101 protein-coding genes, 1 tRNA gene, 1 other RNA gene and 5 pseudogenes (2 of these 108 only partly in view) are annotated in these 113,584 nt (G+C 65.1%); 55 read left to right on the plus strand and 53 right to left on the minus strand.

All coding sequences use genetic code 11. The features are described from left to right. The 10 genes from KHO22_RS11105 to KHO22_RS11150 all read right to left on the minus strand — a co-directional run. Window positions 1-135, minus strand: the 5' end (the start) of a protein-coding gene (locus KHO22_RS11105; RefSeq protein ID WP_211947198.1) for a type II secretion system F family protein. Its footprint begins 843 nt before the window's first position; only the first 135 of its 978 coding nucleotides appear in the window; it begins with the start codon at window positions 133-135; the stop codon falls past the left edge of the window. Between the two features lie 45 nt (window positions 136-180). After that, window positions 181-1,560 carry a TadA family conjugal transfer-associated ATPase gene (locus tag KHO22_RS11110; RefSeq protein ID WP_211947199.1) on the minus strand — a complete coding sequence of 460 codons (1,380 nt, stop codon included), beginning with the start codon at window positions 1,558-1,560 and terminating at the stop codon, window positions 181-183. Window positions 1,561-1,609: 49 nt separating this feature from the next. Beyond that, window positions 1,610-2,803 (minus strand): CpaE/TadZ family protein, encoded by a 1,194-nt coding sequence (locus KHO22_RS11115; protein WP_211947200.1) that lies wholly within the window; start codon window positions 2,801-2,803, stop codon window positions 1,610-1,612. A gap of 62 nt (window positions 2,804-2,865) precedes the next feature. Next, complete coding sequence (locus tag KHO22_RS11120; protein ID WP_211947201.1) at window positions 2,866-3,219, minus strand: hypothetical protein; 354 nt, start codon at window positions 3,217-3,219, stop codon at window positions 2,866-2,868. 33 nt (window positions 3,220-3,252) lie between these two features. Beyond that, a complete protein-coding gene (locus KHO22_RS11125; RefSeq protein ID WP_211947202.1) occupies window positions 3,253-5,151 on the minus strand; it encodes a type II and III secretion system protein family protein in 1,899 nt (632 codons plus the stop codon). A 65-nt stretch (window positions 5,152-5,216) separates the two neighbouring features. Then, a complete protein-coding gene (gene cpaB, locus KHO22_RS11130; protein ID WP_211947203.1) occupies window positions 5,217-6,059 on the minus strand; it encodes a Flp pilus assembly protein CpaB in 843 nt (280 codons plus the stop codon). A gap of 40 nt (window positions 6,060-6,099) precedes the next feature. Continuing rightward, entirely contained in the window at window positions 6,100-7,515 is a 1,416-nt protein-coding gene (locus KHO22_RS11135; RefSeq protein ID WP_211947204.1) for an ATP-binding protein, read from the minus strand. An 80-nt stretch (window positions 7,516-7,595) separates the two neighbouring features. Continuing rightward, window positions 7,596-8,129 carry an A24 family peptidase gene (locus KHO22_RS11140; protein WP_211947205.1) on the minus strand — a complete coding sequence of 178 codons (534 nt, stop codon included), beginning with the start codon at window positions 8,127-8,129 and terminating at the stop codon, window positions 7,596-7,598. A 35-nt stretch (window positions 8,130-8,164) separates the two neighbouring features. After that, window positions 8,165-8,347: a Flp family type IVb pilin gene (locus KHO22_RS11145; protein ID WP_211947206.1), complete on the minus strand. Its 183-nt coding sequence runs from the start codon at window positions 8,345-8,347 to the stop codon at window positions 8,165-8,167. Window positions 8,348-8,437: 90 nt separating this feature from the next. Continuing rightward, on the minus strand, window positions 8,438-8,614 hold the full coding sequence (locus KHO22_RS11150; RefSeq protein WP_211947207.1) for a Flp family type IVb pilin: 177 nt from the start codon (window positions 8,612-8,614) through the stop codon (window positions 8,438-8,440). Window positions 8,615-9,814: 1,200 nt separating this feature from the next. Here KHO22_RS11150 and KHO22_RS11155 point away from each other — a divergent pair. Beyond that, window positions 9,815-11,053 (plus strand): glycosyltransferase family 87 protein, encoded by a 1,239-nt coding sequence (locus KHO22_RS11155; protein WP_211947208.1) that lies wholly within the window; start codon window positions 9,815-9,817, stop codon window positions 11,051-11,053. Window positions 11,054-11,369: 316 nt separating this feature from the next. Continuing rightward, a complete protein-coding gene (locus KHO22_RS11160) occupies window positions 11,370-12,392 on the plus strand; it encodes a glycosyltransferase family 2 protein (RefSeq protein ID WP_211947209.1) in 1,023 nt (340 codons plus the stop codon). A gap of 17 nt (window positions 12,393-12,409) precedes the next feature. On the opposite strand, the gene KHO22_RS11165 is transcribed toward KHO22_RS11160, so the two are convergent. From KHO22_RS11165 to KHO22_RS32840, 4 genes are all read right to left on the minus strand, one after another. Beyond that, window positions 12,410-12,799: a GtrA family protein gene (locus KHO22_RS11165; protein ID WP_211947210.1), complete on the minus strand. Its 390-nt coding sequence runs from the start codon at window positions 12,797-12,799 to the stop codon at window positions 12,410-12,412. Beyond that, entirely contained in the window at window positions 12,796-13,530 is a 735-nt protein-coding gene (locus KHO22_RS11170; RefSeq protein ID WP_211947211.1) for a class I SAM-dependent methyltransferase, read from the minus strand. The genes KHO22_RS11165 and KHO22_RS11170 overlap by 4 nt, the downstream gene beginning before the upstream one ends. Window positions 13,531-13,557: 27 nt before the next feature. Continuing rightward, window positions 13,558-14,934, minus strand: a complete 1,377-nt coding sequence (locus KHO22_RS11175; protein ID WP_211947212.1) for a sigma-54 dependent transcriptional regulator — start codon at window positions 14,932-14,934, stop codon at window positions 13,558-13,560. 1,183 nt (window positions 14,935-16,117) lie between these two features. Continuing rightward, complete coding sequence (locus KHO22_RS32840) at window positions 16,118-16,408, minus strand: hypothetical protein (RefSeq protein WP_420839594.1); 291 nt, start codon at window positions 16,406-16,408, stop codon at window positions 16,118-16,120. Here KHO22_RS32840 and KHO22_RS11185 point away from each other — a divergent pair. Then, window positions 16,353-17,597 (plus strand): annotated as a pseudogene (locus tag KHO22_RS11185) (MFS transporter); the annotation flags it as partial. The gene KHO22_RS32840 and the pseudogene KHO22_RS11185 overlap by 56 nt on opposite strands. Before the next feature lie 22 nt (window positions 17,598-17,619). Here KHO22_RS11185 and KHO22_RS11190 read toward each other — a convergent pair. The 5 genes from KHO22_RS11190 to hemL all read right to left on the minus strand — a co-directional run bounded on the left by KHO22_RS11190 (window position 17,620) and on the right by hemL (window position 21,917). Further along, entirely contained in the window at window positions 17,620-18,351 is a 732-nt protein-coding gene (locus KHO22_RS11190) for a methyltransferase family protein (protein WP_420839592.1), read from the minus strand. Between the two features lie 160 nt (window positions 18,352-18,511). Next, window positions 18,512-19,015 (minus strand): TPM domain-containing protein, encoded by a 504-nt coding sequence (locus KHO22_RS11195; RefSeq protein WP_211947214.1) that lies wholly within the window; start codon window positions 19,013-19,015, stop codon window positions 18,512-18,514. Window positions 19,016-19,027: 12 nt separating this feature from the next. Beyond that, window positions 19,028-19,894, minus strand: a complete 867-nt coding sequence (locus KHO22_RS11200; protein ID WP_211947215.1) for a TPM domain-containing protein — start codon at window positions 19,892-19,894, stop codon at window positions 19,028-19,030. A gap of 16 nt (window positions 19,895-19,910) precedes the next feature. Continuing rightward, window positions 19,911-20,546, minus strand: coding sequence for a LemA family protein (locus KHO22_RS11205; RefSeq protein ID WP_211947216.1), 636 nt, complete (start codon window positions 20,544-20,546; stop codon window positions 19,911-19,913). A gap of 81 nt (window positions 20,547-20,627) precedes the next feature. After that, window positions 20,628-21,917 (minus strand): glutamate-1-semialdehyde 2,1-aminomutase, encoded by a 1,290-nt coding sequence (gene hemL / locus KHO22_RS11210; RefSeq protein ID WP_211947217.1) that lies wholly within the window; start codon window positions 21,915-21,917, stop codon window positions 20,628-20,630. Between the two features lie 235 nt (window positions 21,918-22,152). On the opposite strand from hemL, the gene KHO22_RS11215 reads away from it, so the two are divergent. From KHO22_RS11215 to KHO22_RS11240, 6 genes are all read left to right on the plus strand, one after another. After that, window positions 22,153-22,323 carry a rubredoxin gene (locus tag KHO22_RS11215; protein WP_008644874.1) on the plus strand — a complete coding sequence of 57 codons (171 nt, stop codon included), beginning with the start codon at window positions 22,153-22,155 and terminating at the stop codon, window positions 22,321-22,323. Between the two features lie 341 nt (window positions 22,324-22,664). Next, the gene (locus KHO22_RS11220) at window positions 22,665-23,147 is read left to right on the plus strand and encodes a response regulator (protein ID WP_230426839.1); all 483 of its coding nucleotides are present in this window, start codon (window positions 22,665-22,667) and stop codon (window positions 23,145-23,147) included. Window positions 23,148-23,169: 22 nt separating this feature from the next. Continuing rightward, window positions 23,170-23,541, plus strand: a complete 372-nt coding sequence (locus KHO22_RS11225; protein WP_211947218.1) for a response regulator — start codon at window positions 23,170-23,172, stop codon at window positions 23,539-23,541. Between the two features lie 43 nt (window positions 23,542-23,584). Then, complete coding sequence (locus KHO22_RS11230) at window positions 23,585-24,133, plus strand: chemotaxis protein CheW (protein ID WP_211947219.1); 549 nt, start codon at window positions 23,585-23,587, stop codon at window positions 24,131-24,133. Between the two features lie 114 nt (window positions 24,134-24,247). Further along, a complete protein-coding gene (locus KHO22_RS11235; protein ID WP_211947220.1) occupies window positions 24,248-26,440 on the plus strand; it encodes a methyl-accepting chemotaxis protein in 2,193 nt (730 codons plus the stop codon). A gap of 69 nt (window positions 26,441-26,509) precedes the next feature. Beyond that, window positions 26,510-32,437, plus strand: coding sequence for a hybrid sensor histidine kinase/response regulator (locus tag KHO22_RS11240; RefSeq protein ID WP_211947221.1), 5,928 nt, complete (start codon window positions 26,510-26,512; stop codon window positions 32,435-32,437). Window positions 32,438-32,549: 112 nt separating this feature from the next. Here the strand turns inward: KHO22_RS11240 and KHO22_RS11245 are convergent, their stop codons facing one another. From KHO22_RS11245 to KHO22_RS11265, 5 genes are all read right to left on the minus strand, one after another. After that, complete coding sequence (locus KHO22_RS11245) at window positions 32,550-33,047, minus strand: hypothetical protein (protein ID WP_420839589.1); 498 nt, start codon at window positions 33,045-33,047, stop codon at window positions 32,550-32,552. Between the two features lie 400 nt (window positions 33,048-33,447). Next, window positions 33,448-34,758 (minus strand): MFS transporter, encoded by a 1,311-nt coding sequence (locus KHO22_RS11250; RefSeq protein ID WP_211947223.1) that lies wholly within the window; start codon window positions 34,756-34,758, stop codon window positions 33,448-33,450. Window positions 34,759-34,844: 86 nt separating this feature from the next. Further along, window positions 34,845-35,603 carry an SDR family oxidoreductase gene (locus KHO22_RS11255; RefSeq protein WP_211947224.1) on the minus strand — a complete coding sequence of 253 codons (759 nt, stop codon included), beginning with the start codon at window positions 35,601-35,603 and terminating at the stop codon, window positions 34,845-34,847. 46 nt (window positions 35,604-35,649) lie between these two features. Beyond that, window positions 35,650-35,892 carry a hypothetical protein gene (locus KHO22_RS11260; protein WP_211947225.1) on the minus strand — a complete coding sequence of 81 codons (243 nt, stop codon included), beginning with the start codon at window positions 35,890-35,892 and terminating at the stop codon, window positions 35,650-35,652. Next, entirely contained in the window at window positions 35,885-37,321 is a 1,437-nt protein-coding gene (locus KHO22_RS11265) for an aldehyde dehydrogenase family protein (RefSeq protein WP_211947226.1), read from the minus strand. Before KHO22_RS11265 ends, KHO22_RS11260 begins: the two co-directional genes overlap by 8 nt. A 195-nt stretch (window positions 37,322-37,516) precedes the next feature. Here KHO22_RS11265 and ppa point away from each other — a divergent pair, with 195 nt between their 5' ends. Both ppa and KHO22_RS11275 read left to right on the plus strand, forming a co-directional pair. Further along, complete coding sequence (ppa, locus tag KHO22_RS11270) at window positions 37,517-38,044, plus strand: inorganic diphosphatase (protein WP_211947227.1); 528 nt, start codon at window positions 37,517-37,519, stop codon at window positions 38,042-38,044. Between the two features lie 171 nt (window positions 38,045-38,215). Then, a complete protein-coding gene (locus tag KHO22_RS11275) occupies window positions 38,216-38,791 on the plus strand; it encodes a cytochrome b (protein ID WP_211947228.1) in 576 nt (191 codons plus the stop codon). Between the two features lie 4 nt (window positions 38,792-38,795). Here KHO22_RS11275 and KHO22_RS11280 read toward each other — a convergent pair whose 3' ends face one another. After that, window positions 38,796-40,043: a GNAT family N-acetyltransferase gene (locus tag KHO22_RS11280; RefSeq protein WP_211947229.1), complete on the minus strand. Its 1,248-nt coding sequence runs from the start codon at window positions 40,041-40,043 to the stop codon at window positions 38,796-38,798. A 194-nt stretch (window positions 40,044-40,237) separates the two neighbouring features. Between KHO22_RS11280 and KHO22_RS11285 the strand changes: the two genes are divergently transcribed. Next, window positions 40,238-42,286, plus strand: a complete 2,049-nt coding sequence (locus KHO22_RS11285; RefSeq protein ID WP_211947230.1) for an NAD(+) synthase — start codon at window positions 40,238-40,240, stop codon at window positions 42,284-42,286. 12 nt (window positions 42,287-42,298) lie between these two features. On the opposite strand, the gene KHO22_RS11290 is transcribed toward KHO22_RS11285, so the two are convergent. From KHO22_RS11290 to KHO22_RS11300, 3 genes are read right to left on the minus strand one after another with little or no spacing between them, the layout of a single operon-like run. After that, window positions 42,299-42,556: a hypothetical protein gene (locus tag KHO22_RS11290; protein ID WP_211947231.1), complete on the minus strand. Its 258-nt coding sequence runs from the start codon at window positions 42,554-42,556 to the stop codon at window positions 42,299-42,301. A gap of 21 nt (window positions 42,557-42,577) precedes the next feature. Beyond that, the gene (locus KHO22_RS11295; protein WP_211947232.1) at window positions 42,578-42,904 is read right to left on the minus strand and encodes a DMT family transporter; all 327 of its coding nucleotides are present in this window, start codon (window positions 42,902-42,904) and stop codon (window positions 42,578-42,580) included. Window positions 42,905-42,939: 35 nt separating this feature from the next. Beyond that, window positions 42,940-43,929, minus strand: a complete 990-nt coding sequence (locus KHO22_RS11300; protein WP_211947233.1) for an SLAC1 anion channel family protein — start codon at window positions 43,927-43,929, stop codon at window positions 42,940-42,942. Between the two features lie 247 nt (window positions 43,930-44,176). On the opposite strand from KHO22_RS11300, the gene KHO22_RS11305 reads away from it, so the two are divergent. From KHO22_RS11305 to glnK, 3 genes are all read left to right on the plus strand, one after another. Further along, window positions 44,177-44,629 carry a hypothetical protein gene (locus KHO22_RS11305; protein WP_211947234.1) on the plus strand — a complete coding sequence of 151 codons (453 nt, stop codon included), beginning with the start codon at window positions 44,177-44,179 and terminating at the stop codon, window positions 44,627-44,629. 33 nt (window positions 44,630-44,662) lie between these two features. Then, the gene (locus KHO22_RS11310) at window positions 44,663-45,622 is read left to right on the plus strand and encodes a GlxA family transcriptional regulator (protein ID WP_211947235.1); all 960 of its coding nucleotides are present in this window, start codon (window positions 44,663-44,665) and stop codon (window positions 45,620-45,622) included. Window positions 45,623-45,900: 278 nt separating this feature from the next. Beyond that, entirely contained in the window at window positions 45,901-46,239 is a 339-nt protein-coding gene (gene glnK, locus KHO22_RS11315) for a P-II family nitrogen regulator (RefSeq protein ID WP_039011353.1), read from the plus strand. Between the two features lie 29 nt (window positions 46,240-46,268). On the opposite strand, the gene KHO22_RS11320 is transcribed toward glnK, so the two are convergent. The 3 genes from KHO22_RS11320 to trxB all read right to left on the minus strand — a co-directional run bounded on the left by KHO22_RS11320 (window position 46,269) and on the right by trxB (window position 48,626). Beyond that, the gene (locus KHO22_RS11320; RefSeq protein ID WP_211947236.1) at window positions 46,269-46,910 is read right to left on the minus strand and encodes a trimeric intracellular cation channel family protein; all 642 of its coding nucleotides are present in this window, start codon (window positions 46,908-46,910) and stop codon (window positions 46,269-46,271) included. Then, window positions 46,910-47,584: a Smr/MutS family protein gene (locus tag KHO22_RS11325; RefSeq protein ID WP_211947237.1), complete on the minus strand. Its 675-nt coding sequence runs from the start codon at window positions 47,582-47,584 to the stop codon at window positions 46,910-46,912. The genes KHO22_RS11320 and KHO22_RS11325 overlap by 1 nt, the downstream gene beginning before the upstream one ends. A gap of 76 nt (window positions 47,585-47,660) precedes the next feature. After that, window positions 47,661-48,626, minus strand: coding sequence for a thioredoxin-disulfide reductase (trxB, locus tag KHO22_RS11330; RefSeq protein WP_230426840.1), 966 nt, complete (start codon window positions 48,624-48,626; stop codon window positions 47,661-47,663). A gap of 166 nt (window positions 48,627-48,792) precedes the next feature. Between trxB and KHO22_RS11335 the strand changes: the two genes are divergently transcribed. The 3 genes from KHO22_RS11335 (at window position 48,793) to KHO22_RS11345 (ending at window position 52,299) form a co-directional block, all read left to right on the plus strand. Further along, the gene (locus KHO22_RS11335) at window positions 48,793-51,117 is read left to right on the plus strand and encodes a DNA translocase FtsK (protein WP_211947238.1); all 2,325 of its coding nucleotides are present in this window, start codon (window positions 48,793-48,795) and stop codon (window positions 51,115-51,117) included. A gap of 145 nt (window positions 51,118-51,262) precedes the next feature. Further along, the gene (gene lolA, locus KHO22_RS11340; RefSeq protein WP_211947239.1) at window positions 51,263-51,901 is read left to right on the plus strand and encodes an outer membrane lipoprotein chaperone LolA; all 639 of its coding nucleotides are present in this window, start codon (window positions 51,263-51,265) and stop codon (window positions 51,899-51,901) included. An 8-nt stretch (window positions 51,902-51,909) separates the two neighbouring features. Then, window positions 51,910-52,299 (plus strand): hypothetical protein, encoded by a 390-nt coding sequence (locus tag KHO22_RS11345; RefSeq protein WP_230426841.1) that lies wholly within the window; start codon window positions 51,910-51,912, stop codon window positions 52,297-52,299. On the opposite strand, the gene KHO22_RS11350 is transcribed toward KHO22_RS11345, so the two are convergent. After that, window positions 52,300-52,473, minus strand: a complete 174-nt coding sequence (locus KHO22_RS11350) for a hypothetical protein (RefSeq protein WP_211947241.1) — start codon at window positions 52,471-52,473, stop codon at window positions 52,300-52,302. A 228-nt stretch (window positions 52,474-52,701) separates the two neighbouring features. Between KHO22_RS11350 and KHO22_RS11355 the strand changes: the two genes are divergently transcribed. From KHO22_RS11355 to KHO22_RS11375, 5 genes and pseudogenes are all read left to right on the plus strand, one after another. Further along, on the plus strand, window positions 52,702-53,103 hold the full coding sequence (locus KHO22_RS11355; RefSeq protein WP_211947242.1) for a hypothetical protein: 402 nt from the start codon (window positions 52,702-52,704) through the stop codon (window positions 53,101-53,103). A gap of 196 nt (window positions 53,104-53,299) precedes the next feature. Beyond that, window positions 53,300-53,437, plus strand: a pseudogene (locus KHO22_RS11360) (Fe(3+) ABC transporter substrate-binding protein); the annotation flags it as partial. A 50-nt stretch (window positions 53,438-53,487) separates the two neighbouring features. After that, window positions 53,488-54,117: an IS607 family transposase gene (locus KHO22_RS11365; RefSeq protein ID WP_211947243.1), complete on the plus strand. Its 630-nt coding sequence runs from the start codon at window positions 53,488-53,490 to the stop codon at window positions 54,115-54,117. Further along, window positions 54,111-55,262, plus strand: coding sequence for an RNA-guided endonuclease InsQ/TnpB family protein (locus tag KHO22_RS11370; protein ID WP_211947244.1), 1,152 nt, complete (start codon window positions 54,111-54,113; stop codon window positions 55,260-55,262). The genes KHO22_RS11365 and KHO22_RS11370 overlap by 7 nt, the downstream gene beginning before the upstream one ends. A 66-nt stretch (window positions 55,263-55,328) precedes the next feature. Continuing rightward, window positions 55,329-56,186: pseudogene (locus tag KHO22_RS11375) on the plus strand (Fe(3+) ABC transporter substrate-binding protein); the annotation flags it as partial. 7 nt (window positions 56,187-56,193) lie between these two features. Here the strand turns inward: KHO22_RS11375 and KHO22_RS11380 are convergent. Both KHO22_RS11380 and KHO22_RS11385 read right to left on the minus strand, forming a co-directional pair. Next, window positions 56,194-56,868 carry a hypothetical protein gene (locus KHO22_RS11380; RefSeq protein WP_211947246.1) on the minus strand — a complete coding sequence of 225 codons (675 nt, stop codon included), beginning with the start codon at window positions 56,866-56,868 and terminating at the stop codon, window positions 56,194-56,196. A 190-nt stretch (window positions 56,869-57,058) separates the two neighbouring features. Further along, a pseudogene (locus KHO22_RS11385) lies at window positions 57,059-57,679 on the minus strand (ABC transporter permease); the annotation flags it as partial. Between the two features lie 101 nt (window positions 57,680-57,780). On the opposite strand from KHO22_RS11385, the gene KHO22_RS11390 reads away from it, so the two are divergent. The 5 genes and pseudogenes from KHO22_RS11390 to KHO22_RS32470 all read left to right on the plus strand — a co-directional run. Then, window positions 57,781-59,121, plus strand: a complete 1,341-nt coding sequence (locus KHO22_RS11390; protein ID WP_211947247.1) for a replication-associated recombination protein A — start codon at window positions 57,781-57,783, stop codon at window positions 59,119-59,121. Window positions 59,122-59,222: 101 nt separating this feature from the next. Continuing rightward, a complete protein-coding gene (gene serS, locus KHO22_RS11395) occupies window positions 59,223-60,527 on the plus strand; it encodes a serine--tRNA ligase (protein ID WP_211947248.1) in 1,305 nt (434 codons plus the stop codon). Between the two features lie 80 nt (window positions 60,528-60,607). Further along, a tRNA-Ser gene (locus KHO22_RS11400) sits at window positions 60,608-60,697 on the plus strand. Between the two features lie 222 nt (window positions 60,698-60,919). Continuing rightward, entirely contained in the window at window positions 60,920-61,792 is an 873-nt protein-coding gene (locus tag KHO22_RS11405) for a DUF1653 domain-containing protein (protein WP_211947249.1), read from the plus strand. A 451-nt stretch (window positions 61,793-62,243) separates the two neighbouring features. Beyond that, a pseudogene (locus tag KHO22_RS32470) lies at window positions 62,244-62,609 on the plus strand (phosphatase PAP2 family protein); the annotation flags it as partial. A 211-nt stretch (window positions 62,610-62,820) separates the two neighbouring features. Here the strand turns inward: KHO22_RS32470 and paeA are convergent. Together paeA and KHO22_RS11415 are read right to left on the minus strand one after the other, a co-directional pair. Continuing rightward, a complete protein-coding gene (paeA, locus tag KHO22_RS11410; RefSeq protein WP_211947250.1) occupies window positions 62,821-64,158 on the minus strand; it encodes a polyamine export protein PaeA in 1,338 nt (445 codons plus the stop codon). 61 nt (window positions 64,159-64,219) lie between these two features. Then, window positions 64,220-65,194 (minus strand): LysR family transcriptional regulator, encoded by a 975-nt coding sequence (locus KHO22_RS11415; protein ID WP_211947402.1) that lies wholly within the window; start codon window positions 65,192-65,194, stop codon window positions 64,220-64,222. A gap of 124 nt (window positions 65,195-65,318) precedes the next feature. On the opposite strand from KHO22_RS11415, the gene KHO22_RS11420 reads away from it, so the two are divergent. The 4 genes from KHO22_RS11420 to KHO22_RS11435 all read left to right on the plus strand — a co-directional run bounded on the left by KHO22_RS11420 (window position 65,319) and on the right by KHO22_RS11435 (window position 69,376). After that, complete coding sequence (locus tag KHO22_RS11420) at window positions 65,319-66,599, plus strand: D-amino acid dehydrogenase (RefSeq protein WP_211947403.1); 1,281 nt, start codon at window positions 65,319-65,321, stop codon at window positions 66,597-66,599. A gap of 88 nt (window positions 66,600-66,687) precedes the next feature. Next, window positions 66,688-67,614: a glutamate/aspartate ABC transporter substrate-binding protein gene (locus KHO22_RS11425; protein ID WP_211947251.1), complete on the plus strand. Its 927-nt coding sequence runs from the start codon at window positions 66,688-66,690 to the stop codon at window positions 67,612-67,614. 181 nt (window positions 67,615-67,795) lie between these two features. Then, window positions 67,796-68,608 carry a transporter substrate-binding domain-containing protein gene (locus KHO22_RS11430; protein WP_211947252.1) on the plus strand — a complete coding sequence of 271 codons (813 nt, stop codon included), beginning with the start codon at window positions 67,796-67,798 and terminating at the stop codon, window positions 68,606-68,608. 108 nt (window positions 68,609-68,716) lie between these two features. Next, entirely contained in the window at window positions 68,717-69,376 is a 660-nt protein-coding gene (locus tag KHO22_RS11435; RefSeq protein WP_211947253.1) for an amino acid ABC transporter permease, read from the plus strand. A gap of 68 nt (window positions 69,377-69,444) precedes the next feature. On the opposite strand, the gene cphA (KHO22_RS11440) is transcribed toward KHO22_RS11435, so the two are convergent. Both cphA (KHO22_RS11440) and cphA (KHO22_RS11445) read right to left on the minus strand, forming a co-directional pair. Beyond that, window positions 69,445-72,015: a cyanophycin synthetase gene (gene cphA / locus KHO22_RS11440; RefSeq protein ID WP_211947254.1), complete on the minus strand. Its 2,571-nt coding sequence runs from the start codon at window positions 72,013-72,015 to the stop codon at window positions 69,445-69,447. Between the two features lie 30 nt (window positions 72,016-72,045). Continuing rightward, complete coding sequence (cphA, locus tag KHO22_RS11445; protein ID WP_211947255.1) at window positions 72,046-74,682, minus strand: cyanophycin synthetase; 2,637 nt, start codon at window positions 74,680-74,682, stop codon at window positions 72,046-72,048. Between the two features lie 241 nt (window positions 74,683-74,923). Here cphA (KHO22_RS11445) and KHO22_RS11450 point away from each other — a divergent pair, with 241 nt between their 5' ends. Both KHO22_RS11450 and KHO22_RS11455 read left to right on the plus strand, forming a co-directional pair. Beyond that, window positions 74,924-77,218: a cyanophycin metabolism-associated ABC transporter gene (locus KHO22_RS11450; protein ID WP_211947256.1), complete on the plus strand. Its 2,295-nt coding sequence runs from the start codon at window positions 74,924-74,926 to the stop codon at window positions 77,216-77,218. After that, complete coding sequence (locus KHO22_RS11455) at window positions 77,211-77,717, plus strand: cyanophycin metabolism-associated DUF1854 family protein (protein WP_211947257.1); 507 nt, start codon at window positions 77,211-77,213, stop codon at window positions 77,715-77,717. The genes KHO22_RS11450 and KHO22_RS11455 overlap by 8 nt, the downstream gene beginning before the upstream one ends. Window positions 77,718-77,742: 25 nt before the next feature. Here the strand turns inward: KHO22_RS11455 and KHO22_RS11460 are convergent, their stop codons facing one another. The 7 genes from KHO22_RS11460 to KHO22_RS11490 all read right to left on the minus strand — a co-directional run bounded on the left by KHO22_RS11460 (window position 77,743) and on the right by KHO22_RS11490 (window position 83,037). Next, window positions 77,743-78,144, minus strand: a complete 402-nt coding sequence (locus KHO22_RS11460; RefSeq protein ID WP_211947258.1) for a hypothetical protein — start codon at window positions 78,142-78,144, stop codon at window positions 77,743-77,745. A gap of 391 nt (window positions 78,145-78,535) precedes the next feature. Further along, entirely contained in the window at window positions 78,536-78,949 is a 414-nt protein-coding gene (locus KHO22_RS11465; protein WP_211947259.1) for a hypothetical protein, read from the minus strand. 1,256 nt (window positions 78,950-80,205) lie between these two features. Next, the gene (locus KHO22_RS11470; RefSeq protein WP_211947260.1) at window positions 80,206-80,502 is read right to left on the minus strand and encodes a hypothetical protein; all 297 of its coding nucleotides are present in this window, start codon (window positions 80,500-80,502) and stop codon (window positions 80,206-80,208) included. 230 nt (window positions 80,503-80,732) lie between these two features. Next, window positions 80,733-81,605: a hypothetical protein gene (locus tag KHO22_RS11475; RefSeq protein ID WP_211947261.1), complete on the minus strand. Its 873-nt coding sequence runs from the start codon at window positions 81,603-81,605 to the stop codon at window positions 80,733-80,735. After that, window positions 81,605-81,868 carry a hypothetical protein gene (locus tag KHO22_RS11480; RefSeq protein WP_211947262.1) on the minus strand — a complete coding sequence of 88 codons (264 nt, stop codon included), beginning with the start codon at window positions 81,866-81,868 and terminating at the stop codon, window positions 81,605-81,607. Before KHO22_RS11480 ends, KHO22_RS11475 begins: the two co-directional genes overlap by 1 nt. A gap of 48 nt (window positions 81,869-81,916) precedes the next feature. Then, on the minus strand, window positions 81,917-82,594 hold the full coding sequence (locus tag KHO22_RS11485; RefSeq protein WP_230426842.1) for a tail assembly protein: 678 nt from the start codon (window positions 82,592-82,594) through the stop codon (window positions 81,917-81,919). Then, a complete protein-coding gene (locus KHO22_RS11490; protein WP_211947263.1) occupies window positions 82,591-83,037 on the minus strand; it encodes a hypothetical protein in 447 nt (148 codons plus the stop codon). Before KHO22_RS11490 ends, KHO22_RS11485 begins: the two co-directional genes overlap by 4 nt. Window positions 83,038-83,281: 244 nt before the next feature. Here KHO22_RS11490 and KHO22_RS11495 point away from each other — a divergent pair, with 244 nt between their 5' ends. Further along, a complete protein-coding gene (locus KHO22_RS11495; RefSeq protein ID WP_211947264.1) occupies window positions 83,282-83,836 on the plus strand; it encodes a recombinase family protein in 555 nt (184 codons plus the stop codon). Between the two features lie 444 nt (window positions 83,837-84,280). Then, window positions 84,281-85,000: a Crp/Fnr family transcriptional regulator gene (locus tag KHO22_RS11500; RefSeq protein WP_039010832.1), complete on the plus strand. Its 720-nt coding sequence runs from the start codon at window positions 84,281-84,283 to the stop codon at window positions 84,998-85,000. A gap of 191 nt (window positions 85,001-85,191) precedes the next feature. Here KHO22_RS11500 and KHO22_RS11505 read toward each other — a convergent pair whose 3' ends face one another. Further along, on the minus strand, window positions 85,192-86,307 hold the full coding sequence (locus KHO22_RS11505; RefSeq protein ID WP_211947265.1) for a sensor histidine kinase: 1,116 nt from the start codon (window positions 86,305-86,307) through the stop codon (window positions 85,192-85,194). Window positions 86,308-86,421: 114 nt separating this feature from the next. Between KHO22_RS11505 and KHO22_RS11510 the strand changes: the two genes are divergently transcribed. Then, entirely contained in the window at window positions 86,422-86,820 is a 399-nt protein-coding gene (locus tag KHO22_RS11510) for a response regulator (RefSeq protein ID WP_211947266.1), read from the plus strand. A gap of 76 nt (window positions 86,821-86,896) precedes the next feature. Here KHO22_RS11510 and KHO22_RS11515 read toward each other — a convergent pair whose 3' ends face one another. From KHO22_RS11515 to ompA, 5 genes are all read right to left on the minus strand, one after another. Beyond that, the gene (locus KHO22_RS11515) at window positions 86,897-88,390 is read right to left on the minus strand and encodes a site-specific integrase (protein WP_211947267.1); all 1,494 of its coding nucleotides are present in this window, start codon (window positions 88,388-88,390) and stop codon (window positions 86,897-86,899) included. A gap of 95 nt (window positions 88,391-88,485) precedes the next feature. Next, window positions 88,486-88,845, minus strand: a transfer-messenger RNA (tmRNA) gene (ssrA, locus tag KHO22_RS11520). Between the two features lie 77 nt (window positions 88,846-88,922). Further along, a complete protein-coding gene (gene gph / locus KHO22_RS11525) occupies window positions 88,923-89,585 on the minus strand; it encodes a phosphoglycolate phosphatase (RefSeq protein WP_420839593.1) in 663 nt (220 codons plus the stop codon). After that, window positions 89,585-90,334, minus strand: coding sequence for a bifunctional 2-polyprenyl-6-hydroxyphenol methylase/3-demethylubiquinol 3-O-methyltransferase UbiG (gene ubiG, locus KHO22_RS11530; protein WP_211947269.1), 750 nt, complete (start codon window positions 90,332-90,334; stop codon window positions 89,585-89,587). Before ubiG ends, gph begins: the two co-directional genes overlap by 1 nt. A 116-nt stretch (window positions 90,335-90,450) precedes the next feature. After that, the gene (gene ompA, locus KHO22_RS11535) at window positions 90,451-91,107 is read right to left on the minus strand and encodes an outer membrane protein OmpA (RefSeq protein WP_211947270.1); all 657 of its coding nucleotides are present in this window, start codon (window positions 91,105-91,107) and stop codon (window positions 90,451-90,453) included. Window positions 91,108-91,544: 437 nt separating this feature from the next. On the opposite strand from ompA, the gene gyrA reads away from it, so the two are divergent. From gyrA to cysM, 18 genes are all read left to right on the plus strand, one after another. Further along, the gene (gene gyrA / locus KHO22_RS11540; RefSeq protein WP_211947271.1) at window positions 91,545-94,214 is read left to right on the plus strand and encodes a DNA gyrase subunit A; all 2,670 of its coding nucleotides are present in this window, start codon (window positions 91,545-91,547) and stop codon (window positions 94,212-94,214) included. 82 nt (window positions 94,215-94,296) lie between these two features. After that, the gene (locus tag KHO22_RS11545; protein ID WP_211947272.1) at window positions 94,297-94,860 is read left to right on the plus strand and encodes a DUF2059 domain-containing protein; all 564 of its coding nucleotides are present in this window, start codon (window positions 94,297-94,299) and stop codon (window positions 94,858-94,860) included. Between the two features lie 115 nt (window positions 94,861-94,975). Then, window positions 94,976-96,127 carry a 3-phosphoserine/phosphohydroxythreonine transaminase gene (serC, locus tag KHO22_RS11550; protein ID WP_211947273.1) on the plus strand — a complete coding sequence of 384 codons (1,152 nt, stop codon included), beginning with the start codon at window positions 94,976-94,978 and terminating at the stop codon, window positions 96,125-96,127. A 93-nt stretch (window positions 96,128-96,220) separates the two neighbouring features. Beyond that, window positions 96,221-97,369: a prephenate dehydratase gene (gene pheA / locus KHO22_RS11555; RefSeq protein WP_211947274.1), complete on the plus strand. Its 1,149-nt coding sequence runs from the start codon at window positions 96,221-96,223 to the stop codon at window positions 97,367-97,369. Window positions 97,370-97,421: 52 nt separating this feature from the next. Further along, complete coding sequence (hisC, locus tag KHO22_RS11560) at window positions 97,422-98,552, plus strand: histidinol-phosphate transaminase (RefSeq protein ID WP_211947275.1); 1,131 nt, start codon at window positions 97,422-97,424, stop codon at window positions 98,550-98,552. Window positions 98,553-98,619: 67 nt separating this feature from the next. Continuing rightward, window positions 98,620-99,516, plus strand: coding sequence for a prephenate dehydrogenase (locus KHO22_RS11565; RefSeq protein WP_211947276.1), 897 nt, complete (start codon window positions 98,620-98,622; stop codon window positions 99,514-99,516). A gap of 37 nt (window positions 99,517-99,553) precedes the next feature. Beyond that, complete coding sequence (gene aroA, locus KHO22_RS11570) at window positions 99,554-100,858, plus strand: 3-phosphoshikimate 1-carboxyvinyltransferase (protein WP_211947277.1); 1,305 nt, start codon at window positions 99,554-99,556, stop codon at window positions 100,856-100,858. A gap of 174 nt (window positions 100,859-101,032) precedes the next feature. Then, the gene (gene cmk, locus KHO22_RS11575; RefSeq protein ID WP_211947278.1) at window positions 101,033-101,698 is read left to right on the plus strand and encodes a (d)CMP kinase; all 666 of its coding nucleotides are present in this window, start codon (window positions 101,033-101,035) and stop codon (window positions 101,696-101,698) included. A 157-nt stretch (window positions 101,699-101,855) separates the two neighbouring features. Next, entirely contained in the window at window positions 101,856-103,550 is a 1,695-nt protein-coding gene (rpsA, locus tag KHO22_RS11580; protein WP_211947279.1) for a 30S ribosomal protein S1, read from the plus strand. 30 nt (window positions 103,551-103,580) lie between these two features. After that, complete coding sequence (locus tag KHO22_RS11585; protein WP_211947280.1) at window positions 103,581-103,994, plus strand: integration host factor subunit beta; 414 nt, start codon at window positions 103,581-103,583, stop codon at window positions 103,992-103,994. A gap of 192 nt (window positions 103,995-104,186) precedes the next feature. Beyond that, the gene (locus KHO22_RS11590) at window positions 104,187-104,507 is read left to right on the plus strand and encodes a LapA family protein (RefSeq protein WP_211947281.1); all 321 of its coding nucleotides are present in this window, start codon (window positions 104,187-104,189) and stop codon (window positions 104,505-104,507) included. Window positions 104,508-104,510: 3 nt separating this feature from the next. Further along, window positions 104,511-105,737: a lipopolysaccharide assembly protein LapB gene (gene lapB, locus KHO22_RS11595; protein ID WP_211947282.1), complete on the plus strand. Its 1,227-nt coding sequence runs from the start codon at window positions 104,511-104,513 to the stop codon at window positions 105,735-105,737. 36 nt (window positions 105,738-105,773) lie between these two features. Then, window positions 105,774-107,147, plus strand: coding sequence for a UDP-glucose dehydrogenase family protein (locus tag KHO22_RS11600; RefSeq protein ID WP_211947283.1), 1,374 nt, complete (start codon window positions 105,774-105,776; stop codon window positions 107,145-107,147). 51 nt (window positions 107,148-107,198) lie between these two features. Beyond that, window positions 107,199-108,146, plus strand: a complete 948-nt coding sequence (gene rfaE1 / locus KHO22_RS11605; protein ID WP_211947284.1) for a D-glycero-beta-D-manno-heptose-7-phosphate kinase — start codon at window positions 107,199-107,201, stop codon at window positions 108,144-108,146. A gap of 43 nt (window positions 108,147-108,189) precedes the next feature. Continuing rightward, window positions 108,190-109,185, plus strand: coding sequence for an ADP-glyceromanno-heptose 6-epimerase (gene rfaD, locus KHO22_RS11610; protein WP_211947285.1), 996 nt, complete (start codon window positions 108,190-108,192; stop codon window positions 109,183-109,185). A 162-nt stretch (window positions 109,186-109,347) separates the two neighbouring features. Further along, window positions 109,348-109,689, plus strand: coding sequence for a ComEA family DNA-binding protein (locus KHO22_RS11615; RefSeq protein ID WP_211947286.1), 342 nt, complete (start codon window positions 109,348-109,350; stop codon window positions 109,687-109,689). Between the two features lie 271 nt (window positions 109,690-109,960). Next, complete coding sequence (locus KHO22_RS11620; RefSeq protein ID WP_211947405.1) at window positions 109,961-111,259, plus strand: solute carrier family 23 protein; 1,299 nt, start codon at window positions 109,961-109,963, stop codon at window positions 111,257-111,259. A 97-nt stretch (window positions 111,260-111,356) separates the two neighbouring features. Then, entirely contained in the window at window positions 111,357-112,259 is a 903-nt protein-coding gene (gene cysM / locus KHO22_RS11625) for a cysteine synthase CysM (RefSeq protein WP_211947287.1), read from the plus strand. A 78-nt stretch (window positions 112,260-112,337) separates the two neighbouring features. Here the strand turns inward: cysM and KHO22_RS11630 are convergent, their stop codons facing one another. Together KHO22_RS11630 and KHO22_RS11635 are read right to left on the minus strand one after the other, a co-directional pair. Beyond that, complete coding sequence (locus tag KHO22_RS11630) at window positions 112,338-113,369, minus strand: glycosyltransferase family 9 protein (RefSeq protein ID WP_211947288.1); 1,032 nt, start codon at window positions 113,367-113,369, stop codon at window positions 112,338-112,340. 44 nt (window positions 113,370-113,413) lie between these two features. Next, window positions 113,414-113,584, minus strand: partial view of a glycosyltransferase family 8 protein gene (locus KHO22_RS11635; RefSeq protein ID WP_211947289.1) — the 3' end only. The gene runs 825 nt beyond the window's last position; the window shows 171 of its 996 coding nt (coding positions 826-996); its start codon lies off the right edge, out of view — the gene reads right to left on this strand; it ends in the stop codon at window positions 113,414-113,416.

Below are 113,584 nucleotides of genomic sequence, written 5' to 3' on the forward strand. Positions count from 1 at the left end.
CAGCGCCCGCAGCCGTGCCTCGATACGCTTGGCCGCCGCACCGTGCTTGCTGTTCCACCAGATGAAGACGCCCTCGACGCAGAGCACCACGGCCACGAACAGCAGGATGCCAAAGGCATAGAAGATCATGCTCATGAGTGTCTCCGCGTGGCGTTTTCGCTGTGGTATTCCGTGACTGCCTCAGACTTCATGGCGCTTGGCCGGATCGTAGGTATCGTCGGGCAGGCCCACGCCGAACACGCGCAGGCGTTCGGCGAATTTCGGGTACACCCCCGTGGCGCGGAAATGACCGCGGACGGTGCCGTCCTTGTCGACGCCGGTGCGCTGGAAGGTGAAGATCTCCTGCATGTTGATGATGTCGCCCTCCATGCCGGTGATTTCCGAGATGCTGATGATCTTGCGTCGGCCATCGGTCATGCGCGCGGCCTGGACGATGACCGTAATCGCCGATGCGATCTGTTGCCGCATGGCCTTGGCCGGCATGGTCAGTCCAGCCATGCTGACCATGTTCTCCAGGCGCGTCAGGGCATCGCGCGGCGTGTTGGCGTGGATGGTGGTCAGCGATCCCTCATGGCCGGTGTTCATGGCATTGAGCATGTCCAGTGCCTCGCCGCCGCGCACCTCGCCAAGGATGATCCGGTCCGGGCGCATCCGCAGCGCGTTGCGCACCAGCGCACGTTGCGTGATCTCGCCCTTGCCCTCGATATTGGGCGGGCGCGTTTCGAGCCGCAGTACATGGGGCTGGCGCAGCTGCAGTTCGGCCGCGTCCTCGATGGTGATCACGCGTTCGTCCTCGGGGATGAAGCCGGACAGGATGTTCAGCAGCGTGGTCTTGCCGCTGCCCGTGCCGCCCGATACCAGCACGTTGATCTTGGCCTTGGACAAGGCCTGCAGCAGCTGTGCCATCGGCGGCGTCAGGCTGCGCAGTTCCACGAGGTCAGAAACCTGGAGCGGATTGACGGAGAAGCGGCGAATCGACAGCAGGGGCCCGTCGATGGCCGACGGCGGAATGATGGCGTTGACGCGCGAGCCGTCCGGCAGGCGCGCGTCCACCATCGGGCTGGTTTCGTCGATACGGCGGCCCACGCGCGAGACGATCTTCTCGATGACCTTCATCAGGTGCGCATCGTCGTAGAACACCACGTCGGTCAGCTCGAGCTTGCCGCGTCGTTCCACATAGGTCTGGCGTCCCGTGTTGACGAGGATGTCCGAGACCGTGGGATCCTTCAGCAGCGGTTCCAGCGGGCCAAAGCCGAACATCTCGTCGTAGATCTCGACCGTCAGCTGGCGTCGTTCGTTGTCGTTGAGCAGGACTCTTTGCTCGTCGATGATCAGGTTCACCAGCGTGGCGATCTCCTGCCTCACCTGTTCTTGCGGGTAGCGCGCCAGGCGCTCGAGTTCGACCCGGTCCAGCACGGTTTCGTGCACTTCGCGCTTGAGGGCGTGGTAGCCCGGTGACGAAGTCCTGCCAGCCGGCGCAGCCGTCGTGAACTGGATCGCGCCATGGCCATTGGTCGTGAATGCAGGGCCGCCGCCGGCAAGCTGTTCGCGGATCGACATGTTGGGCTCCTTCGTTTGAATAGGGTTCAGCGCTGCCGGGCAGCCATCGTCAGGTGCTCTTGGTACGCAACATCAGGCGACGCAGTGGCGAAGCGGATTCGGCTTTGCCATGGCGGCCGTTCTCGGGCGGTGCGGCCAGTTGTGCGGCCATGCCCTGTAGCGCCCGGGTGATGGCGCTGCGCCGGCTCAGCTTGCCAACCGGTTCGCCGTGGCTCACGGCCTCTTCCACGGCCGACGGATCGTCGGGCAGGGTGACCGTCACCTTCATGCCGAGGATCTCTTCCATGGTTGCGCGCGGCACCTCGTTCTTGCGGCCCATGCGATTCAATACAACCTGAACCTTGCCTGCCGGGTAGTGCAGGGCGCGCAGGACGTCGAGCATGCGGCGGCTTGGCCGGCCGCACGCAACTACGGGCTCCGTGACCACGTAGATGCGCTCGCTCTGGTCCAGCATGCTGATCGACAAGGGATCGATGTTCTGACCCAGATCGAAGAGGATGAAGTCATAGTTCGGTTGCGCGACAGACAGGATCCACTCAAGCTTTTCCTTCTGGATCTTCGTGGCCTTGACCGGGTCCGTGGCTCCCGCGAGCAGGTCAAAGCCACTATCCACATGGACGACGCAGGCATCAAGGAAGGCCGCATCCAGGCGGTCGACCTGCTCGCAGACGTCAGGGAGCGTAGACGGCGGGGTCTTGTCGCTGACGATATGGGTCAGGTCACCAAAGTGCCGGTTGAGGTCCACCACCAGCACGCGTTTGCCATGTTGCCGGGCAATCGTGTCGCCGAGGTTGGTGGTGACAAAGCTGGTGCCCACGCCGCCCTTGCACGCAATGAGCGAGACGACCTGGGCGGCTTCCTGCGCGCGCGGCACATGGGTGGCTTCGACCCGCCTCAGCGCCTCGGCCAGTTGTGCCTTGTCCAGCGGCCAGGACAGCACGTCGCGGATGCCGGCGCGTATCACCTTGATCAGCACATCCGGTCCCGGTGCCTGCGTGACCAGGATGCAGGGCAGGTCGGCGTGTTGCTGGCGCAGGGCCTCGATGGACAGCATCTGCGCCGGGCCCAGATCCGGTAGCTCCACGATCAGCATGTCCGCCATGCGCAATCGGCTGGCATGGAACGGGAAGCGGGCCAGGCCCTCCTGAAGCGACATGGCCCGGAAGTTCCCGACTGCGGCACAGAGGCGGGTGATTTCGGCCAGCCGTTCGGTGTCTTCGGATGCGATCAGGATCTTCAGCATGGTGTCCTCGCGAATCTTTGTAACGTTATCCAGGGCAACTGCAATGGCTTGGCCGTGCTGGGTCAGCGCGACCCGCCCATGCCGCCGCCGCTCATGCCCACGCCGCCGTAGCCTCCTGCCCCGAAGTCAATGCCGAACCCCCCGGTCGTGCCGCCCATCGGCTGCATACGGATCAGCGAGCGGTCGAGGTTCCTCATCGCGGCCACCGCAGTCTTGCCGTCGGTGCCGGTGACGGTCGGCAGGCCGGCCGGCGCGTCGGGGTTGATGATCTGCATCTGCGTGACCGTGGCGAGCGCCACGCCGCGCTGGCCGTCCCACACCGGGGTGGTGGTCATGCAGGCCGACAGTCCCAGGCAGGACAGGGTGCCCAGCACCAGGGCGGCGGCGCCGCGCGGAAGCTTCGAGATCTTGTTCATGGTCGTTCTCCGGTTTGCTGGTGGCGCGGCGACTCAGTTGCTGCTTGATGCGGTGCCGCCGGCCATTGCCGTGGCGTTCGTCCGGGCCTGCGCCAGGCGTGTGGCGGTGGCTTCGATGCGGGCGATGCGCGCGGTGGTGTCCTCAGGCGGCGGCAGCGCCGCCACGCTGCGTGCGGGTGCGTCGGCCCGCTTCGGTGCCGCTGCCGCCGGCTGCGGGGCAGACGGAGCCGGTGCGGCGGGTGTCGCAGGGGGCGGCGCCGCTACCGCGGGCGACTCCTCCAGCGGCCGGCCATTCGGCATGGCCGAGATCGACGTGGTCGGGGCAACTTCGCTGCGCGGGGCCGACGGCGCGGTGGCGGGCGCAGCGGCTGGCGCGGCAGGCTGCGACGGGGCCGGCGCGGGAGCGGGCGGCGCATTGCGGTGGCCTTCCATATTGCCCATGAAGTACAGGGAGAACGGGTCAGGCGTGGTGAAGCTGTCGGTCGGCAGCGGGTAGTTGTTGGTCGGCATCGGCTTGACCAGGCGCGGCGTGATGATGAACACCAGTTCGGTCAGGTCCTGCTGGTACTGGGTGCTGCGGAACAGCGTGCCCAGCACCGGCACTTCGCCGGCGCCCGGGAGGGCCTTGAGCGAACCGCGCGCGCTGTCCGTCAGCAGGCCGCCGATGGCGAAGCTTTCGCCATCACGCATCTGCACGGTGGTGGAGGCGCGGCGGGTGGTGATGAGCGGAAGCACGGTCTGTCCCGCCAGGCTGCTGCCACTGACGGTGGCGCCGGTGGGCGACAGCTCGGACACTTCCGGCGCCACCTTCAGGTGGATGCGGCCATTGGCGAGTACCGTCGGCGTGAACTTCAGCCCCACACCGAACTCTTCTTCCTGCAGCGTGACTGTGCCGGCGCCATTCAGCACGTTCGCCTGCGCCACCGGGATGTAGATCTTGCCGCCGGCGAGGAAGCTGGCTTCCTGGCCGCTGATGGTGACGAGGTTCGGCTCGGCCAGGATCTTGACCAGGCTGTCGTTCTTCTGCGCGTCGATTGCAAACTGGAAGGGCTTGTTGTTGGCCTTGCTGCCGAAGATCGCCGCCGAAGCACCGGTCAGCAGCGATGTCACCAGCCCACCGCTCCAGGAGCCGAAGCCGCCTTGCAGGTTCACTGCCGAGCCGAGCTGGTTCAGCAGTGTCTTCGAGACCTCAGCCACCTTCACTTCCAGCATCACCTGTTGCGGCGTGTCCACCGACAGCATGTTCAGCACGCCGCCCTTCTTGTTGGCGTCGCCATTGGCGCCCTGCGCCGCATTGGCATAGGCCTGCGCGATGTCCATGGCCTGCAGGGCCGCCTGCGCATTGCTGACACTGCCGGTCAACACCAGGTTGTCCGCGGCGGTCATCACCCGGATGCCGGGTTCGCCGGGCAGGAGCTGGCCGATCGAGGTCTGCAGCCCGCCGGCGTCGGCGTTGACCACGACGTTGATGATGCTGCAGCTGCCGCTGCGGCCCTGCACGATCATGTTGGTGGTTCCCACCGCGCGCCCCAGTACATAGAGCGTCTGCGGCGCCACCATCGTGGCCTGCACCACGTTCGGGTTGCCCAGAGTGCGATTGCGCACCGGCTCCTGCAGCGTGATCAGCTGCGACTTGCCGACCGGAACGATCACGCTCGACTCGTGGCGGACCGCGCCGGTGCAATTGGGACCGCGCGCGTCCGCGGGCGGCACCGGCGCCGTGGGCCCGACCGGCGCAGTGCCGGCAGGCGCCATGCTGATGGTCATCTGCATCGGCGCCTGGGGCGCCTTGGCCGCGGCGGGTGCGGTGGCCCTGGTCAGGTTGCCGGCCTCGATGGCGGCTTGCGCCGCTGCGGCCAGCGGCGTGCAGAGGATGGCAGCCAGCACCAGGATGCGGGTGCCGCAGGCGGCTTCGGATCGTTTCTGGTTCATTTTGAATCTCCCCCCGGAGAGGCTGTGTCGCAGCTCAAAGTTCGTCGATGCCGTGCGGTACGAGGTCAGAAGCACTCGACGCCGCCCTGGATGCCTGCCAGCACGCCGACGCAGTTGCCCGCATGCGGCTGTGCCGCCACCGTGCGGGTCTTGACCACGGTGCGCGTTTGCGTCTGCGTGACCACCTTGACCTGCGGCGCTTCAGGCGCCTTGCCCAGCAGCGTGCCCTTGGTCGCCCCGCCGGTATTGATGTCGGCCACGTCCATCTGGTTGCGCAGCACCAGCGACAAGGTCCCCACGCTCCGCGCCACGTCCAGCTTCTCGGCCTGGTCGGGCGTGACCTCCAGCGTCACCGCGTTGACGACCTTCGGCTGGGTGTCGTCGCGGCTGACCTGCTGGGCCACGGCCAGCACCAGGATCTTCTCGAGCACGATCTTCGAGATGCTGTTGTTCTGCGTGTTCTTGGCTTCCTCGTTGGTATTGACGATCACGTCGACGTAGTTGCCCGGCAGCGCGAAGCCGGCCACGCCCACCACATCGTTGACACGCACCGTGATGGCCCGCTTGCCGTCGTTGATGACAGCGGACAGTCCGCCCTTGGTTCCAACGGGTGCGAGCTTGGCGTCAAGAACGGGTTCGCCGCGCTGCAGGCTGGTCCGGACCACGCGGCCTTCGAGCAATTTCAGGTCTTCAAATGCACCGGGCGGCACGCTGGCCGTGGGCCAGTTGACCAGGCGCAACTGGCTGCCATTCAGCGGCTGCCCCAGATTCAGGTCGTTGGCAGCCACCACCACCTGTTTGACGGAATTGGACGATTGCTCCATGAGCCATCGCGACGCCGATACCACGGCCGCCACGCCGGCGAGCAGGGCAATCAGCAGCATCAGGATTGCGCGTGTGTTCTTCATGATGACTCTCCCCTAGAAATTCCGTGTTGGCTGGGTCTGTTCAGCTTGCCGCGCGCTGATCGAGGGACCAGTGACGACTACTGCTGGCCGATAGCATGGCGTCGGCCGAGGTCCGCAGTCCGTAATAGGCTTGCCACGCAGCCAGCAATCCCTCCTGGGTGACTTGTGGCGCATGGCCGTGATAACGCACGCCCGAAGCAACCAGGCGCAGCAGGTCCCGCGGGAGGCAGGCCAGCAGCGGCGTGTCGCTCTCGTAATGCAGGCTGTCGACCAGGAATTCGAAAATGGGCTCAGCGCTGGTCAGTCCGAGGTCTGCGACCGTGCGCTGGTACACTTCGCGGTAGTCATCGACCGACAGCGGCCCCACGTAGAGCTTGCTGCCGAGACGGCGCAGGAAGGCGTCGTCGCCGAGCGCCGATGGCTCCAGGTTGGTCGAGAACACAGGCCAGACGTCGAATGGCACCGAGAAGCGCACGCCGGTCTGTAGCGTGAACATGTCGACGGACCGGTCGAGCGGCACGATCCAGCGGTTGAGCAGGGCATCGACGCCAACGAGCTGCCTGCCCAGGTCATCGACAATGTAGATGCCATTGTTGGCCTTCATGTGCGGTGGGGCCTGGTAGAAGCCAGCGGTGCGGTCGTAGCGCAGATCCAGCATGGACAGCGTGAGCTCGCCACCTGTCAGCACCACCGGGCGGTGGCACAGGACCCAGCGACGATCCAGCGACCGGCGTGCCAGCGACGCCTCGCCGTCACTGAAGGGCACGTGAACCAGGGGGTCGAAGATCTGGATGATTTCGCCGGCAACGGTGATGGCATGCGGCACGGGCACCGCGCCCGGCAGCAGCATGCCCAGGCGTTGCGCGAGGTAAGTCTTACCGCTGCCGGGGGGGCCGTAGATCATGAGCGCGCGGCAGGTGTTCAGCGCCATGCCGATCGCGTCCAGCAAATGGACCGGGATCACAAGGTCATGGAAGGCCGCGGTGACGTCGGCCTTGGTAACCGAACCATGGCTGACCGAGTGGTGCTTGACGGCCTCGACGTAAGCATCGAGGCTGACGGGCGCCGGGCCGTTGTAGCTGCAGCGCGCGGATGCCTCGGCGGCGCGCGTGTAGCCCGCATCGGTAAGGCGGAAGCGTACGTCGAGATCGCTGGCGCCCCGGTGAGCGATCTCCAGCAGGCGCTCGCGCACCGCGACAGCGGCGATTTCGTTGACCACCGCTCCAGGAAGCTTCAGCGTGTCGGTCAGCACTGCCAGCGTCACCGTGCGGTGCAGGTAAGCGGCCTTCATCAGCAAGCCGAGCAGCTGGGCGACTTCCAGGCCGGTATCGGCGATGGTACGCGGGAGCACATGCCAGGGAGGCAGGGACGTCGTGCCATGGTCGGCATTGGCGCTTCTCGCCGTGACGGACTCGAGGAGCCGTGGCGCGTGACCCGTGTCGTGATGGTCATTCATTACCGTCCCCTGTTTGCAGATCTTTTCGTCCTGTTGCCTCGAGGCCCCGGCCACTGGCTGGGGCAACTGTGTGATCTATGTCATTTACCGGCAAAGAGCATGGCCAGCGTGCCGGCAGCAATCGCTACGCCGTACGGCATGGTGCCGGCGGATCTTTTGGAGTCGGGTTGCTGCGGACTGGAGCCTGGCAGTACCGCGGCGAGCAGCATGTGGCCGACGCGGTGCAATGTCGATCGGGCCTGCCGGGCAGCGAGGATCAGTACCAGCGCCCACGCCCCGCCGATCACGAAGGTTGCCAGCGCGACCTTGAGGACCATGCCGGTGCCAAGCCATGCGCCCACGGCTGCCATGAGCTTGACGTCGCCGGCAGCCATTCCGCGCGTCAGGTAGAAGGGCAGGATGACGCCGAAGCCGGTCAGCCAGCCGAGCGCCCAGGCCGCCGCACCGGCGGGCACGCCGTGCATGGCGGTTTGCATGGGCAGGGCGGCGATCCAGGCGCCGAACGTGAGCCAGTTCGGAATGCGACGGCGATGCAGGTCGATTGCCGCGGCGGTCAGCACGACCACGATGATGATAGGGCCGATGAATGGAGTGAGCGTAGCGGTGGCGGACATAGCGTGTGCGGATTCGTGTCGTGGCCGGGCGCCTGTCAGGACGCCGTCGGCATCTTGGAGGCGATCATCTGGTAAAGAGACTGAACCGAATCACCCAGCATGCTGACCCCACCTACGATCGCCATGGCCAGCAATGCCCCGATCAATGCGTATTCGATGGACGTGACTCCGCGCTCGTCGCATAGCAACCTTTTCCATACGGCATCGAGAGTTGGCATGCTGGTCTCCGATATCGGGCGTTAAATCTGGTGCTGCGGGCGTGGACCGCGTTGCGGTCCACGCTTTGTGCAGCTTCGACTGCCGATATGTCAGGTTTTCAGCTGGCTGCCAATATAGTTGAAGACGTTGTTGAGGCTGCTCCCGACACTTGTCACCGCGGCAATGATTGCCACCGCAATGAGGCAGGCAATCAGACCGTACTCGATCGCGGTAACGCCATCTTCATCGTGAATAAACTGCTTCATCGAACGGGTGATGGTTTCCATGGCTATCTCCTTAGTTAAGAGAAGGTTTGCTGCGTTGCTAGGTAGCCTGCTGCGGACATGCTGAAGCGCAGCGGAGTAAGACTTATGTGTTGGCATGGAACTGGTCCGTGCCGGGAAGTCCGGTGAAGGGCGGGGCGCAGATGGCGCAGGCATGGAATGCCCAGCGACCCGGACCGTTGTGTGTGTCTCTGGTTCTGCGTCCATGCCGCCGGCGCTCGGCCGATACATGCATGCAGCGCGCGGCGTGTTGTGTATAGCCTGCGCGGTCCGTGCGGCGGTACGGCGCGCTGGCACCCAGGCGCCTGGCGGCAGCGAAGCAGTCGTTCCGGTGCGACAGTACAAGCTGGCGGACAACAGGCATTTCAAGGCTCCCCGAATATTTTGCTGGCGGCTGGCTACGCCGACAGTGCGGCAACCTGATGGTGACTGCGATGCCGCGTGCCATGGCATAGGCAAATCGTGGGCCAGCCGGGACGAAACCGTTGTCCCACAAGGCTTTCCGGTATGCATGTCGCGATTGCCGGTTGACTCCCCGGCGCAAAAGCCGGGATTTTGCCGAGCTTCGTTGCCACTCGGAAACGCGCGCGGCATGAGTCGATCTGGATGGCGCGACCAATGGATTAAGGCACTCCGGGGCGAACCATGCGCAACCAAGCGAAATCACGGAGTTTCATCAGCCAAAAGCATGAGCCTGCGGGGCAGACATTGCGCAATACCTCCGGCGATTGGAGGACTCGATGGATTTCCTTGGAAGAAACCAGGCGCAGGGGTTGCCCTGATGGATGAAGGCATAACAGTCCAGGTCAGCGTTTCCGGTTAGAAACATCAGGAGGGCCGCGCGGTAGCGCATGCTCACGGTGAAGAGATGGCCTTATCCCCCGCGAACCATTGCGGTATCGGCGATTGCGGGCAAGGCGGTCCGAACGATTCAGGATGGAAACATCGTTGCCGAATGAACTGCCAAACACGTGGAGCACGCTTTCAATGACGTACCTAGACGCTTGCTTTTCTGCAATGGCACGACAACACTGAGGGCGGAGGTGATCGTTGGCGATGCTCCTGAAAGAAGGTTTGCAGCGCTAACCTCTAGCGCCGTGACGAGCGGCTCGAATCGTGAGTCCACCATGCCAGGCCGACACAGCGAAGGTCAGGCGGCGCGACCGTTGTTGATCCCGAATGTGAGTTCCGGAAGCGACTGACATGGCCATTCAGAACATTGCCGACGGCAAGCAACTGGTCCGCCAGTCAGATGGGCATTGGCTCGACGTATGCCGGCTGCGCTTCTACGCGGGCGCTGCGCTCTTTTCTTATGCAGCATTCTTCGGAATCTGGATATTCCATGCCTGGGTGCTGGCCGTTCCCGGGCTCTTCCCGCCAGGGGGAGACTTCGTTGTCTTCTGGAGTGCCGCGAGCGTGGCGCTCGAGCACGGTCCGCTAGCCCCGTACAACCTTGACCTGCTGCAGGTCAAGGAGCTCTCCGTGACGCCCGGTCTTCAGCTCGGTGATGGCAAGTGGCCGTGGCTGTATCCGCCGACATACCTGCTAACCCTCTTGCCACTCGGCTTTGTGTCCTACGGGATCGCTGCCTCCATATTCGTGCTGGGCGGCTTGTGCTGGTATGGGTGGGCGATGCACCGGACCTTGCCATGGCGAAGCGCCTGGATCGGGGCAATGGGGTTTCCGGGGGTTGCCGTTGCCGTCGGGACGGGTCAGAACTCGCTGTGGCTAGCCGGTACCACTGGCCTGGCGCTGACACTGCTACATCGACGACCCATGGTTGCCGGAATGTTGTTCGGGCTTGTCACGGTCAAGCCACATCTCGCTGTGGTACTGCCTATTGCATTGCTGTGCGCCCGTGAGTGGCGAGCGCTGTTGGGGATGGCTGCCAGCTCGACAGCGTTGACGGCACTGACGCTTGTCTGCTTCGGTGTCGAGCCCTTTATTGCCTTCCTGAAGGGAGCCGGTTACGCTCGCGCGTTAATCGAGGAGGGGTGGGGAATACTGATGCGGATGCCAACGATGTTTGCGGCCACCAAGTTGCTGTTTGGAGGCGTTGTATTTCCGTATGTCGTGCATGGCGTATTTTCGTGTGCGGCGGGCGCATCGGTGATCTATGCATGGTCGCGTCCGTGCAGCTTTGCACTGCGTGCGGCGGTAATGTCGATCGCGTTGCTGCTGATTTCTCCTTACCTGTACGACTATGACCTGGCATTTCTGGGCATTGCCATGGCGTGGTTGGGCGTCCATGCCCATCGTTGCGGATGGCTGACTGGCGAACGCGAGTTGCTGCTCGTGCTTTGGTTGCTGCCTCTGTATGGACTGCTGGCGGGAGAGTGGATTGGGGTTCAACTGATGCCACTCGGGCTGATCCTCGCACTGGCGCTTGGCGTGTGGCGGATCCGGATGGAACGGGCGAGTATGGTATTGCACGATGCCTGACGTGCGAATGCGAACCGGCAGCGCAGCAAGACAATAGAAACGGGGAGCGATGAGCCTGGCGCAGACTGGAGCTGCAGGGCGTCCAATTCCACAACCTCGACATGTTCGGGGCTCATGGCGGCATGATCGTTGCATAGCTCTGAGAGCAAAGGACTTTTGCCACGGATTCCGTGGCTCGCCCTGTCGTAGACCTCCCCGCTCTCTTGGGTGCGTGGTACCTGCGCCTCCAAGGGCATGCGGAAAAGGCTTTGGCAATTTGAGTGACGACCCAATCATGGCGGCGTGGGTACGGGCCACAACGCTCCGGGAGAGAATCATGTCGGGTCCATACGATTTCAGAGTGCTCTCGCTGGTTGTGCCTTGCTACAACGAGTCCGACAGCATCGCGCGTTTCTTCGATACCATCGTGCCGATTCTCGAATCCATCGATCGGATGCGGTTCGAGATCGTGCTGGTGAACGACGGCAGCACGGACGACACGCTGGACCAGATGCTTGCGTATGCGCACCGCGACGAGCGTGTGCGCGTGTTGGACCTGACGCGGAATTTCGGCAAAGAGGCCGCGTTGACTGCCGGGCTCGACGAAGCCCTGGGCGATGCCGTCATTCCCATGGACGTGGACCTGCAGGACCCGCCATCGTTGATCCCGGAGCTTGTCGCGCGCTGGCGAGAGGGTGCGGAGGTGGTGCTCGCGCAACGGAGCAGCCGCGAGTGCGATTCCTGGCTGAAGCGCGCAACGGCGACTGCATACTACAGCATCCACAACCGGCTATCTGACCTGAAGCTGCCCGAGAATGTCCACGATTTCCGCCTGATGGACCGCGTGGTGATCAACGCGCTCAAGCAGTTGCCGGAGCGGCATCGCTTCATGAAAGGCCTGTTTGCGTGGGTAGGCTACAAGACGTCCATCGTTCGCTACGAGCGTGAGCCGCGCAGCGCGGGCCGCTCGAAGTTCTCGGGTTGGCGCTTGTGGAACCTTGCGCTCGAAGGCATTACCAGCTTCAGCACGCTTCCGCTGCGCAGCTGGACCTATATCGGGCTGCTGATCGCTGTCAGCGCCTTTATTTACGGCACCTTCATCGTGGCGCGAACGCTGATTTTCAGGGTGGATGTTCCCGGCTATGCATCACTGCTTTCCGTGGTGCTGTTCCTCGGCGGTATCCAGCTGATCGGACTTGGCGTGGTCGGCGAGTATATCGGCCGGATCTACGATGAAGCCAAGGGGCGGCCGATCTACCTGATACGGCGCCGCTACCAGGAGGTTGGCCGGGATCGGCAACTCGCTTCCGGCCGGCGGGTGATCCGGCTTGAGCGCGGGCATGCCGGCAACGGCCGTTGATCAGTGCCGGGGCTGGCCTATTTCCGATGGGTCCAGCTCCGTTGCGCCACATACGTGAAGGCGGGCACCATCAGCACGACGCAGGCAAGTCCTGTCCAATAGCTGGCGCCCAGGGACTGTGCGCTCCATGAAATGCCCATGGTCAGGCCCAGCCCTAACAGCGATACGCCGGCAAAGCGGCCCAGGGTCCGGTGATGCAGCCGCGATGAAAAGCTCCACAGCGTGTTGAGAAGATAGGAGCAGGCGGTCGCGCACAGGAAGGCCACGCTGTTTGCCGTGACCGGTGAAGTTCCCATTGCGCTGATCAGTGTGGCAGCAACGACGACATGGACGCCGGTCGAGCTTGCGCCGGCTACCAGGAACCGCGCGACCTGGCGGAACTCGCTCGTGCTGACTGCTGCGCTCACGATGCCCGGACGATCGCCATCAGCGAGATGCCGAACGGCAGTGACCGGCTTGAAAGCCAGTGGCGCTCCGTGCTGAACAGTGCGTGCAGTGCGTTGTTGATTGACCGGGCCGGAACGCCGGCACCGGTAGCCTTTTCGCTGCCGCGCAGCTGGTCGCTGAGGCGAGCGGTGATGGCCAGCGGCGACAGGAGGGTGTTGAAGTAGCTGATCCGCTCCATGCGCAAACCGCAACAGCTGACCAGTGCCTGCAGCGATCCTTTGCTGTAGCGCCGCTGGTGATGCAGGAAGACGTCGTGGCGGCTCCATAGCCACTGGTATGCCGGCACGGTGACCAGCACCGCTCCGCCAGGCTTCAGCATTCTCGCCGCGCAGTCGAGGGCGCCGTCATCGTCGGCGATGTGTTCCAGGCAACCCAGCAGGCAGACGAGGTCAAAGCTGCCCTCCGCAAACGGCATGTCGTCCGGGCAGCGGCCGCTGCGGATGTCGTAGGCACCCCCGGTCTTTTCACGTGCCAGTTGCAGGGCCGTGTCATCCATTTCCACAGCGCTGACTTTGCCGAATTGCGAGAGCATGTCCAGGTTGCCGCCGGTCCCCGACCCGATTTCCAGGATGGAGGCGTCAGGCGGCAACGCCAGGCCGGACAGGACGGTGGCGAGGATGTCGCGCCGCCCGCGGAACCACCAGTGGCCGGCTTCAGTGTCGGCCATTTCAAGATAAGCATCAGGGGACATGGGACGATTCCTCGAAAGTCGGTCAGGTCAGCCCTGCACGCATACCAGGCCGAAATCGCCCTTCTTCACCTGCAGCTTGTAGTCCCGCATCAACCTGAACAGCGTCACGCGCGAGATCCCCAGCTCTGCCGCGACATCGATCAGGCGCTCATGGTTGCGCTGCAGCGCCTCCACGATCGCGCCCTGCTCGGCGGCCTCGCGGATCGCCGCCAGCGTCAGCGGCCGTTCCTCTGCCGGTGAGGCCAGCTCCAGGTCTTCCGGCTGGATCACCCCGTCTTCGCACATTGCCGCCGCGTGGCGGATGCGGTTGATCAGCTCGCGCACGTTGCCGGGCCAGTCATGTTGCTGGATCGCGCGCAGCGCCGTCGGCGAGAAGCCGCGGATGCGGTTTGGCGACTGCTTGCGCACGCTGGCGAGCATATGCTCGGCGAGCAGCATGAGGTCGCTGCCGCGCTCGCGCAACGGCGGCTGGCGCACGCGCAGCACGCACAGGCGGTGGTACAGGTCGCCGCGGAACCGTTCGGCGGCGATGGCCGCTTCCAGGTCGACGTGGGTGGCGGAGACGATGCGTACGTTCACCTCGATGGATTCGGTGCCGCCCAGACGCTCGATCCGGCCCGTTTCCAGGAAGCGCAGCAGGCTGGTCTGGCTTTCCAGCGGCATGTCGCCGATTTCGTCCAGGAACAGCGTGCCGCCCTGGGCCATTTCGATGCGACCGAGCTTGCGCTTGGCCGCGCCCGTGAACGCGCCGCGCTCATAGCCGAACAGTTCCGACATGAGCAGCGTGGGCGGGATGGCGGCGCAGTTGACGGCGACAAAGGGCTTCTGCGCGCGCTCGCTGGCACGGTGGATCGCCTGCGCGGCGAGTTCCTTGCCGGTCCCCGATTCACCCGAGATCAGCACGGGAGTGTCCCAGAGCGATACCTTCTCGATGCCGCGAAACAGTGCCTGCATGGCCTGGCAATTGCCGATCATGCCGTCCGGACGCGTGCTGTCTGCCGCCCTGCGCTGCGCCGCGGGGCGCATCTGCGCGATGCCTTGTGCGTGGCCGAGCGAGTGCGTCAGCTGCGCCAGGTCGAACGGCGCGGTGTAGTAGTCGACAAAGTAAAGGCCGAGCAGGCGGCGTGCCGCATCGCTTAGCGCGTCGCGGCTGGCGACGAGGCCGATCCAACTGAGCAGCGGATGGGACAGCCAGGGCTCGAAGGACTCCAGCTCGGTGTCGCTGAACCCGCTGTGGACATCGAGCAGCGCGGCACAGGCTTGTGGATTGTGCGAAAGCGCTTCGAGTTCATGGAGGCTCGACGCAAAGCTGATCTTCCAGCCGCGTTGCGAAAGAGCCCTGCACAGTGTGGCGTCGTGATGCTGCGACAAGTAGAGCAGCGGACGATTGGCGTAAGCGCTCATAACGATTTCCCCGGATTTTTTTATTGACGAAACCGATGCCAGCGGTTGCCGGACACCGGATTCGGTGGCCCTCAGGCCCGCTCCGGCCGCGCGTCGATGCTGCGTCGGCCAGGCGTATTTCCCGAATTCTGTTTTTGGCCAGGCCCGCTGTGCGGGCCTGGCTATACCCCTTGTGATCCCGGCGCACCGGCATCCCGCTCTGTTCGCGGTCCCCATCGCCGCCATGGTCGTCCATGGCTGGCTTTGACTTTCCAGGTTGCACGGGCCGCCCGCGCTGGCGCGGCCCGTGGTTTCCTGAAAGACCTCACCTGTTCTTCCCGGCTCAGACCGCAACGGTATGCGTCGGTGCGAGCCATTCCCTGCAGCGCGGCCCTGCGCTTACAGCACCAGCCCGATTCCCGCCCTGGGAAGCGGGGGTCGTTCTGAAACTGATCTCCCTCGAACGTTTGCCAGTGTGTTGGCGCTTCGGTTTCAGACTTCCCCAAATCCGGGCTTCATGTTCGCGTGGACATATTCGCGACGAACGTGCCAGATCCGGGTAACCATATGAAACTAAAGGGGAAACTCGGATGTGATGGGATTGTTGGGCGAACCGGGCCGCCAAAGCGTTTCATTTCTGTTACTGCTGAGGCCGCTGGGCAATGACTTGAGTCACGGACTCGCAGTGCAAACGACACGCATACTCATCCTTTTGCGGCTGAAGGGACATTTCCGCCAGGCAAGTCCCTCCCGATGAGGGGGGTGCGCTGTTCGAAACGCCAGAGCGCCAAGACACCGGCTCTGCCTGCAACAGGGGCATCAAAATGGTTTCATGTCCTTAACAAGGAACGGAAGCGATTACACGGTAGAGCACAACGCCCACAGTGTTATCCCTGAGGGCCCTGCGGTGTTGTGGCTTCCTTTGATCCTGGCGTGGCGCGCAGTGGCGGTGCGATGACACGCCTTTGCACGAGTCGTGGCATGAGCCGCCCATCCATATCTCATCTTTAAGGATGGGATGGGTAGAAATTGCACGGTAGCTGGCATGACCGGGCAAATCGGTTGCATCCGTGAAACTGGTGCGACGGAGAAGGGGCCGGACCGGTTCCGGCACGGTAATGGTGCCTTTGTACCGGCGCTGATTAGCTGAGCTGCCGGATCAGACGAATGACGCGTACTCCTAACATTGGGCGTCAAAAACATTTCAGGAGTGATACATCCGGGCGTTACCAGGTGCAGCCGAGCCCGCCGCCGCCGCTTCCTGGCGCACCAGTTCCTGCAGCCACGCACGGAACTGCTCGATGGCTTTCTCGCGGCGATTGCCCGCGCGCCAGATGACCCAGTCATGCAGGATTGACGGAATACGGGTGCTGAAAATGGCGGCGGGTATCTTTCGTTGGCCATGCACCGCCATGGCGGCGACAATCCTGGCCATGACGATGACCGCTCCACCCAACCTTTCTTCTGCGACCCGGCAGGCAAAGCCAGCTTCCAATGCCCGCTGGCGCGTGCTTGCCGTGTTTTCGCTGGGCTTCCTGGTGTCCTACGTGTTCCGTGGGGTCAACCTGGGGTTCGCGCCGTAACTGACGCGCGAACTGGGCCTCGGCGCCGGCGATCTGGGACTCCTGACGAGTTTCTATTTTCTTGGCTTTGCCTGCGCGCAACTGCCGGCGGGCATCCTGCTGGACCGCTATGGCCCGCGCCGTACCGAGGCCGCGATGTTGCTGGCGGCGGTGGCCGGCTCGCTGGTATTCGCGCTCGCGCCTGGCATGGCGGGGCTGGCCGCTGGCCGGATGCTGATTGGTGCAGGCGTGTCGGTCTGCCTGGGCGCGGCGATCCAGGCGTTGTCGATGTGGTTCCCCTTGTCGCGCATGCCGCTGCTCAATGGCGTGGTGATGGCCATTGGCGGCCTGGGCGCGGTGCTCGTGGGCACGCCGCTGTCCTGGCTGCTTTCTGTGGCGGACTGGCGCATGGTCAGTGCCGGGCTGGCGGGCGTGACCTTCGCGATGGCGGTGCTGCTGTGGTTCGGCGTGCCTGACAAGCCGCGCTCCGGCAAGGAAAGCCTGCGCGAGCAGTTGCGCGGCACGCGCCAGATCCTGGCCAGCGAACGTTTCTGGCGCGTGGTGCCGCTGACGCTCCTCAACCAGGGCGTATTCCTGGCCGTGCAGACCTTGTGGGTGGGCGCCTTCCTGCGAGACGTCGGCGGCTTCGGCCCGGCCACCAGCGCGCGGCTGGTGTCGGTGATCGGCATTGCCATGATGGCGGGCTGCGTCGGTTCAGGGTGGGCCGCGCGACACCTCGAGCGGGCGGGCATCAGCCTGTATGCCTTTGCCGGCGCCGGCATGACCGCGTTTATCGTCGTGCAGGTGCTGCTGCTGGCACAGGTGCCACTGCCACCGGTGCTGCTGTGGGCGGCTTACGGGGTGTTCGGCTCGAGCGGCATCCTGACCTACGCCGTGCTGGCGCGCAGCTTTCCCGACGCGCTGATCGGCCGCGCCACCACGGCGCTGACGCTGACGGTGTTCTTGGCGACCTTTGCATGCCAGGTGGGCGTGGGCTTCGTGCTGGATCTGTGGCCGGCCAGCGGCGGGCACTATCCCACGGAGGCACACCTGGTGGCGTGGAGTGGGCTGGTCGTGCTGCAGGCGCTGGCGGCGGCGTGGTACGCCATGGGGGCACGGCGCCCCCCGTTGATCGGCGGAGGGTTCAGTAAATGCCAGGCAGTACGCGAAACCGTACCTTCTCGCGATACTGGCGGTATTCGGGATCGTCGGATAACAGCGCTTCCTCCCGATGGATCCGCATGACCTGCAGCATGCACAGTCCTGCATAGACCAGAAGGTTCTGCATTCCGAAATTCGTCAGCAGAAAGCCAATATCGGCGGTGAGATAGCTCAGGTAGATCGGATGGCGCATGAAGCGGTAGGCGCCGCTCGAAACGATTCCCCGATTCGCCGGCAGGATTCCGAACGAGAAACGCAGCGAAAGCTTCGCGTAGATTTGCCAGGCAATCCCTGCGACCTGCAGGACGGCGCCAAATGCCTCCGGAGCCAGATGCGCGCCAGGCGCCAGTTCTATGCCAACGAAATAGTATGTGCCGCCCAGCGAGCAGAGCACGGTGATCGGTCTCCAGTCTCGCTTCTTGGGGACTCTGGCAAACAGGCTCAGCCCGAGGGTAAGGCAACTCGCCAGAACCAGGAGCAAAAGGGTGATTCGCGATGGGTCCGTCAGCCAATGCTGGATCGCTCCATATGCGAAAGCTCCAAGCAGTATTGCAGTAGTGGTTCTTAGCACCAGCTCCAGGACCAGTTCGCGGAGGTCTGTCTTGGGCGCGGTGCTCGCTTGCACCGTGTCAGCTAGGATTTCTGGCATAGTTCCCCCGTTCTGGCGGAGGTCAGCGCTCCGCCTTTTTTTCACTGAGTGTCGTTGTGCAATCAGCTTAGTCGGGGCACGCTCGGCGCCATATCGGGCAAAGGTATGTTTCGCGCGTGAACAGGTACCGAGCGGCGAGAACGCGTGGTGCAGAGCTTATGTGCCGAAGCGGTTTTCGAGCTCCTCCAGGCGAGATCGAAACCGGGGATGCAGCCGCGAGCCCCGCCTAGAGAACCAGTGGCCGGTCGTCCAGCTCATTCGGGTTGCGGCCACCATCGGATGGGAAATGCGCCGCCAGCAAGTCGTGAATGCTCGCCACTGCTGCCAGCACGGGGCGCACCGACAGGTCCCTGGCCAGCCCCTGCACCAAATCATCGCAAACAGCGCGCCAGGTCTTCGCACCCACACTTGCATCGATGCCCCGGTCGGCCAGCAACTCCACCGCATGGTCGGCCAGGTTGATATAGAGCAGCACGCCGGTGTGCTCTTCGGTATTCCACACCTCCAGCGCCCCGAACAGGGCCCGTGCCCGAGCCCGCGCCGTGGTGCCGCCCCAGGCATGGCCCAGCGGCAGGCTGGACTCGATGACCACGCGGATCTCTCCGCGGTGGCGCGCTTCGCCGGCGTGGACGGCGTCGTGCAATTGCTGTTGCGCCTGTGCCGGGAAGTGGCGGCGGGCGGTACTGGAGGTGGTGCCGAGGTGGCGCAGCGCGCGTCGCAGCGATGGCATGGTCCGCTCTCCTTACCAGTTGCCGGAGGCGCCGCCGCCGTCGAAGCCGCCGCCTCCGCCGCCGCTGAAGCCGCCCCCGCCGCCCCCGCCGCCGAAATCACCACCGCCGCCGAAGCCGCCGCGACGCCCCCAGTCGCTGCCCATGCCGTAGCCGCCCAGTCCGCCCAGCCCGCCCGCGATCACGTCGCGGCCGCGCGGCGTGGTGACGATCTGCGGACCGCGCCGCCGCGTGGCGGCCGTCAGGAAGAAGAACACGATGATGGCCAGCGGGAACAGCACCGGCAGCCAGTCCGACCAGAACGAAGCTTCCTGCTTGCGCGGCTGCGGGCCGGCCAGGCCTTCCTTGTCGATGGTGGCCTGGATCGCGGAGATGCCCGCCGCCAGCCCGCCGTAGAAGTCGTTCTGGCGGAAGTGGGGCGCCATCACGTCCTGCAGGATGCGCTTGGACATGGCATCCGTGAGCGAGCCCTGCACGCCGCGGCCGACTTCGAGCCGCATCTTGCGCAGGCCGGGCGGGTTGTCCTTGGCAATCAGGACGATCACGCCGTCGTCGATGCCCTTGCGCCCGGCGCGCCAGGCGTCGGCCACGCGGATGCTGTAGGCATCGAGGGTCTCGGGCTCGGTCGTCGGCAGCATCAGCACGAAGATCTGGCTGCCGCGCTGCTGCTCGTATTCGGCCAGCACGTTTTCCAGCGCGGTGCGCTGGTTGGCGGAAAGGGTGTTGGTCAGGTCGGTGACGCGCTGGGTCAGTGGCGGCACCGGTACGAAACCGTCATTGGCCGCCAGGGCCGGCATCGCCCACGCGCTGGCCAGCCAGAGCATGGCGGCCAGCCAGCGGCGCCAGGAACGGAAGGCGGGCAAGTCCATCAGGGTGCCCATGATGCGTGCCTTGCTGTCAGAACTTCACGGCCGGGGGTGTGGAGATGGCCTTCTCGTTTTCCACCGCGAACGAAGGCTTGACCTCGTATTTGAACACCATGGCCGTGAGGTTGGTGGGGAAGCTGCGTGCCAGCACGTTGTAGTCGCGCACGGCGGAAATGTAGCGCTGGCGCGCTACGGTGATGCGGTTCTCCGTGCCTTCGAGCTGCGATTGCAGGTCGCGGAACGAGGCATCGGCCTTGAGTTGCGGGTAGTTCTCGGACACCGCCAGCAGGCGCGACAGCGCGCCCGACAGCTCGCCCTGCGCCTGCTGGAAGCGCTTGAACGCTTCAGGATTGTTCAGGGTCTCGGGCGATACCTGGATGCTGGTGGCGGCGGCACGTGCCTTGGTCACGGCCTCGAGCGTTTCGCGCTCGTGCGTGGCGTAGCCCTTGACCGTGTTGACCAGGTTGGGGATCAGGTCGGCGCGCCGCTGGTACTGGTTGACGACCTCGCCCCAGGCCGCCTTGACCGCCTCGTCCTTGGTCTGGAAGTCGTTATAGCCGCAGGCCGACAGCAGGCTGGCCAGGCAGGCCAGCAACAGCCAGCGGAACCAGGGCAACCAGCCGGTAGCCCGGTTCGCGGTCGAGGACAGGGGCAATGAGGCGCGCATCGTGGGCTCCCGGGTTGAGACGAATCTCAAGTGTAGCGCACGGCGCGTTACCACCGGCGGCTACCCCGGGAACGGCTCCGGTCAGGCCGCGAAGGCCTTGCGTGCGGCGTCCAGCGTGGCCTGCAGGATGGCGTCATCGTGGCAGCCGGAGACAAAGCCCGCCTCGAACGCCGAGGGCGCCAGGTACACACCGTTGTCGAGCATGGCGTGGAAGAAGCGGTTGAAGCGCGCGGTATCGCTTTTCGTGACTTCGGCAAAGCTGCCCGGCACGCCTTCGCGGAAGTAGAGGCCGAACATGCCGCCGATCGCATCGGCGGCAAACGGCACGCCGGCGGCGCGGGCGGCTTCCGCGAGGCCGTCGGCCAGCTTGCGGGTTTGCGTGGCGAGCCTGTCGTAGAAGCCGGGGGCCTGGATCAGGCGCAGCGTGGTCAGGCCGGCGGCCACCGCGAGCGGGTTGCCGGACAGCGTGCCGGCCTGGTACACGCCGCCCAGCGGCGCCAGCTTTGCCATGATGTCGCGCCGGCCGCCAAAGGCCGCCGCGGGCATGCCGCCGCCGATGACCTTGCCCAGGCAGGTCAGGTCCGGGGTCATACCGTAGTGCGCCTGGGCGCCGCCCAGCGCCACGCGGAAGCCGGTCATGACTTCGTCGAAGATCAGCACCGCGCCGTCGCGCGTGCACAGTTCGCGCATGGCCTTCAGGAAGGCGTCGCTCGCGCGCACCAGGTTCATGTTGCCGGCGACCGGCTCGACGATGACGGCGGCGATCTCGCCCGCGTGCTTCGCGAACGCCTGTTCCAGCTGCTCGACGTTGTTGTACTCGAGCACCATGGTGTGGCGCGTCACGTCGGCGGGCACGCCTGCCGAGGACGGCGCGTTCTGCGTGGTGTCGGCAAAGGTCAGCAGGCCCGAGCCGGCCTTGACCAGCAGGCTGTCGGCGTGGCCGTGGTAGCAGCCTTCGAACTTGATGATCAGGTCGCGGCCGGTGAAGCCGCGCGCGAGGCGTAGCGCGCTCATGGTCGCCTCGGTGCCCGACGAAACCAGCCGCACCTGTTCGATCGACGGTACCAGCTTGCAGATTTCCTCCGCCATCTCGATCTCGGCTTCGGTCGGCGCGCCGAACGAGAAGCTGTGCGCGGCGGTTTCCTGCACGGCGCGCACCACGTCCGGGTGGGCGTGGCCGACGATCATCGGGCCCCAGGAGCCGATGTAGTCGATATAGCGCTGGCCCTCGGCATCCCACATATAGGCCCCTTCGGCACGCGTGATGAAGCGCGGCGTGCCGCCCACCGAGCGGAAGGCCCGCACGGGCGAATTGACGCCACCGGGAATGGTTTGCTGGGCACGGTCGAAGAGCTGCTGGTTACGGGACATGATCTGCCTGGGTCTAAAACTCGGGAAACGCGTTCAAGCGGACGCGAACTGGCGTCAAAAGGGTGGGCAAAGCGGTGCAATACGCGGGAATGGCGCGGCTTTTGTCCTGTATTTGTACGCTAACGTGCGCGAACACGGCGGAATTGGCACGATTCTGGCCGACGCGGCTGGCGCCGTCGGCGCCGATTCGGTACCATCTGCGCTGAATTTTAATGGAGAGCGACCAGAGCCTGTTATGGAATACAAGACTTGGATGTGCCTGATCTGCGGCTGGATCTACGATGAGGCTGCCGGCGCGCCGGAAGACGGCATTGCCCCGGGCACCAAATGGGAAGACGTGCCCATCAACTGGACCTGCCCTGAGTGCGGGGCCCGCAAGGAAGATTTCGAGATGGTGGCGATCTGACGCCACGGCTCGCTGGCGTCGGCTGCGCGGCATCACCGCGTCGCGCCGACGCGACAATTCCCCGGACCGTGCCGGACGCTCCGGATTGACGGCCCTCCGGCGTCTTGTCACACTCTGTCGCAAAATGATCCTTCGTCCATCCCGCCATCCGGGGGTGGCAAAGGGCGGAAAGGCAGGTACGGGTTCCACGTGCCGCCACAGGCCGGTCATCTGACCGGCCTTTTGCAGGGAAGATTAGTTCGGGGTTCCGTCGGGGCGGCTGGCCAGGCCAGGCTGTCTCGCGCGGGTGTTCTCAAGAGATTGCCGGTGCTCCGCATGGAGACGCCGGTCGCGGGAACAACATGCGGGTCGCACAACCACTAGAAAACCATCGGGTCAATGCCGGCGCCAGCGCGCAGCCGGAACAGGAGCCGGCGTCCGCGCCGGCATCGTCGCGCAGAGTGCTGGTGATCGATGATTCCAGCACCATCCGCCGTACGGCGGAGATCTTCCTTTCGCAGGCGGGCTTTCAGGTCGTGCTTGCCGAGGACGGTTTCGAAGCGCTTGCCAAGGTCGGCGACATGCGTCCCGATCTCATCTTCTGCGACATCCTGATGCCGCGTCTCGACGGCTATCAGACCTGCTCGCTGATCAAGAAAAGTCCGCGTTTCCACGCCATTCCCGTGGTCATGCTGTCCTCGCGCGATGGCGTGTTCGACCGTTCGCGCGGGCGCCTGGTCGGCGCGCAGGATCACCTTGCCAAGCCCTTTACGCGCGATACGCTGCTGCAGGCCGTCCAGGCGTGCATGCCTGGCCAGGCGGCCGGCAACGCGCTGCCGGCATGACCCGGATTCAAGGAACTGACTCATGACAACCATCAACAAGATCCTCATCGTCGATGACTCGCCCACCGAAGCCCTGTTCATGTCCGACCTGCTCGGCAAGCAGGGCTTCAAGGTCTCGGTCGCGGGCAACAGCGACCAGGCTTTCGCGCGCCTCGAGGCCGAGGCCTTCGACCTGATCCTCATGGACGTGGTGATGCCCGGCCAGAACGGCTACCAGGCCACGCGCGCCATCAAGCGCGACGACCGGTTCAAGGACATCCCCGTGATCATGTGCACCAGCAAGGGACTGGACACCGATCGCATCTGGGGCATGCGCCAGGGGGCTTCCGACTACATCGTCAAACCGGTCGACGGCCGGGAATTGCTCACCAAGATCGCGGCGCTGTCCCACTGACGGCACCCGCTTCGCCAGTTCGCCAGCACGCCGGGGACGCCACATGAACGCGCCACGCCAAGACCTCCGCACCCGCCAGACCCGCCTGCAGGACTACCAGGCCATGCTGGCCAGGCGCCTGCGCGAAGCCCGCAACGTGCCCGCGGCCGACAGCTACCTGGCGCTTCAGGTGGGCCAGCGCGGCTGGCTGCTGCCGCTCGCGCAGACCGGCGAGGTGCTCGACATGCGCCAGCCGAGCCGCGTGCCGCTGACGCAGCCGTGGTATGCCGGCCTGGTCAACGCGCGCGGCAGCCTGCTTGGCGTGGTGGACTTCGGCCTGTTCTGCGGCGAGGGACCGACCCCGCTGCAGCCCGGCAGCAAGATCGTGGTGCTGTCGCGCCAGGTCGAGCGGGCCTGCGGCATCCTGGCCACGCGCGTGGTCGGCCTGCGCCACGCGGCGGACCTGCGTGCGCCGGCGCAGGATGCGGCGGCCGCCGCCGCATGGGAAGGCAGGCGCGTCGATGATGGCGACGGCCGCGCCTGGCAGGTGCTGGACGTGCGCGCGCTGCTCGATGCGCCGGCCTTCCTCCAGGCAGGGCGGGTGGCGGCATAGCCCGTGCTGGTGTTCCGGCGCCGTTGGTCGCGGTGTCGGGGGGCAACAGAATAAATAACGCGGCGGCGCGGGTCGAGGCCGCCCCAGACAACGATTCAACGGACAGAGGGTGCTATGGGGTTCAAGAAAATCAGCCTGGGAAGCCGGAAGCCGGCCGCCGACGCGGCTGCGGGCCTGGTGGAGGACCGCGCCGGCGCGGCAGCGGCGGGCATGCGTGCCGCCGGGCTGGGCCGCTCCCCTGTCGATGCCGTATCGTCATGGCTGGAACGCATGCCGTTCTCTTCGCAGCAGCGTGGGCTCACCATCGGCGTGGTGGTGTCGCTGGTGGCGCTGCTTGGCTCGGTGTACATGGACAACCGCATCGCCAACAACGCCGCGGCGCAGATCGAGGTCTCCGGCGACATGCTGATGCACTCGCAGCGCCTGGGCAAGGCCGCGCCGGTGGCGCTGCTGGGCAACGTGCAGGCATTCACGCAGCTGCGCCAGTCCAAGGAAGCCCTGGCGGAAGACTTGCAGGCGCTGCTGGCAGGCAGCGTCGAGAAGCAGGTGCGCGCCACCACGGGCGCGGCGCAGCCGCTGCTGGAAACCGCGATCGGCTCGTGGAAGCGCAGCGAGAAGAGCGCCGCCGACGTGCTCGCGCAGCAGCCGGTGCTGACCACGATCGGCCAGACGCTGCAGGTCTTCAACGCCTCGAACCCCGAACTGCTGGAGGCCGCGGAACAGGTTGCCGCGCTCAAGCTGCAATCCGGCTCCAACGCGCGCGAGGTGGCCGCCTCGGCCCAGCTCGTGATGCTGACGCAGCGCCTGGGCAAGAACCTGAACGAGTTCCTGTCGGGCGAAGGCGTGAACCCCGAGACCGCGTTCCTGCTCGGCAAGGACACCAATACCTTCCGCGAGACGCTCGACGGCCTGCTCAACGGCAGCGAGGCGCTGCGGCTTAACGCCGCCACCGATGCCGAGACACGCGGCTACCTGCAGCAGCTCTCGGAGCGCTTCGACGCGGTGCAGAAGACCACCCAGACGATCCTGCAGAACCTGCCCGGCCTGATTGCCGCCAAGCGCGCGCAGCAGCAGATCTTCAACGACAACGAAGCCCTGCGCGGCGAACTGTCCGCATTGCAGAAGGCCTACGCCGAGGCAGCGCGCTTCCGTCCCGTGACGCTCGGCGCGACGGTGGTCTCGGCGCTGATGACGCTGCTGTGCCTGGCCGGCCTGGCCGCGCTGTACCTGCGCGATTCGCGCCTGCGCACGCTGGAAGCCGAGGCGCGCGAGCGTGAAGCCGAAACGCGCCGCCTGGAGGAAAAGCGCAACAACGACACCACGCAGAAGGCAATTCTGCAGCTGATGAACGAACTGCAGGACATCGCCGACGGCGACCTGACGCGCCAGGCCACCGTGACCGAGGACATCACCGGCGCCATTGCCGACTCGGTGAACTACACGGTGGAAGAACTGCGCGAACTGGTGGGCCGCGTGCAGCAGACGGCCGGGGAAGTGACGCTGGCCTCGGGCCAGGTGCAGGCAACCTCCAACCAGCTCGCGACGACGACGGAAGAGCAGTCGCGCCAGATCCGCCAGACCGGCGAATCGGTGGTGGACATGGCCGACCGCATCACGCAGGTGTCGCGCGGCGCGGCCGAGTCGGCCAATGTGGCGCGCGCCTCGCTGACCGCCGCGGAGCAGGGGCAGCAGGCCGTGCAGAACGCCATCGCGGGCATGAACGACATCCGCGAGCAGATCCAGGACACGTCCAAGCGCATCAAGCGGCTGGGCGAGTCGTCGCAGGAGATCGGTGAAATCGTCGAGCTGATCTCGGACATTACCGAGCAGACCAACGTGCTGGCACTCAACGCCGCCATCCAGGCGGCGTCCGCCGGTGAAGCCGGACGCGGTTTCTCGGTGGTGGCCGAAGAAGTGCAGCGCCTGGCAGAACGCTCGGGCGAGGCAACCAAGCAGATCGGCGCGCTGATCCGCACCATCCAGACTGATACCCAGGATGCCGTGCACGCCATGGAGCGCAGCACGCAGGGCGTGGTGGAAGGTGCGCGACTGTCGGACAATGCCGGCGCCGCGCTGCAGGAAATCGGCCGCGTGTCGCGCCAGCTGGCCGAGCTGATCGAGCAGATTTCCCGCTCCACCTCGCACGAGGCGGATCTGGCCGGCGGTGTCGCCCGTCACATCGAACGCATTCTGCAGGCGACCGAGCACACCACCGCCGGTACGCGCCAGACCGCGAATTCGGTGCGCGAGCTGACGCAGCTGACCGAAGAGCTGCGCAATTCCGTATCGCGGTTCAAGATTGCCTGACCTTGATGACGCCCGCTGTCGCGTCTGGACTGCCCCGCCTCGCGCGCAAAGGCCGCAATGGAAGCCGTGATGTCCTTGAATTCTCCCTTTTCGCGTGATCCCGCCGAGCCGCTGCGACAGGTGTCGTCAGCGGACCTGACCGACGCGCCGCTGGCGGATGCGCCGGAGCCGGCCGTACCGGCCTCGCGCGACTTGTCCGTGCTGGCCTGGGTGGCACCGAGCCTGCGCGCCGCGCTGGACGACGCCGCGACCGAGCTGTCCCACTACGTCGATGAAGTCCAGCAGGCGCCCGAGGCGCTGGGCGCGCGCGATACCACGTCGCTGCGCCTGGCCGGGCAACAACTGCACCAGGCCGCCGGCGCCGTGCATATCGTGGGCCTGCGCGGGGTCGATCCGTACTGCCAGGCCCTGCGGCGCCTGATCGAGGGCCTGGATGGCGGCGGCGTGGCCGCCAATGCCGGCACGCTCGCGTTGTTCCGTACCGGCGTGCAGGCGCTTGCCGAATACGTCGACGACCTGATGGCGGGCGACGAGCAGGATCCGCTGCGGCTGTTCCGCCCGTATGCCGAGATCCTGTCGCTGCTCGGCGACGAGCGCGTGCATCCGGCCGACCTGTGGCTCGACGAGCTGCAGATGCTGCCCGGCATCCTGCTGCCCACGCGCAACGCGACGGCCGTCACGCGCGCGCGCCAGCGCTATGAAGCGGCGCTGCTCAAGGCGCTGCGACTGCCGCTGCAATGCACCGAGTCCGAGCGGCTGCGCGAGGCGTACCTGCCGTTGCAGGATGCGCTGGACGAAGTCCGTGCCAGCGAGCAGGAGGCGCGCCGCGCCACCGACCACCCGGACCGTGGCGTCTGGCATGTGCTGTCGCTGGCGTTCCGCGCACTGGCCCACGGCTTGCTGCCGTCCGACCTGCTGGCGAAGCGCTTTGCCGGGCGCGTCCACCTGCTGCTGCGGCAATACCAGCAGGGGCAGGCGCGCGTGCCGCAGGCCTTGCTCAACGATGCCATCTTCCTGCTGGTCTGCACGTTGCCGGAGCACGAGGAACCCCCTCTGCACGGCGCCGACGAGACCGCTCTGGCGACCTTGCGCGCCGACATCGCGCGCACCGTGGAGGCGTTCCGCCTCGACCGCGCGCACGCCACGCGCGGCGCCGACCACCGTCTGCGCTATTACGGCTGGCTGGACCCGATCGATACCCGCAACCTGCAGCAGGCCGCCGCAGGGCTGGAGCGTGCCGCCGAAGGCGATCCCGCGGGCTGGGAGATCGCGCTGGCGGCGCTGGCCGAGGCCGCGCAGCCGCTCGCGCAACCGGCCCTGCAGCTCTGCCTGTCCCAGGCTGCGCTCAGGCCCGGCGCGACGCCCGACCGCAACGAGGCGCTCGGCGCCACCGGCATCGCCGTGTTCCTGTCGCGTGCGCTGGCTTTGCCCTGGCGCGTGCACGGCATGAGCCCGAACCCGCCGGCAGCGGTCTTCGCCGCGCGCTGCGAGGAGCTGGCGCAATGCCTGGCCGACCCGGCCGCCGCGGCGCCGGCGTGGCTGGCGCGCATGGCCGACGAGGCCCGGGCCCAGGCGGCGCGCGTGCGGGCTGTCGCGCAGTTGCGCGCCCAGCTCGACGGCGGCGAATCGTGGCTCGATACCTATGACCGCAACGCGGCCCGGCCCGACGCCGGCGCCAGCCTGGCGGAGGCCGTGCAGGCCTTCGAGGCCTTGTGCGCCACGCTGGACGCGCTGCAGCACACCGATGTACTGCCGCAAGCGCTGAACGACGACGCGCAACAGGCCGGTGCAGCCGTGCAGGAGGCGGTACGGCAAGCCGGGATGCTCGGCGCCGGCGCCGGCGAGGCCTTGCGCGGCGAGCACCTGGCCGCCATTGCCGAGACGCTGGGCACCGTGCATGCGTTCATCGATGCGCTGGAGCTGGGCCGCAGCCGTCACGAACCTCGGGACGAGGATCTCGACGCGGGGCTGGCGCAGCGCCACGCGGGTGCGGTCGGCAACGATCCGCTGTCGGTGGCACGTGCCGCCGCCGGCGAAGCCATCCGCACCGGCGCCACCGCCGACACGCCGCCGGTGCAGCGGCTGCGCACGGCGCTCCAGGCGCTGGCAGACCAGGCTGCCATCGACGACAATGCCGCGCTGCGCCGCCAGGCCACCGAGGCGAGCACGCAGCTCAATGCATGGCTTGCCGGCAGCGACACATCCGGTGAACGGCTGGTGGCGGCACTGGCCGAGCCGATGCCGGTCGCCTCGCAGGCCGCCGGACCGTCGTCGGCGACCGACGACGGCGCGGCCCTGGACGCCGAGCTGTTCGGCATCTTCCTGCACGAGGCCGACGAAGTCCTCGGCGGTATCACTGGCGACCTTGGTTCGGGCCTGGCCGCGCTCGGCGATGCCGATACATTGAGCCGCATCCGGCGCGCTTTCCATACGCTCAAGGGCTCGAGCCGCATGGTTGGCCTGCACCGCTACGGCGAAGCCGCCTGGGCCGTGGAACAGGTGATGAACCTGTGGATCGCCGAGGCACGCGCGCCCGTGCCGCCCCTGCTCAACCTGTTGCGCCGCGCGCAAGCGGAGTTGTCCGCGTGGGTCGCGCTGCTGCATCGCGATGCCGGCGCGGCGCATGACATCGCGCCGCTCGTCGCCGCGGCCGAAATGGTGCGCGATCCGCAACCGGAAGCTGCCGCAGCTTCCGAAGTGGTGGCGCCGGAGCAGGCCGTCATCGATGACGCGCCGGTACCGGACATCCTGGCCGCGGATGCACCCGAAGCTGCCCCTGAGGCCGGGACCGATGCGCCTGTGGATACCGCCGCGCCGGACGACGACAACGTCATTCCGTTCCGCCTGTCGGGCGCGCTCTCCGACGAGGACGACAACTTCAAGGTGATCGGCCCGATCCGCATCGGCCTGCCGCTCTACAACGTCTACCTGCAGGAGGCCGACGACCTCCTGCGCCAGTTTGCCACCGACATTTCCGAGTGGCGCCATGAGAACCACCCGTGCCCGAGCGAACTGGCGCTGCGCGTCGCGCACACGCTGCAGGGCAGCGCCTCGACGGTCGGGCTGGAGCCCGTGCGGGAGATTGCCGAGGCGCTCGAGCACTTGCTGCTGCAACTCGGCGCGCACCCCGTCGCCATTCATCCCGGCGACTTCCGCCTGCTGGAGCAGGCCGTCGAACGGCTGCGCGGCATGCTCCACCAGTTCGCCGCCGGTATCTGGCCCGAAGCGGATGCCAGCCTGCACCGCAGCCTGACCGAGTTCGGCGAGCGCGCACTGCTTCGCCCGCGTGTCCAGGTGCCGGCACCCCAGGCGGCCGCCGAGCCGGATGGTTCGGTGGCCAGCCTGTTCGGCCAGTTGCCGCCGCCCGTGCCGGAGCCGGACGTGGAAGCGCAACAGCCCGCAGCACCGGAGTCCGCACAGCCGGCATCCCCGGTATCCCCGGTATCGCAGGCACCAGCGGCCGTGATGCACGACGCGGTGGTGATCCCGTTGCCGACGCCAGTCCGTCCACTGCCGCCTGTGGTCGTGCAGGCCGATGCCGTCGAACTGGATGCGACCCTCGTCGAGATCTTCCTGGAAGAGGCGCACGGCAGCCTGCCTGAACTCGGCCGGCTGGTGCGCATGTGGGAAGCGGCGCCCGAAGACGCGCGGCAAGGTGGCCTGGTGCTGCGCGCGCTGCATACGCTCAAGGGCAGCGCACGCATGGCCGGCGCCATGGCGCTGGGCCAGGCCGCGCACGAGATGGAAACGCTGCTCGACGCCAGCCTGCGCGCGCAGCGCGTCGGTCCGCAGCTGTTCAGTCGGCTGTATGCGTGGTACGACCGGATCCTGATGCATGTAGAGGCGCTGCAAACCGGGCGTTTGCTCGTGCCGGACGATCCTGACGTCATCAACGGGCTGGGCGCGTCGGAACCGCCCGCTACGCCGGTCATGGCCAGCGTGGATGTCCCGAAGGCGCAGAGCGCCGGCCCGGCGCTGCCGGTGCCCCTCAACGCGGCCGCGGCAGCCACCGCAGCCGCCGCTGGCGACCTGGCCAAGGTGCCGAAGGTGCCGAAGGTGCCGGACGAGGCCGAGCGCCAGCGCGCCCTGGTGCGCGTGCAGGCCCGGGCGCTCGATACGCTGATCAACGAGTCCGGCGAAGTCGGCGCCACGCGTGCGCGGCTGGAAAGCGAACTCGATTCCATGCGCGCCTACCTGGGCGAACTGAACGACAATGTGGCGCGTCTGCGTGGCCAGTTGCGCGAGATCGAGATCCAGGCCGAATCGCAGATGGCTTCGCGCATCGCCGACGCCCAGCACAAGCAGGACTTCGATCCGCTGGAATTCGACCGCTTCACGCGCTTCCAGGAACTGACGCGGATGATGGCCGAATCGGTCAACGACGTGGCCACGGTGGAGCAGAACCTGCACCGCGGCTTCGATCGCACCGCCGGCGACCTGGCCGCGCAGGCGCGGCTCACGCGCGGCCTGCAGCGCGGGCTGATGCAGGCCCGCATGGTGCAGTTCGACGCGCTGGCCGAGCGTCTCTACCGCGTCGCGCGCCAGGCCGCCGCGGAGACCGGCAAGGAAGTGAGGCTGCTGATCCAGGGCGGTACGGTAGAGGTCGACCGGTCCGTGCTGGACCGCATGGCCGGCCCGATCGAGCACCTGATCCGCAATGCCGTGGCGCATGGCATCGAGACGGCGGAAGTTCGCCGCGCCGCGGGCAAGTCGGCGGCCGGTTCGCTGACGCTGGAAGTGCAGCAGGAAGGCAACGAGGTCGTGCTGCATTTCGTCGATGATGGCGCGGGCCTGGACCTGGCGCGCATTCGTGCGCGCGCCGTCGAGCGCGAGCTGCTGGCGCATGACGATGACGCCAGCGAAGCGCGGCTGACCGAGATGATCTTTACGCCCGGGTTCTCGACGGCCGATTCGGTCTCGGAACTTGCCGGCCGCGGCGTGGGCATGGACGTCGTGCGCGCGGAAACCGTGGCGCTGGGCGGGCGCATCACGCTGTCGACATCGGCCGGCCGCGGCACCACGTTCACGGTGCACCTGCCGCTGACCACGGCGATCACGCAGGTGCTGGTGGTGGTGCTGGGCGGGCGCATGTATGCGCTGCCGAGCGGCATGATCGACCAGGTCCAGCAGTTGCGGACGCAGGCCCTGCTCGATGCCTACAACCAGGGCCAGATCACCGTTGCCGGCAGCGCCGTGCCGTTCCATTACTTTGGCGCCTTGCTCGAGGAAAGCGCGGCGACGCCTTCCGGCCGCAAGTATTCGCCGGTGGTGATCGTGCGCAGCGGCACCGAGCGCGTGGCGGTGCATGTGGACGAAGTAGTGGGCAACCGCGAAGTGGTGGTCAAGCACATCGGTCCGCACCTGGCGCGCCTGGAAGGCATTGCCGGCGCCACCACCATGGGTGACGGCGAAATCGTGCTGATCTACAACCCGGTGGTGCTGGCCCAGCGCTTCGCGCGCGTACGCGGCGAAGCGGCGCCCGCGGCCGTGCAGCCGTCCGCAGCGCAAGCGCTGGGCGCTGTAGCCGAGCTGGGCGGCGATGGCGCCGCGACGCCGGTTCCGGGCCTGGTGATGCAGCCCACCGTGATGGTGGTGGACGATTCGCTGACCGTACGCAAGGCCGCGCACCGCCTGCTGTCGCGCGCCGGCTACGAGGTACTGCTCGCCCGCGACGGCGTCGATGCGCTCAAGCAGCTCCAGGACGTGATGCCGGACGCCATGCTGGTGGACATCGAGATGCCGCACATGGACGGCTTCGACCTGACCCGCAACGTGCGTTCCGACAGCCGCACGACTCACATGCCGCTGGTGATGATCACGTCGCGCACGGCAGAGAAGCACCGCCGCTACGCGCAGGAAATCGGCGTGGACGTGTACCTCGGCAAGCCCTACAACGAGGACGAGCTGCTCGGTACGCTGCAGCGGCTGATCGGCGCACGTGCCGCCGGTGCGGCAGGTTCGGTCGCGCAGATGCTCGGGGATCAGCCGGAACCCTGACGCGGTTTGCGCGGGCGCCGGAAAGCAGAGCGGGCCGCCATGGGGCGGCCCGCTTTCTTTGTGAACTTCGTTGAGCGAGCCGGCGCGGTGATGCGCGCGGCTACGCGGTCAGTTACCAGCGCATCTGCGCATTGTGCGTACCCGTGCTGACCACCTGCGTCTTGGTCCGGCCTTCATACGTGGCCCGCACGTTGTAGCTGCCTGCCGGCGCGCGCAGCAGGCACTTCGGGCCGTCCGCCACGAAGTTCGCGACTTCACGCCCGTTGCGCGTCAGCGTCACGTTGACGTCGGACAGGTATTCGCCGCGCGGGCCCTGGGTGAAGAGCAGCCCCATGTTGTAGTTGCCGGACTGCGCGGACAGCGCGTGCTGTTCATCCGCGGCAACACCGCCGCAGATGTAGGTCACCGACCCGGCCTTGCGCTGCACCATCGCGTCGCGCGGCGGCGGTGGCGCAGGCACGGCCACTGGCGGCGAGGGTGCCGCCAGCGGGGGCGACGGTGCTGCCGGAGCCGTGTCGATCGGCGCGGGCGTGGGCGCAGGCGCCGCTGCCGGTGGTGCCGCCGTCGTGGGCGGAAGCGGGGATCCAGGCGCCGGCTGGGCGGGCGTCATGGGCGCCGCCGCAGCATCCGCCGGGGCCGGGGAAGTCTGGGCTTGTCCCGCAGCAGGCACGGACGCAAGCATTGCCAATGCGCATGCGCTCACGAGAAGGGCCAGCCGCCGTGCCCTTGCACGCCGTTCGCGTGTGTCTTGCAGCTGGAGGGGGCGGGACGTTTGTAAAGATAGTTGCCGCATCTTGGCCTCCTTGGCGAAGAGGGAAGGACAGTGCCGCCAGCGCCCCTTGCGGGGCAGGCGGGTGTCGATTCCATGCTAAGGAGCGATGCCGGGGCGCACTGCCGGTCAGGCTCCTACATGCCTGTCGGAGGAGGGCGTTTTGCGGGAGCGGGGCGGCGAATGAGCCACCGGGGATGTGCACGCCGCGACAATCCGCGGCGTGCGAAGGGCGGAAGGACTACGATTTGCTGCCGACCATTCTTGCCGGGACCGACAACGTCAGTGCGGCACCCGCCACCAGGCAGGCGGCGAGCAGGTACATGCCGGAATCGGTGCTGTGGGTCAGGTCCTTGAGCCAGCCGACCGCATACGGGCTCAGGAAGCCGGCGAGGTTGCCGAGCGAGTTGATCAGCGCGATGCCGGCGGCCGCGCCGGTGCCGGCCAGGAACGCCGTGGGCAGGCTCCAGAACAGCGGCAACGTGGTCAGGATGCCGATGGTGGCCAGCGTGAGCGCTACCATGGCCAGCGCGGTGCTGTCGTGCCATTGCACGGAGAGCACCAGGCCCAGCGCGCCAAGCACAGCCGGGATCGCGATATGCCAGCGGCGCTCGCCCGAGCGGTCCGCGCTGTACGCCATCAGCACCATGCCGACCACGGCGCAGCCATAGGGAATGGCGGTCAGCAGGCCGATGTCGAGCGCGCCCTTGACGCCGGTCTGCTTGATGATGGTCGGCAGCCAGAAGCTCACGCCATACAGGCCCATCACGAAGCAGAAGTAGATCGCGCTCATCAGCCAGACGCGCGGGCTGGACATCACGGTGCGAATCGGCGGGTCTTCCTTGTGCGCGTCCTCGCTGGCGATATTGCGCTCGAGCAGCGCCTTCTCGTCGGCCGTGAGCCATTTGGCGTGCGCGATGCGGTCGTCGAGATAGGCAAGCACCACCAGGCCGACCAGGATCGACGGGATGCCTTCGAGCAGGAACATCCACTGCCAGCCGGACCAGCCGTTGTGGCCGTCGAAAGCCTGCATCACCCAGCCCGACAGCGGGCCACCGATCACGCCCGACAGCGCAATGGCGGTCATGAAGAACGTGGTGGTGCGCCCGCGCCGGTTGGCCGGGTACCAGTAGGTCAGGTACAGGATGATGCCGGGGAAGAAGCCGGCTTCGGCAATGCCCAGCAGGAAGCGCAGCACGTAGAACATGGTCGGCGTGGTGACGAACATCATCGCCGCCGAGATTACGCCCCACGTGATCATGATCCGCGCGATCCAGATGCGTGCGCCGACCTTGTGCAGGATCACGTTGCTCGGCACTTCGAACAGGAAGTAGCCGATGAAGAAGATGCCCGCGCCAAGGCCATAGATGGTCTCGCTGAACTTCAGGTCGTTGAGCATCTGCAGCTTGGCAAAGCCCACGTTGACGCGGTCCAGGTAGGCCACCACGTAGCACAGCAGCAGGAAAGGCACCAGCCGCCAGCTCACCTTGCGGTAAGTGGCGTCTTCAAACGCGGCGTCGCCGACGCCGGGGTTCACTGCAGTCGTTGTCATGCTGTCTCCTCGGGATGATTGCGCTTCTACGACGCTTCTATGACGCTTCGGTGATGCAGATACGGCTATGGCAGCAACGGGGGCGGCTACACGCAGCGGCCGCCGTCCACTTCGATGCAGGTGCCCGTGATGAACGCGGCCTCGTCGCTGGCCAGGTACAGGCAGGCATTGGCGACATCCGGCGGGGTCGACATGCGTCCCATCGGGATGGTGGCGAGGAACCTGGCGCGGTTCTCCGGCGTATCGGGCATGCCCATGAACGCTTCGAGCAGGCCGGTGGCGCCGATCACCGGGTTGACGCAGTTGACGCGGATATTGTCCTGGCCAAGCTCCGCCGCCATGGCCTTGCTCGCGGTGATGACGGCGCCCTTGCTGCCGTTGTACCAGACCAGCCCCGGGCGCGGCCGGATGCCGGCGGTCGACGCGATATTGACGAACACGCCGCCACCGCGCTGGCGGAAATGCGGGATGAAGGCGCGCGCCGACCAGAAGATGCTCTTGACGTTGACCGCGTAGACGCGGTCGAACTCGTCCTCGGTCACCTCCAGGATCGGCTTGTTGCGGTGAGTGGTGCCGGCGTTGTTGACGACGATGTGCAGGTCGCCGAAGGCGGCCAGCGTGGCGTCGCGCATGGCCTCCGTGTCCGCCTCGCGCGAGACGTCGGCGCGCACCGCGCGGGCCTGGCCGCCGGCCTCGCGGATCGCGGCGGCCACGCGCTCGGCGGCGTCTTCGCGCAGGTCGGCCACCATGACGCGCGCACCTTCGCGCGCGAAGGTGCGCGCGATGCCTTCGCCAAAGCCGGACCCGCCGCCGGTCACCACCGCCACCTTGTCTGCCAGTCTCATCGCTCGTCTCCTTGGGTTTGTTATGTCGTGCGCGGCGCCCGTCCGCTCAATGCGCAAACGGCCCGCGTCCGCGCAAGGCGTTGGCCACCATCATCACGGCCAGCAGGAAGGGCAACGCCACATACAGGCACCAGTGCACGCGGTCGCCCATGGTCTCGCCCCACTTGCGCTTGAAGACCTGCAGGCGCGGCATGCCGGACGGATTGGTGGCGCGCTTGTTCTTCACATGCCAGGCCATCCAGAAAAAGAAGATGGCAAAGGCGATCGACAGGAAATTGATGTTACCCATGTTGAATGGCAATGGTTTTCAGGGTGGTGAAGGCGTAGAGGGCCTCGAAGCCTTTTTCGCGGCCGTAGCCGGACTGGCCGGTGCCGCCGAAGGGCAGCTCCACGCCGCCGCCGGCACCATAGTTGTTGATAAAGACCTGGCCTGCGCGCAGCTTGCGCGCCAGGCGAAGCTGCCGCCCGCCGTCACGTGTCCACAATCCCGCCACCAGCCCGTACGGCGTGCCGTTGGCCAGCGCCAGGGCTTCGGCTTCGGTGTCGAACGGCATCGCGGCCAGCAGCGGGCCGAAGACTTCCTCCTGCGCGAGCCGGTGCGCGGGCGGCACATCGCGGAACAGCATCGGCACCTGGTAGTAGCCGGACTCGGGCGCTTCTCCGACGATCTGACCCTGGGCCATTACGGCGATACTGGCGTGCTGCGCATCGGAGACGAAATCCCATACGCGCTGCTGCTGCTTGCGGCTGATCAGCGGGCCGCATTCCAGGTCCAGTTCCGACGGGCCGACACGCAGCGATTCGAACACCGACGCGAGCCGGTCCAGCAACGCATTGTAAAGCGGACGCTCCACCAGCACGCGGCTGCCCGCCGAGCAGGTCTGGCCGGCGTTCTGGATGATGCCGTTGACGATCACCGGCACGAGCGCATCCACGTCGGCATCGGCAAAGACGATCTGGGGCGACTTGCCGCCCAGCTCCAGCGTGACCGGCACGTGGTTCTCGGCGGCAAGCTGGGCCACCTGCTTGCCGGTCTGCGGCGAGCCGGTGAACGAGATGTGGTGGATGCCGGGGTGGCGTGCCAGCGCGGCGCCGGCCTCGTGGCCGTAGCCGGTGACGATATTGAGCGCGCCTTCGGGCAGGCCGGCTTCGGCGGCAATTTCGGCCACGCGCAGCAATGACAGGCAGGCGTCCTCGGCCGGCTTGACCACACAGGCGTTGCCGGTTGCCAGCGCCGCGCCGACGCTGCGGCCGAAGATCTGCAGCGGGTAGTTCCACGGGATGATGTGGCCGGTGACACCGTGGGGCTCGCGCAGCGTGAGCACCGTGTAGCCGGGGTTGTACGGAATGGTCTGGCCATGCAGCTTGTCGACCGCACCGGCATAGAACTCGAAATAGCGGGCCACGGCGCGGGCATCGGCGCGGGCCTGGCGCGCCGGCTTGCCGGTGTCGCGCGCTTCGAGCGCGGCCAGCTCTTCTTCGCGGGCGATCAGCGCCAGCGCCACGCGGTTGAGCAGCCGCACGCGCTCGGCCGGAGCCATGGCGCCCCAGGCGCCATCGGCGGCTTGCCGCGCGGCGTGCACGGCGACGTTGATGTCGGTGGCGTTGCCGCGCGCGATCTCGGCAAAGGGTTCGCCGTTGGACGGGTCGAACACCTTGATGCGCAGGCCGTTGTCGGGCGCGATCAGGCGGTTGGCAACGAAATGCTGGGCATGCATGAGGGGTCTCCGGGAGGCGCCGCGGGGTTTCCGGTGCGAAACGCGTGGCTCGGAATTCAGCGTTGGCTGAAGAATGCGCCATTATCGCGCAGCCCGGGCGGCGCGCAAGGCACGGTCTTTGTCAGCCTCGGGTCAGGGGCGAGCCGCTATAATGCCGGCCATCCATAAACACACCGCAGGCATCTGGAGAATCGCATGAGCTTCAATCTCGTCTCCCCGGGCAAGGACATTCCTAACGATTTCAACGTCATCATCGAGATTTCCGCCCAAAGCGATCCGGTGAAGTATGAGGCCGACAAGGAAACCGGCCTGCTGTTCGTGGACCGCTTTATCGGCACCGGCATGCGTTATCCGGCCAACTACGGCTTCATTCCGCAGACGCTGTCGGGCGACGGCGACCCGGTGGACGTGCTGGTGCTCACCCCGTTCCCGATTCTGGCCGGCGCCGTCGTGCGCTGCCGCGCACTCGGCATGCTGAAGATGACCGACGAGTCGGGCGTGGACGCCAAGCTGGTCGCCGTGCCCGTGGACAAGCTGTCGCCGGCCACCGCCTTCATGAAGGGCCTCTCGGACGTGCCGCAGAACCTGCTCGACCAGATCAAGCACTTCTTTGAGAACTACAAGGCACTCGAAGCCGGCAAGTGGGTCAAGGTGGAAGGCTGGGCCGGCATCGAGGAAGCTCACAAGGAAATCACCGACGGCGTCGCGAACTTCAAGAAGTAATCGCGGCTGCTCCGGCAATTTATGCGTCGTTCTCGTGCAAAGCTGAACGGCTGCTGAACGAACCCCGCTCCGGCGGGGTTTTTTGTTGCGGAAAACCTGACCATCGGCAAGCCACCGGCGTGAGCGCCGGGGTACGCTGTCGGTGTCCCCAACACCACAGGAGTCCCTACCATGAACCGCCTGCAGAGCGCGTCCGGTGCCATGGCGTTTCCCGGAACCGCGCGCCGCTACGACGGCCTGGCCATCTTCTTCCATTGGGCGGTATTCCTGCTGATCGCGGCGGCCTATGCGGCGATCGAGCTGAAAGGCTTTGCCGGCAAGGGTACGCCGGCCCGCTCGCTGACAATGGCGGCGCACGAGGGGGCCGGCGTGCTGGTCCTTGCGCTCGCCGTGCCGCGCCTGCTGTGGCGGCTGGTGCGCGGCGCACCGGCGGCGGAGCCGGGGCCGCGCTGGATGCAGCGCGCGGGCGGCGCCATGCACTGGGTGCTGTACCTGTTCATCGTGGCCCAGCCGGTCCTGGGCCTGCTTGCGCTCAATGCCGGCGGCCACGTGCTGGCGCTGCCCGCGCTGGGCATCGAGATTCCGGCGCTGGTCGGCCCGGACCAGGCGTTGAAGAACCAGGTCAAGGAGATTCACGAAACACTGGGCACCGCGTTCTACCTCGTGATCGGCCTGCACGCGATGGCGGCGCTGTTCCACCACTACATGCTGGGCGACAACACCTTGCGCCGCATGTGGCGGCGCTGAGCCGTCAGTCCCGCTGGGCGAACGGCGTACGCTCGTTCAGTTCGTCCAGGTAGGCATCGATGCCTTCGCGTTCGCGTGCGAGAAAGCGCTCCACGGCGTCGGCAAAGGCCGGATGGGCGAGCCAGTGCGCCGAGCGCGTCGGCACGGGCAGGAAGCCGCGTGCCATCTTGTGCTCGCCCTGCGCGCCGCCTTCAAAGGTGCCGATGCCGTGGCGGATGCAGAATTCCAGTGGCTGGTAGTAAGCGGTCTCGAAGTGCAGGCAGGCGTGGTATTCGAGCGCGCCCCAGTAGCGTCCGTACAGCGTGCTGATCCCCGGCGTGTCGTCATAGACGAGCAGCGAACTGGCAATAGGGTGTCCCGCGCGTTCGGCAATCACGAGCAGCAGGTGCCGGGGCATGGTCGCACCGATGCGCCGGAAGAAGTCCAGGTTCAGGTAGGGCGTGGAGTGGTGTTCGCGGTAGGTCTGGCGATAGCAGCGGTTGAAGAAGCGCCAGGCCTCGTCGTCGATCTCCGCGCCGCGCAGGTGGCGGAACGTGATGCCGGCTTCGGCCACACGGCGCCGCTCGGCGCGGATGTTCTTGCGCTTCTTCTGCGACAGCGTGGCCAGGAAATCGTCGAAGCTGGCGTAGCCCGCATTGGTCCAGTGAAATTGCACGCCATGCCGCATCATCATGCCGGCCTGCTCCATCAGGTCGGCCTCGGTATCGTTGGGGAACAGGACGTGCAGCGACGACATCCCGCTTTCCGCGGCCAGTGCCAGCGCTAGCTGCAGCAGCAGCCGTCGCGCGCCGGTGTTCTCGGCCAGCAGCCGCGCGCCGCGCACGGGCGAAAACGGGATCGCCGACAGCCACTTGGGGTAGTACTCCAGGCCATTGCGCGCATAGGCATCGGCCCAGGCCCAGTCGAACACGTACTCGCCATACGAATGCGCCTTCGCGTACAGCGGCATGGCGCCGGCGAGCCTTTCCGGCCGGCCGTTGACGGCGGGCGCCCACAGGGTGAGGTAGCGCGGGCTCCAGCCCGTGTCGGCGCAGGCGCTGCCGCTGGCATGCAGCGCGTGCAGGAAGGCGTGGCGCAGGAAGGGGGTGGCGTCGGGGTCGGTGGCGACCAGGGCATCCCAGGTATCGGCGGCGATTTCCGCGAGATCCGAGACGATCTCGGTCCGGTAGTCCTGCGCGCCGCCAGCCTCGGGCGGTTGCGCGGCTTGCCGCGTGTCGAGCGCGCCGCCCGGGTTGCAAGATTCCGACTGCATTGCGCCTGGTTCCGTATGGTCCAACGATCGGGCCGAGTCTACCGGAAACCGCCGGAAGCCGCTCCTGAAGCCAGCGATGCCGTGCGGTGCGTCGTAAAATGGCGCATGGCCGTCTCGAGTGCGGCCGCGAGAACATCCCGATGCCGCCGGCGGCAAAGCCTGCGCGCTGCAGACGCCGGCAACCAAGGCCCGATATGAAGAATCCGTTTTTCAACCTGTATTCCCACGGCTTTGCGCGCGTGGCGGTGGGCGTGCCGGTCTGCCGCGTGGCCGATCCGGCGTTCAATGCCGCCGAAACCATCGCGCTGGCGACGCAGGCGGCCAGGCAGGGCGCCGTGCTGGTCGCCTTCCCGGAACTCGGCATCTCGTCCTATACCTGCGACGACCTGTTCCACCAGCGTGCGCTGCTGGATGCCTGCGAAGCGGCGCTGGGTACGATCGTCGACGCCTCGCGCAAGCTCTCGGCGGCGCTGATCGTGGGCATGCCGCTGCGCGTCGAGCACCAGTTGTTCAATTGCGCCGTGGTGGTGGCCCGGGGCAGCGTGCTGGGTGTCGTGCCCAAGTCCTACCTGCCGAACTACTGGGAGTTCTACGAGGCGCGCCAGTTCAGCGAAGCCGACAACGCGGCCACGGACTCTGTCCGCCTGCTCGGCCAGGACGTGCCGTTCGGCGCCGGCCTGCTGTTCGAGATCGAGGACATTCCGTACTTCCGCTTCCATGCCGAGATCTGCGAAGACGTGTGGGTGCCGGTCCCGCCGTCGTCGTTCGCCGCCCTGGCCGGTGCCACGGTGCTGGTCAACCTGTCGGCGTCGAATATCGTGATCGGCAAGGCGGGCTATCGGCACCAGCTCGTGTCGCAGCAATCGGCGCGCTGCCTGGCTGCTTACCTCTATACCTCCGCCGGCAAGGGCGAGTCTTCCACCGATCTCGCCTGGGACGGCCAGGCGCTGATCTGCGAGAACGGCGAACTGCTGGCCGAGTCCGAGCGCTTTGCCGACACCTCGCACCTGCTGTTCGCCGACGTGGACGTCGAACGCCTCTCGCGCGAACGCATGCACCAGGTGACCTTCGGCCACTCGGTGCGCCGGCACAAGGCCGAGGTGGACAAGTTCCGCGTGGTCCGTTTCCCGCTCGACGTGTCGCTGGACAAGGCGCTGCCGCTCGAGCGCAAGGTGGCGCGCTTCCCTTACGTGCCGGCCGACCCGCGCCAGCGCGACGAACGCTGCCATGAGGTCTACAACATCCAGGTGCAGGCGCTCGTGCAGCGGCTGTCGGCCAGCAAGATTTCCAGGGTGGTGATCGGCGTGTCCGGCGGGCTGGATTCCACCCATGCGCTGCTGGTATGCGCCAAGGCGATGGACCGCCTGGGGCTGCCGCGCTCGAACATCCTGGCCTACACCATGCCGGGCTTTGCCACCAGCGACCGCACGCTGCGCCAGGCGCGCCAGCTGATGGAGCTGGTCGGCTGCACGGCGCGCGAGATCGATATCCGCCCGAGCTGCCTGGCGATGCTGAAGGACCTGGACCATCCCTATGCGCGCGGCGAGAAGGTCTATGACGTGACCTTCGAGAACGTGCAGGCCGGCGAGCGCACCAACCACCTGTTCCGGCTGGCCAACCACAACGGCGCGATCGTGATCGGCACCGGCGATCTCAGCGAACTGGCGCTGGGCTGGTGCACCTACGGCGTGGGCGACCATATGTCGCACTACAACGTCAACGCCAGCGTGCCCAAGACGCTGATCTCGCACCTGGTGCGCTGGGTGGCGGAAACCGGGCAGGTCGGCGCGGGCGGTTCGGACGTGCTGATCAACGTGCTGGATACGGACATCAGCCCCGAACTGGTGCCCGGCGATTCGAACCACGGCCCCGAGCAGAAGACCGAGAACACCATCGGTCCGTACGAGTTGCAGGACTTCAACCTCTACTACACGCTGCGTTTCGGCTTTGCGCCATCGAAGGTTGCCTTCCTGGCGCTGCATGCCTGGGGCGACCGCGAGCGCGGTACCTGGCCCAATGGCCCGCATGTGGCGCGCAACCAGTACGGCCTGCCGGAGATCAAGCGCAACCTGGCGATCTTCCTGGACCGTTTCTTCCGTACCAGCCAGTTCAAGCGCTCGTGCATCCCGAACGCGCCCAAGGTGGGCTCGGGCGGCTCGCTGTCGCCGCGCGGCGACTGGCGTGCCCCGAGCGACTCCGAATCGGTGGTGTGGCTGAAGGACCTGGAGAAGGTGCCCGACTGAGGCGCTTGCCGGCTAGGCGGCCGGCGGTGTTTCGAAGCTGCCGGCCAGCAGGTCCTGGCGGAAAGCCATGAGCCAGTCGGCGGTTTCATCGAGCGGGTAGGCCTGCTGCCTGCCGCTGGCGAGGCAGTCGACCACCGCGTATCCGTAGATGCCGGCCGGGTCTGCCGGCTCCCGTTCGCGGCCAGTCAGGCGGAAGTCTGCGTTGGTCCCCTCCGGGCTGTGCACCAGGGCCTGGAACAGCACGCGTTCAGCGGTTTCGATCAGTGGCATGGGAGGTTGCTATCGGTCGTGTCACGATACGCCGGCCGAGGCCAGCTTCAGCCCGATCACGCCGCACAGGATCAGCGCGACGCAGCCGATGCGGGCCGGCGATGCCGGCTCGCCCAGCAATGCCATCCCCAGCACGGCTGTGCCCGCTGCGCCGATGCCGGTCCAGACCGCGTAGGCCGTCCCCACCGGCAAGGCCCGCAGGGAGAGCGTGAGCAGCATGATGCTGCTGAGCCCGGTGAGCACGGCAAACAGGCTCGGCCACAGCCGGCTGAAGCCGGCGGACCATTTCATGCCAAAGGCGAAGGCAATTTCCAGCACGCCGGCGCAGGCTAGCAAGATCCAGGACATCTTGGCAAAAGCTCGGGTTTGAGAGGGAGCCACCGTCAGCCGACCAGCAGGCGGTGCGTGAACAGGCGGTGCAGCGTGCGGACCAACAGCACGGCGATGGCAATGGTCAGCAGCGCGAGGATCACCGCGGCCACGATGCGCAGCAAGCCGGTATCCGCGTGGTGCGCGTACTTCAGCGCGGCGTTGGACAGCGCGGCCATCGGGAAGCTGATGGCCCACCACGACGCGGCGAACGGCACCGAGCGGCGGAACACCTTGGCCGCGAGCACGACGAACAGGAACAGGCCGAAGTAGAACAGCAGGGCGGCGAACATGTCGACATGCTGCGTGACGTTGACGTAGGCCAGGAAGCCGACCTCGAACGGCGCGATCAGGATGATCAGCGAAGGCACCATGCCGGCGGGCAGGGGATCGTGGTGGACCAGGCGCGAGAAGATCATCGCGAAGAACACCAGCGCCATCACGGCCCCGACCGACACCGCGAACAGGTTCACCTCGGGCGCCCAGGCCATCGGCATGGTGCCGCCGGCTACGGCGATATCGAGCGTCGCCACGCCGGGAATGAGCCAGGCCGGCCCGACATGCGTGGGGTCGCCCTTGCCGCGGAACAGGCGGCTCGCGATCACGTAGGTCAGCGCGATGGTAAGCACCGAACCGATGGTCCACACGACCTGGCCAAGCGTCTCGCTATAGGCGCCGAGCACCGACGACAGCAACAGGATGGCAATGGTGATGGTGCCGAAGAAGTTGCCGGCGATCGGATGGTTGAACTCGGCCTTGACCGCGGCCGGGTACAGGCGCCACTTGGCCAGATAGCCGATCGCCAGCGCCACGAACGTGATCACGGCCACCACGCCGATGGCATCGGCAATGGCGGGGCTCGTGCCAAATACCTTGCTCGCGCCGCGCCATGCCAGCGACAGACCTGAGAGGCCCATCACGGCGCCGAACAGGTTGACCGGGAGATGCTGGACCGAACTGCGCTGGAGGGGCGCCGCGGCGGTGGGATGGGCTGCAATAGTCATGGTGCTTCGTCTGCCTCTTTGGGTTGCCGAGCGCGTCGCATCGGCGGTGGAACGACCCCGGGCGGCTTTCCGGAATGGAGAGGTGCCCCTGGTGCCATGCATTATGGAAAAAGCCCGATCTGACTTAAAGCAACCAGTTACGGCAATTTCTGCCAATCCTTGCAAGCTCTCGGCCAACGGCGTTTTCGCGGTCGGCAGGCACCTCTAGACTGCGCTCCGTCTTCGTTGGAAGTATTCAGGACGCAATATGAAAATCAGGAAATCGAGAGGTGCCAGGTTCACCTGGGTGGCGTTGTGCTGCATGGGACTTGCCGCGTGTATCCAGGCGCCGATCCAGCGCTACGAAGGCAGCCATGCGCTGCGTGAAGGCCGGGGCGGAGCGCGGGAAAGCGTGGATGGCATTGATATCTGGACGCGCGGTGAGCCGTCGGGCCCCTACGAAGTGCTTGCTTACACGACGGTGGAGAGCCCCGACGGCTGGATCGGGGGCCGTATTCTGCTTTCACGGGTGGCGCAGCGCGTGCGAGCGGCCGGCGGCGATGCCGCCGTCCTGGGCGCCGAGCGCGGTCGCGTGGAGGGCACGTCGCTGGATCGGGGCCGGACTCTGCTGGAGGGGCGGCGCGTAGTGGAGATCACCATCGTGCGCTATCGGTCCCGTGCCGAAAGGATCGCAACCGGGGGGCTGGCCGAAATTGACTAAACTATCAGAACCGGATTTCGCCTCCTGATCGCCATGAAGATCGCTGTACTTGCGTTTCCCGGCGTCCAGATGCTGGACCTGGCCGGCCCCATCGACGTTTTCCACGAAGCGGCGCGCCAGGCTGGCGAGCCCGGGGCCTATGCGTTCGAGATCGTGTCGCCGGTCGCTGGCGTGCTGCGTGCGTCGAACGGCATGACCATCACGCCCGACACAACGCTGGAAACCAGCAGCCCGGATATCGACACCCTGCTGATCGCCGGCAGCCCGCAGGTCAGCCTGTTCGAGCACGACAGCGCAATCGGAGCGTGGTTGAATCGCTATGCCCATACGGTGCGGCGGCTCGGGTCCGTATGCTCCGGGGCCATGCTGCTGGCCCACGCCGGTCTGCTGGACGGACGCAGCGCGACCACGCACTGGAATTCCACGGAACGCCTGTCCCGGCAGTTCCCGCAGGTCAGGGTGCAGCCGGACCAGATCTATGTGAAGGACGGCAACCTGTACACGTCGGCGGGCGTCACGGCCGGGCTGGACCTGGCGCTGGCCATGGTGGAGGAGGATTTCGGGCGCACCGTGGCGCTGAAGGTCGCGCGCGAGTTCGTGATGTTCCTGAAGCGGCCCGGTGGCCAGTCCCAGTTCAGTGCGCACCTTGCCGCGCAGAGCGCGGAAAAGAGCGCGATCCGGGATGTACAGAACTGGGTCGTCGAGAACCTCGCGGAGCGGCTGTCGGTCGAGAGCCTGGCTGAGCGAGCCGGCATGAGCACGCGCAACTTCGCACGGATCTTCAAGCAGGAGTGCCAGGTCACGCCGGCGGATTTCGTCGAGAGCGCGCGCATCGACGCGGCCAGGCGCCTGCTCGAAGAGACGCGCAATCCGCTCAAGCGCGTCGCGGCGCTGACCGGCTTCAACGACCCGAACAGTCTGCGCCGCGCATTTATCCGGCGGCTGGGCGTATCGCCAGCCGACTACCGCAGGCGCTTTCGCGCGACGGCATAACTCAAGCTTTCCACACACGGTCCACAGGGGATCCACAGCTGATCCACAGCTTGTGCCACCGGTTCATCACAAGGTTGCCCACAAGCTTATCCACAGGCATGTGGCGCGCAAGGCAGCCGGTGATGCGCGTGTCAGCGCACTCTGTGCATGCATTGAACGGCGCGCGCCATCGATAGGCCGCTTCAATGGCTGGTAAAATGCCAAGCGAACCACGCCCTGTGTGCGCCCGTCGCGCGCCCGGCGGCGCGTTACCCAACGACTATAACCAGGGGCCAGTCATGAAGCAGATTACCGCCATCATCAAACCGTTCAAACTCGACGAAGTGCGCGAATCGCTCGCGGATGTTGGCGTAACGGGGCTGACGGTGACCGAAGTGAAGGGATTTGGCCGCCAGAAGGGGCATACCGAGCTGTATCGCGGCGCTGAGTACGTGGTCGACTTCCTGCCGAAGATCAAGATCGAGGTCGTGGTCGCCGAGAACCAGCTCGACACGGTGCTGGACGCCATCGTCAAGGCTGCACACACCGGCAAGATCGGCGACGGCAAGATCTTCGTGACGGAGATCGAGCGCGTGATCCGCATCCGCACCGGCGAGCAGGACGAAGCCGCGGTCTGATGCATGCGCCGGGCTTGCGCCGCCAGGCGTCAGCTCGGCAGTTTCCAGCCGAAGCGCACTGACACCAGACGCATCGCGATGATGGTCAGTGCGCCGGTGAGCAGCGCGGCTTCCTGCTGCACCTGCAGCCAGGTCAGCCCCATATAGACCCAGCAGCCCACGAACGAGCACGTCGCGTAGGGCGAGCGGTCGCGCAGGATCATCGGGACTTCATTGCACAGCACGTCCCGCACCACCCCGCCGAACACGGCCGAGATGATGCCCATCATGACCGCCACGGTCGGTGTCATCTGCGCCACCAGCGCCAGCGAGGCGCCCGTCACCGAGAACAGGCCCAGGCCGATCGCATCCGCCACGATCATGGCGCGCTCCGATGCCACGCGGCTGACCACGCGCAATACCAGCGACGCGCCCAACGACATCGCGAAGATCAGAAGCACGTAGCCTTCGTGCTCGACCCAGTAAAACGGGCGGCGATCCAGCAGGACGTCGCGCACGGTGCCGCCGCCGAAGGCGGTGGCGAACGCGACGACAAAGGTGCCGACCACGTCCAGGCGCTGCTTGCGCGCATCGACCACGCCCGATACGGCGAAGGAAATCATGCCGATCACCTCCATCACATGGAGGATCAGGGGCAGGCGCCCCATCAGCAATTCCAGTGGCAGGTGCATCAGGCGCGGGGCTGGCGCAACAGGACCATCAGCGCGCCGGCGCCGCCCAGAGCCTCGCGGGCCTGGACGAAGGCGATCACTTCCTCTTTCTGCACCAGCCAGCTACGGACCTTGCCCTTGAGTACCGGAAGCTTGTCGGGCGAGCCGATGCCCTTGCCGTGGATCACGCGCACGCAGCGTACGCCGTTGCGCACCGAGCGGCGCAGGAATTCCGACAGCGCTTCACGCGCTTCTTCGGTGCGCAGGCCGTGCAGGTCGACCTTGTCCTGCGGCACCCACTCGCCACGGCGCAGCTTGCGGACCACATCCATGCCGATGCCGGGGCGGCGGAAGGACAGGGACTCGTCCGTTTCCAGCAGCATGTCGACATCGTATTCATCGGACAGCGACGCCTCCAGCACGGCCTTGTCATTGCGCTGGGTCTGCACAGGAATCGGGGCGGGGCGGGAACTCGGCAGGGTGGCGTGGTTGCGCTCGCGCAACTGGCTGACCTGGCCCACGCTGCTGCGAAAGACGTCGGCTTCGGCGCGCGCGCGTTCCGCGGCCTGTTCGGCGGCGAGCCGTTCGGCTTCGCGGCGCTCGGTATCGGCCTTGAGGGTGTCGCGCAGCCCGGCCAGGTCGTTCAGGCCGAAGCGCTTGGTCGGACGGTCGGGTTTGCTGGCGCCGTGCGTCATGGAAAATTCTCCGGGGGCTCGGCGCCAATTATATCGACAGGGGGAGGGCCCGGCCGCTCGGCCGGGCCGCGGGGGCTTACTTCAGGGCTTCGATGAAGCGCTGGGCGTCCAGCGCGGCCATGCAGCCCGTGCCGGCGCTGGTGATGGCCTGGCGGTAGACGTGGTCCTGCACGTCGCCGGCGGCGAACACGCCCGGCACGCTGGTGGCGGTGGCATCGCCGGCCAGGCCGGACTTGGTGACAAGGTAGCCGTTCTGCATGGCCAGCTGGCCGACGAAGAGGTCCGTATTGGGCTTGTGGCCGATCGCGATGAACACGCCGGCCAGCTTGATGTCTTCCGCCTGGCCCGACTTCGTGCCGCGCACGCGGATGCCGGTCACGCCCGAATCGTCGCCCAGCACTTCGTCCAGCACGCTGTTGTAGCGGATCTCGACGCGGCCTTCCTTCACGCGCTGCAGCAGGCGGTCGACCAGGATCGGCTCGGCGCGGAAGCCGTCGCGGCGGTGGATGACGGTAACCTTGCTGGCGATGTGGGACAGATACAACGCCTCTTCCACGGCGGTATTGCCGCCGCCGACCACGGCCACTTCCTGGTTCTTGTAGAAGAAGCCGTCGCAGGTGGCGCAGGCGGACACGCCGCGGCCCATGAACGATTCCTCGGACGGCAGGCCCAGGTATTGGGCCGAGGCGCCGGTGGCGATGACCAGCGCATCGCAGGTGTACTCGCCGGCGTCGCCGATCAGGCGGAACGGGCGGGCCGGGTTGCCGCTTTCATCGACGAGCTTGGCCGTGTGGATGTGATCGAAGATGATTTCGGTCTTGAATTCTTCCGCGTGGGCCAGCAGGCGCTGCATCAGTTCGGGGCCTTGCACGCCCTTGGCATCGCCGGGCCAGTTCTCGACATCCGTGGTCGTCATCAGCTGGCCGCCTTGTGCCAGGCCGGTGATCAGCACCGGCTCCAGGTTGGCGCGGGCTGCGTAGACAGCGGCGGTGTAGCCGGCGGGACCGGATCCGAGAATCAGCACTTTTGCGTGTTTTGCCATGATGCATTCCTGTGGCGGTGCGCCTTGCTGCGCACCGGCATTGCTCGAAACCGACATTATAAGAGGAGCCGCATTTGCCCACTGTTGCAAATTCCAATGGCGGCGATAGGGCCGGGCCACGTTAAAATGGCCGCCACCATCACCTGCAAGTGAACCAGACCTAGGCATGGCCAGAGCAACCACCACCACCCGGACGGACCCGTCGGCGCTGCCCTCACGCATCGGCAAACTGCTTGGCGAGGTGCGCTGGTTCCTGCTGCTGGCCGTCACGCTGGGCTTCCTGTGCGTGCTGGCCAGCTACAGCAAGACCGACCCCGGCTGGTCCCACGCCAACCAGGTGGCAGACATCCACAACCTCGGCGGCCGCGTGGGCGCCTGGGTGTCGGACGTGCTGTTCTTCATCTTCGGCTTCTCGGCTTACTGGCTGGCCGTGCTGCTGGTGCGCCGCTGCTGGCGCGGCTGGCGCACGCTGACCGCGGAACTGCCCGAGCGCGAGGAGCATCGCCAGGGCGTGACGGTGAGCTGGATCGGCTTCGGGCTGACGCTGTTTTCCAGCATGGGCCTGGAAGCCATCCGCATGTATCCGCTGCGGGCCGCGCTGCCGCGCGCGCCGGGCGGCGTGCTGGGCGACCTGCTCGGCGGCTGGATGCAGACCGCGCTGGGCTTTACCGGCGCCACGCTGTTGTTGCTGCTGATGCTGGCCATCGGCCTGTCGCTGTTCTTCCATTTCTCCTGGCTGACCGTGGCCGAACAGATCGGCGGCTTTGTCGAGTCCCTGTTCCTGGGCTTCAAGGCCCGGCGTGAAAGCAAGCAGGATCGCATCATCGGCGAAGCCGCCAAGGTGGAACGCACCGAGACGGTCGAAGTGCAGCGCGTGCGCAACGAGGAAGCGCCGCCGGTGCAGATCGTGCGCCCGCAGGCGGTGCCCAAGCACGAGCGCGTCGAGCGCGAGAAGCAGCAGCCGCTGTTTGCCGACATCCAGGATTCGGACCTGCCGCCGCTGGCGCTGCTCGATCCGATCCCGCCGCACCAGGAAACCGTCAGCGCCGAGACGCTGGAATTCACCTCGCGCCTGATCGAGAAGAAGCTCAAGGACTTCGGCGTCGAGGTCAAGGTGGTGGCCGCCTACCCGGGCCCGGTGATCACGCGCTACGAAATCGAGCCCGCCACCGGCGTAAAGGGCAGCCAGGTGGTCAACCTCGCGCGCGACCTCGCGCGTTCGCTGTCGCTGGTGTCGATCCGCGTGGTCGAGACCATCCCGGGCAAGAACTACATGGGTTTGGAGCTGCCCAACCCGAAGCGCCAGACCGTGCGCCTGTCGGAAATCCTGGGCTCTCAGGTCTACAACGAAAGCGCCTCCAGCCTGACCATGGCGCTGGGCAAGGACATCGCCGGCAAGCCGATGGTGGCCGACCTGGCCAGGATGCCCCACTGCATGGTGGCCGGTACCACGGGCTCGGGCAAGTCGGTCGGGATCAACGCCATGATCCTGTCGCTGCTCTACAAGGCCAAGGCGGAAAGCGTGCGCCTGATCCTGATCGACCCGAAGATGCTCGAGATGAGCGTCTACGAAGGCATTCCGCACCTGCTGTGCCCGGTCGTGACCGATATGCGCCAGGCCGGCAACGCGCTGAACTGGGCCGTCGGCGAGATGGAGCGGCGCTACAAGCTGATGAGCAAGCTCGGCGTGCGCAACCTGGCCGGCTACAACAAGAAGATCGACGAGGCCGCGGCCAGGGAAGAAAAGATCCCGAACCCGTTCAGCCTGACGCCGGACGCGCCCGAGCCGCTCGACAGGTTGCCCACCATCGTGATTGTCATCGACGAGCTGGCCGACCTGATGATGGTCGTGGGCAAGAAGGTCGAGGAACTGATTGCCCGGATCGCGCAGAAGGCACGTGCCGCGGGCCTGCACCTGGTGCTGGCCACGCAGCGCCCGTCGGTCGACGTGATCACCGGGCTGATCAAGGCCAATGTGCCGACGCGCATCGCTTTCCAGGTCAGCAGCAAGATCGACTCGCGCACCATCCTTGACCAGCAGGGCGCGGAGGCGCTGCTTGGCATGGGTGACATGCTCTACCTGGCCCCGGGCACCGGCCTGCCGGTGCGCGTCCACGGAGCCTTTGTCTCCGACGACGAAGTGCACCGTGTGGTGCAAAAGCTCAAGGAAGGCGGCGAAGCCAACTACATCGAGGGCATCCTCGAAGGCGGCCTGACCGAAGGCGACAGCGGCACCGATGGTTTTGGCGGCGGCGCTGGCATCGGTGGCGGCGGTGGCGAAGCCGATCCGCTCTACGACCAGGCCGTGGAAGTCGTGCTGAAGAACCGCCGCGCGTCGATCTCGCTGGTGCAGCGCCACCTGCGCATCGGCTACAACCGCGCGGCGCGCCTGCTCGAGGACATGGAAAAAGCCGGGCTGGTCTCGGCCATGTCGGGCAACGGCAACCGGGACATCCTTGCAGCGCCGGGCGCCGCGAGGGAAGATGACTGAGCGTCGCATCGGTAACATGTGGTTACCCGGCAAGTGGCGCCGGGCGGAATCCGGCGCCGCTCCCGCGCTCTAACCAGACAGGCCGCACCGCTGCGGCAGGTACGCCGGCGGTGCGGCGCCTCTTCCATCAGCAAGGATCTGATACATGCGAAATCGCATTCTCGTGTCGGCCTGCGCAGCGCTGGCCGTATTCGCCCTGCACATGCCCACGGCCCTGGCCGCCGCCACCGACCAGCTCCAGAGCTTCGTTTCCGGCGTGAAGAGCGCGAAGGGCGAATTCACGCAGCGCCAGGTCAAGGGGCAGGGCGACAGCCTCAAGGTCACCGGCACATCGAGCGGCAGCTTTGTGTTCTCGCGCCCGGGCAAGTTCACGTGGCGTTACGCCAAGCCCTATGAGCAATTGCTGCAGGCCGACGGCCAGACGCTCTACATCTACGACAAGGACCTGAACCAGGTCACCGAGCGCAAGCTCGACGGCGCGCTGGGCTCCAGCCCGGCGGCCATCCTGTTCGGCAGCAACGACTTCGAGAAGAACTTCACGGTGAAGAACGGCCCCACGCGTGACGGCGTGGAGTGGCTGGAGATGACGCCCAAGTCGAAGGACACGCAGTTCGAGCGCATCGGCATCGGCTTCAAGGGCGGCAATCTTGAGGCGATGGAATTGCGCGACGCCTTTGGCAACACCACGTTGCTGACGTTCTCTGCGATGCAGAAGAACCCGCCATTGCCGGCGGATGCGTTCCGGTTCACGGTGCCCAAGGGTGCCGACGTGATGAAGCAATGAGGCGCGCCATGTCTGCACTGAAACCGGTGGTTCCCGCCCTGGCCGTCGTGCTCGGCCTGTCCGCCTGCGCGACGACGGGAGGCGGCAAGTTCGATGTCGATTCCTTCCTGCGGGCATCCGACACGGCGCTGCCGGAAGTCCTCGGCAACCCGGCCTTCCTGTCCGCGACGCGCATGCCCGCGAACGAGTGCGCGGTCATGCTGCAATCGGCCAGCACCGGCGTGCTGGAAGACCTGCCGCCCAGCAGCAGTGCGCGCGGCCCGGCCTGGGTGCTGCATCCCGCTGGTTCGCCGGCGCAGGTCTGGCTCGTCACCAGCGAAGCCGGCGGCGAACGGACCTGCCACGGCCCGCTGCCCGCCGATGCAATGAAGGCCCTGGTCGACCGGGCCAAGGGCTGATCAGGTTGCCGAGCTTCCCATATGCACGTAGCGCTGGCGCGGCACCGGCAGCGCCTTGAGTTGCTCGCGCCGGATGCGGATCGCTTCGGCGTCGCCGCGCTTGATGGCGGCGCGAAGCCTGAGCACCGCCTTTCGATATTGCTTCTTCTTTCGAACCCTGGTGGTGATGGCCATGGCAGGCAGTCTCCAGTCTGGTGAGCAAAGCAGTGGGACGGCCGGCCAGCCGGCACGACCGTGCGTGCCATGGTACTGCCGGCCATTCATGCGGGCTGCCGCTTCCCAAAAGATTCAGATCGGCTTGCCAAGAAACTGAATGCCGGCCCGGCCGGGCCGGTCCCAGAATGGTGGTCGCGGAAGCACAGGACCGTGACGGCCGGCAACCCTCGGATTAAGGAACAGAACATGCTCTTCATGCTTCGTCAGCGTGCCCTGCACACGCTAGCCTTTGCAGCGGCCATTGGCGCACTGGGCGCCGGGTGTGCGGCGCCGTCGGCGCCACCGGCAACGGCCACCGACGCCACCAAACCGGCCAGCCCGACACAGGGGCCGGCCCAGAGCCCCACGCAAAGCCCGACCGGCCCGCAAGGCGCGCGCGGTACGCCGGAGGGCTGCCAGGCCGACAAGCTTGGGGACGACAGCCTGGTCGGCAAGACGGAGGCCGAAGCCGCCGCCATGCTGCAAGGCTGCGCATGGCGACTGGGCGAGCGCGACGGCCAGCAGTATCCGGGCACCATGGACTACAACCCGCAACGCCGCACGCTGGGCATCACGTCCGGAAAGGTGGCGTGGGTACGTCGCGGCTAGTTGCCCGCCAGTTCACCTGAGCGGCGTCAAACATGACGTAAATGTAATTTGACCACCTAAAGAGGAATGATTATTTTTTCGGCTCGATCCGAATAAGCGAGGCGGGCCGGGCTGGTTCGCCTCCATCACTGAGGAAGAGCCATGCGTGTCACCGCCACTATTTGTCGTCTGCTGCCCTTGTCCGCAGCGCTTGCTGATGCAGCCGCTTGCGGCGACCGCGCAGGAAAGGGTGCTCAACCTCTACACGGCGCGCCACTACCAGACCGACGAGGCGCTTTATGCCAATTTCACCAGGCAGACCGGCATCAGGATCAACCGCATCGAGGGGCTTGAACAGTTCAAGTAGAATTTGAACATTCTTGCGCACTCATGTACATTTTGCGCATGTCACGCAAGATGGTCAGCATTCACGAGGCTGCGGAGTTTCTAGGTGTTGCGGCGCAAACGCTGCGACGCTGGGAACGCGAAGGCAAGCTTATTCCGGACGAGCGCACGCCTGGCGGGCGGCGACGGTATGACCTGTCGCGGCTGCGGCCAGAACAGTTCCACACCGCGGAAGCCGCGCGGCGCACCGTGGCCTACGCGCGGGTTTCCAGCCACGACCAGAAGGACGACCTGGAGCGGCAGAAGCAGGTGCTCGAACTCTATTGTGCCCGCCAGGGCTGGACGTTCGAAGTGATCGCCGATCTTGGCTCCGGCATGAACTACCACAAGAAGGGCCTCAGGCGCTTGCTCGCGTCCATCATTGACGGCGAAGTCGGACGCCTGGTCATAACGCACAGGGACCGGCTGCTGCGCTTCGGGGCGGAGTTGGTGTTCGCGATCTGCGAGGCCAAGAATGTCGAAGTGGTGATCCTGAACCAAGGCGAGGACACGACGTTCGAAGAAGATCTGGCCAAGGACGTGCTGGAGATCATCACCGTGTTCAGCGCCCGGTTGTACGGCAGCCGCTCGCGCAAGAACCAGAAGTTGCTCGACGGCGTGCGCCAGGCCGTGGAGGCGTCGCAGTGCTGATCGCGCACCGCATCGCGCTCGCTCCGAACAATGCCCAGGCCACCTACCTGGCCCGCGCGGCGGGTACGGCGCGCTTTGCTTACAACTGGGCGCTGGCCGAGTGGAAGCGCCAGTACGAGACGTGGAAGGCTGATACCAGCCATCCCAGGCCGTCCCAGCACTCCCTGCGCCGGCAACTCAACGCCATTAAGCGCGAGCAGTTCCCCTGGATGCTGGAGGTCACGAAGAACGCGCCGCAGATGGCCATCATCCAGCTCGGGCAGGCATTCCAGAATTTCTTCGCCGGCCGCGCCCGCTACCCCCGGTTCCGCAAGAAGGGCGTGCACGACCGCTTTACGCTTACCAATGACCAGTTCAGCCTCGACGGTTCGCGCATCCGCATCCCCAATCTCGGTTGGGTGCGCATGCGCGAGACGTTGCGCTTCGCTGGCAAGATCATGTCGGCTACGGTCTCCCGTGTGGCCGACCGCTGGTTTGTCAGCATCGCCGTGGATTCACCCGACAGTTCTCACTTGCCCAAAGCCGAAAACCAAGGCGCGGTGGGTGTGGATCTGGGTGTGTCGACATTGGCGACGCTCTCCACGGGAGAAAAGGTCACAGGCCCGAAGGCTCACACGGCCCTGCTGCACCGCTTGCGCAGGCTCTCGCGCAGCCTGTCGCGCAAGCAGAAGGGATCGGCCAACCGCCGCAAAGCCAAAGCCAGGCTGGCGAAGCTACATGCACGCATCGCCGCCATGCGTTCGGACGCCTTGCACCAGCTCACGACAGATCTCACGCGCCGGTTCCACACCATTGGCATCGAAGACCTGAACGTTAGCGGGATGCTGGGCAATCGCCGTCTGGCCAGATCTATTGCCGACATGAGCTTCTTCGAGTTCCGCCGGCAACTGGACTACAAGGCGGCGATGCGAGGAGGCCAGGTCGTGGTGGCCGACCGCTTCTTTGCCAGCAGCAAGACCTGCTCGGCGTGCGGGCACAAGCTGGATGAGTTGGCGCTGTCGATACGTCAGTGGTCGTGCCCTGCCTGCGGCACAACGCACGATCGCGACGTGAATGCCGCGACAAATCTGAAGTTCATGGCCGTGAGTCCCACGGTATCAGCCTGCGGAGAGAAGGCGCTGGCCGCCGTCGCAAGACGGCGGTGAAACCGGTCTCGACGAAGCAGGAAGTCAGCTTTGTTCAAGCGTGAGCAAGAACGAGCAAGTCTGACAGAACGGCAGGAAGATCCGTTGCTTGAGCGCATCCGTAGCGAAGGCGCGAACAGCCCGGCGGACGTCTTCATCACGGTGGACATCGGCCGCTTGTGGCGCGCGCAGCAAGCGGGCGTGTTCGCACCGGTCAAGTCGACGGTGCTGGCGTCGCGCATTCCTGCGAACTACCGCGATCCTTCCGGCGAGTGGTTCGGATTTTCGGCGCGGGCGCGCGTGATCGCCTACAACAAGACGGCCGTGAAACCGGGCGATATCGGCCGCTATGAGGACCTGGCCGACCCGAAGTGGAAGGGCAAGGTGTGCACACGCTCCGGCGGGCATGTCTATAACCTGTCGCTGGTATCGAGCCTGATCGCGCACGATGGCGAGGCGAAGACCGAGCAATGGGCCCGTGGCGTCGTGGGCAACCTCGCGCGCGCGCCCAAGGGCGGCGACACCGACCAGCTCAAGGCCGTGGCCGCCGGCGAATGCGATGTCGCGATCGCCAACACGTACTACATCGCCCGTATCCTGAAATCGGCCAAGCCCGAGGACAAGGCCGTGGCCGACAAGCTCGGCGTGGTCTGGCCCAACCAGGGCACCCAGGGCGCGCATATGAACATCTCGGGCGGCGGCATGCTCAAGCACGCGCCCAACAAGGAGGCGGCCGTCAAATTCCTGGAATACCTGGCCAGCGACGACGCGCAGCGCTATTTTGCCGACGGCAACAATGAGTGGCCGGTCGTGCCGGGCGTGAAGGCCGGCAACCCCGCGCTCGAGGCCATGGGCACGTTCAAGGCGGACGCCATCAACGTGGGCGAGCTTGGCAAGTTCCAGCCGCAGGCCCAGAAGCTGCTGGACCGCGCGGGCTTCAAGTAAGCGGGTGTCAGAGCAGGAAGCGCTTGTTGCCGGTCACCTCGGTCGGCTCGACCTTGCGGAAGGTGAGCTTCACGCTGCTGTCGAGCCGCCGGCCAGCCTGTTTGCGCCGCAATGCGCGTTGTATCAGGCCTTTATGCCCGACGGTGCCTTCGGCGTAGGGCTGGCCGTTGCCGATCTCCAGCGCCCCGGCGGCCAGCGCGGCATTGCGCTCGGCCGCGCTCTTTTCCAGCAGCTTGTCGAGTGCCAGGCGCGCGCGCACTTGCGTCATCAGTCCCGCATCGGACGGATTGGCGCGGGCGCGGTCGGCATCCCGCGGCAACTGCACCTTGCCGGCCAGCCGGCGCAGCGCGGCGCGCAGTTCGGCGCCGTCCATCTTGTTGTCCTGCACGATCCAGACCGCGTCATGACGGATCAGCGGTTCGTCATCGGCCATCCTGCGCAACAGCACGGCCGGCAGGCCGGGAGCGCCCATCTGGTGCGAGCGGCGGATAGCGTTGATCGTGATGCGCCGGATCTGCGGGTTGGCATGATCGGCAAGGTCGGCGAGCACGCGTTGCGCGGCGTCTGCAGAGTCGATCATTTCGGCCAGCTGGCCGGCCAGGGAAACCTCTTCCACGCCGCTGAGCCTGCCCTTGCCGACAAGCCGGTTCATCTTGAAGACCAGAAAGTGATACTTCAGCATAATTCCCCAAGGCGATCTTGTAGCCGCATGGCGGGAGGCGACGTCTGGTCGGCCCCGGCCGCAGCCTTGTCTGTTGTCGCCGGACGATGAATTTTTCCCTTGGCGGCGAGGGGGCGCTCCCGCCATGAAAGGAATCCGTATCCGGGCCTGGCCCGGATATCGGCAGCCGGCGGCCCGACCTTGAGGGAAATCAGGAATCCGCGCCCCGGCGGATCGTTCGCGACAGCAGCACCACCGGCAACAGCCCCACGGCCACGATGACCAGCGACGCCGTGGCGGCCTCGGTCAGGCGCTCGTCGGAGGCCAGGTTGTAGGCCTGGACGGCGAGCGTGTCGAAATTGAACGGGCGCATGACGAATGTGGCCGGCAGTTCCTTCATCACGTCGACGAACACGATCAGGCCGGCGGTCAGCAGGCTGCCGCGCAGCATCGGGAAATGCACGCGGCGCAAGGTGGCGCCCGGGCCGTGGCCAAGGCTGCGGGCCGCGGCGTCCCATGCTGGGCGTGATCTTGCCGAGCCCGGCATTGACAGTCTGCAGCGCCACGCCCAGGAAACGCACGAGCAGGGCGTAGACCAGCGCGGCGAGCCGCCGGTCAGCAGCAGGCCCGCGGCCATGCCAAACTGCTGCTGCAGCCAGCTCGACAAGGCATTGTCGAGCCAGGCCACCGGCACCAGCACGCCAACGGCGATCACCGATCCCGGCAGCGCATAGCCCATGCCGCACAGGCGCGTGAGCGCCCGCACCAGCCAGCCGCGCCGGGCATTGGCGGCGCGTCCCGCATAGCCGATCGCCAGCGCGATGCCGACTGCGACCCTGACGGGACAATGGTCTACACTGTCACGTTCCCCGGCGCCGCTGGCGCCCACCACGCCGATGCCTTGCAGCTGGCGATTTACGAGGCCTGAATACCGTGGCGGACACGCTGTTTACCGATTCTTCCGACCGTTCCCGGCAACCGCTCGCCGAGCGCCTGCGTCCACGCAATATCGACGAGGTGATCGGCCAGCAGCACCTGCTCGGTTCGGGCAAGCCGCTGCGCGTGGCGTTCGAGTCCGGCGAGCCGCATTCGATGATCCTGTGGGGGCCGCCCGGCGTGGGCAAGACCACGCTCGCGCGGCTGATGGCCGATGCGTTCGACGCGGAATTCATCGCGCTGTCGGCGGTGCTGTCCGGCGTAAAGGATATCCGGGAGGCCGTGGAGCGCGCCGAGCAGTTCCGCGCGCACGGGCGCCGCACGCTGGTGTTCGTCGATGAGGTCCACCGCTTCAACAAGAGCCAGCAGGACGCCTTCCTGCCGCACGTGGAAAGCGGACTGTTCACGTTCATCGGCGCGACCACCGAGAACCCGTCGTTCGAAGTCAACGGCGCGTTGCTGTCGCGCGCCGCCGTGTATGTGCTGAAGAGCCTTGACGACGCCGAGCTGACTCAGCTCGCGCAGCGCGCCAGCGAAGAGCTGGGCGGCATCGCCTGGCAGGAAGAGGCGCTCAGGCTCATCGTGGCATCGGCCGATGGCGATGGCCGCAAGCTGTTGAACAATATCGAAATCGTGGCACGCGCCGCGCGCAACGCCGGCAAGACGGAGATCGATACCGCGCTGCTCGGCAGCGCGCTGTCCGAGAACCTGCGCCGCTTCGACAAGGGCGGTGACGCGTTCTACGACCAGATCAGCGCGCTGCACAAGTCGGTGCGCGGCTCCGATCCGGACGCCGCGCTCTACTGGTTCTGCCGGATGATCGACGGCGGCGCCGATCCGCGCTACCTGGCGCGGCGTATCGTGCGCATGGCGTGGGAGGACATCGGCCTGGCCGATCCACGCGCCGCCCGCATCACTCTGGATGCTGCCGAAACCTATGAGCGTCTGGGTTCGCCCGAAGGCGAACTCGCGCTCGGCCAGGCGCTGATCTACCTGGCCGTGGCGCCCAAGTCCAACGCCGGCTACAACGCGTACAACGCGGCGCGTGCGTTCGTGTCCAAGGACAAGTCGCGCCAGGTGCCCGTGCACCTGCGCAATGCGCCCACGCGGCTAATGAAGGAACTCGGCTATGGCCACGCCTACCGCTACGCGCACGACGAGCCCGAAGCCTATGCGGCGGGCGAGCACTATTTCCCGGACGACCTGAAGGCGCAGGGCTGGTACCAGCCGGTGCCGCGCGGCTTGGAGGGCAAGATCGCCGAGAAGCTGCGCCACCTGCGCGAACTCGACGACGCCTGGCACCGCGAGCACCGCGGCAAGGGCAAAACCGGGGAATGAGGCGGCAAGCCCGCACGGTTCCGAGGCAGCGGTCCGCGCGGGTGAAGTAAAATGGCGGGTCCGCCGGCATGTCGCCGGCCCCGCACTTCCCACACCGCAACATGCTCGACACCCAGCTGTTCCGCAAAGACATCGACGCCGTGGCGCAACGCCTTGCCACGCGCGGCTTCCAACTCGACGTAGCGGCCTTCCAGGCGCTCGAAAGCGAGCGCAAGCAACTGCAGACCCAGACCGAGGAACTGCAGTCCCGCCGCAACAGCCTGTCCAAGCAGATCGGCATGCTCAAGGGCAAGGGCGAAGACGCCTCGGCCGTGATGGCGGAAGTCGGCGGCATCGGCGATACGCTCAAGGCCTCCGCCGCGCGCCTGGAGGAAATCCAGGCCCAGCTCTCGGAACTGATGCTGTCGATCCCGAACCTGCCGCACGAAAGCGTGCCGGTCGGCAAGGACGAGACCCAGAACATCGAGGTGCGCCGCGTCGGCGAGCCGCGCAAGTTCGATTTCGAGGTGCGCGATCACGTCGACGTGGGCGAGAAGCTCGGCCTCGATTTCGATACCGCCGCCAAGGTGACCGGTTCGCGCTTCTCCATGCTGCGCGGCGGCCTGGCGCGCATGAACCGCGCACTGGTGCAGCTGATGCTGGACACGCACACGCAGGAGCATGGCTACACCGAGATGTACGTGCCCTACATCGTCAACGCCGCGTCGATGCGCGGCACCGGCCAGCTGCCCAAGTTCGAGGAAGACCTGTTCAAGGTGCCGCGCAAGGTCGGTGGCGAGGATGGCGAGCGTACCGAGAACTTCTACCTGATCCCGACTGCCGAGGTGCCGCTGACCAACATCGTGCGCGATGCCATCGTCGCGGGCGACAAGCTGCCACTGCGCTTTGTCGCGCATACGCCGTGCTTCCGCTCGGAAGCGGGCTCGTATGGCAAGGACACGCGCGGCATGATCCGCCAGCATCAGTTCGACAAGGTCGAACTCGTGCAGGTGGTGCCGGCCGAACAGTCGTTCGACGCGCTGGAGCAGCTGACCGGCCACGCCGAGGCGATCCTGAAGAAGCTCGACCTGCCGTTCCGCACCATCGTGCTGTGCACGGGCGACATGGGCTTCGGTGCCACCAAGACCTATGATCTCGAAGTCTGGATCCCGGCGCAGAACACGTACCGCGAAATCAGCTCGTGCTCGAACATGGGCGACTTCCAGGCGCGCCGCATGCAGGCGCGCTACCGCGCGGGGCAGGGCAAGCCGGAACTGGTCCATACGCTGAACGGCTCGGGCCTGGCCGTCGGCCGCACGCTGGTCGCGATCCTCGAGAACTACCAGAACGCCGACGGTTCCGTCACCGTCCCGGCCGCGCTGCAGCCGTACATGGGCGGCACCACGCGACTGGAGCCGGAACTGTAAAAAATTGCACGCCAGCCTATTGCGCTGGCTGGCTGAACCTGTCTATAATCTTGGTTTCGCTGCACGGCGACCAGGTTACCGGAGAGGTGGCAGAGTGGTCGAATGTACCTGACTCGAAATCAGGCGTACCGGCGACGGTACCGTGGGTTCGAATCCCACCCTCTCCGCCAGACAAGAAGCTGCCGATTGTTCGAGCAATGTTCGACCACCGGCAGACAAGAAGACTGTAGTAAAACTCAGACCGACCCTTGCGCAAGCAAGCGTCGGTTTTGTTTTTTGTGCGCCGGTTTTTTGATGCCTGTCCTTTGCCCGGCATTGACATGAGCCGGTAGTGCCACCAATGCGTGCGCGTTCACCGGTTCCGATGCGGGCCGGGCTTCCGAGGGCAGCCGATGACATCCACCCCCGCCGATCCTCCGCGTTTCCAGGGCGATCCCGACGAACTGCCGCGCGATACCGACCTGGTTCCCGGCATGCCGTACCGGCACTACAAAGGCGGAGCCTATGCCGTGATCGGCGTGGGCCGCTTCGAGGCCGACCTGGCCCCCGTGGTGGTCTATGAAGCGATGCGCGATCGCTCCCTGCTGTGGGTGCGTACCGCCGACGTCTTCAGCGAGCCCGTGGCCACGCCGCAAGGTACGGTGCCGCGCTTTGCACCGGACTGGCCTGCTGCATTCGCCTGCCTCGACTTCCTGCCGCGCAGGGCCGTGCTCGATGTGCTGGCCTTGTATGACGCGCCATACCGCCGCTATCACGACCGCCGCCATGTGCTGGAAATGTTCGGGCAGGCCCAGGTCCGCGGCGTGGCGCTGAATCCCGCCCAGGCGCTGGCGGTGCTGTTCCATGATGCCGTGTATGTCCCCGGCTGCGAACACAACGAAGCCGCATCCGCGGCGCTGATCCCGACCATGGCGCCGGGTGTCGATGCCGCTACGGTCGCGCTGGCCGCGCAGATCGTGCTGGATACGCGTACGCACGAGGCCACCGTCGCGGACTCGGCGCTGGTGCTCGATCTCGACCTGTACCGGCTCGCCGTGCCCGCGGAAGACTTCGATGCATACAGCCTTGCCGTCTTCGAAGAGAACCGCGCCCTGCTGGCGGCGCGCACCGGGCTTTCGGGCGACGCGTTGATGCAGGCCTTTCGCGAGCGCCGGTCTGCATTCCTCTCCACGCTGGCACAGCGTCCGCGGCTGTTCGTGACCGACGCCTTCGCCGATTGCGAGGCACTGGCGCGCGCCAACCTTGCGCGTGTTGCCGGCGACTGACTACGTGCACGAGGCAAGGGCAGTCATGGATGCGCCGGAACTCACGGGCGCCAGGCACTGGCTGACCCCCGCCCAGGCGCTGACCGTGCTCGCGCTGTTCGCGCTGGGCGCAGTGCTGCTGTTCTGGATGATTCCGCTGTTGCTCGCGATTCTCCGGCCGTTGGTGAGACGGCTCGACGCGTGGCGCGCCACAGGCGTGGCGGCATTGTCGAAGCGCAACGCCGATAGCCACGAACGCTCATCGCGGCTTGCTGCCGTGACGTTGCGCATGCTGGAGCGCGATGCGGCCGAACTGTTGCTGGTAGCGGCCGCAGGCGCGATCCTGCTGGCCTGCGGCGGCGCACTGCTCTGGCTGGTCGATGGGATTGCCGAAGACCGCGGACTGGTCGGGCTCGACCATGCGGTGTTCGCCCAACTGCGCGCGTCGCGGCAGGGCTGGCTCGACGTCGCCATGATCGCCATCACCGAGCTTGGTGGCGCCAGGATCTCCGTAGCGGTGGGCGTGGCGGTCTTCGCATGGCTGGCGTGGCGGCGAGCGTGGGCCGCCGCGGCGTACTGGGCCATTGCCTTGCTTGGTGCGCGCGCCTGCGTGGTGGCACTCAAGTTCGGCTTGCAGCGGCACCGCCCGGCAAGTATCTATAGCGGACTGGAGTCCTACTCGTTCCCGAGCGGCCATGCTACCAGCAGCATGGTGACCTATGGCTTCCTCGCTTTCCTGATCTGCCTGCGCCAGCCCTGGCGCGTGCGGGTGCCGGTGCTGGCGCTGACATCCGTTGCGGTGGCGGCGATCGGCCTGTCGCGGCTGTACCTGGGCATGCACTGGCTCTCGGATGTGGCGGCCGGGTTTGTGCTCGGGCTGGCGTGGATTGCGCTGCTGGGCACGGCCTATATCACGCTGCATGTGCCGGCGCGATTGCCGGCATGGCAGCTTGGCACGGTCGCCGCGGTCACGCTCATGGTGGCCGCCGGCTATCTCGCGGCGTTCCGCCTGCCTGAAAGGATCGAGCAGTATCGCCAGGCGGGCGCGCTCAGCGCCCGGGTTCCGGCTGCGGCTCCGGCTTTGCCCGGGCTTCCGTCGTCCCGGTCGGCAGGCGCGATACCAGCAACTGGTCGATCTTGTGATGGTCGATGTCCAGCACTTCAAAGCGGAAGCCCGCCACGGTGATCGATTCGGATTTCTTCGGGATGCGCTTGATCGCGTAGATCACCAGTCCTGCCGCCGTGTCCACGTAGTCTTCGCCGGGCAGCGTGTCGATCTCCAGCGCTTTCTTCAGGTCGACCAACGGCGTGAGGCCGTCCACCAGCCAGGAGCTATCGTCGCGCCGCACGATCTGCTCGTCTTCGCTCGAGTAGAGGATGTCCCCCATCAGCGCGCCGACGATATCGTCGAGCGTGACGATGCCGACCACCAGGCCGTACTCGTTCATCACCACGGCAAAGTTCTGGTGCATCTCCCGGAACCGGGTCAGGGCTTCGGACAAGGTCAGCGTATCGGGGATCACCAGCACGTTCTTGTCATGGTGCTTGCCGATGTTGCCCATGACCGTCGCGGTTTCGTCGGCCAGCAGCAATTGCAGGATGTCCTTGGAATCGATGTAGCCCAGCACGTCGTCGAGATCGTGGCCGCATACCGGATACTGCGCGTGCGGCTGGCTGACGAGCTTGCGCCGCACGCTGTCGGCGGTCTCGTCCAGGCTCAGGTAGACCACGTCGTCGCGCGGCGTCATGATCGCCGTGACGCTCTTGGAATCGAGCTCGAACACGTTCTCGATCAGGTGGATCTCATGCTTGAGCAGCACGCCGGCCTCGGCGCCGGCATCGACCATGGCGGCGATGTCCTCGGTGGTGATCTGCTCGACGGTCTTGGTCGGCAGGCCGAACAGCCGCAACGTCGCATCGGCCGCGGCGTTGAACACGAACACCAGCGGCTTGAGCACGCGCAGCAGCGTCAGGATGGGATCGATCACCGCGAGCGCGCACGCCTCGGGAAAGGTCATAGCAATGCGCTTGGGGATCAGGTCGGCAAACTGGATAAACAGCAGCGTGACAATCAGGAACGAGCCGATATTCGCGACGCGCTGCGCGATGCTGGCCTCCATATAGGGTGAAAGCGCCGCGAGCACCAGGTCGGAGACATGCTTTTCACCGAGGATACCGGCCAGGATCGCGACGCTGTTCACGCCGATCTGCACGATCGTGAAGAAGTTTCCGGGCTCTTCCTTGAGCAGCAGCACCTTGGTGGCGCGGCGGTCGCCACGTTCGGACAGGGTCTGGAGCTTGGTGCGGCGGGCGGCGGTCAGCGCGATCTCGGAAATCGAGAAGAAGGCGCTGATCAGGATAAGGAGGAGCAGGATCAGTACGAACATGGCTGGATAAGGGCACCGTTCGGGTGCCTTGATGATGGTGCAGGCCGCGCGAGGCTGTCAATCAATCGCGCCCTCGCGCGGTGGCAGCCGTGGTGGCGTCGAAGCTCGCGACGGGCGCTTCGAGCCGCTCGGGCAGGGTGGCGGCCAATGCTGCGGCGGCCTGCGCGAACTGCTCGCGCATGTCGTCGACCAGGCTTGACGCCGCCCGGTGGCTCGCGCGCAGCAACTGGATTTCAAACGGCAGGCCGGGCTGCACCGCATGAAGCGAGACACGGCCGGGGCTGGCGCTCAACGCCGTGTACTGGTCAAGCAGTGCCATGCCCAGGCCCGCTTCCACCAGCGCAAGTGCCAGCGAATACGTCTGGACTTCCAGTGTGGAGCGGGGCTCCAGGGCATGCCGTGCCAGCGTCTGCCGCACCAGCAGGCCGAGCGAGCTGTTGTCGTCATAGCCGACAAAGGGCCGCTCCATCAGCTTGCGCATCGGCACCACATGGCGCCGGCCGCCGGCCGGCAACGGCTGGTCGCGCGGTACCGCAAGCAGCATATGACCGGCGGCTACCGGCTCGCACGTGATCGCTTCGTGGCGCGGCGGCGAGAAGGCGAAACCCAGGTCGATCTGGTTGGCGAGCAGCGCGTCGACGATCTCGTCGGTATGGTGGGTCAGCACCTGCACCTGGGTGTCGGGGTAGCGCGCGCAGAAACCGCGCACCGCCGGCACCAGCAGCGGGCCGGCCAGGCTCGGCGTGGCCGCCACGCGCAGGCGTCCGGCGCCCTTGTGGCGCAGGCTTTCCGACACGCGCCGCACGCGCTCGATCTCGCCATATAGCCTTTCGACATCGCCATACAGCGCGGTGGCCTCGGGCGTGGCCTGCAGGCGGCCGCGCACGCGCTCGAACAGCCGGAAGCCGAGCGACGCCTCGGCATGCTGCAGCACGCGCGTGACCACGGGCTGCGAGACGTGGAGCAGGCGCGCGGCCTCGCTGACCGTGCCGGTCAGCATGATGGCGCGGAAGATTTCGATCTGGCGCAATCGCATGATGGAGAGGGTGGTGCGTGGCGGCCCATAGCCTGAAGACATATTCTGGCACGTATTGGCATTGGGCAAGCCGCGTGCGCTCGAGTACGCTGCTGCCATCGGATCCAAAGCGACAAGGATGGCAATGCGGGTAGTGATCGTGGGCGCCGGCGTGGTCGGCATCACCAGCGCCTGGCGCCTGGCACAGGATGGCCACGAGGTGACCCTACTCGAGCGGCATGACGGCCCCGGCGAGGAAACCAGCTTCGCCAACGGCGGCCAGCTCAGCTACAGCTACGTGGCGCCGCTGGCCGGGCCGGGCGTGATGGGCAAGGTGCCGGGCTGGCTGCTGCGGCGCGATTCGCCGATGCGCTTCAGGCCCGTGGCCGATCCCGCGCAGTGGCGCTGGCTGGCCGCGTTCATGCGCGCGTGCAATGCCGCCACCAGCGAGGCCACCACGCGCAAGCTGCTGCGGCTGGCGTTCTACTCGCGCGACCTGATGCAGGCATTCGTGGCCAGCGAAGGCGGCAAGTCCGGGGCGGGGACGGACTTCGATTTTGCGCGGCGCGGCAAGCTGATCGTGCACCGCGATGGCGACGCGTTCGAGTCGGCGCGGCGCCTGCTTGACTACCAGGCCAGCCTGGGTTGCGAGCAGCAGGCGCTGGACCGCGAGGCCTGCGTGGCGCTGGAACCCGCGTTGCTGGGCATCCGCGACGAGATCGCGGGCGCGATCTACACGCCGAGCGAGGAAGTCGGCGACTGCCACCGCTTCTGCCTGTCGCTGGCACGGTTGCTGCAACAGCAGCCGGGCGTGTCGATGCGCTTCGGTACCAGCGTCCAGGGGCTGGTGCAGGAAGGGGATCGCATCAGCGGCGTGCGGACGGCGTCTGGTGTGGTGCCGGCCGATGCCGTGGTGGTTGCCGGCGGCATCGGCAGCGTGCCGCTGCTGCGTCCGCTCGGCGTGCGGCCGCTGCTGTGGCCGCTCAAGGGCTACAGCATCACCGTGCCGCTGTCGGACGGCGGGCGTGCGCCGCATATCAGCATCACGGATTTCGCCAACAAGATCGTCTATGCGCGCATCGGCAACACGCTGCGCGTCGCCGGCATGGCTGACCTGGTGCGCGGCGGCGCGCGCATCGATGTCGAGCGCGTCGGCACGCTGGTGACGCAGACGCGCGCACTGTTTGGCGGTATCGTGCCCGATATCCCGCTGGCGCAACTGCAACCGTGGGCAGGACTGCGGCCCGCCACGCCGGATGGCCTGCCGATGGTCGGTCCATCGCGGCTGCGCGGGCTGTGGCTCAATCTCGGGCATGGCGCGCTGGGCTTCACGCTCGCCATGGGCAGTGCGGGACTGCTGGCCGACCGGCTCGCCGGACGCAAGCCAGCCGTCAACGCAGAGGAATTCTCCGCCGCGCGCGCATAGCAGCACGGCAGCGCGGCAGGGTTTTGCAGTACGTGGTTTCGATGGAATGCCTCGATCAACAAGCACCCTCAAAAGAAGGAGCGCCAACATGAAGCAATCGCACACTAGCCGCAACCGGGTCCCCCTGCGCCTGCTGGCAGCCACTGCCCTCAGCCTCGCCAGCACATTCGCCGCCACGACGGCCAGCGCCGCCGATGGCGACACGCTGCGCAAGGTCAAGGAGAGTGGGGTGATCTCGCTCGGCTACCGCGAGTCGTCGATCCCGTTCTCGTACACCGACGGCAAGGAGGTGATGGGCTACTCGCACGAGATCCTGCTGCAGATCGTCGACAAGGTGAAGAGCGATCTCAAGATGCCGAACCTGCAGGTCAGGCTCACGCCGATCACCTCGCAGAACCGTATTCCGCTGGTGCAGAACGGCACCATCGACATCGAGTGTGGCAGCACCACCAACAACCTCGAGCGGCAGAAGCAGGTGGCGTTCTCGAACAGCCTGTTCGTGTACGGCATCAAGATGCTGACCAGGAAGGACTCGGGCGTGAAGGAGTTCAGCGACCTGAAGGAGCGCAACGTGGTCACCACCGCCGGCACCACCGGCGAGCGCCTGCTGGTCAAGATGAACGGCGAGAAGGCCATGAACATGAACCTGATCAGCACCAAGGATCATGGCCAGTCGTTCCTGATCCTCGAAAGCGGCCGTGCCGCAGCCTTCGTCATGGACGAGCCGCTGCTGTACGGCGAGCGCACCAAGGCCAAGAGCGCAGGCGACTGGGTAGTGGTGGGCGCGCCTTTGCAGACGGAGAACTACGCCTGCATGTTCCGCAAGGACGACCCGTCGTTCAAGAAGCTGGCCGACGGCGTGGTGGCCGACCTGATGACCAGCGGCCGGGCCGAGAAGTTGTACAACAAGTGGTTCATGTCGCCGATCCCGCCGCGCGGCATCAACATGAACTATCCGCTGTCCGCCGACATGAAGGCGCTGTTCGCCGCGCCGAACGACAAGGCGTTCCAGTAGAGGCATTCCAGTCAAGGCGCCGGCGGGGCAGGCCGGCGGTTATATAGCCATGATGAATCGTTATTTCCGTATCGATAGCGGTTGCGGTAGCGTTGAGGCCGATATAGGCTCATAGCAGCACAACCGGCCGGCAGGTCCTTGCAAGAGACCGCCGGTCATTCCGCATCCCACTGGAGAACATATGCGATCGATTCGTCATGGCTGGCTCAAATCCCTGCTGGCTGCCTCGCTGATCGCCGGCACCGCTGGCCTGAGCGCCACCGCGGCCAGCGCCGCGGACCTGCTCGACAGCGTCAAGCAGGCCGGCGTGCTGAAGGTCGGCCTGGAGGGTACCTATCCGCCGTTCGGCTTCCGTGGCCCCAAGAACGAACTCGACGGCTTTGACGTGGATGTGGCGCGCGCCGTCGCCGCCAAGCTCGGCGTGAAGCCGGAATTCGTGACCACCGAGTGGAGCGGCATCATTGCCGGCCTGCAGGCGGGCAAGTTCGACGTGATCGTGAACCAGGTCTCGGTGACGCCGCAGCGCAAGCAGGTGCTGGACTTCTCCACCCCGTACGTCTATTCCGCCGCCCAGCTCATCCAGCGCAAGGATGACAAGCGCGAGTTCAAGTCGCTCGAAGAACTGAAGGGCCACAAGCTCGGCGTGAGCCTGGGCAGCAACTACAACGATCTGGCCAAGTCGGTGCCGGGGATCGACGTCAAGACCTATCCCGGCGCGCCCGAATACCTGCGCGACCTGGCCGCGCAGCGCGTGGATGCCGCGCTCAACGACCGGCTGATGGTGAACTACCTGATCAAGACCGCCAACCTGCCGCTGCGCCCCGGCGCGGTGGTGCCGGGCGCCAATGCCGAAGTTGCCATTCCGTTCCGCAAGGACAACCCGAAGTTTGCCCAGGCCATCGACCACGCGCTGGACGACCTGCGCAAGGACGGCACCCTGACCAAGCTGTCGGTGAAGTGGTTCGGCTCGGACGTGACCAAGCCCGGCAAGTAAGCTGACCCTGCCATTGACCAGCACCCCGCCCGGCCGGAGGCCGCGCGGGGTTTGCGCGCATCCCGGCAGGCCGGTTACGATTGGCGCGTCTCTTTCTGCCTCCCGCAAATGTCCGCTCTCCAGCTCGTCTCCGAATCCATGCCCGTGCTGCTGCAGGGCACGCTGCTGACCATCAAGTTCGCGCTGTGGTCGATGGCCTTCGGGCTGGTGCTGGGCACGGTGGTGGCGCTGATGGGCATCAGCCACAGCGCCATCCTGAAGAGCATCGCGCGCGCATACGTCAGCATCATGCGGGGCACGCCGCTGCTGGTGCAGATCTTCGTCGTCTACTACGGCTTGCCCGGCATCGGTATCGCGCTGGAGCCGACGCCCGCCGGCGTGCTGACGCTGAGCCTCAATGTGGGGGCCTATCTTTCCGAGAGCATGCGTGGCGCGATTCTCGGCATTCAGCGCGGCCAGTGGCTGGCCGCGTACAGCCTTGGCCTGACGCCCGGGCAGACGCTGCGCTATGTGGTGGGCCCGCAGGCGCTGCGCCTGGCGGTGCCGAGTCTTTCCAACAGCCTGATCAGCCTGATCAAGGACACCTCGCTGGTTTCGGTGATTACCGTAACGGAGTTGCTGCGTACGGCTCAGGAAGTCATTGCGGCGACCTACCAGCCGCTGCCGCTCTATCTTGCCGTGGCGGTGATCTACTGGGTGCTGAGTACCGGGCTCTCCGGGCTCCAGCATATGTTGGAGCGCCGGCTTTCCTTGCCGGGCCGGCATTAGGAACTTGCTTTGCAAACAAAAAGGGCCAGCCCGTCCGGGCTGGCCCCTGGTCCATCCGGGATGCCTGCTTAACCCTGCGCGACGCGGCCGGCGATGTGGGCCAGCGCTTCGTCGACCTGGTCCACCAGGATCAGGCACAGGTCACCGGCCTGCAGCCGCGACAGCGACGTGTCGATGGCCAGGAACTCGCCCCGGATCTCGTCGATCGTGCTGGCGCGCGTGGCGCCCTGCAGGCCTTCGCGCAGCAGGGCGAGCACTTCGCCGTCCTCGCGGCCGCGCTGGCACTGGTCCTGGTACAGGATGACCTCGTCGAATACCCCGCCAAGGATCTGCGTCTGCTTGCGGATGTCTTCGTCGCGGCGGTCGCCGGCGCCGCTGATTACCACCATGCGGCGCTTGGCCGGCATGGTCTGCACGGCATTGCACAGCGCCTGGATGGCATCCGGGTTGTGGCCGTAGTCGGCAATCAGCGTGGCGCCCCTGTAGTCGAACACGTTGAAGCGGCCCGGGGCCGTCTGCGCGTCGTTGACGAAGGTCGCCAGGCCACGGCGGATGATGGTCCAGTCGATGCCGAGCGCCCAGGCCGCGGCGATCGACGACATGGCGTTCTCCACCTGGAAGCCGATCGTGCCGTTGCGGGTCAGCGGGATCTCGGCCAGCGGGAAGCGCACCTCGTTGTCGCCTTCGGAGGCAACGATGTGGTCGCCGTCGACGAACACCACGCGCTTGCCCTGCGCGCGGTGCGTGGCCATGGCCGGCTGGCCCGGGTCATGCGCGAAGAACGTCACCGAGCCCGGGCAGGCATCGGCCATGCGCACCACCATCGGGTCCGCGGCGTTGAGCACGGCCATGCCATGCGGTGCCACGTTCTGCACGATCACGCTCTTGAGCACGGCCAGGTCTTCCACCGTGCTGATGAACGACAAGCCCAGGTGATCGCCTTCGCCGACGTTGGTCACCACGGCCACGTCGCAGCGGTCGAAGGCCAGGCCTTCGCGCAGCAGGCCGCCGCGCGCGGTCTCGAACACGGCGGCGTCCACGTCCGGGTGCAGCAGCACGTTGCGCGCGCTGCGCGGGCCGCTGCAGTCGCCGGTGTCGATGCGCTCGCCACGGATATAGACGCCATCGGTGCCGGTCATGCCCATGCGCAGGCCGCTGGTGGCCATGAGATGGGTGATCAGGCGGACCGTCGTGGTCTTGCCGTTGGTGCCCGACACCGCCACCACCGGAATGCGGCCATCGTCGCCGTCGGCGAACATGGTCGACACGATGGCTTCGCCAACCGCACGGCCCTTGCCGTACGAAGGCTGCAAGTGCATGCGCAGGCCCGGCGCGGCGTTGACTTCGACGACGCCGCCGGCCTGTTCCTCGAACGGCTTGAGCATGGTCTCGCACACGGCATCCACGCCGGCGATGTCGAGGCCGACCATCTGCGCGGCAGCCACGGCGCGCGCGGCGATGTCCGGGTGGACGTCGTCGGTCACGTCGGTGGCGCTGCCGCCGGTCGACAGGTTGGCGTTGTTGCGCAGTACCACGCGCGTGCCCTTGGGCGGCACGGATTCCGCCGTCAGGCCCTGCTTGGCCAGCACGGCCAGGGCAATGTCGTCAAAGCGGATCTTGGTGAGCGAAGTCGCATGGCCCTCGCCGCGGCGCGGGTCGCGGTTCACTTCCTCGACCAGCTGGCGCACGGTATGCGAGCCATCGCCGATCACCTGCGGCGGATCGCGGCGCGCGGCGGCGACGAGGTGCTTGCCGACCACCAGCAGGCGGAAGTCATGGCCGGGAATGTAGCGCTCGACGATCACGTCGGAGCTGATGTCCGAGGCCACTTCATAGGCCGTCATCACTTCCTCGCGCGTGCGGATGCGCACGGCCACGCCCTTGCCCTGGTTGCCGTCGCGCGGCTTCACCACCACGGGGGCGTCGATTTCCTGCGCGGCCTCCCACGCTTGCTCGGCGCTGCGCACCGAGCGGCCCAGCGGCACCGGCACGCCGGCGGCATGGAGCAGGCTCTTGGTCAGTTCCTTGTCCTGCGCGATCGATTCGGCCACGGCGCTGGTCGCGCTGGTTTCGGCGGCCTGGATGCGGCGCTGCTTGCTGCCCCAGCCAAACTGCACCATCGAACCCTGCGTCAGGCGGCGGTACGGAATGCCGCGCGCCACGGCAGCGTAGACGATGGAGCCCGTGCTGGGCCCGAGGCGCACGTCTTCGTCCAGTTCGCGCAGGCGGTGCAGCGCGTCGTCCAGGTCGAACGGCGCGTCGTCGCGCGCGGCCACGCACAGCGCCTGGGCCAGATCGAACGCCAGGCGGCCGACTTCCTCCTCACTGTACTGCACGATCACCTGGTAGGTGCCGGGCTCGACGGTCTGCGCCGTGCGGCTGAATGTGACCGGGCAGCCGGCCGCGGCCTGCAGGCGCAGCGTGGCGCCTTCCAGCACATGCGCGAGCGACAGCTCGCCGGCGTCTTCGTCCGGATGCAGCGGCCCGATGTCGGGAAAGCGCGCGCGCAGGCGGTCTTCAAAGCCGGGCAGGGCGGCGACCATGTCCGACGGTTCCGGACAGGCCACGATCGCCTCGATGGCGGTGTGGCGGCACCACAGGTTCGGGCCGCGAAGGGCCCGGATGCGAGAGACTTCCATAGATTCTGGTATCCGTTCTTCTTCGGGCCGTCAGGCGCGGCGCGGGGGCTGGCCCATCCACTGGTGCACGCGGTCGACGGTGGCGCCGGTGGCGCCTTCGTCGCACTGCAGGACCAGCAGGTCGCCGGCCACCAGCTGGCCAAGCGCGGTCTCGATGGCGTCGCGGCGCGTGCCTTCGTCGATGATCTTGGTGACGCGGCGTCCTTCGTAGAGCCCCTGCTTGAGCAGGGCGCGGGCCTCGGTGTCAGGCAGCGCGCGCTTGACGCTATGGTCATCGCACAGGAACACGCGGTCGAAGGTGGCGCCCAGGACTTTGCCCTGGCGGACCATGTCTTCGTCGCGGCGCTGCACGCCAGCGCCATAGACGATCATGCGGCGTTCGGCCGGGAAGCGGTCCAGCGCGGCGGCCAGGGCCTCCAGCGCAGGGGCGTTGTGCGCATCATCCACCACCACGATGGCGCCGTTGCGCTCGAACAGCGTGAAGCGGCCCGGCACGTCGACCTGGCCTACGTCGAAGGTCACGATTCCCGCGCGGATCAGATCGTTGGAAATACCCAGCGCCCAACCCGTGGCGACTGCCGCCAGCACGTTTTCCACCTGGAACGAAACGCGGCCGGCATAGGTCACCGGAATGGCGGAGACATCGGTCAGCGGCGTTTCGAGGTTGCCAGTGGCCAGCACGACCTTGCCATCGCGCACGAACACGGCGCGCTTGCCGTTGGCACGATGCGCGACGATGGCCGGCAGTTCCGCGGACAGGCCAAAGAAGATCACGTCGCCGTCCGACAGCTCGGCCATTTCCACCACGCGTTCGTCGCGCGCGTTGAGCACGGCGGTGCCGTTCTTGAGTACCACGTCCACCTGGGTGCGCAGTACATTGAACATGCGGTCTTCGTCTTCGATGTAGTAGTCGCCCATGTGGTCGGGCGCATCGAAGTTGGTGACCACGCCGACCTGGCAGCGGTCATAGACCAGGCCTTCGGAAAGGATGGCGCCGCTGTCGTTCTCGAACACGGCGGCTTCCACCGCGCGGTTCATCAGGATGCGGTGGCCGGCGTCCCAGTTGGCGCGGTCGCCGCCCTGCACCAGGCGACGGTCCAGGAACAGGCCGTCGCTGCAGGCGAGGCCGGTGTGCTTGCCCGACAGCTGCAGCAGGCGGGCGACCAGCTTGGCCACCACGGTCTTGCCGTTGGTGCCGGTAATGCCGACCACCGGGATGCGGCCGGGGTTGGTGTCGTCGGCCTCGGGGAAGAGGTGGTCGACGATGGCGCGGCCCACGGGGCGCGGCGTGCCTTCCGCCGGCTTGAGGTGCATGAGCAGGCCAGGGCCTGCATTGACTTCCACGATGGCACCGCGTTGCTCGGCCAGCGGGCGCGAGATGTCCTCGGCCACCAGGTCCACGCCCGCGATATCCAGGCCGACCACGCGCGCGGCCAGCGCTGCATGCGCGGCCACGCTCGGGTGCACGCGGTCGGTGACGTCGAATGCCACGTTGCCGGTGCGCTGGATCAGCACGGTCCGGCCTTCGGGCGGTACCGAGGTGCCATCCATGCCCTGGCGCTTGAGCTCCAGGCGCGCTGCCGAGTCCAGCCGGACGCGGTTCAGCGGATGGTCTTCGGTGCTGCCGCGGCGCGGGTCCGAATTGATCTGCAGTTCGATCAGTTCCTCGATCGTCGACTTGCCGTCGCCGACCACGCTGGCGGTCTCGCCCATCGCGGCGGCGACCATGCGGCCGCCCACCACCAGCAGGCGGTGTTCGTTGCCAGGGATGAAGCGCTCGACGATCACGCCGCTGCCTTCCTCAATGGCCACCGCGTAGGCGGTCTCGACTTCTTCGCGCGTCACCAGGTTGGTGAAGACGCCGCGGCCATGGTTGCCGTCGTACGGCTTGACCACCACCGGCACGCCGATGTCCTCGGCGGCTTCCCAGGCGTCTTCCGGCGACTCGACCATGCGGCCTTCCGGCACCGGCACGCCGCACGATTCCAGCAGGCTCTTGGTCAGGTCCTTGTCGCGCGAGATGCTTTCTGCGATGGCACTGGTGCGGTCGGTTTCGGCCGTCCAGATGCGGCGCTGGCGCGCGCCGTAGCCAAGCTGAACCAGGTTGCCGTCGGACAGGCGGATGGACGGGATGTCGCGGTCATCGGCGGCATCGGCGATGCAGGCCGTGCTTGGGCCGAGGCAGTGCTCGTCGACCAGGCTGCGCAGGTTGTCGACGGCGGCGGGCACGTCGAACGGGCGGTCCTCGATCGCGGCCATCACTAGGTCGCGTGCCGCGAACAGCGCGGCGCGCGTGACTTCCTCATGCCAGGCGCGCACGATCACCTTGTAGACGCCGCGGATCGGGGTCTCGCGGGCCTTGCCGAAACCGCCGGGCATGCCGGCCAGGTTCTGCAGCTCAAGCGTCACGTGTTCGAGGATATGGCCCGGCCATGTGCCCTCCTTGAGGCGCTGCAGAAAGCCGCCGCGCTCGCCAATGCTGCAGCGATGCTCGATCAGCGTCGGCAACCACGTCGACAGCCGTTCGTAGAACCCCGGAATCGTGTTGGAGGGAAAATCCTCCAGCTCCCCGATATCGACCCACGCCTCCAGCACGGGCCGATATGTCCACATATTCGGGCCGCGCAGCGACATGACATCGAAAATCTCAATGTCCTTCTTTTTCATTGATTTAGCTTGAGGCAATGGGCGGAGACGCCCGAGAAATGGAAGCCTAACCTTTCAATAACGTTACAGCATACGTCAGGTTGACTTCTTTAGCTGACATCCGATTGTGCAATGCATCAGGAGCCCCGCTGGTTTGCGTTATGTATACTTGCGGGCAAAATCGCGGGCCGCCAGTGTGTGGCCATTCTAAATTGTTTCAAGTTATGTCCGTTTCCGCTGGACGCTGCAAGGCGCGCCGACAATGACCCAATCCTCCCTGCCTGTCTCTCAAAGCAACGCCCCGGGCGAGCCCTGGCGGGCCGAAGCCGGCGCGCTGCTCCGCCCCGGCGAGACCGTTCTGGCCGGGCTGGAGCTCGACCTCGACGCGAGGCTGCATTTTACCCAAGGGTGGCTGGTTGTGACGGACCAGCGTCTTCTGGCTAGCGCTCCCGGTGAAAAAAGTGTGCGGGAATGGGCCATCGAGCCGGGCCTGCACCTCTCGCACACCGATCACGCGGGCGTTGGCACCCTGGAACTGGGCAATGACACGGCCCGCTTTGCCAGCTGGCGCTACACGCTTGGTTACAATCCAGCCGCGCTGCGGCTGGTCGATCAGTTCGAGGCGCGCCGCGACGTGGCTACTGCCGAGGTACCACAGGACGCCGGCGAAGTGCTGTGTCCCACCTGCAAGGCCCCGTTGCCGCCGGGCGAGGAGCAATGCCCGCAGTGCAGCCGGGAACTGGAAACCCCGCCGTCGACATGGGCGCTGCTGCGCTTGTGGCGCTTTGCGCGCCCGTACCGCTGGGAACTGCTGTCGGGCTTCCTCCTGACGCTGCTGTCCACGGCGGCTACGCTGGTGCCACCGTACCTGACCATGCCGCTGATGGACAAGGTGCTGATCCCGTTCCAGAACGGCGTGCCGATCGACTACGGCCTGGTGCGCCTGTACCTAGCCGGCCTGCTGGGCGCAGCCCTGGTGGCCTGGAGCCTGGGCTGGGCACGCACCTACCTGCTGGCGCGCGTGTCCGAGCGCATCGGCGCGGACCTGCGCACCACCACCTACGAGCACCTGCTGAAGCTGTCGCTGGAATACTTCGGCGGCAAGCGCACGGGCGACCTGATGGCCCGCATCGGCTCGGAAAGCGACCGCATCTGCGTCTTCCTGTCGCTGCACCTGCTGGACTTCGCCACCGACGTGCTGATGATCGTGATGACGGCGGTCATCCTCATCTCGATCAACCCGTGGCTCGCGCTGGTGACGCTGGTGCCGCTGCCGTTCATCGCGTGGATGATCCACCTGGTGCGCGACAGGCTGCGCCATGGCTTCGAGAAGATCGACCGGATCTGGTCGGAGATCACCAACGTGCTGGCCGACACCATTCCGGGTATCCGCGTGGTCAAGGCCTTCGCGCAGGAAAAGCGCGAAGTGGCCCGCTTCCGCGAGGCCAACAAGCACAACCTGGCCATCAACGACCGCGTCAATGCGGTGTGGTCGCTGTTCACGCCGACCGTGACGCTGCTCACAGAAATCGGCCTGCTGGTGGTGTGGGTGTTCGGGATCTGGCAGGTATCGCACAGCGCCATCACGGTGGGTGTGCTGGTGGCCTTCCTGACCTATATCAGCCGCTTCTATACGCGGCTCGATTCGATGAGCCGCATCGTCTCGGTCACGCAGAAGGCCGCGGCCGGCGCCAAACGCATCTTCGATATTCTCGACCACGTGTCGAGCGTGCCCGAGCCCATACGCCCGGCAAAGCTGGACAAGGTGGAGGGCGCCATCGAAATGCGCGACCTCGGCTTCCGCTACGGCAACCGCGCGGTGATCCGCGGCCTGGACCTGTCGATCGCGCCGGGGGAAATGATCGGGCTGGTCGGGCACAGCGGTTCGGGCAAGAGCACGCTGGTCAACCTGATCTGCCGCTTCTATGACGTGTCCGAAGGCGCGATCCGCGTCGACGGTATCGACATCCGTTCGCTGCCGGTTTCGGAGTACCGCCGCCATATCGGCCTGGTGCTGCAGGAGCCGTTCCTGTTCTTCGGCACGATCGCGGAAAACATCGCCTACGGCAAGCCGGACGCCACGCGCGAGGAGATCGTTGCTGCCGCACGCGCCGCGCATGCGCATGAATTCATCCTGCGGTTGCCGCACGGCTACGACTCGCTTGTCGGCGAGCGCGGCCAGGCGCTGTCGGGTGGCGAGCGCCAGCGCATTTCGATTGCGCGCGCGCTGCTGATCAACCCGCGCATCCTGATCATGGACGAGGCGACTTCGTCGGTAGACACGCAGACCGAGAAGGAAATCCAGAAGGCACTGGACAACCTGGTGCAGGGGCGGACCACGATCGCCATCGCGCACCGTCTGTCCACGCTGCGCAAGGCCGACCGTCTGGTGGTGATGGACCGCGGCCAGATCGTTGAAGTGGGCGGCCACGATGAGTTGCTCGCACGCGAAGGTGCCTACTACAAGCTGTACCAGGCGCAGGCCCGCAACGTCGATACCGAGGACGAGCCGGCCGATGAGGATGCCCTGCTGGGCACGGAGACCGCCAATGCTTAATGACGACACCATTCTTACCGCTGGCGAAAATCCCGATACGGAATTCACGCTGACCCGCAACGCTTTCGGCAAGCTGGTGCTGACGCTTGGCGACGGCACGGCGCACGAGGGCGTGGTACCGGTGCGCGCCTTCCCGATCGGCGCGCCCGATGACGGCATCGGCATGATGAGCACGGACGGACGCGAGCTGGCCTGGGTTCCGCGGCTCGGCGGGCTATCGGGACCGCAGCGTGCGCTGGTGGAAGAAGAACTGGCCGCGCGCGAATTCATGCCGGAGATCCAGCGCATCGTCAGCGTCTCTACGTTCGCTACGCCGAGCGAGTGGACCGTGCAGACCGACCGCGGACAGACCACGCTGGTGCTGCGCGGCGAGGAAGATATCCGCCGCCTGGCCGGCAGCACGCTGCTGATTTCGGACAGCCACGGCATCCACTACCTGATCCGCGACCTGATGGCGCTGGATCGTCACAGCCGCAAGATACTCGACCGCTTCCTCTGAGCTTGCGCCGTGGGGGGCTGCTGCGTCAGTGCAGCAGTTCCTCGCCGTCTTCGTCGTCGTACATGTCGTCGTGCATCAGCGGGGTCTCCGCGACCATGTCGAACACCGTTGAGTGGTAGTGAATGCTGAACCAGTCGCGGAACATGGCCAGCGACAACTGTTCCGGCCACAGCGACTCGTCAAACCACTCGGCGAGCATGAACTCGAAGAAACCGCGCCAGCGTTTTTCCACCCAATGCCTGGCATTGTCTGTGGTGTCAGCGAGCTCCTCCGGCAACAGGAAAACGCTCTGGTCTTCCCGCACGTGTTCGAGCGTCAGGTTGGGCACGGGCTCGGGGTCCACGGCCCGGATCCAGTCCAGAAACGGCTGCTCCGGAACGATCGCGACCAGGGCGCGGTTGATGGTGAAGCGGGGATAGTCGGACATGGCAAGGCTACAGGGCAGACCGCAGGACGGTATTGTAGACGCCGGAATGGGCGGCAGCGACGACGCCACTGTGGCGTGGGCGGACAGCCGTCTTCCGGCCAAGAAAAAACCCAGCCTGGAAAAGGCTGGGTTTCGGAAATACTGGTGGAGCCGGCGGGAATCGAACCGGCTCCACCACATCTCTATAACCCGTTGATTCTATTGGCAGCCGTGGTGGGTGTTGCGGTTGGAGGTGTCCCATGTGGGACACCTGTTCGGGGTCGAGTGTAGCAGGCTGGCGCCCGTACAAGGCACTGGTCGGGCGTTCGGTCCATTCGGGAATCGAACCGGCGCCCCAATTACATTTAGGTGGCCTACCCGACGTATCTGCCGATGCTCACCGCCAGGGCTTTCACTCGTCGTCGTCTGCGCTCACGTTCGTGCACAGGCGAATCTGCTCGAGCTCCTGCTGGCGACGATGCAGGATGTTGCCCACGACAACTTCGGGAATTGCCGAGCGCGTCCAGGTTTCGCTGACCTTCATGCCGATCTTGCCGGTGTTGTTTTCATGGCCAGTGGGGCGCTCGCTCCAGCGCAAGTAGACGCCGACGCCGCCACCGACCGGGAAGAGGTCGGCGAACAGGCCCGCCTCCGCATACTTGTCGCGGACATACTTCGCCTGCAGCTCCGACTTGAATTCGAGGTAGGCGTCGCCTACCTCTTTTTCTCTTGCGTTGAACAGCAGGATGTCGGTGATCTGGGCGACCTGATTTGCCGCATTGGTCTTCCATTCCAGGTAGCCGAGGCCCGCGGCGTTGCACAGCATTTGGCACAGCTCGCTCGAACTCTTCATCATCGTTGACTCCTTCTTCTGATTGTTGTTACGGGAGATGCCATTCTGCCAGCAGCTGCACCGCAAATCCCGCCCTCGAGACCCCGCCGAAGAGGGATCAGAAGCCGTGGGCGCGGTTGTTCTCGTGTGCAGCAGCTCTCAGAAGGCCGCCCGGCTGGTCGCGGAATGCTGGGCCAGCAGTGTGTGCAGCTTGCCAGCGGCAACCCTCCAGATCAGGCGGGCGCCAGGTTGGCGGAGCTAATCCAGACTGGGACATCTGGTGCTTGATTCTGCAAAACCTTGATGTCGCATGTTGCCCCGAAGCGACAATGGGCACTGGAAGACTCACCAGCCAGCCACGTTTCATCAGTAGTTTTCAATGCCCAACGGGCGCAAAGTAATAAGTAAGTGCTGACATGCATCGCCTATTCAGAGCGACATATTCCAAGGGCACTGCACACTACCGCCAAATGCTACTGCAGTCGGCGCTGACTTTGCGCTATGCGTCCATTTCGGAAACTCATCAAGAAGAATGACCCCACGGCTCCTCACAATGAACTAGTCAGCGCGGTGCTCGTTGCAGTAAGTTTCGCGCCGGCGGCATATCCGGATGCCGTCCACCGCAATTAAGGAGTAGTCAATGGAGAGTTTCAGCAAGCCGGGTGGGCGCGATGCAAGGTCAAAACGGAGCCTGCGCGAGTCGAATCCACAGTTTTATGTACATCGCAGAGTAAGTTCCCCGCTGCCGACATCATCAGACATAAATCCGGCCGCCGACCAACAACCGCAGCCTCCTCAGACGAAGACTTCGCCCCTCTTGATCCCTACGAATGTTCAGCGACTGTTGCGAGATTACGCCTTGCCGGCATATGAGCGGGGGAGTTCTACGGACATAAAGCAAGTACAACTCCGCCTGCCAGAAGCCCTGAAGCAGGATCTCGATTTCATGTGCCGCTGCCTAGGAGTTACCCGGCACACTTGGATCTTGAGCGCGCTTGAGGAGCGTGTCTCCGCGTTTCTCGCGCAGATCGCGCCCAACGAGCGAGAGCCTGCTAGTGACGACCTGCTTGTATAAGGATTTCAGCCCTTGCCACGCCTTACTCCTATTCCGCTCCTATTCATGGGGGCCGGGTGCGGCACGTAGGCTACATCTAAGGATTCGAAGGTTTTAACTCGGCCCCCAACTTACAACGATGTCCTTCGAGGTTGCGTTTCATTTCTAAGGGGTCGACCTTTTAGACGGGCGTGCATCAGCGACGCTTGGGTGATTCGAGCACGCGGTCGAGCTTCGCGTCGATGCTTTCGAGGCGTGCTTCGATGCGGCGCAGGCGCTCGTCGGCCTTGTCGGCTCGCACCTCGATGCGGTCCAGTTGCTTGTCGAGCGTGTCCATGCGCGCGGTGTAGCGCTTGTCCATCTCTGTGATCTGAACCGCAAGAGCCGACTTGCCAAGATCGACTTTGGCCGGCGCGTTCGAGTTCATGAACGACAGCACGCTCAGGATGGCAGCGATGGTGGCAGCGAGCGCTGCGAGGCTGGTCTGGTGCATGGTGCGGTGCTGGTCGGTGAGTTGCAGTTGTCGCCGGCCCGGGGTTCTACTCTGACGCCACGCACGGGACAGCCAGTGAAGTGTATCAATCAGGAGGGGAGTCTAGGGGCTGGGTTTTTCAACCCTTTTCTGTCCCCCTATTCATGTCTAAGGTATTGATATGTATGAAGAATAGGTAGTTATAAGGGTGGGGGTGCGAAAATCATGAAAATCAATGGGTTACGTGTTTTCTAGCCCCCGAATTTTCTGCGCTGGCGTCTGGTCGGTATGCGCATCCTTGCGGCCAATTCGCGTAGCGCGTAGCGCGCCCTGTCGTTCAGCTTAGTATGCGCCACGGTCAGGCGGAGGTCGCTCGCGAAGGGCGCTGCGTCGGCAATGAGCGCGCGCAACGGGTCCAGTCCTGGCTTTGGGATACCGACGGCGAAGAAGGGCCGGGACAGTGCAGTGAAGTTGAATGCTCGAGCGTCTGCGAGCGATGCGAAGGGCATGGCGCCTGCCTGCAACCGCACCTCGCTACGAGCGCGCCATTCGGTTTGGGGAAGCGTACGCCTGGACCCGCCCTGCTGGTCATCACGCTTGACGTAAAAGCGCTGCATCACCTCGTCATTCTTGTCGCCAACGTAGACCGTCTTACCGTGCTCCATGAGTCGGCGCAGCCGCGGGTAGCTGACATGCCATGCGCTCTGGGTCTCATCGTAGACTGCGCCTGCAATGCGGCGGCTTGCGCTGCAGAGCTTTTTAGCGCCCTGAACGCGGCGGGCGGCGATGCTGGCGAGGTCCGCGAGGTTGGTCGAATAGATATCCACCGCGACCTCGACAGCGTAGAACGTAGGGGGCGCAGCGAGCGCCCTGGTGCCGGCAACGCGCTCTAGAACCCGCTCAACGTCCTCCCATGACTTCGGCTCGTTGATCGTCAATCGGAAGCGCGTGGCGGCGCCGCCGTCGCCCTCATCCAGCGGCTTGGCAAAGGTCACCTTGGCGAGGCGCTGGATGGTCGGGCCGTTGCTGGCGCTTGCCAAGGTGATGTCCAGCTTTAGCCAGTCGACCTCCGCACGGAAGGTGAGGCGCGCGAGGTCTGCGCGGTTGGCGATGTCGAATCCCATCACAGCCCGGTCAAGACGTAGCAGTCGCCCTCGTCGTCGTGGCAGGTGCTGATTGCGATGGCGCGCTGCCCTTGACCGTGGTGCAGTCGAATGTTGTGGACGATGGCAAACCCGGCGTCCATCGTGTTGTCGATGACGGAGGCTTCGAGCACGTCCGCGAATTGGTTGCCGGTCAGTCTTTCCATGCGTCGCATATGCTCCCGTGCGGCCTCGGTTGCTGCGGTCTGGGTTGCGATGGACTGGTCGATGCTGAATGCTTGCATGCTTGTCTATGAAAGGGCGCGGAACGATGCCCGCGCGGGTGTGAACGATCAGATTGCTACCGAGCCTGTGGCGGGGGCGGTCGCTTCCGGGTCGCCATCCACGGGGATTTCGTCGGTGGTGATGCCCGCATACACAACCTGGCTGCCAACGATGAGCTCGCCGTAGCAGACGGGCACCGAGTTGCCCTGCTGGGTGGTGTTGACCGCCCCGTTGAAGGCATAGCTGGGGCGGTTCTCAGGGCGCTCGGTGCTGGTGATGGCGGGCGGCTTCGTCAACATCTGCGCGACGCCACCAGCAACCAACCCCGTGCCCATAGCGACGGCCATGCTGGCGGCGATGCTTTCATGCATCAGTCCAGTCATGCCCGAAAGCGTTCCTCCGCCGGTGTAGAAGGTGGCTGCGATCAGCGCCGCGCCAATCAAGATCTGCAGTCCACCCCGGCCCGCGCCGGCCACGACCGGCACAATGCGGATGGGCGCCGCGCCCCAGACTTCCTGCGTGAGCCCCTGCATGTCCTGATCCCGCTTGCCCACGAGCACGCGGTAGCCTGGCTGGCTGTGCTCGATCAAGTGATTCTCGAAGTCGGGGAAGTTCGCCATAAGCGCCCGTATGGCTTCTGCGGGGCTACCTACGGCGAATCGGTGGTGCCGCCCGAAGCGGCGCGCGAGGTGCCCGTAGAGTCGGACCTCACGCAGCACGGGGGAACCTGCTGCGTGCGCGCTCATTCGTTCAGGCCGTGAGCAAGGATGCCGTGAAGCCCTTCGCGGCTTTCGATGAACAGTGCCGGAGCACCGCCGTATGCAGCCGCACGGCGTCCGATGTGGACATTGAAAGAACTCAGACGAATAGCGTGGTCGATCTCTGCGGCGTCTAGCTCCTGGCGTAACTCAGGCTCGGAAAGCACGCGGAAGTTGTTGACGTGGATGTCGGTGAAGATTTCGTCCGCAGTCGCGGTGAAGATTGCATTGGTGCCGGCAAAGCCATCGACGAACATGGCCGTAGCGCCGCCATATGCGGGTGTCCGCCGCCCGAAGTTGACGTTGCAGCTGCCAAGCTCAAATACCTTGTGAATTTTCGCTTTCTCCTTTTCCCGTCGGAACTCTTCAGTCGGTACAAAACGGGATGAGGTGATGCTGATATCGGTGAGGTGGATGTCGTCGGTGATCATGGGATTCCATAAGTGATGAAATATCCTCATTCGAGGTCTAAGCCCATTATAGGCAGCGCGAGGCACCCGCCTTTGATGACAACAACAAACTTGATGACCACTCAGGGAGTGTCAGATTGGGCTATACCCCAGATGGACGTCAGGCGAATCGTCCACTTAATGTCAGGTTAGGGTTTATTAAGTAATTTCTTGACACATTCTAGCAAGGATCATAGACTTCAACCTGACACAACGGGAGCGGGTCATGCAAGTTGGTTACATCCGGGTTAGCAGCGTCGAACAGAACACTGAGCGCCAGCTCGATGGCGTGCAGGTCGACAAGACATTCACCGACAAGGCCAGCGGCAAGGACACCAATCGACCTCAGCTACAGGCGGCTCTGGAATTCGTGCGTGAGGGTGACAGGCTCGTGGTGCACAGCATGGATCGCCTGGCCCGTAACACTGAAGACTTGCTGAGGATGGTGCGCGAGCTCACCGGCAAGGGGGTGAGCGTGCAGTTCCACAAAGAGAACCTGACATTCAAGGCCGATCAGGCCGACCCGATGGCTACCCTGATGCTGACCATGCTTGGCGCCTTCGCCCAGTTCGAGCGCTCGCTGCTGCGGGAGCGTCAGCGGGAAGGCATCGCGGTTGCCAAGGCAAAAGGCGTCTATCGTGGCCGCAAGGCTGCACTATCGGCAGAGCAGGCCGTACAGCTTCGTCAACGCGTCGCAGCCGGCGAAGCGAAGGCCGCCGTTGCGCGGCACTTCGGGATCAGCCGGGAAACGCTGTATCAATACATCAAGGCCGAAGCCTGATGATCGTTCGACTGGCCGGATGCACCATGTAGGGCCACGGCTGTCTCTGACCGACCCATCCCGGCCGTTGAGCTTGCGTAGTCTCGAAGACCGCTCCCGAAGGTGCAACGGTCATTCAAAGCAACGCGCAGAGGGCAAAATGATACGGCCCGAACTGGGACCTGTGCCATGCTGCCTCGTCGTGCAGCGCCAGCGCGACGTCCTCGACTTTCGCCAGCAGGGTCGGACCTCTGGCTCTGTCACACCTTACACCCTACGCCGCGCGAAGATGCACCAGGTCCTCGTTGCCTGGTAAATCCGCCGTCCCATGCATAAAATGGTAAGCGATTCACTGCCGTCCCGTGGTGTGGATCTGAAGTAATCCTTTGTCAGCCGCCGGATCAACCTCGACTTTGACGTCCACATTATTGATTTCGTCCTGCTTGGGTCTGGGGAGTATCAGTCATGAACGCGACGCATGATCCGAAATCCAACCACCTGCTCGCTGCGATGCCGACAGCCGACTGGGAGCGTCTTGCGCCGCACCTTACGCCAGTGGAACTGCCCTTGGGCCACGTGGTGTACGAGTCTGGGGATCAGCTCGGTTACGTCTACTTTCCTGCCGATTCGATCATTTCACTGTTGTACGTGATGGAAGACGGCGCGTCCGCCGAGATCGCCATCGTAGGCAATGAGGGGATGGTCGGGATCGCCATTTTCATGGGCGGAGAAACAACGCCGAGTCGCGCCATCGTGCAGAGCGCCGGGTACGGTTACCGCCTGAGCTCTGCCATCCTGAAGCAGGAGTTCGTGCGAGGCGGGGCGATGCAGCATCTGTTGCTCCGCTATACACAGGCGCTCATTACCCAGATGGCGCAGACCGCCGTCTGCAACCGCCATCACTCCATCGACCAGCAACTGTGCCGATGGCTGCTACTGAGCATCGACCGGCTGCCCTCCAACGACCTGACGATGACGCAGGAGCTCATCGCCAACATGCTCGGGGTGCGACGCTCGGGCGTGACGGAAGCCGCCTTAAAGCTTCAGGCCGCGGGCCTGATTCGCTACAGCCACGGGCATATTGCGGTACTCGACCGGGCGGGGCTGGAAAAGCGCGTGTGCGAGTGCTACGCGGTCGTGAAGCGGGAGTTCGAACGTCTGTTGCCGGACCTAGCCTCGCCCTGAGGGCAGCGGTGGACCGGTAATCAGGAACAGACCCGGTTCTGTGTCAGCAGCGCCCAGACGATCCGCGCGTTACGATCGCTATTAAGCGATTCGACGGTCTCTGACCGACCCGAAGCAGCCAACGGCGTCCAGCGGAAGCGGACAGCCGTACCGCAGACTGGCAGCGATCTGCGCGTACCACACAATGCTCGCTATTTGCCACGAGGCAGATTTACAGAGAACACCGTTTCTGTTGCGTCGGATCGCGCATCGATATCGCCCCCGTGTGCCTTGGCAATCTCGCGCGCGATATATAGCCCAAGCCCCAGACTGCTGTCGGTATTTGTGCCTTGATGGTTCGGGCCGCGCTGGAGTGGATTAAAAATGAGGTCGAGGGTCGACCGCTCAATGGTGCCGGTATTCCTCACTTCCAGTAGGACTTCCGCACCCTTGTCGGTCACTGTCACACATACCGGCGCGTCTTGCACTCCGTACTTGATCGCATTTAGTACCAGATTGCCCAACAATTGCTGGAGACGTCGGCCATCCCAGACACCCATGCAGTCACCGACCACGTCCAGATCCATCTGACGGTCCGGATGTACTACCCGCAACTGGTCCAGCGTATCGGCAAACAACTGGGCCAGATCGATGTCGGTCGGCGCCATATTGATACCCAAACCGAGCCTGGTTCGATTGAAATCAACCATATCGTCCAGCAGCGCCTGCATGCGAGCGCCGCTTCTGATCAAACGGGACGCGGCTCCCGACACGTTTTCGCCGGCGTTCAGCGCTGCCAGATACGACGCTGTAATCTGAATGGTCTGGAGCGGACTGCGCATGTCATGCCCCAACATTCCGAGGAAAAGATTACGGGCCAAGTCTACCTGCATGCTGAAAAAATCTACCGATTCAGCGATTGCCTGATCGATGGCCTCGTTGAAACGGATCATGTCATCCTCGTGATGACTGTCGGGCGCGCACTCGTCCATCCACAGTCGGAGTACGCTCGCGCGCAGGGCACGGTATTCGGCAACCATCTGGTTGATATCGAAGCCGCTTCGCGCGCGCAGAAGGGCGTGCATCTGGGCGGCTGTCTCGGGAGTTCCGGCCAGTTTTGGCGCGTGCCCCGTGGACTTTTCGAATTGCTCTTGCCTGCTTTGGGAAGTAGACAGGTCCTTTGTCACGGCCACCATGATCTGCTGCGCATGGTCTCGTAAGGCCAGCGGTCTCATATCGGCCGCTGCCGGCAACTGGGTGCGCGCAAATGCCTCCCATTGCAACAAAATGGCATCCATATGGTCCAGGATAAAGTCGGCTAATCGCATGTTTGCTTCCGAAGAGCGGGAAATGCGTCGCATAACGCATTTTTGCGGTGAGCAAAATTGCACCTGATTTTGTCGGGTACATCTATTGCTTATGGTAGGAAATTGGAGAACCTCATGCCTACCCGAAACGCGGTGCGCCTGCTGATCGCGGACGACGACCCGAATGCGTTGGCAGCATACGAGTTGTTCTTCGACGCTCATGGTTACGAGACCCGGACAACAGGAGACGGCGCGAAAGCGCTCGCGGCGTACTTTGCGTGGCGTCCGGACGCGGTTGTTCTCGACATTCAGATGCCCGGTTTGGACGGGCACGCGGTGGCAAGGGAGATTCGGCGCCTACAATCCGCGCCGGCCCCTATGCTGGTGGCGGTTACCGCTCTTACTTCGCCTTCCGAGCATGCCGAATCAATCAGATCCGGCTTCGATCATCATTTTGTAAAGCCAGCCGATCTGCCGGCCGTCCTCGCTGCGATAGCGGCCCGCGTAGGCCCTGGCGCCACGGATGATTCATGACAATCGGCTCCGCGGTCTGTGACCGCGTTCCGGCGCGCAAATGACTGGCCGTTCATGGCCGATCTCGGCCGTCGGATCATCGGCCTTCCCCGGAAATCCCTACGGGCGGAATCAATGTGTGAACCGCTGTCGGGAGTCGCACTTGCTCGACGGCGGCTTGCAATAGATTCAGCGCCGTGCCGTGATAGTAGACTTTGGAGGTAATGCGGCCGGTCTCATGCCCGACAATTTCGCCGGTTACGGTTTCACTGACGCCGGCATTCATCATCGCGGTAATGAACCAATGTCGAAATGAGTGAAATACAGTTTCAGGGTTGGTTACGCCGCATCGGTCGCTGTAGCGGCCAAACCATTTCGAGGCGGCTGTACCAAACCCATCTCTGCCCGGCTTGAGCTCAGGGAACAGCCGTGACTCGCCAGCGCTGCGCAAGCGTTCGACATGACGCAGCAAACCTAGCTCGATCAGCGTTGAATGTACCGGCACCACGCGCCGGGCGTTGGCGTTCTTTGTGCGCTGGCCCTCCTCTTCATCCAGCACGCTGATGCACTGTACGCCGTCAATGTTCGCTATGTCGTTCAGTGATAGCTGGCAGAGTTCGTTAAGGCGCGCGCCGGTCAGGAGTGCCATCGGCATCAGCCAATAGGTGTAGGAGTGTTTGAAGCGCTTGCGCTGGAACTCCCGCGACGAGAAGAGGGCGACCAACTCCTGTGTCGTGTGTGGCCGCCGCTGGATCGTTTGCTCGTCCTTGATGGTCAGGGCTTCAGCCGGGTTTCGGGTGATGCCGTATTTCTCCTGCGGGATGCACCATTTGAACAGGGTGCTGACGCGCTCGATCACTCGATTGATGGTGGCCGGTGCGCTGGGCTTGTGTTCCAGCGCCGCGATCTCGGCCAGCGACATGCCGGCGTATTCCTTGCGCTTGTTGCGGTTGGGTGGCAGCTTCCGTAGGAGCTCCAGAAAGCCCGTCATGGTTGCCCGATCAATGGTGTTGAGGGGCCGGTCGCCTACCGCCTCGACGAAGAGCTCGAATGTGGCCCTGAGCGCTTCGGCGGTCTTGGGCGTCCAACTGCCCCGGGCTTGCTGCTCGCGCATGTAGTCCCAAGCAGCCGTGGAGAACAGCGGGGCATCGGGCTTCGGTGCCTCTGGGGCCGGGCGGTGCGCCAGCTCCATAGCGGTGGCTGCGCGCCCCTCCATGATCCCGATCTGGCGTTGTGTCCTGGCGTGCGCGATGCCTTCCTGCGTTCGCTTGAAAAGCTCGTCATATAGCCGGGTGTCAGCTTCTTCCTGCTGCTCGCGCATCATGGCCTTGAGGCGCTCGATCTCGATCAACTGCTTAAGCGGAGTCTTGCTGTCGCTGGTCATCTGTCGTCGGAGTGTACGGAACAGCTGCGCGAACATGGCCGCGAGTCGGTGGGCGGCTGGCGCGGCTTCGCGCACGCTGGCGGTCCCAAGGCTGCGGTAGACCTCCCTGACCGGAAACAGGAGCCGGAGGTCATCCGGGATGCGCTGTCGGTAATAGAGGATGCCGTGTCTGTTCCTGTGCAGTCGGGCTGGTAGTCGGATGGACATGCCGGGGCCGGTGTGGGGTAGTCATGTGGGACACCTCACCGAAAACTGGCCGTCCAAAGAAAAACCGCCTGACGAATCAGGCGGTTAGAGTGTTCTGGTGGAGCCGGCGGGAATCGAACCCGCGTCCGCAAGCCCTCCACAGAGAGTTCTACATACTTAGTTCTGTCATTTGATTTAACCGCCGCATCGCGGACGAACACGCTCTACGATGGCGAGTCACTTGGTTTTCGTCCCCGCAGTCGTGACACCGACGGGGCTTATCTGACGTAAATAACCTCGCTGGTTCTTGCGAACCCTAGCCCGTCAGCGAGCCAGTGCGAGGACGGCGGCCCTTAGGCTGCCAGTGCGTAACGTTCGTCGTTAGCAGTTATTACATTCCCATTGATTAACGAGGTGACGGGTCCTCGGTATGCCCTCCACTGCTTCGCAACCCACGTCGAAACCAGGTCGGCCCCAGTGATAAGAAGACGGATTGTACTCGGTTTGGACGGAAGTTGCCGTGTCGGGTTCCGTTTTTGCTTGCCAACGCGGATCAGGCTGGCATGAGCAGGGGAATCAACTCGGCGGGATGCCGCACCAGGTAGTCGGCGCCCCAGGTTTCCGGCGGCTCGCCTTCGCCGCAATATCCGTATGCAGCGGTAATCGTGACCATGCCCGCTGCCTTGCCCGCCTGGATATCGCGTAAGTCGTCGCCCACATACACGCATCGCTGCGGTGCCACGCCGCTCAGTTCCGCGGCATGCAACAGCGGGGCGGGGTGAGGCTTTGCGTGAGGCGTCGTGTCGCCGCTGACCACGGCGGAGGCCCGGGGCGTCAGCCCGATGGCAGCCACGAGCGGCACCGTGAATCGCGCGATCTTGTTGGTGACGATGCCCCAGCGGATGCCGGTGGCTTCCAGTGACTCCAACACCTGGGACATACCGTCGAACAGACGCGTATGCACGGCAATGTCGGCTTCGTAGTAATCGAGAAACAAGTCGCGCAGGGCAGGAAAGTCGGGGTCGTCGGGCTGCTTGCCAAAAGCCGCGCCGAGCAGCCCGCGGGCGCCGTGCGATGCGACCGGTCGCAACTTCTCATACGCTACCGGCGGGCGTCCGTGCTCGACCACGAGGCGATTCGCTGCAGCGGCCAGGTCTGGTGCGGTATCGGCCAGCGTGCCGTCCAGATCAAAAAATACGGCGTCAATCCCCGTCATCATTCGCCCACCCGGCGGAAGGCCATCATGTAGTTCACGTCCGTATCGCGGCCGAGCGCGTAGATCTGCGAGAGCGGGTTGTAGGTCATGCCGCGTACCTCGATCAGGTCCAGGCCGGCGTTGCGCGCAAATCGCGCGAGTTCCGACGGTGTAATGAACTTTTCGTAATCGTGCGTGCCGCGCGGCAGCATCTGCAAGATGTATTCGGCACCCACGATGGCCATCAGGTAGGCCTTCAGGTTGCGATTGATCGTGGACACAAAGACATAGCCGCCGGGACGGACGAGTGTGGTACAGGCCTGGACGATGGACGCAGGGTCGGGCACATGTTCCAGCATCTCCATGCAAGTCACGACATCCACGCTGCCCGGCTCGCGCGCGGCGAGCGCTTCGGCAGCGATCTCCTCATAGGTAACCGCAACGCCGGACTCCAGGCTATGCAGGTCCGCGACGCGAAGCGCTTTGCTTGACAGGTCAATGCCGCGTACCTGGGCGCCTAGCCGCGCCATGCTCTCCGAGAGGATGCCGCCGCCGCAGCCAATATCGACCACCTTCTTGCCGGCCAGTCCGGCAATGCCATCGATCCAGCCGAGGCGCAACGGGTTCAGGTCATGCAGGGGCTTGAACTCGCTGTCAGGGTCCCACCAGCGGTGGGCCAGTTCGCTGAATTTGTCGATTTCCTTGGGGTCGGCGTTCCGGCCGGCGGTATTGCCAGCCGAAGGCGGCAGGGTTTGCGTAGACGACGTCATGGTGTGCGGTGCCGGCTGAGCTCAATGTGCGTGAGCCGGCAGATTGGGAGTCTGACCAACTGTACCAAAAAAAAAGCCCAGCTTGCGCTGGGCTTTTTTGCATCGGAAAGATCCGATTAACGTGCGCTGCGGGTGCCGACCACTTCGACTTCCACGCGACGGTTCGGTTGCTGGCAGGCGATCTGTGCCTTGCGGGTGCCCTTGCACGACTTCGCATCGACCTTCAGCTGGCGCTTGCCCTTGCCTTCGGTGTACACGCGGTTGGCTTCGACGCCCTTGCTCACCAGGTAAGCCTTGACCGATTCAGCACGACGGATCGACAGGCGATCATTGTACTTGTCCGAACCGAACGAGTCGGTGTGGCCAACGGCGATGATGACTTCCAGGGTAATGCCTTGCAGCTTCGAGACCAGGTCGTCCAGCTTCGCCTTGCCTTCCGGCTTCAGGACGGCCTTGTCGAAGTCGAACAGGGTGTCAGCAGCGAAAGTGACCTTCTCGCTGGAAACGACCGGAGGAGCAACCGGTGCCGGTGCCGGTGCCGGTGCAGCGGCCGGGGCCAGGGCGCCGTCGCACAGGGCGTTGGCGGTAGCCGGGGTCCAGGAGCTGTCGCGCCAGCAGAGCTCGTTCGTGCCATTCTTCCACACGTACTCGCTCGTACCGTTGCCCCAGTTGTCATTCACGGCCTTCTTTTCATAGGGGACGGACTGGGCTTGAGCGGATGCAGCCATTACTGCGGTAGCTGCAACGAGCGCGAGCTTGGCAAATTTTTTCATATTTCTCCTCTCAGGATGAGATCACCGCAGGGTTACTGCGAGCAAATGGACGAAAACAAGTCATACATTCTTCGGAGTATAACATTCTCGATGTGGTGTATGCTCCACTTCGAACAATGTCTGGCTCTTCGCTGGGGAATTGTGCCACAAGGCTCGTTTCCTAAGAAGTAAATATATTCGATTCAATCAACGGGTTTTGACCCCTGTGGTGTTTGTGCAACACGGCTCTTGAGCTACCCGCAAAGCCTTGTGGCATCAGGCTTTGCGGGCTTCGAGCCAAGCGCACCGGAGAGCTGAACGGGCCCGGGGGAGGGGGTCGGAGGCGGGTCCGCGCGCATGTTAGAATGGCACGTTGGCCAGCCGCCAGATGCCTCGCGCATAGGGTCGGAAAACATCGGCCGCCTTTCGCTTAAACCCGCCGCATAAACCACGCCGCAATGGATCCATTCGCAAAAGAAACCCTTCCGGTCTCCCTCGAAGAGGAAATGCGCCGCTCGTATCTGGATTACGCAATGAGCGTGATCGTGGGCCGGGCGCTTCCCGATGTACGAGATGGCTTGAAGCCGGTTCACAGGCGCGTGCTCTATGCGATGCATGAGCTCAACAACGACTGGAACCGGGCGTACAAGAAATCGGCTCGTATCGTCGGCGATGTGATTGGTAAGTATCACCCGCACGGCGACACTGCTGTATACGATACGATCGTCCGCATGGCGCAGAATTTCTCGCTGCGCTACATGCTGGTCGACGGCCAGGGGAATTTCGGTTCGGTGGACGGGGATAACGCGGCAGCCATGCGTTATACCGAAATCCGCCTCTCGAAAATCGCCCACGAGATGCTGCACGACATCGACAAGGAAACTGTCGATTTCGATCCGAACTATGACGGTTCGGAAAAAGAACCCGCCATTCTCCCGGCGCGAATTCCGAATCTGCTTATCAATGGTTCGTCGGGTATTGCGGTCGGCATGGCCACCAATATCCCGCCGCATAACCTGAATGAAATTGTCGACGGCTGTCTTCACCTGCTGCGTAATCCGCAGGCGACGATCGATGAGCTGATTGAATTGATTCCCGCGCCTGATTTCCCGACTGCCGGCATTATCTACGGCATCCAGGGCGTGCGCGAGGGTTACCGCACGGGACGTGGCCGTGTCGTGATGCGTGCCCGCACGCACTTCGAGGACATTGACCGCGGCCAGCGCCAGGCCATCATCGTCGACGAGCTGCCATACCAGGTGAACAAGCGCACGCTGCTCGAGCGCATCGCCGAACTGGTCACCGACAAGAAGGTCGAGGGCATCTCGGACATCCGCGATGAGTCGGATAAGTCCGGCATGCGTGTGGTGATCGAACTCAAGCGCAATGAAGTGCCTGAGGTCGTCCTCAACAACCTATATAAGAACACCCAGCTCCAGGACACCTTCGGCATGAACATGGTGGCCCTGGTCGATCGCCAGCCACGCCTGCTGAACCTGAAGCAGATGCTGGAGTACTTCCTGGCGCACCGCCGGGAAGTGGTGACCCGTCGCACCGTGTTCGAGCTGCGCAAGGCGCGCGAGCGCGGCCATGTGCTGGAAGGCCTCGCCGTGGCGCTGGCCAATATCGACGAGTTCATCGCCATCATCAAGGCGGCGCCGACGCCGCCGATCGCCAAGCAGGAGCTGATGACGAAGTCCTGGGATTCGGGACTCGTTCGCGACATGCTGTCACGTGCCGAATCCGACACGCCGGGCGGCCGTGCCTCGTATCGCCCGGATGGCCTGCCAGCGGTGTTCGGCATGCAAGCCGATGGCCTGTATCGGCTTTCGGACTCGCAGGCTCAGGAAATCCTGCAGATGCGACTGCAACGCCTCACGGGCCTGGAACAGGACAAGATCGTCCAGGAATACCGCGAAGTGATGGCGATCATCGCCGATCTGCTCGACATCCTGGCCCGCCCGGAGCGCATCACTACCATCATCTCCGACGAACTGACCGCCATCCGCGCGGAATTCGGTGACGAGCGCCGTTCACAGATCGAACTGAATGCGACCGAACTGGACACCGAGGATCTGATCACGCCGCAGGACATGGTGGTCACGCTGTCCCACAGTGGCTACATGAAGAGCCAGCCGATTTCCGAGTACCGCGCGCAGAAGCGCGGGGGGCGCGGCAAGCAGGCGACGGCCACCAAGGAAGACGACTGGATCGACACGCTGTTCGTGGCCAATACCCACGACTACATCCTGTGCTTCTCCAACCGCGGCCGCCTGTATTGGCTGAAGGTCTATGAAGTGCCGCAGGGCTCACGCAACTCGCGTGGCCGCCCGATCGTCAATATGTTCCCGCTGTCCGACGGCGAGAAGATCAACGTCATCCTGCCGGTGCGCCAGTTCGACGCAGAGCACTTCATCTTCATGGCCACTGCCCGGGGGACGGTCAAGAAGACGGCGCTGACGGAGTTCTCCAATCCGCGCAAGGCTGGCATCATCGCCGTCGATCTCGATGAAGGCGACTACCTCATCGGCGCTGCGGTCACGGATGGCCAGCACGACGTGATGCTGTTCTCGGACGCCGGCAAGGCCGTGCGCTTTGACGAGAACGATGTGCGCCCGATGGGGCGTCAGGCCCGCGGTGTGCGCGGCATGAATCTCGACGAAAGCCAGACGGTCATCGCCATGCTGGTGGCTCCGGCCGAGACGGCCGAGACCGCCGACGCCGCGGAGCAGACCGAGGCCAATGCGCCGGGCAGTGTGCTGACTGCGACGGAGAACGGCTACGGCAAGCGTACTCCTATCGCTGAGTACACTCGACACGGGCGCGGCACCAAGGGCATGATTGCGATCCAGACGAGCGAGCGCAATGGCCGTGTGGTGGCTGCTGCACTGGTTTCGCCCGAAGACGAAATCATGCTGATCACCACCGGTGGCGTACTGATACGTACGCGTGTGGCCGAAATCCGGGAAATGGGCCGTGCCACGCAAGGCGTCACGCTGATCAACGTCGACGAAGGCACCAAGCTGTCCGGCTTGCAGCGCATTGTGGAAAGCGATGCCGACACTGGCTCCGGCTCGGAAGAGGCGGAAGAAGCCGACGGCGCCACCGATGCCGACGCCAATTCGTAAGTTGTTGCAACAATAGGACACCGGCCGGAACTCGCCCGATGGCGAGCCGGACTAAAACGGACATATTTTCCAGGGAGTCACAATGCTCAAAACCTACCGACGTATCGCTGTTCTGGCTGCTTTCGTTCCGACGTTCATGGTGGCGCAACATGCCCACGCCCAGGACGCGGACAAGACGGCAGCCATCAAGGAACTGCTTTCCGTCATGCAGGCTGACCAGGCTGTGAAGGGCCAGGCCGACAACTGGCAGCAAGGCGCCAAGCAGGAAGCTCCGCTGGTGCTGGAACAGGTGCTGGTCGAGAACAAGACGTTGAGCGACAAGCAGAAGCAGGCCGCTGTCGAGAAGCTGAAGAAGAACGGCGCCGTACAGCGCATGGTCGATGGTGCCGGCACGGCATTCAACACCGACGGCTTCCGCAAGGATGCTCTTCAGGCTCACTATGACGCCTTCGGCAAGTACTACAGCACCCAGGAAATCAAGGATCTGACCACGTTCCTGAAGTCGCCGACCGGCCAGAAGTTCATGACCAACCAGGGCAAGGCGACCCAGGAGATCTGGGGCTCGATGATGCAGAAGTACGGTCCGCAAGTCGGCAAGTCGATGCGCGACGCGGCCGAAAAGGAAATCTCGGCTGCCGCGAAGTAATCGCCGGCGGGCAGGGCGCTGGTCCGGCGCCCGCCCCGCATCGCCCAACGGGATGCGGGTTTGAGGGATAATGGCTGCTTGGGTTACACCGGCAGCCATTTTTCTTTTCCAGTCCATGAACGATCCACAGACCCCCGCCCTCGCTGGCATGCAGCGCGCATTGGCCGAACGTGTCTTCAACTTCTCGCCCGGCCCGGCGGCGCTCCCTGTCGAAGTGCTGCAACAGGCTGCCGAGGAAATGCTGTCATGGCATGGGACGGGCGTGTCGGTCATGGAGATGAGCCATCGCAGCAAGGAGTTCGAAGGCATTCTGGCGGAGACCGTGGCGGATCTGCGTGAACTGCTGCACGTCCCCAAGAATTTCCGCATCCTGTTCCTGCAAGGCGGAGCGATCGGCGAAAACGCGATCGTGCCGCTGAACCTGATGCGTCTGCGCCATGCCGAGCAACCGAAGGCGGATTTCGTGGTGACGGGAGCGTGGTCGGTCAAGACCGAGCAGGAAACCCGGCGCTATGGCGAAGTCAACATCGCCGCATCGAGCGCGGACCGGAAGTTCACCGAAATTCCCGCAGTAACCGACTGGAAGCTGTCGGACGACGCGGCCTACGTGCACCTCTGCACCAATGAAACCATCGGTGGTGTGGAGTTCCACGAAATTCCGGACATCGGACAGGATCAGGGCCGCGTCGTGGTGGCAGACGCCTCGAGCCACATCCTCTCGCGACCGGTCGACTGGTCGCGCGTGCAGGTCATGTATGGCGGCGCGCAGAAGAACATCGGCCCTGCCGGCGTGACCATCGTGATCGTGCGCGAGGATCTGCTGGGCCACGCTCACCCGCTGTGCCCGTCGGCGTTCAACTGGCGCCTTGTGGCGGAGCACGGCTCCATGTACAACACGCCGCCGACCTACGCCATCTACATTGCGGGCCTGGTGTTCAAGTGGCTGAAGCGCCAGGGCGGCGTGCCGGCGATCGAACAGCGCAATATCGCCAAGGCAAAGGCGCTGTACGACTTCCTCGATCAGAGCGATTTCTATCGCAACGAGATCGATCCGCACTGCCGTTCGCGTATGAACGTACCGTTCTTCCTCGCTGACGAAACCCGCAACGAGGCATTCCTGCAGCAGGCCCGCGCCAACGGCCTGCTGCAGCTCAAGGGCCACAAGTCCGTGGGCGGCATGCGCGCCAGCATCTATAACGCCATGCCGGTCGAAGGCGTATATGCCCTGATCGACTTCATGCGCGAGTTCGAACGCATCGCTGCCTGACGGCGCCGCGTTGGCCCGCCGCGCGCCATCGGTGCGCGGCATCGTTTCATTCTCAGGCCCTCCTGCGCGGAGCGGCCCAACGGGTTCCTGCAAATGACAAGCGAAGACAAAAACACCGCGCGCGAGGAGACGCAGCAGAGCGGTGCTTCCCAGAGCGAGGCGGAGCGCGCGCTCGGTGCTGAACTGGCTCCCCTGCGCGAGCAGATCGATACCGTGGACCGCGAACTGCTGGCGATGCTGAACCGGCGCGCGCAACTTGCACTGGATGTCGGCGAAGTGAAGAAGAAGTATGGCGCCCCGGTGTTCCGCCCGGAGCGCGAGCTGCAGGTCGTGCGCAAGGTGCAGGCCGCCAATCCCGGGCCTCTGCTCGGCGAGAGCGTCGCGTCCATCTGGCGTGAGGTGATGTCGGCCTGCCGCGGGCTGGAAAAGCCGCTGGAGATTGCCTTTCTGGGCCCGGCCGGCACGTTCTCCGAGCAGGCGCTCTATGCCCACTTCGGCCATGAAGTGTCTGGCGTGCCATGCCCGAGCATCGACGAGGTGTTCCGTGCGGTGGAGGCAGGGACGGTCGAGTACGGCGTGGTTCCGGTCGAAAACTCCACCGAGGGCGCGGTGTCGCGCACGCTGGACCTCTTCCTGCAGACTTCGCTGAAGATCAGCGGCGAGATCGCGCTGAAGGTACACCACAACCTGATGGCCTCTTCGCCGGACATGAAAAGTGTCAAGGTCGTGCGCGCGCATGCACAGGCGCTGGCGCAGTGCCAGCACTGGCTGAGCGCAAACTACCCGCACCTGGAGCGGCAGGCCGTATCGAGCAATGCCGAGGCCGCGCGCATGGCGAGCGAAGACCCGACGGTTGCGGCCATTGCCGGCGAATCGGCGGCCAACCGCTATCACCTCCATGTCATCCGCCCCCATATCCAGGACGATCCGCATAACCGCACGCGCTTTGCCGTGATCGGCAGGTACGAGACCGAGCCGTCGGGAAGCGACCAGACGTCGATGATCCTGTCGGTGCCCAACAAGGCCGGCGCGGTCTACCAGTTGCTCGCGCCGCTGGCGGAGAACGGCGTGTCGATGTGCCGCTTCGAGTCCCGTCCGGCACGCAGTGGCGCCTGGGAGTACTACTTCTACGTCGATGTCGAGGGTCACCAGCATGAACCGCCGGTCGCACGCGCGATCGAGACGCTGCGGCAGAATGCCGCCTACCTGAAGGTGCTGGGGTCGTACCCGTCCAGCAAGTAAAGCGTACGCGCGAATACGACGAATACGACGAATACGGCGGCAAGGAGACAAGATGGCAGAGCAAGGCAAGCAAGGCGGCAAGTTGCCGTTTGGTCCGGACTACGTCAGGGCAATCTCGCCCTACATCGCTGGCAAGCCGATTTCCGAGGTGGCGCGCGAGTTTGGGCTGAACGAGGCCAGCATCGTCAAGCTGGCCTCGAACGAGAACCCACTGGGCATGCCGGAGTCCGCGCGGCACGCGGTGGCAGCGGCGGTTGCCGAGCTTGGGCGCTATCCCGATTCGAATGGCTTCGAACTCAAGGAGGCGCTTTCCGCAAAGCTCGGCGTGCCGCAGGACTGGATCACGTTGGGCAATGGCAGCAACGACATCCTTGAGCTGGCCGCGCACGCGCTGGTCACGCCGGGACAGTCCGTGGTGTATGCCGAATACGCGTTCGCGGTCTATGCGCTCGCGACCCAGGAAATCGGCGCGCGCGCGATTGTGGTGAAGGCGCGCGACTATGGTCATGACCTCGATGCCATGGCCGCGGCGATCACTGCCGATACCCGCCTGGTGTTCATCGCCAACCCGAACAATCCGACCGGGACTTTTGCGCCCGCCGCGGCACTGGAATCATTCCTGGCCAAGGTGCCCGCCCAGGTGGCCGTGGTGCTGGACGAGGCGTACAACGAATACCTCGACGATGACCAGCAATATGACTCGCTGGCGTGGGTGCGCCGCTATCCGAATCTGCTGGTGTCGCGCACGTTCTCCAAGGCATATGGACTGGCCGGTCTGCGCATCGGCTATGCGGTGGCGCAGCCCGAGCTGACGGATCTGCTGAACCGCATCCGCCAGCCGTTCAACGTCAACAGCGCGGCCCAGGCCGCGGCCGTCGCCGCGCTGGGCGACACGGTATTCCTGCAGCGCAGCGCCGAGCTCAACCGCGCCGGCAAGACCCAGCTCGTCGACGCATTTTCGCGCCTTGGGCTCGAGTCCGTCGCCTCGTCCGGGAACTTTGTGCTGGTGCGCGTCGGCGATGACGATGACGCCGGCGCACGCGTCAACCTGGCGCTGCTCAGGCAGGGTGTGATTGTCCGTCCCGTGGGCAACTACGGCTTGCCGCGCTGGCTGCGTGTCACGATCGGCTTGCCCGACGAGAATGCCGCGTTTATCGCGGCGCTGGAGCGCGCGCTGAAGTGAGCCGCGCGACGACTATGCCTTCCTGTTTTCGAATTCGCTGTATTGCCCGCCCCCGAGGGCTGAGATTGTGAGCGCTCTGCATTTTTCCCGTGTTGTGATTGTTGGTGTCGGCCTGATTGGCGGTTCGCTCGCGCTTGCGCTCAAGCGCGCCGGTATTGTCGGCACGGTAGTGGGCGTGGGCCGTTCGCCGGCCTCGCTGCAGAAGGCGCTGGACCTCGGTGTCATCGACGAAGCCGCTTCGCTGGAAGATGCTGCGCGCGACGCCAGCCTGATCGTGCTGTGCGCGCCGGTAGCGCAGAATTTTGCGTTGCTGCACGCGCTGGAGCCGCACCTGCGGCCGGGCACCATCGTGACCGATGCGGGCAGCACCAAGTCCGATGTGATCATGGCGGCCAAGACCGCGCTCGGCGACAAGGTGGCCCAGTTTGTCCCGGCGCATCCGATCGCGGGTCGCGAACTGAATGGTGTCGAGGCCGCGCTTGCCGACCTTTATGTCGGCAAGAAGACCGTGCTGTGCCCGCTGCAGGAAAACGCGCGTGCCGATGTGGCCGCGGTGCGCGCGATGTGGGAAAGCGCCGGTGCCGAGTGCCACATCATGTCGGCCGTGCAGCACGATGCGGTCTTTGCCGCCGTCAGCCATCTGCCGCACGTGCTGTCGTACGCGCTGGTCGCGCAGGTCGGCAACGCCGAGGACGCTGCGCTCAAACTCGCCTTCGCCGGCGGGGGCTTCCGCGACTTCACTCGCATTGCCGCATCGTCGCCGGAAATGTGGCGCGATATCTGTGTGGCCAACCGCGAGGCGCTGCTGCGTGAGCTGAATACCTACCAGTCGGTGCTGACGCATCTGAGGACTCAGATCGAGAAGGGCGACGGCGCGGGGCTGGAGCGCATTTTTGCGCGTGCGAGCAAGACCCGCCTGCAATGGGGCGCGGACCGTGCAGCCGCGGCCAATACTGAACCCTGAATCGGCGCGGCCAAATCCGCGCCCTAGTGTGAATAACATGGAACACCTGACGCTTGGCCCTCTTACCCGTGCCGCGGGCACCGTCCGTCTGCCGGGCTCGAAAAGCATTTCGAACCGCGTGCTGCTGCTGGCAGCGCTGGCCGGTGGCGAGACGCGCGTGCGTGACCTGCTCGACTCGGACGACACCCGCGTCATGCTGCAGGCGCTGAAGACGCTTGGCGTCGCGTGGCGCCAGGAAGGCAGCGACTACATCGTCACGGGCTCGGGCGGGAATTTTCCGGTCAAGGCGGCGGAGCTGTTCATGGGCAATGCCGGCACCGCGATCCGTCCGCTGACCGCGGCGCTCGCGCTGCAGGGCGGCGACTACAAGCTGTCGGGCGTGCCGCGCATGCACGAACGGCCGATCGGCGACCTCGTCGATGGCCTGCGCCAGGTCGGCGCGGACATCGGCTATCTCGGCAATGACGGCTTTCCGCCCTTGCATATCCGCTCCGCGCCGATTTGCATCGACGCGCCGATCCGCGTACGCGGCGACGTGTCGAGCCAGTTCCTGACCGCCTTGCTGATGACCTTGCCCATGGCGCAGGCGGCCAACGGCAGGATCGAGATCGAAGTGGTCGGCGAACTGATCTCCAAGCCGTATATCGAGATCACCCTGAACCTGCTCGCGCGCTTCGGCATCGACGTGGAGCGGCAAGGGTGGGAGCGCTTCATCGTTCCCGCCGGCGCGGCCTATCGGTCGCCGGGGGAGATCTTCGTTGAAGGCGATGCGTCGTCGGCGTCCTATTTTCTTGCGGCCGGTGCGATCGGTGGCGGCCCCGTGCGGGTGGAAGGCGTGGGCATGGCGAGCATCCAGGGTGATGTGCGCTTTGCCGAGGCGCTAAACCGGATGGGTGCCAACGTGATGGCGGGCGACAACTGGATCGAGGTGCGCGGCACCGAACGCGACGACGGGCGCTTGAACGGCATCGAGCTGGACTGCAACCATATTCCCGACGCCGCCATGACACTGGCGGTGGCGGCGCTGTTTGCCGAGGGCACGACGACGCTCACGAACATCGCCAGCTGGCGGGTCAAGGAAACCGATCGCATCACGGCCATGGCGACCGAGCTGCGCAAGCTCGGTGCGCAGGTGGAAGAGGGCGCGGATTACCTGAAGGTGACGCCACCCGCACAGTGGCAGACCCCGGCCGAAGGCATTGGCACCTATGATGACCATCGCATGGCCATGTGTTTCTCGCTGGCCGCGTTTGGCCCGCTGCCGGTCCGGATCAACGACCCGGGCTGCGTGGCCAAGACGTTCCCGGACTATTTCACGGTATTCGGCGGCATTGCGCGCTGAGCACCGGGGTGCCCGCCTGCGCCGGTTCGTGCCGGCGCTCGCCTCGCGAGCTAAGAGCAAATAACGGGAACAAGCACGGGAACGAGCGGGAAGCCGCGTCTTAGTGGGATGAATCAAATGACAATGATTCGCAATTGATCTTCAAATCGAAATTTTCTGCCTGCATCATCAGCAATGACTATCGTTCACGTCATCACCATTGACGGTCCAACCGCCTCCGGCAAAGGTACTGTGGCGCACAAGGTGGCCGACGCGGTCGGCTACCACCTGCTCGACAGCGGCGCGCTGTACCGCTTGGTGGCGCTCGCCAGTGATCGCGAGGGCGTGGACATCGGAGATGTCGATGCCCTTGCAAGAACCGCCTCCCGCCTCGATGTGAAGTTCGGCCCGGACCGGGTTTGGCTGGCCGGCGAGGAGGTAAGCCTGGCGATCCGTGCGGAGGCCATCGGCAACCGGGCCTCGGCCCTTGCTGTGCACCAGCCGGTACGCGACGCGCTGACCAAGCTGCAGCGCGATTTCCGCAAGCTTCCGGGCCTGGTGGCGGACGGGCGCGATATGGGCACGGTGATCTTCCCCGATGCCCAGCTCAAGGTATTCCTGACCGCAAGTGTTGAGGCGCGCGCTCGCAGGCGCTATAAACAATTGATTGATAAGGGAATTTCTGCTAATATTGAAGATCTTTTGCGTGACCTTGAGGCGCGCGACGCGCGGGATCGAAACCGTGCCGCCGCGCCGCTGCGTCCCGCCGAGGATGCGAACCTGCTCGATACCTCCGACATGACGGTGGATCAGGCAGTGGCGCAGGTGCTGGAGTGGTTCGCCGCTGTGCGCAAATACTGACTTCGTCAGGCGTACCCAAGCGGTGGACGCTGCCCGCACCATGGTGCCGGCCTCCCGAGAGGAGCGGTCGGCAGTGTTCAACTTGACCCCGCTGCACATGGCAGACTGAGCATGATCGTCGTGCCGGCCGGTGTACCGCGGATTGCTACTTACGTTTATGTCCGACCTGCAAACTAACGAATCCTTTGCCGCACTGTTCGAGGAATCGATCGCCCGCTCCAATATGAAGGCTGGCGAAGTGATCTCCGCTGAAGTCGTGCGCATCGACCACAACTTCGTGGTCGTCAACGCCGGCCTCAAGTCCGAGGCATTTGTGCCGGTGGAGGAGTTCCTGAACGACCAGGGCGAACTCGAAGTGCAGGCCGGCGACTACGTCTCCGTGGCCATCGACGCACTCGAGAACGGCTATGGCGACACCATTCTTTCCCGCGACAAGGCCAAGCGCCTGGCATCGTGGCTGAACCTCGAGAAGGCGCTGGAAGACGGCGAGATCATCTCGGGTACCGTGACGGGCAAGGTCAAGGGCGGCCTGACGGTCATGGTCAACGGCATCCGCGCGTTCCTGCCGGGCTCGCTGGTTGACGTGCGTCCGATCAAGGACACCACCCCGTACGAAGGCAAGACCCTGGAATTCAAGGTCATCAAGCTGGACCGCAAGCGCAACAACGTTGTGCTGTCGCGCCGTGCCGTGGTGGAAGCCACGCTGGGCGAAGAGCGCCAGAAGCTGATGGAAACCCTGAGGGAAGGCGCCATCGTCAACGGTATCGTCAAGAACATCACCGACTACGGTGCGTTCGTTGACCTGGGCGGTATCGACGGCCTGCTGCACATCACCGACCTGGCCTGGCGCCGTGTCCGCCACCCGAGCGAAGTGCTGTCGGTTGGTCAGGAAATCACCGCCAAGATCCTCAAGTTCGACCAAGAGAAGAACCGCGTTTCGCTGGGCGTGAAGCAGCTGGGCGAAGATCCGTGGGTGGGCATCTCGCGCCGCTACCCGCAAGGCACCCGTCTGTTCGGCAAGGTGACCAACCTGACCGACTACGGCGCGTTCGTCGAGATCGAAGCCGGCATCGAGGGTCTGGTGCACGTCTCCGAAATGGACTGGACCAACAAGAACGTGGCTCCGTCGAAGGTTGTCCAGCTGGGCGACGAAGTGGAAGTCATGGTCCTGGATATCGACGAAGACAAGCGTCGTATCAGCCTGGGCATGAAGCAGTGCAAGGCCAATCCGTGGGACGATTTCTCGCGCAACCACAAGAAGGGCGACAAGCTGAGCGGCCAGATCAAGTCGATCACCGACTTCGGCGTGTTCATCGGCCTGCCGGGTGGTATCGACGGCCTGGTGCACCTGTCCGACCTGTCGTGGCAAGAGACCGGCGAAGAGGCCGTGCGCAAGTACAAGAAGGGCGACGAAGTCGAAGCCGTGGTCCTGGGCATCGACGTCGACAAGGAACGCATCTCGCTGGGCATCAAGCAGCTGTCGGGCGATCCGTTCAACAACTTCATCTCGGCCAACGACAAGGGCTCGCTCGTGACCGGCACCATCAAGGCCGTGGATCCGAAGGGCGCCGTGGTTCAGCTGGCTGACGACGTGGAAGGCTACCTGCGTGCATCGGAAATCTCCGCTGACCGCGTGGAAGATGCCCGCAACGTGCTGAAGGAAGGCGAACAGATCACGGCCCTGGTTGTGAACGTCGACCGCAAGTCGCGCAACATCAACCTGTCGATCAAGGCCAAGGACAACGTCGAGCAGCAAGAAGCGATGCAGAAGTTCCAGGCCGACACCAGCACCGCTGGTACGACCAACCTTGGCGCTCTGCTGAAGGCCAAGCTCGGCCAGGACAACCAGTAATCGCAGGCCCTGACGCCCGCGCGAACGCCAATGACCAAGTCGGAGCTCGTCGAAAAACTGGCTGCCCGTTTTCCGCAGTTGCTGCTGCGGGATGCGGACATCTCGGTGAAAACGATACTCGACGCGATGTCCGATGCGCTGGCCGATGGCCATCGCATCGAGATCCGCGGATTCGGCAGTTTTGGTCTGAACCGGCGTCCGCCGCGCGTTGGGCGCAACCCCAAGTCTGGGGAGCGAGTGCTGGTGCCCGAGAAGCGGGTGCCGCACTTCAAGGCGGGCAAGGAGTTGCGCGAACGGGTGGACCGGAGCCTGACTCCGCCTTCGGGCGGGGCAGGTAACGGGCACCTGACCGGTTCGCCGACCGGCAAGGGGCCCCAGGCCGCTACGCCGGGCGGTTCGACGGTGCTGCATGAAGGAAACGGGCTGAATCTGGCCCGTTCCTGACCGCGCCGAAGGCCGGCACTGTGTTGTCGTGAATGGAAAAAGCGCTCCGATCGGGGCGCTTTTTTTATTTGAGGCATCTGCCGTGGGCGTGCCGTTTTCGTTTGCTGGAAGTGATTCCGCTACAATGCCGGGGTCTGCCGCACGCGGCGATGCGCATGTGCGCTCCCGCAACGCTACGCCTGCCACTACCGCATGAAACTCGTCGCCTGGATTATCCGCATCGTCCTGTTTGCGCTGCTGTTCGTGCTGGCGCTGCGCAATACCGCGGACGCTTCGCTGCAGCTTTTCTTTGACGCCGTCTGGCGCGCCCCACTGATCCTGATCCTGTTCGTGGCCTTTGTCCTGGGCGCTATGGCAGCCCTGGTCGCGATTGCACCAGGCCTGATGCGCCAGCGCATGGAGGTGGCGCGGCTTCGCCGTGCCCTCGGCGATGCCGGCCGCCAGCCGACATCTGCCGGCACGGAACGTGACGGCAAGAGCGCTCCTTACAACGTAGTTGGCCCGAAAGTCTGATCCATGATGTTTGAAACCTGGTGGCTGCTGGCGCTGCCACTTGTCTTTGGCCTTGGATGGATGGCGGCGCGCCTCGATGTGCGCCAGCTCATCAGCGAGCAGGGTGCCTTGCCACGCTCGTATTTCAAGGGCCTGAATTTCCTGCTCAACGAACAACCGGACCAGGCCATCGATGCGTTCATCGAAGTGGCCAGGCTCGATCCGGAGACGACTGAACTCCATTTCGCGCTGGGTGCGCTGTTCCGCCGCCGCGGCGAAACCGAGCGCGCCATTCGGGTACACCAGAACCTGGCCACGCGCCCGGACCTGCCCGAGCCGGAGCGCGAGCACGCGCTCTATGAGCTGGGGCAGGATTTCCTGCGTGCCGGCCTGCTCGACCGGGCCGAAGAATCGTTGCGCCGGTTGATGTCCGGCCCGTATGCGGCCTCGGCCAAGCGCGTGCTGCTCGAGCTCTACGAAGTGGAGAAGGAGTGGCAGAAGGCCATCGAAGCCGCGCGCGAGTTGCAGGCGCTCGAGAAGACGGACTATCGCCTGCAGATTGCCCAGTTCTGCTGCGAACTCGCGCAGGATTCGCTGCAACGCAAGCGCCCCGAAGACGCGGTCAAGTGGTTGCACCAGGCCATGCAGGAAAATCCCGCCAATGTGCGCGCCCCGATCCTGCTGGGCGACGTGGCCGCGGCGGCTGGCGACGCCCGCGCCGCACTGGGGCACTGGCTGGCCATCGAGCGGCAGGATGCCTCCTTCCTGCCGCTGGTGGCCGAGCGCGTGGTCAAATCCTATGCGGGGCTTGGTGAACAGGGCGCCGCGCTGGATTGGCTGCGCGGCCTGCTCAAGGGCAGCCTTGCGCCCGAACTGCTTGATGTCGCATTCAAGACCGAGCTGGATCAGAATGGGCCCGAAGCGGCAACGCGACTCATGCGCGAACAGTTGCGCCGCCAGCCGACACTGCTTGCGCTGACCAAGTATTTCGAAGCGCAGGCTGCCGATATGGCATCGGCCGCCACCGTTGCCGGCACCGGCGAAACGTCAGTCGACGCCGATGAGCCCGCTGGCAGCGACAAGGCTAAGGAGACGACGGCGATCCGTGATCTTCTGCAGTTGCGTACGCGCAATCTTGCCCGCTATACCTGCCGTGAATGCGGCTTTCGCGCGCGGCTTTTCTATTGGCAGTGTCCCGGCTGCAACCGTTGGGAGACCTATGCGCCCCGGCGATCGGAAGCACTGGGCTGATCCGGCCACCGTGCGAAACAATTTCATGTACATGCTATGAAAGTCACCATTATTGGCAGTGGCTATGTTGGCCTTGTCACCGGCGCGTGCCTGGCCGAACTCGGCAACGATGTGTTCTGCCTCGACGTCGATGAAAAGAAAATTGCCATGCTCAACGCCGGCGGCGTGCCGATCTACGAGCCGGGCCTGCAGGAGATCATCCAGCGCAACCGCGCGGCAGGACGGCTGACGTTCTCGACCGACGTGGCGGCCAGCGTCGATCACGCGGATGTGCAGTTCATTGCCGTAGGGACGCCTCCCGATGAAGACGGTTCCGCCGATCTCAAGTATGTGCTCGCCGCGGCACGCAATATCGGCCGCCATATGACCGGCTTCAAGGTCGTGGTGGACAAGTCCACCGTGCCGGTGGGCACGGGCGACCGCGTCGCGGCAGTGATTCGCGAAGAGCTTGCCGCGCGCGGCCTGGAGGATCTGCAGTATTCCGTGGTGTCGAACCCCGAGTTCCTGAAGGAAGGCGCGGCCGTGGAAGACTTCATGCGTCCGGACCGCATCGTGCTCGGCTGTGGCGCCGACGCCGCGGGGCGCCACGCCCAGGCCACGATGCGCCAGCTCTATGCGCCGTTCAACCGCAACCACGAGCGCACCTTCTACATGGATGTGCGCTCGGCCGAGTTCACCAAGTACGCGGCCAATTCCATGCTGGCCACGCGTATCTCGTTCATGAACGAACTGGCCAACCTTGCCGACGAGGTCGGTGCCGATATCGAGCTCGTGCGCATGGGCATCGGATCTGATCCGCGCATCGGCTACAGTTTCCTGTATGCAGGTGCCGGCTATGGCGGCTCGTGTTTTCCCAAGGACGTGCAGGCACTGATGCGCACGGCGGCGGACCATGGCAAGCCCATGCGCGTGCTGGAGGCGGTCGAAGCCGTCAACGGCGCCCAGAAGCAGGTGTTGGGCGACAAGGTGGTACGCCACTTCGGCGATGACCTCAGCGGGCGCACCTTCGCGCTCTGGGGGCTGGCCTTCAAGCCCAATACCGACGACATGCGCGAAGCGCCGTCACGCGTGCTCGCACGGGAACTGGTGTCGCGCGGCGCCACGCTGCGCACGCATGACCCGGTGTCGATGGACGAGGCCAGGCGCGCGCTGGAGGCGGATCTCGCGGACATCCCCGGCGGCATCGACAAGATCAGCTTCCATACCGGACAGATGGAGACGCTCGATGGTGCCGACGCGCTCGTGATCGTGACGGAGTGGAAGGTCTTCCGCAGCCCGGATTTCGAGCAGATCAAGCGGCGCCTGAAGACGCCGGTGATCTTCGATGGCCGCAACCTGTACGAGCCGGAGGCCATGGCGCAGGCCGGTATCGAGTACCACGCGATCGGGCGTTCGGCCGCGAAGCGCTGAACGCATCGGCAGGCGGCCGTGTCCCAGTAGGATCGGTATGCCGGAGGAACTATGGGTATGAATCAAATTTCGCAGGATCAGATCCGCCAGGCGCGCATCCTGGTGGTCGGCGACATGATGCTGGACCGCTACTGGTTCGGCGACGTCGAGCGTATTTCGCCGGAGGCACCGGTCCCGGTCGTCCAGATCAAGCGCAGCGATGAACGCCTGGGCGGCGCTGCCAACGTGGCCCGCAACTCGGCCGCGCTGGGTGCGCAGGTCGGCATGCTTGGCGTCGTGGGCGACGACGAGCCCGGCCGGACCATCGAATCGTTGCTGTCCGCATGCAAGGTCCAGCCGTACCTGCATCGCGACGCCAGCGTCAACACGACGATCAAGCTGCGCGTGCTGGCCCACCAGCAGCAGCTGCTGCGCGTGGACTTCGAGAATCCGCCGGCACATGAAGTCCTGCTGTCCGTGCTGGATGGTTTCTCCGAGCTCCTGAAGCAGTACGAGGTGCTGCTCCTGTCGGACTATGGCAAGGGCGGGCTCACGCACGTTGGCCGCATGGTCGAGGCCGGCCGCGCGGCGGGCCGGATGGTGCTGGTGGATCCCAAGGGCGATGATTACTCGCGCTATCGTGGTGCCACGCTGATCACGCCCAACCGTGCGGAGATCCGCCGGGTCGTGGGGGCCTGGAAAAGCGAACAGGACCTCACCGCGCGTGCGCAGAACCTGCGTCGCGACCTGCAGCTCGAAGCGTTGCTCCTGACCCGTTCGGAGGAGGGCATGACCCTGTACACCGAGGCGGAGGTCCTGCATGTCTCGGCACAGGCGCGCGAAGTCTATGATGTATCAGGTGCCGGTGATACCGTGATTGCCACGCTGGCGACTATGCTCGCTGCGGGTGTGCCGCTGAAGCAGGCGGTGCAGTTCGCCAACCGCGCGGGCGGCATCGTCGTGGGCAAGCTGGGTACCGCTGTCGTCAGCTATCCGGAGCTGTTCGGCTCGGCTGGCTGAACACGCATCCGGCGCCCCTGTTGAACTCTCTGTCGGACCGATCATGACCATCATCGTCACCGGCGCTGCGGGATTCATCGGCAGCAACCTTGTCAAGGGACTGAACGCGCGTGGCGAGGACCAGATTGTCGCGGTCGACAATCTCCATCGCCCTGACAAGTTCCACAACCTGGTGGATTGCGAGATTTGCGACTACCTCGACAAGGACGACTTCCTGCCCCGCTTCGAGCGCGGGGAGTTCGGCAGGGTACGCGCGGTGTTCCATCTCGGGGCCTGCACCGACACGATGGAGCAGGACGGGCGCTTCCTGATGGAGAACAACTACCGCTACAGCAAGGTGCTGATGGAATCCTGCCTCGCGCAGGATGCGCAGTTCCTCTATGCGTCGTCGGCGGCGGTCTACGGCGAGTCGCCGAGCTTTCGCGAAGTACGTGATTGCGAGCGGCCGCTGAGCATCTACGGCTACTCCAAGTTCCTGTTCGACCAGGTCGTGCGCAAGCGGCTGGAGAGCGCGCTGTCGCAGGTGGTCGGACTGCGCTATTTCAACGTGTATGGCGCCGGCGAGGCACACAAGAATCGCATGGCCTCGATCATCTGGCAGCAGTTCGAGCAGTTCCGTGCCGAGGGCACGGTCAAGCTGTTCGGCGAACATGCCGGCCATGGGCCCGGCTGCCAGAGCCACGATTTTGTGGCGATCGAGGATGTGGTCAGGATCAACCTGTTTTTCCTCGACCATCCGCGCCGCTCCGGCATCTTCAATGTGGGTACCGGACAAGCGCGTTCATTCAACGATGTCGCCGCTGTCGTGGTCAATACGCTGCGTGCGGCGGAGGGCAAGCCTCCCCTGTCGCCCGAGGAACTGGTGCAGGAAGGGCTGCTGGAATACATCCGGTTCCCCGATGTGCTGCGTGGCCGGTACCAGAGCTTCACGCAGTCGGATCTGTCACGCCTGCGCGACGCAGGCTATGCCACGCCTTTTGTTCCCATGGAGGAAGGTGTGGCGCGCTACTGCCAGTGGTTGCTCGAACGCTGCCATTGAACGCGCCCGGCCGGGCTTTCGTGTTCGGAAGTCTTCCGAAACATCTCCGTGCAGACCACGTGAACGTTTGTTGCCGCGTGCGCCGGCGTATGCGGCCGGTCCTATCCTGAGCGCACCTTGCCAATCCCGGCGAGGCAACGCAAACGGAAAAGGAACTCACCAATGTTCAAGACATTGCTCAGGCGCGGCTGCCTGGCCGCGGCGCTCTGGATGTCGTTCACCGGAGCCGCGATGGCCACAGTGGATGTCAATACCGCAGACGCATCAGCCCTGACCTCGGTGAAGGGCATCGGGCCCGCAACCGCCAAGAACATCATCGACGAGCGTACCAAGCACGGGCCATTCAAGAGCGCGGCGGATCTTGCCGAACGCGTCAGCGGCGTCGGCACCAAGTCGGTGGCCCGCATGCAGGAGGCCGGCCTGACGATTGGAGCGAAGGCCGCGCCGGCAGCGGCCCCCGCGCCCGCCGGCGCAGCGGCTGCCACTCGACCCGCCAAGCGCTGACCTCGCATGGCGCCGCCGGTGCAAGGGGGCACCGCGGTGCCATGGTCCCGCCCCATCCAGTCCGATCATTCGGGTTCCTTGTTGTGTCGTTGGTATGGCTCGTGCATGTCAGGCGCACGCTTCTTCGCTTGCCGACAGCGGCGGAGTATCATGCGGCAGCCAGAAACGGCCACGGTATTCCGTCGGCCGTGCACGATCTGAAAATCAGGCCAGGCCTCGCCCTTTGCCGAGGGGCCAAGGAGAGTCGGGCAGAACAACAGGGAGCATGACAATGACGAATGGCGAGGACACAGGGTTCCTGCCGAAGTGGCGGTTGAAGACGGAAGGGGTCATCGGTCCGGATGAGCGGCTGCCTGCGGGGCAGACGCTGCTTGCCGGCATCCAGCACGTGGTGGCGATGTTCGGCTCCACCGCGATCGCGCCGATCCTGATGGGCTTCAACCCGAATATCGCCATCCTGTTCTCTGGCATTGGCACGCTGATCTTCTTCCTGTGCGTGCGCGGCCGGGTGCCCAGCTATCTCGGCTCCAGCTTCGCGTTCATTGCCGTCGTGATCGCGGCCACGGGCTATGCCGGAAGCGGCCCCAATGCCAATATCCCGGTGGCCCTGGGCGGCATCATTGCCGCCGGCGCGCTGTACACGGTGATCGGGCTTGTGGTGCAGGCGGTCGGCTATGGCTGGGTCGAACGGTTGATGCCGCCGGTCGTCACCGGAGCGATCGTTGCGGCCATCGGCCTGAACCTGGCCCCCGTCGCGGTAAAGGCTGTGAGTGGCTCTTCGTTCGACACCTGGGTGGGCCTGCTGACCGTACTGGCAGTCGGGCTGGTGGCAGTTCGCGCGCCGGGAATGGTCGGACGCCTTCCGGTGCTGATCGGCGGCCTGTTTGGCTACCTGATCTACTATGCCGGCGCGAATCAGATGGGTCTCGGCAAGCCGATCGATTTCTCGGGCGTGGCGGCCGCGGGCTGGTTCGGCCTGCCATCGTTCGCCTCGCCGGTGTTCGAGGCCAGCGCCATGCTGCTGATCGCCCCGGTGGCGATCGTGCTGGTCGCTGAGAACCTCGGCCACATCAAGGCCATCGGGGTGATGACGGGGCGCAACCTTGATCCGTACATCGGCCGCGCCTTTATTGGCGACGGCGTCGCGACCATGCTGTCGGCCAGTGGCGGCGGCACGGGCGTCACCACGTATGCCGAGAACATGGGGGTGATGGCCGTTACCAAGATCTATTCGACGCTGATCTTTGTCGTTGCGGCCGCGGTTGCCATCGTGCTCGGATTCTCGCCGAAGTTCGGCGCGCTGATCCTGACCATCCCGGGCCCGGTCATCGGCGGGCTGACCATCGTGGTGTTCGGCCTGATTGCCGCCACGGCAGGACGTATCTGGGTCCAGAACCATGTGGACTTCTCCAGTTCGCGCAACCTCATCACGGTCGGCGCCACCCTGACCGTGGCCGCGGGCGACCTGACGCTGAAGCTCGGTGGCATGACGCTGGGCGGCATCGGCACCGCAACCTTTGGCTGCATCCTGCTCTACCACCTGCTGGGCGAAGGCAACAAGGACGCGTAAGCGCGAGCGGCCCCACCGGGAGTGGGCCTAAGCGGCCGCTTCCGGCGCGCTGCGAGGGCCTGGTTTACAATGTGCGGGACCAATTCCACCCCGCACCATGGCCTACAAGACAATCGAAGACACCATCGGCAATACGCCGCTGGTCAGACTGCAGCGCATTCCCGGTGCCGCCAACGACGCGCGCGGCAATGTCATCCTGGGCAAGCTTGAGGGCAACAACCCGGCCGGGTCGGTCAAGGATCGCCCGGCGGTGTCGATGATCGCCCGCGCCGAGGCACGTGGCCGCATCAAGCCCGGCGACACGCTGATCGAAGCCACTTCCGGCAACACTGGCATCGCGCTCGCCATGGCTGCGGCAATCCGCGGCTACAAGATGGTGCTGATCATGCCGGAAGATCTCAGCCTGGAGCGCCGCCAGAGCATGGCCGCCTATGGCGCCGAGATTATCCTGACTCCGGTGAAGGGCGGCATGGAATATGCGCGCGATCTGGCGGATTCGATGGAGCGCGACGGCAAGGGCGTCATCCTGGATCAGTTCGCCAATCCGGACAATCCGCTGGCCCACTACGAAACGACCGGGCCAGAGATCTGGCGCGATACGGAAGGCCGGATCACGCATTTCGTTTCGGCGATGGGTACGACCGGGACCATTACCGGCGTTTCGCGCTACCTGAAGGAGCAGAACCGCGCCATCCAGATCATCGGCGCTCAGCCGGCGGAAGGTTCGCGGATTCCAGGCATTCGGAAGTGGCCTGAGGCTTATCTGCCCAAGATCTACGATCCCAAGCATATCGACCGCACTGAGCCCGTCAGTCAGGGCGACGCCGAGCACATGGCGCGGCGGATGGCGAGCGAGGAAGGCATTTTTTGCGGGATCTCGGCTGCCGGGGCCCTGTGCGTGGCCTTGCGCATCGCCGAAGAGGTGGAAAACGCGACGATCGTTTTCGTGGTCTGCGACCGGGGCGACCGGTATCTGTCCACCGGGGTATTTCCCGCCTGACGGACGGCATCTTCACGGTTCCCCGTATCCAGGCATGCGGCGACTGGCTGGCCAGTCGCCGCATATCAACGTGTCAGCCTATGCCGCGGATTTGTCCCGGATCCAGCCCTGGACAATGTCAAAGACGGACTGCGGACTGAGTTGAACCATGCAGTCGCAGGTGATGGTTTCGAGCTTTTCGCAATCCGTGCAACTCTTCTCCCGCACCAGATTCTGAGCCTTGGTCCCCAGCGCCGCCCACCTGCCCGGGTGCATCGGACGCGTGGGCGGAAACAGCCCCAGTGTTCGTTGCCCAATCGCGGCCGACAGGTGCAGCGGGCCAGTGCCGCTCGCAATCAGGCCATCAGCCTGACGGATGAATGCCGTAAGCTGGCCCAGCGTCTGCGTACCACAAAGGTTCGTAACGTTTGGCTGTTCCAGCAGTGCGCCGCCATTGGCCTTCAGCCATTCTCCTTCCTTGGCACTGCCCGTCAGCCAGAGATGGACATCCGCTTTCCCTGACAGCATCCTGGCGAGCGTTGCATAGTGCTCGATCGGCCATTCCCGGCCATGTCCGTTGGACTTGGTGTGGAGAACGAGATTGAAGGCATAGCGGCCCTGCATTTCCGCAATCGCCCTGTCCATCGGGATATCGAAGTGGTACAGACCGGGAATCTGCTCGATCGAGGGGATGTCACGGCTTCCATACGGGCGCAGGAAACGGAAATTGATCTGCGCCTCGTGATCTTCCGTGGTGCTCTTGCTGAAGCGCACTCTCCGGTTGCAGTAGAACAGCAGGTAGAGCTTCTGGCGGGCATTGCCGATCCGGTGCCGGATGCCGGCGCGAAAGGCGGCCATTGCCAGCTTGCGATCCGGCTGCGCCAGGATGACGGTATCGATCCCCGACTTCTTCAGAAAGTCGGCTGGTGCATCGGCAATGCTTTCCAGTTCGATGACGTCGTCGATGTCGGTGCAGAGACGGACCAGCGGCGCCGCATAGGCGCGGCAAAGAAAGCTGATCTTTGCTTTCGGGTTCAATTGCCTCAGTCGAGCGACCATGGGCAAAGTCAGTACTATGTCGCCGATATTGTCGGTGCGGCTGACCAGTATGTGGGTGCTTCGAATTGCCATTTATCTTCGATGTGAGAACAGGGTGGTGTCATGCCTTCCGGGCATTACCGCTGCGCCCGCTTGCGCAAATACCGCAAATACCACTTCAGGCTTTCCACAGGTTTTCCCTGGCGGAACATGAAGCGCGAATGCATGCGCATTTCCTTGGTGTTCCTCGGCTCCGGATCGAGTGGCTTGTCGTGCCACGGTGACAACGCCAGATACTTGCGGAACAT

The sequence above is a fragment of the Cupriavidus yeoncheonensis genome (assembly GCF_905397275.1).
GTDB lineage: Bacteria > Pseudomonadota > Gammaproteobacteria > Burkholderiales > Burkholderiaceae > Cupriavidus > Cupriavidus yeoncheonensis.

Excerpts from the sequence above, each read along its gene's own strand:
- KHO22_RS11110 (WP_211947199.1), bottom strand. The coding sequence starts at position 1,560 with ATGTCGATCCGCGAACAGCTTGCCGGCGGCGGCCCTGCATTCACGACC.
- KHO22_RS11115 (WP_211947200.1), bottom strand. The coding sequence starts at position 2,803 with ATGCTGAAGATCCTGATCGCATCCGAAGACACCGAACGGCTGGCCGAA.
- KHO22_RS11120 (WP_211947201.1), bottom strand. The coding sequence starts at position 3,219 with ATGAACAAGATCTCGAAGCTTCCGCGCGGCGCCGCCGCCCTGGTGCTG.
- KHO22_RS11125 (WP_211947202.1), bottom strand. The coding sequence starts at position 5,151 with ATGAACCAGAAACGATCCGAAGCCGCCTGCGGCACCCGCATCCTGGTG.
- cpaB (WP_211947203.1), bottom strand. The coding sequence starts at position 6,059 with ATGAAGAACACACGCGCAATCCTGATGCTGCTGATTGCCCTGCTCGCC.
- KHO22_RS11135 (WP_211947204.1), bottom strand. The coding sequence starts at position 7,515 with ATGAATGACCATCACGACACGGGTCACGCGCCACGGCTCCTCGAGTCC.
- KHO22_RS11140 (WP_211947205.1), bottom strand. The coding sequence starts at position 8,129 with ATGTCCGCCACCGCTACGCTCACTCCATTCATCGGCCCTATCATCATC.
- KHO22_RS11145 (WP_211947206.1), bottom strand. The coding sequence starts at position 8,347 with ATGCCAACTCTCGATGCCGTATGGAAAAGGTTGCTATGCGACGAGCGC.
- KHO22_RS11150 (WP_211947207.1), bottom strand. The coding sequence starts at position 8,614 with ATGGAAACCATCACCCGTTCGATGAAGCAGTTTATTCACGATGAAGAT.
- KHO22_RS11155 (WP_211947208.1), top strand. The coding sequence starts at position 9,815 with ATGGCCATTCAGAACATTGCCGACGGCAAGCAACTGGTCCGCCAGTCA.
- KHO22_RS11160 (WP_211947209.1), top strand. The coding sequence starts at position 11,370 with ATGTCGGGTCCATACGATTTCAGAGTGCTCTCGCTGGTTGTGCCTTGC.
- KHO22_RS11170 (WP_211947211.1), bottom strand. The coding sequence starts at position 13,530 with ATGTCCCCTGATGCTTATCTTGAAATGGCCGACACTGAAGCCGGCCAC.
- KHO22_RS11175 (WP_211947212.1), bottom strand. The coding sequence starts at position 14,934 with ATGAGCGCTTACGCCAATCGTCCGCTGCTCTACTTGTCGCAGCATCAC.
- KHO22_RS11195 (WP_211947214.1), bottom strand. The coding sequence starts at position 19,015 with ATGCCATCGCTGCGACGCGCGCTGCGCCACCTCGGCACCACCTCCAGT.
- KHO22_RS11200 (WP_211947215.1), bottom strand. The coding sequence starts at position 19,894 with ATGGGCACCCTGATGGACTTGCCCGCCTTCCGTTCCTGGCGCCGCTGG.
- KHO22_RS11205 (WP_211947216.1), bottom strand. The coding sequence starts at position 20,546 with ATGCGCGCCTCATTGCCCCTGTCCTCGACCGCGAACCGGGCTACCGGC.
- hemL (WP_211947217.1), bottom strand. The coding sequence starts at position 21,917 with ATGTCCCGTAACCAGCAGCTCTTCGACCGTGCCCAGCAAACCATTCCC.
- KHO22_RS11215 (WP_008644874.1), top strand. The coding sequence starts at position 22,153 with ATGGAATACAAGACTTGGATGTGCCTGATCTGCGGCTGGATCTACGAT.
- KHO22_RS11220 (WP_230426839.1), top strand. The coding sequence starts at position 22,665 with ATGCGGGTCGCACAACCACTAGAAAACCATCGGGTCAATGCCGGCGCC.
- KHO22_RS11225 (WP_211947218.1), top strand. The coding sequence starts at position 23,170 with ATGACAACCATCAACAAGATCCTCATCGTCGATGACTCGCCCACCGAA.
- KHO22_RS11230 (WP_211947219.1), top strand. The coding sequence starts at position 23,585 with ATGAACGCGCCACGCCAAGACCTCCGCACCCGCCAGACCCGCCTGCAG.
- KHO22_RS11235 (WP_211947220.1), top strand. The coding sequence starts at position 24,248 with ATGGGGTTCAAGAAAATCAGCCTGGGAAGCCGGAAGCCGGCCGCCGAC.
- KHO22_RS11240 (WP_211947221.1), top strand. The coding sequence starts at position 26,510 with ATGTCCTTGAATTCTCCCTTTTCGCGTGATCCCGCCGAGCCGCTGCGA.
- KHO22_RS11245 (WP_420839589.1), bottom strand. The coding sequence starts at position 33,047 with ATGACGCCCGCCCAGCCGGCGCCTGGATCCCCGCTTCCGCCCACGACG.
- KHO22_RS11250 (WP_211947223.1), bottom strand. The coding sequence starts at position 34,758 with ATGACAACGACTGCAGTGAACCCCGGCGTCGGCGACGCCGCGTTTGAA.
- KHO22_RS11255 (WP_211947224.1), bottom strand. The coding sequence starts at position 35,603 with ATGAGACTGGCAGACAAGGTGGCGGTGGTGACCGGCGGCGGGTCCGGC.
- KHO22_RS11260 (WP_211947225.1), bottom strand. The coding sequence starts at position 35,892 with ATGGGTAACATCAATTTCCTGTCGATCGCCTTTGCCATCTTCTTTTTC.
- KHO22_RS11265 (WP_211947226.1), bottom strand. The coding sequence starts at position 37,321 with ATGCATGCCCAGCATTTCGTTGCCAACCGCCTGATCGCGCCCGACAAC.
- ppa (WP_211947227.1), top strand. The coding sequence starts at position 37,517 with ATGAGCTTCAATCTCGTCTCCCCGGGCAAGGACATTCCTAACGATTTC.
- KHO22_RS11275 (WP_211947228.1), top strand. The coding sequence starts at position 38,216 with ATGAACCGCCTGCAGAGCGCGTCCGGTGCCATGGCGTTTCCCGGAACC.
- KHO22_RS11280 (WP_211947229.1), bottom strand. The coding sequence starts at position 40,043 with ATGCAGTCGGAATCTTGCAACCCGGGCGGCGCGCTCGACACGCGGCAA.
- KHO22_RS11285 (WP_211947230.1), top strand. The coding sequence starts at position 40,238 with ATGAAGAATCCGTTTTTCAACCTGTATTCCCACGGCTTTGCGCGCGTG.
- KHO22_RS11290 (WP_211947231.1), bottom strand. The coding sequence starts at position 42,556 with ATGCCACTGATCGAAACCGCTGAACGCGTGCTGTTCCAGGCCCTGGTG.
- KHO22_RS11295 (WP_211947232.1), bottom strand. The coding sequence starts at position 42,904 with ATGTCCTGGATCTTGCTAGCCTGCGCCGGCGTGCTGGAAATTGCCTTC.
- KHO22_RS11300 (WP_211947233.1), bottom strand. The coding sequence starts at position 43,929 with ATGACTATTGCAGCCCATCCCACCGCCGCGGCGCCCCTCCAGCGCAGT.
- KHO22_RS11305 (WP_211947234.1), top strand. The coding sequence starts at position 44,177 with ATGAAAATCAGGAAATCGAGAGGTGCCAGGTTCACCTGGGTGGCGTTG.
- KHO22_RS11310 (WP_211947235.1), top strand. The coding sequence starts at position 44,663 with ATGAAGATCGCTGTACTTGCGTTTCCCGGCGTCCAGATGCTGGACCTG.
- glnK (WP_039011353.1), top strand. The coding sequence starts at position 45,901 with ATGAAGCAGATTACCGCCATCATCAAACCGTTCAAACTCGACGAAGTG.
- KHO22_RS11320 (WP_211947236.1), bottom strand. The coding sequence starts at position 46,910 with ATGCACCTGCCACTGGAATTGCTGATGGGGCGCCTGCCCCTGATCCTC.
- KHO22_RS11325 (WP_211947237.1), bottom strand. The coding sequence starts at position 47,584 with ATGACGCACGGCGCCAGCAAACCCGACCGTCCGACCAAGCGCTTCGGC.
- trxB (WP_230426840.1), bottom strand. The coding sequence starts at position 48,626 with ATGGCAAAACACGCAAAAGTGCTGATTCTCGGATCCGGTCCCGCCGGC.
- KHO22_RS11335 (WP_211947238.1), top strand. The coding sequence starts at position 48,793 with ATGGCCAGAGCAACCACCACCACCCGGACGGACCCGTCGGCGCTGCCC.
- lolA (WP_211947239.1), top strand. The coding sequence starts at position 51,263 with ATGCGAAATCGCATTCTCGTGTCGGCCTGCGCAGCGCTGGCCGTATTC.
- KHO22_RS11345 (WP_230426841.1), top strand. The coding sequence starts at position 51,910 with ATGTCTGCACTGAAACCGGTGGTTCCCGCCCTGGCCGTCGTGCTCGGC.
- KHO22_RS11350 (WP_211947241.1), bottom strand. The coding sequence starts at position 52,473 with ATGGCCATCACCACCAGGGTTCGAAAGAAGAAGCAATATCGAAAGGCG.
- KHO22_RS11355 (WP_211947242.1), top strand. The coding sequence starts at position 52,702 with ATGCTCTTCATGCTTCGTCAGCGTGCCCTGCACACGCTAGCCTTTGCA.
- KHO22_RS11365 (WP_211947243.1), top strand. The coding sequence starts at position 53,488 with ATGTCACGCAAGATGGTCAGCATTCACGAGGCTGCGGAGTTTCTAGGT.
- KHO22_RS11380 (WP_211947246.1), bottom strand. The coding sequence starts at position 56,868 with ATGCTGAAGTATCACTTTCTGGTCTTCAAGATGAACCGGCTTGTCGGC.
- serS (WP_211947248.1), top strand. The coding sequence starts at position 59,223 with ATGCTCGACACCCAGCTGTTCCGCAAAGACATCGACGCCGTGGCGCAA.
- KHO22_RS11405 (WP_211947249.1), top strand. The coding sequence starts at position 60,920 with ATGACATCCACCCCCGCCGATCCTCCGCGTTTCCAGGGCGATCCCGAC.
- paeA (WP_211947250.1), bottom strand. The coding sequence starts at position 64,158 with ATGTTCGTACTGATCCTGCTCCTCCTTATCCTGATCAGCGCCTTCTTC.
- KHO22_RS11415 (WP_211947402.1), bottom strand. The coding sequence starts at position 65,194 with ATGCGATTGCGCCAGATCGAAATCTTCCGCGCCATCATGCTGACCGGC.
- KHO22_RS11420 (WP_211947403.1), top strand. The coding sequence starts at position 65,319 with ATGCGGGTAGTGATCGTGGGCGCCGGCGTGGTCGGCATCACCAGCGCC.
- KHO22_RS11425 (WP_211947251.1), top strand. The coding sequence starts at position 66,688 with ATGAAGCAATCGCACACTAGCCGCAACCGGGTCCCCCTGCGCCTGCTG.
- KHO22_RS11430 (WP_211947252.1), top strand. The coding sequence starts at position 67,796 with ATGCGATCGATTCGTCATGGCTGGCTCAAATCCCTGCTGGCTGCCTCG.
- KHO22_RS11435 (WP_211947253.1), top strand. The coding sequence starts at position 68,717 with ATGTCCGCTCTCCAGCTCGTCTCCGAATCCATGCCCGTGCTGCTGCAG.
- cphA (WP_211947254.1), bottom strand. The coding sequence starts at position 72,015 with ATGGAAGTCTCTCGCATCCGGGCCCTTCGCGGCCCGAACCTGTGGTGC.
- cphA (WP_211947255.1), bottom strand. The coding sequence starts at position 74,682 with ATGAAAAAGAAGGACATTGAGATTTTCGATGTCATGTCGCTGCGCGGC.
- KHO22_RS11450 (WP_211947256.1), top strand. The coding sequence starts at position 74,924 with ATGACCCAATCCTCCCTGCCTGTCTCTCAAAGCAACGCCCCGGGCGAG.
- KHO22_RS11455 (WP_211947257.1), top strand. The coding sequence starts at position 77,211 with ATGCTTAATGACGACACCATTCTTACCGCTGGCGAAAATCCCGATACG.
- KHO22_RS11460 (WP_211947258.1), bottom strand. The coding sequence starts at position 78,144 with ATGTCCGACTATCCCCGCTTCACCATCAACCGCGCCCTGGTCGCGATC.
- KHO22_RS11465 (WP_211947259.1), bottom strand. The coding sequence starts at position 78,949 with ATGCTGTGCAACGCCGCGGGCCTCGGCTACCTGGAATGGAAGACCAAT.
- KHO22_RS11470 (WP_211947260.1), bottom strand. The coding sequence starts at position 80,502 with ATGCACCAGACCAGCCTCGCAGCGCTCGCTGCCACCATCGCTGCCATC.
- KHO22_RS11475 (WP_211947261.1), bottom strand. The coding sequence starts at position 81,605 with ATGGGATTCGACATCGCCAACCGCGCAGACCTCGCGCGCCTCACCTTC.
- KHO22_RS11480 (WP_211947262.1), bottom strand. The coding sequence starts at position 81,868 with ATGCAAGCATTCAGCATCGACCAGTCCATCGCAACCCAGACCGCAGCA.
- KHO22_RS11485 (WP_230426842.1), bottom strand. The coding sequence starts at position 82,594 with ATGAGCGCGCACGCAGCAGGTTCCCCCGTGCTGCGTGAGGTCCGACTC.
- KHO22_RS11490 (WP_211947263.1), bottom strand. The coding sequence starts at position 83,037 with ATGATCACCGACGACATCCACCTCACCGATATCAGCATCACCTCATCC.
- KHO22_RS11495 (WP_211947264.1), top strand. The coding sequence starts at position 83,282 with ATGCAAGTTGGTTACATCCGGGTTAGCAGCGTCGAACAGAACACTGAG.
- KHO22_RS11500 (WP_039010832.1), top strand. The coding sequence starts at position 84,281 with ATGAACGCGACGCATGATCCGAAATCCAACCACCTGCTCGCTGCGATG.
- KHO22_RS11505 (WP_211947265.1), bottom strand. The coding sequence starts at position 86,307 with ATGCGATTAGCCGACTTTATCCTGGACCATATGGATGCCATTTTGTTG.
- KHO22_RS11510 (WP_211947266.1), top strand. The coding sequence starts at position 86,422 with ATGCCTACCCGAAACGCGGTGCGCCTGCTGATCGCGGACGACGACCCG.
- KHO22_RS11515 (WP_211947267.1), bottom strand. The coding sequence starts at position 88,390 with ATGTCCATCCGACTACCAGCCCGACTGCACAGGAACAGACACGGCATC.
- gph (WP_420839593.1), bottom strand. The coding sequence starts at position 89,585 with ATGACGGGGATTGACGCCGTATTTTTTGATCTGGACGGCACGCTGGCC.
- ubiG (WP_211947269.1), bottom strand. The coding sequence starts at position 90,334 with ATGACGTCGTCTACGCAAACCCTGCCGCCTTCGGCTGGCAATACCGCC.
- ompA (WP_211947270.1), bottom strand. The coding sequence starts at position 91,107 with ATGAAAAAATTTGCCAAGCTCGCGCTCGTTGCAGCTACCGCAGTAATG.
- gyrA (WP_211947271.1), top strand. The coding sequence starts at position 91,545 with ATGGATCCATTCGCAAAAGAAACCCTTCCGGTCTCCCTCGAAGAGGAA.
- KHO22_RS11545 (WP_211947272.1), top strand. The coding sequence starts at position 94,297 with ATGCTCAAAACCTACCGACGTATCGCTGTTCTGGCTGCTTTCGTTCCG.
- serC (WP_211947273.1), top strand. The coding sequence starts at position 94,976 with ATGAACGATCCACAGACCCCCGCCCTCGCTGGCATGCAGCGCGCATTG.
- pheA (WP_211947274.1), top strand. The coding sequence starts at position 96,221 with ATGACAAGCGAAGACAAAAACACCGCGCGCGAGGAGACGCAGCAGAGC.
- hisC (WP_211947275.1), top strand. The coding sequence starts at position 97,422 with ATGGCAGAGCAAGGCAAGCAAGGCGGCAAGTTGCCGTTTGGTCCGGAC.
- aroA (WP_211947277.1), top strand. The coding sequence starts at position 99,554 with ATGGAACACCTGACGCTTGGCCCTCTTACCCGTGCCGCGGGCACCGTC.
- cmk (WP_211947278.1), top strand. The coding sequence starts at position 101,033 with ATGACTATCGTTCACGTCATCACCATTGACGGTCCAACCGCCTCCGGC.
- rpsA (WP_211947279.1), top strand. The coding sequence starts at position 101,856 with ATGTCCGACCTGCAAACTAACGAATCCTTTGCCGCACTGTTCGAGGAA.
- KHO22_RS11585 (WP_211947280.1), top strand. The coding sequence starts at position 103,581 with ATGACCAAGTCGGAGCTCGTCGAAAAACTGGCTGCCCGTTTTCCGCAG.
- KHO22_RS11590 (WP_211947281.1), top strand. The coding sequence starts at position 104,187 with ATGAAACTCGTCGCCTGGATTATCCGCATCGTCCTGTTTGCGCTGCTG.
- lapB (WP_211947282.1), top strand. The coding sequence starts at position 104,511 with ATGATGTTTGAAACCTGGTGGCTGCTGGCGCTGCCACTTGTCTTTGGC.
- KHO22_RS11600 (WP_211947283.1), top strand. The coding sequence starts at position 105,774 with ATGAAAGTCACCATTATTGGCAGTGGCTATGTTGGCCTTGTCACCGGC.
- rfaE1 (WP_211947284.1), top strand. The coding sequence starts at position 107,199 with ATGGGTATGAATCAAATTTCGCAGGATCAGATCCGCCAGGCGCGCATC.
- rfaD (WP_211947285.1), top strand. The coding sequence starts at position 108,190 with ATGACCATCATCGTCACCGGCGCTGCGGGATTCATCGGCAGCAACCTT.
- KHO22_RS11615 (WP_211947286.1), top strand. The coding sequence starts at position 109,348 with ATGTTCAAGACATTGCTCAGGCGCGGCTGCCTGGCCGCGGCGCTCTGG.
- KHO22_RS11620 (WP_211947405.1), top strand. The coding sequence starts at position 109,961 with ATGACGAATGGCGAGGACACAGGGTTCCTGCCGAAGTGGCGGTTGAAG.
- cysM (WP_211947287.1), top strand. The coding sequence starts at position 111,357 with ATGGCCTACAAGACAATCGAAGACACCATCGGCAATACGCCGCTGGTC.
- KHO22_RS11630 (WP_211947288.1), bottom strand. The coding sequence starts at position 113,369 with ATGGCAATTCGAAGCACCCACATACTGGTCAGCCGCACCGACAATATC.